General features: G+C 73.3%; 96 protein-coding genes and 1 riboswitch (1 of these 97 running past the window's edge). Of the genes, 34 read left to right on the top strand and 62 right to left on the bottom strand.

Features of this window, described 5'->3' with window-relative positions; translation table 11 throughout:
• Window positions 1-1483, bottom strand: the 5' portion of a protein-coding gene (locus ACIOJE_RS10190) for a DUF2398 family protein (RefSeq protein WP_400774882.1). Its footprint begins 431 nt before the window's first position; the window shows 1483 of its 1914 coding nt (coding positions 1-1483); its start codon is at window positions 1481-1483; its stop codon lies off the left edge, out of view.
• Between the two features lie 234 nt (window positions 1484-1717).
• Between ACIOJE_RS10190 and ACIOJE_RS10185 the strand changes: the two genes are divergently transcribed.
• Window positions 1718-2476, top strand: a complete 759-nt coding sequence (locus ACIOJE_RS10185) for a lysoplasmalogenase (RefSeq protein ID WP_400774879.1) — start codon at window positions 1718-1720, stop codon at window positions 2474-2476.
• A gap of 76 nt (window positions 2477-2552) precedes the next feature.
• Here the strand turns inward: ACIOJE_RS10185 and ACIOJE_RS10180 are convergent, their stop codons facing one another.
• The 7 genes from ACIOJE_RS10180 to ACIOJE_RS10150 all read right to left on the bottom strand — a co-directional run bounded on the left by ACIOJE_RS10180 (window position 2553) and on the right by ACIOJE_RS10150 (window position 10074).
• Window positions 2553-3098 (bottom strand): hypothetical protein, encoded by a 546-nt coding sequence (locus ACIOJE_RS10180; RefSeq protein ID WP_400774876.1) that lies wholly within the window; start codon window positions 3096-3098, stop codon window positions 2553-2555.
• Window positions 3099-3260: 162 nt separating this feature from the next.
• Window positions 3261-4064 (bottom strand): exodeoxyribonuclease III, encoded by an 804-nt coding sequence (locus ACIOJE_RS10175; protein WP_280679461.1) that lies wholly within the window; start codon window positions 4062-4064, stop codon window positions 3261-3263.
• A 151-nt stretch (window positions 4065-4215) separates the two neighbouring features.
• The gene (gene ggt, locus ACIOJE_RS10170; RefSeq protein WP_400774874.1) at window positions 4216-6009 is read right to left on the bottom strand and encodes a gamma-glutamyltransferase; all 1794 of its coding nucleotides are present in this window, start codon (window positions 6007-6009) and stop codon (window positions 4216-4218) included.
• 105 nt (window positions 6010-6114) lie between these two features.
• Window positions 6115-7221, bottom strand: a complete 1107-nt coding sequence (locus ACIOJE_RS10165) for an ROK family glucokinase (protein ID WP_280679457.1) — start codon at window positions 7219-7221, stop codon at window positions 6115-6117.
• Window positions 7218-8030: an ATP-binding cassette domain-containing protein gene (locus ACIOJE_RS10160; RefSeq protein ID WP_400774871.1), complete on the bottom strand. Its 813-nt coding sequence runs from the start codon at window positions 8028-8030 to the stop codon at window positions 7218-7220. The genes ACIOJE_RS10165 and ACIOJE_RS10160 overlap by 4 nt, the downstream gene beginning before the upstream one ends.
• Window positions 8027-9058, bottom strand: a complete 1032-nt coding sequence (locus tag ACIOJE_RS10155; protein WP_400774868.1) for an ABC transporter permease — start codon at window positions 9056-9058, stop codon at window positions 8027-8029. Before ACIOJE_RS10155 ends, ACIOJE_RS10160 begins: the two co-directional genes overlap by 4 nt.
• Complete coding sequence (locus ACIOJE_RS10150) at window positions 9055-10074, bottom strand: sugar ABC transporter substrate-binding protein (protein ID WP_280679451.1); 1020 nt, start codon at window positions 10072-10074, stop codon at window positions 9055-9057. Before ACIOJE_RS10150 ends, ACIOJE_RS10155 begins: the two co-directional genes overlap by 4 nt.
• Window positions 10075-10385: 311 nt before the next feature.
• On the opposite strand from ACIOJE_RS10150, the gene ACIOJE_RS10145 reads away from it, so the two are divergent.
• Window positions 10386-11519 carry an esterase family protein gene (locus tag ACIOJE_RS10145; RefSeq protein ID WP_280679450.1) on the top strand — a complete coding sequence of 378 codons (1134 nt, stop codon included), beginning with the start codon at window positions 10386-10388 and terminating at the stop codon, window positions 11517-11519.
• A 114-nt stretch (window positions 11520-11633) separates the two neighbouring features.
• Here ACIOJE_RS10145 and ACIOJE_RS10140 read toward each other — a convergent pair whose 3' ends face one another.
• Window positions 11634-13226 carry a PucR family transcriptional regulator gene (locus ACIOJE_RS10140; RefSeq protein ID WP_280679448.1) on the bottom strand — a complete coding sequence of 531 codons (1593 nt, stop codon included), beginning with the start codon at window positions 13224-13226 and terminating at the stop codon, window positions 11634-11636.
• A gap of 438 nt (window positions 13227-13664) precedes the next feature.
• Between ACIOJE_RS10140 and ACIOJE_RS10135 the strand changes: the two genes are divergently transcribed.
• The 5 genes from ACIOJE_RS10135 (at window position 13665) to ACIOJE_RS10115 (ending at window position 20716) form a co-directional block, all read left to right on the top strand.
• The gene (locus tag ACIOJE_RS10135; protein ID WP_400774864.1) at window positions 13665-14552 is read left to right on the top strand and encodes an FAD binding domain-containing protein; all 888 of its coding nucleotides are present in this window, start codon (window positions 13665-13667) and stop codon (window positions 14550-14552) included.
• Complete coding sequence (locus ACIOJE_RS10130) at window positions 14549-15037, top strand: (2Fe-2S)-binding protein (RefSeq protein ID WP_280679444.1); 489 nt, start codon at window positions 14549-14551, stop codon at window positions 15035-15037. Before ACIOJE_RS10135 ends, ACIOJE_RS10130 begins: the two co-directional genes overlap by 4 nt.
• Window positions 15038-15110: 73 nt before the next feature.
• On the top strand, window positions 15111-17477 hold the full coding sequence (gene pucD, locus ACIOJE_RS10125) for a xanthine dehydrogenase subunit D (protein WP_400774862.1): 2367 nt from the start codon (window positions 15111-15113) through the stop codon (window positions 17475-17477).
• 338 nt (window positions 17478-17815) lie between these two features.
• Window positions 17816-19333, top strand: coding sequence for an NCS2 family permease (locus ACIOJE_RS10120; RefSeq protein ID WP_400774859.1), 1518 nt, complete (start codon window positions 17816-17818; stop codon window positions 19331-19333).
• A 183-nt stretch (window positions 19334-19516) separates the two neighbouring features.
• Entirely contained in the window at window positions 19517-20716 is a 1200-nt protein-coding gene (locus ACIOJE_RS10115; RefSeq protein WP_400774856.1) for an XdhC family protein, read from the top strand.
• Window positions 20717-20837: 121 nt separating this feature from the next.
• Here the strand turns inward: ACIOJE_RS10115 and ACIOJE_RS10110 are convergent, their stop codons facing one another.
• The 12 genes from ACIOJE_RS10110 to ACIOJE_RS10055 all read right to left on the bottom strand — a co-directional run bounded on the left by ACIOJE_RS10110 (window position 20838) and on the right by ACIOJE_RS10055 (window position 35874).
• On the bottom strand, window positions 20838-21458 hold the full coding sequence (locus ACIOJE_RS10110) for a LysE family translocator (protein ID WP_280679438.1): 621 nt from the start codon (window positions 21456-21458) through the stop codon (window positions 20838-20840).
• A gap of 209 nt (window positions 21459-21667) precedes the next feature.
• Window positions 21668-23425: an SDR family oxidoreductase gene (locus ACIOJE_RS10105; protein ID WP_280679436.1), complete on the bottom strand. Its 1758-nt coding sequence runs from the start codon at window positions 23423-23425 to the stop codon at window positions 21668-21670.
• Complete coding sequence (locus ACIOJE_RS10100) at window positions 23422-24366, bottom strand: M24 family metallopeptidase (protein ID WP_400774853.1); 945 nt, start codon at window positions 24364-24366, stop codon at window positions 23422-23424. Before ACIOJE_RS10100 ends, ACIOJE_RS10105 begins: the two co-directional genes overlap by 4 nt.
• A gap of 27 nt (window positions 24367-24393) precedes the next feature.
• Entirely contained in the window at window positions 24394-25479 is a 1086-nt protein-coding gene (locus tag ACIOJE_RS10095) for a PDR/VanB family oxidoreductase (RefSeq protein ID WP_400774850.1), read from the bottom strand.
• Window positions 25480-25651: 172 nt separating this feature from the next.
• Window positions 25652-26566, bottom strand: coding sequence for a metal-dependent hydrolase (locus ACIOJE_RS10090; protein WP_400774847.1), 915 nt, complete (start codon window positions 26564-26566; stop codon window positions 25652-25654).
• A 294-nt stretch (window positions 26567-26860) separates the two neighbouring features.
• A complete protein-coding gene (locus tag ACIOJE_RS10085; RefSeq protein ID WP_280679428.1) occupies window positions 26861-27640 on the bottom strand; it encodes an IclR family transcriptional regulator in 780 nt (259 codons plus the stop codon).
• A gap of 291 nt (window positions 27641-27931) precedes the next feature.
• Window positions 27932-29392, bottom strand: a complete 1461-nt coding sequence (locus ACIOJE_RS10080) for a catalase (protein ID WP_400774844.1) — start codon at window positions 29390-29392, stop codon at window positions 27932-27934.
• Window positions 29393-29448: 56 nt separating this feature from the next.
• Window positions 29449-30708 (bottom strand): allantoicase, encoded by a 1260-nt coding sequence (alc, locus tag ACIOJE_RS10075; RefSeq protein WP_400774841.1) that lies wholly within the window; start codon window positions 30706-30708, stop codon window positions 29449-29451.
• Between the two features lie 9 nt (window positions 30709-30717).
• A complete protein-coding gene (gene allB / locus ACIOJE_RS10070) occupies window positions 30718-32121 on the bottom strand; it encodes an allantoinase AllB (RefSeq protein ID WP_400774839.1) in 1404 nt (467 codons plus the stop codon).
• Window positions 32122-32335: 214 nt separating this feature from the next.
• Window positions 32336-33478 (bottom strand): glycerate kinase, encoded by a 1143-nt coding sequence (locus ACIOJE_RS10065; RefSeq protein WP_400774837.1) that lies wholly within the window; start codon window positions 33476-33478, stop codon window positions 32336-32338.
• Between the two features lie 485 nt (window positions 33479-33963).
• Entirely contained in the window at window positions 33964-34851 is an 888-nt protein-coding gene (locus ACIOJE_RS10060) for a 2-hydroxy-3-oxopropionate reductase (protein WP_280679420.1), read from the bottom strand.
• Between the two features lie 177 nt (window positions 34852-35028).
• A complete protein-coding gene (locus tag ACIOJE_RS10055) occupies window positions 35029-35874 on the bottom strand; it encodes a hydroxypyruvate isomerase family protein (protein WP_400774834.1) in 846 nt (281 codons plus the stop codon).
• A 214-nt stretch (window positions 35875-36088) separates the two neighbouring features.
• On the opposite strand from ACIOJE_RS10055, the gene ACIOJE_RS10050 reads away from it, so the two are divergent.
• From ACIOJE_RS10050 to ACIOJE_RS10020, 7 genes are all read left to right on the top strand, one after another.
• A complete protein-coding gene (locus ACIOJE_RS10050; RefSeq protein ID WP_400775123.1) occupies window positions 36089-36349 on the top strand; it encodes a thiamine-binding protein in 261 nt (86 codons plus the stop codon).
• Window positions 36346-36726 carry a helix-turn-helix domain-containing protein gene (locus ACIOJE_RS10045; protein WP_280679414.1) on the top strand — a complete coding sequence of 127 codons (381 nt, stop codon included), beginning with the start codon at window positions 36346-36348 and terminating at the stop codon, window positions 36724-36726. The genes ACIOJE_RS10050 and ACIOJE_RS10045 overlap by 4 nt, the downstream gene beginning before the upstream one ends.
• A gap of 236 nt (window positions 36727-36962) precedes the next feature.
• Window positions 36963-37466 (top strand): 2-oxo-4-hydroxy-4-carboxy-5-ureidoimidazoline decarboxylase, encoded by a 504-nt coding sequence (gene uraD, locus ACIOJE_RS10040; RefSeq protein ID WP_400774832.1) that lies wholly within the window; start codon window positions 36963-36965, stop codon window positions 37464-37466.
• A 71-nt stretch (window positions 37467-37537) separates the two neighbouring features.
• A complete protein-coding gene (gene uraH, locus ACIOJE_RS10035) occupies window positions 37538-37873 on the top strand; it encodes a hydroxyisourate hydrolase (protein ID WP_280679410.1) in 336 nt (111 codons plus the stop codon).
• Window positions 37874-37905: 32 nt separating this feature from the next.
• Window positions 37906-38826: a factor-independent urate hydroxylase gene (gene pucL, locus ACIOJE_RS10030; protein WP_400774830.1), complete on the top strand. Its 921-nt coding sequence runs from the start codon at window positions 37906-37908 to the stop codon at window positions 38824-38826.
• Window positions 38827-39133: 307 nt separating this feature from the next.
• A complete protein-coding gene (locus tag ACIOJE_RS10025) occupies window positions 39134-40597 on the top strand; it encodes a nucleobase:cation symporter-2 family protein (protein ID WP_400774827.1) in 1464 nt (487 codons plus the stop codon).
• Window positions 40598-40666: 69 nt separating this feature from the next.
• Complete coding sequence (locus ACIOJE_RS10020; protein ID WP_280679403.1) at window positions 40667-42052, top strand: 8-oxoguanine deaminase; 1386 nt, start codon at window positions 40667-40669, stop codon at window positions 42050-42052.
• 186 nt (window positions 42053-42238) lie between these two features.
• Here the strand turns inward: ACIOJE_RS10020 and ACIOJE_RS10015 are convergent, their stop codons facing one another.
• Window positions 42239-42379 (bottom strand): hypothetical protein, encoded by a 141-nt coding sequence (locus tag ACIOJE_RS10015; RefSeq protein ID WP_400774824.1) that lies wholly within the window; start codon window positions 42377-42379, stop codon window positions 42239-42241.
• A 55-nt stretch (window positions 42380-42434) separates the two neighbouring features.
• On the opposite strand from ACIOJE_RS10015, the gene ACIOJE_RS10010 reads away from it, so the two are divergent.
• Window positions 42435-43454 (top strand): helix-turn-helix domain-containing protein, encoded by a 1020-nt coding sequence (locus tag ACIOJE_RS10010; RefSeq protein WP_400774822.1) that lies wholly within the window; start codon window positions 42435-42437, stop codon window positions 43452-43454.
• 127 nt (window positions 43455-43581) lie between these two features.
• Here ACIOJE_RS10010 and ACIOJE_RS10005 read toward each other — a convergent pair whose 3' ends face one another.
• Window positions 43582-43983 (bottom strand): gamma-glutamylcyclotransferase, encoded by a 402-nt coding sequence (locus ACIOJE_RS10005; RefSeq protein ID WP_280679397.1) that lies wholly within the window; start codon window positions 43981-43983, stop codon window positions 43582-43584.
• Between the two features lie 155 nt (window positions 43984-44138).
• Window positions 44139-45791 (bottom strand): malate synthase A, encoded by a 1653-nt coding sequence (gene aceB / locus ACIOJE_RS10000; protein ID WP_400774819.1) that lies wholly within the window; start codon window positions 45789-45791, stop codon window positions 44139-44141.
• A 188-nt stretch (window positions 45792-45979) separates the two neighbouring features.
• Between aceB and ACIOJE_RS09995 the strand changes: the two genes are divergently transcribed.
• Both ACIOJE_RS09995 and ACIOJE_RS09990 read left to right on the top strand, forming a co-directional pair.
• Window positions 45980-46777 (top strand): IclR family transcriptional regulator, encoded by a 798-nt coding sequence (locus tag ACIOJE_RS09995; protein WP_400774816.1) that lies wholly within the window; start codon window positions 45980-45982, stop codon window positions 46775-46777.
• 186 nt (window positions 46778-46963) lie between these two features.
• Complete coding sequence (locus tag ACIOJE_RS09990) at window positions 46964-47707, top strand: hypothetical protein (RefSeq protein ID WP_400774813.1); 744 nt, start codon at window positions 46964-46966, stop codon at window positions 47705-47707.
• Window positions 47708-47783: 76 nt separating this feature from the next.
• On the opposite strand, the gene ACIOJE_RS09985 is transcribed toward ACIOJE_RS09990, so the two are convergent.
• Entirely contained in the window at window positions 47784-49199 is a 1416-nt protein-coding gene (locus ACIOJE_RS09985; RefSeq protein WP_400774811.1) for a hypothetical protein, read from the bottom strand.
• Window positions 49200-49201: 2 nt separating this feature from the next.
• A riboswitch (cyclic di-AMP (ydaO/yuaA leader) is annotated at window positions 49202-49368 on the bottom strand.
• A gap of 229 nt (window positions 49369-49597) precedes the next feature.
• Window positions 49598-50974, bottom strand: coding sequence for an esterase/lipase family protein (locus tag ACIOJE_RS09980; RefSeq protein ID WP_400774808.1), 1377 nt, complete (start codon window positions 50972-50974; stop codon window positions 49598-49600).
• Window positions 50975-51183: 209 nt separating this feature from the next.
• On the opposite strand from ACIOJE_RS09980, the gene ACIOJE_RS09975 reads away from it, so the two are divergent.
• The gene (locus ACIOJE_RS09975; RefSeq protein WP_280679385.1) at window positions 51184-51513 is read left to right on the top strand and encodes a MoaF-related domain-containing protein; all 330 of its coding nucleotides are present in this window, start codon (window positions 51184-51186) and stop codon (window positions 51511-51513) included.
• A 157-nt stretch (window positions 51514-51670) separates the two neighbouring features.
• Here the strand turns inward: ACIOJE_RS09975 and ACIOJE_RS09970 are convergent, their stop codons facing one another.
• Both ACIOJE_RS09970 and ACIOJE_RS09965 read right to left on the bottom strand, forming a co-directional pair.
• On the bottom strand, window positions 51671-52813 hold the full coding sequence (locus ACIOJE_RS09970; RefSeq protein WP_280679383.1) for an esterase family protein: 1143 nt from the start codon (window positions 52811-52813) through the stop codon (window positions 51671-51673).
• Between the two features lie 336 nt (window positions 52814-53149).
• Window positions 53150-53770, bottom strand: coding sequence for a TetR/AcrR family transcriptional regulator (locus tag ACIOJE_RS09965; protein ID WP_280679381.1), 621 nt, complete (start codon window positions 53768-53770; stop codon window positions 53150-53152).
• A gap of 137 nt (window positions 53771-53907) precedes the next feature.
• Between ACIOJE_RS09965 and ACIOJE_RS09960 the strand changes: the two genes are divergently transcribed.
• A complete protein-coding gene (locus ACIOJE_RS09960; protein ID WP_400774805.1) occupies window positions 53908-54672 on the top strand; it encodes an SDR family NAD(P)-dependent oxidoreductase in 765 nt (254 codons plus the stop codon).
• A 581-nt stretch (window positions 54673-55253) separates the two neighbouring features.
• Here ACIOJE_RS09960 and ACIOJE_RS09955 read toward each other — a convergent pair.
• The 7 genes from ACIOJE_RS09955 to ACIOJE_RS09925 form a co-directional block, all read right to left on the bottom strand.
• Window positions 55254-55745, bottom strand: coding sequence for a GNAT family N-acetyltransferase (locus tag ACIOJE_RS09955; protein WP_280679376.1), 492 nt, complete (start codon window positions 55743-55745; stop codon window positions 55254-55256).
• A 140-nt stretch (window positions 55746-55885) separates the two neighbouring features.
• Complete coding sequence (locus tag ACIOJE_RS09950; RefSeq protein WP_400774802.1) at window positions 55886-56893, bottom strand: phosphotriesterase; 1008 nt, start codon at window positions 56891-56893, stop codon at window positions 55886-55888.
• Window positions 56890-57405: a carboxymuconolactone decarboxylase family protein gene (locus tag ACIOJE_RS09945; RefSeq protein WP_400774799.1), complete on the bottom strand. Its 516-nt coding sequence runs from the start codon at window positions 57403-57405 to the stop codon at window positions 56890-56892. The genes ACIOJE_RS09950 and ACIOJE_RS09945 overlap by 4 nt, the downstream gene beginning before the upstream one ends.
• A 17-nt stretch (window positions 57406-57422) precedes the next feature.
• Window positions 57423-58019, bottom strand: a complete 597-nt coding sequence (locus ACIOJE_RS09940) for a DUF4865 family protein (RefSeq protein WP_400774797.1) — start codon at window positions 58017-58019, stop codon at window positions 57423-57425.
• A gap of 109 nt (window positions 58020-58128) precedes the next feature.
• A complete protein-coding gene (locus tag ACIOJE_RS09935) occupies window positions 58129-58695 on the bottom strand; it encodes a TetR/AcrR family transcriptional regulator (RefSeq protein WP_280679368.1) in 567 nt (188 codons plus the stop codon).
• Window positions 58696-58901: 206 nt separating this feature from the next.
• Complete coding sequence (locus ACIOJE_RS09930) at window positions 58902-59921, bottom strand: LLM class flavin-dependent oxidoreductase (RefSeq protein ID WP_400774794.1); 1020 nt, start codon at window positions 59919-59921, stop codon at window positions 58902-58904.
• A 172-nt stretch (window positions 59922-60093) separates the two neighbouring features.
• Window positions 60094-60240 carry a hypothetical protein gene (locus tag ACIOJE_RS09925; protein WP_280679364.1) on the bottom strand — a complete coding sequence of 49 codons (147 nt, stop codon included), beginning with the start codon at window positions 60238-60240 and terminating at the stop codon, window positions 60094-60096.
• Between the two features lie 121 nt (window positions 60241-60361).
• Here ACIOJE_RS09925 and ACIOJE_RS09920 point away from each other — a divergent pair, with 121 nt between their 5' ends.
• Window positions 60362-61351, top strand: a complete 990-nt coding sequence (locus ACIOJE_RS09920) for an aldo/keto reductase (RefSeq protein ID WP_400774793.1) — start codon at window positions 60362-60364, stop codon at window positions 61349-61351.
• A gap of 111 nt (window positions 61352-61462) precedes the next feature.
• Here the strand turns inward: ACIOJE_RS09920 and ACIOJE_RS09915 are convergent, their stop codons facing one another.
• The 6 genes from ACIOJE_RS09915 to ACIOJE_RS09890 form a co-directional block, all read right to left on the bottom strand.
• Window positions 61463-62536, bottom strand: a complete 1074-nt coding sequence (locus ACIOJE_RS09915; RefSeq protein ID WP_400774791.1) for an LLM class flavin-dependent oxidoreductase — start codon at window positions 62534-62536, stop codon at window positions 61463-61465.
• 3 nt (window positions 62537-62539) lie between these two features.
• A complete protein-coding gene (locus tag ACIOJE_RS09910; protein WP_280679358.1) occupies window positions 62540-63445 on the bottom strand; it encodes an ABC transporter substrate-binding protein in 906 nt (301 codons plus the stop codon).
• A gap of 63 nt (window positions 63446-63508) precedes the next feature.
• Window positions 63509-64270 (bottom strand): ABC transporter ATP-binding protein, encoded by a 762-nt coding sequence (locus ACIOJE_RS09905; RefSeq protein ID WP_400774788.1) that lies wholly within the window; start codon window positions 64268-64270, stop codon window positions 63509-63511.
• Window positions 64267-65133, bottom strand: coding sequence for an ABC transporter permease (locus ACIOJE_RS09900; protein ID WP_400774786.1), 867 nt, complete (start codon window positions 65131-65133; stop codon window positions 64267-64269). Before ACIOJE_RS09900 ends, ACIOJE_RS09905 begins: the two co-directional genes overlap by 4 nt.
• Window positions 65130-66158 carry an NrtA/SsuA/CpmA family ABC transporter substrate-binding protein gene (locus ACIOJE_RS09895; RefSeq protein ID WP_400774784.1) on the bottom strand — a complete coding sequence of 343 codons (1029 nt, stop codon included), beginning with the start codon at window positions 66156-66158 and terminating at the stop codon, window positions 65130-65132. The genes ACIOJE_RS09900 and ACIOJE_RS09895 overlap by 4 nt, the downstream gene beginning before the upstream one ends.
• Before the next feature lie 186 nt (window positions 66159-66344).
• Entirely contained in the window at window positions 66345-67367 is a 1023-nt protein-coding gene (locus ACIOJE_RS09890; RefSeq protein ID WP_400774782.1) for an ABC transporter substrate-binding protein, read from the bottom strand.
• A gap of 424 nt (window positions 67368-67791) precedes the next feature.
• Between ACIOJE_RS09890 and ACIOJE_RS09885 the strand changes: the two genes are divergently transcribed.
• The gene (locus tag ACIOJE_RS09885; protein WP_400774779.1) at window positions 67792-68574 is read left to right on the top strand and encodes an IclR family transcriptional regulator; all 783 of its coding nucleotides are present in this window, start codon (window positions 67792-67794) and stop codon (window positions 68572-68574) included.
• 80 nt (window positions 68575-68654) lie between these two features.
• Here the strand turns inward: ACIOJE_RS09885 and ACIOJE_RS09880 are convergent, their stop codons facing one another.
• The 5 genes from ACIOJE_RS09880 to ACIOJE_RS09860 all read right to left on the bottom strand — a co-directional run bounded on the left by ACIOJE_RS09880 (window position 68655) and on the right by ACIOJE_RS09860 (window position 75029).
• On the bottom strand, window positions 68655-69512 hold the full coding sequence (locus ACIOJE_RS09880; protein WP_400774777.1) for a winged helix-turn-helix domain-containing protein: 858 nt from the start codon (window positions 69510-69512) through the stop codon (window positions 68655-68657).
• Between the two features lie 961 nt (window positions 69513-70473).
• The gene (locus ACIOJE_RS09875; RefSeq protein WP_400774775.1) at window positions 70474-71109 is read right to left on the bottom strand and encodes a GTP-binding protein; all 636 of its coding nucleotides are present in this window, start codon (window positions 71107-71109) and stop codon (window positions 70474-70476) included.
• On the bottom strand, window positions 71090-71521 hold the full coding sequence (locus ACIOJE_RS09870) for a DUF742 domain-containing protein (protein WP_348534108.1): 432 nt from the start codon (window positions 71519-71521) through the stop codon (window positions 71090-71092). The genes ACIOJE_RS09875 and ACIOJE_RS09870 overlap by 20 nt, the downstream gene beginning before the upstream one ends.
• Before the next feature lie 206 nt (window positions 71522-71727).
• Window positions 71728-72147, bottom strand: a complete 420-nt coding sequence (locus ACIOJE_RS09865; RefSeq protein WP_063349983.1) for a roadblock/LC7 domain-containing protein — start codon at window positions 72145-72147, stop codon at window positions 71728-71730.
• Window positions 72144-75029 (bottom strand): nitrate- and nitrite sensing domain-containing protein, encoded by a 2886-nt coding sequence (locus tag ACIOJE_RS09860; protein WP_400774771.1) that lies wholly within the window; start codon window positions 75027-75029, stop codon window positions 72144-72146. The genes ACIOJE_RS09865 and ACIOJE_RS09860 overlap by 4 nt, the downstream gene beginning before the upstream one ends.
• Before the next feature lie 539 nt (window positions 75030-75568).
• Here ACIOJE_RS09860 and ACIOJE_RS09855 point away from each other — a divergent pair.
• The 4 genes from ACIOJE_RS09855 (at window position 75569) to ACIOJE_RS09840 (ending at window position 80383) form a co-directional block, all read left to right on the top strand.
• The gene (locus ACIOJE_RS09855) at window positions 75569-77461 is read left to right on the top strand and encodes an AMP-dependent synthetase/ligase (protein WP_400774770.1); all 1893 of its coding nucleotides are present in this window, start codon (window positions 75569-75571) and stop codon (window positions 77459-77461) included.
• A 306-nt stretch (window positions 77462-77767) separates the two neighbouring features.
• On the top strand, window positions 77768-78922 hold the full coding sequence (locus ACIOJE_RS09850) for a polysaccharide deacetylase family protein (protein WP_400775121.1): 1155 nt from the start codon (window positions 77768-77770) through the stop codon (window positions 78920-78922).
• Between the two features lie 153 nt (window positions 78923-79075).
• The gene (locus tag ACIOJE_RS09845) at window positions 79076-79210 is read left to right on the top strand and encodes a hypothetical protein (protein WP_400774768.1); all 135 of its coding nucleotides are present in this window, start codon (window positions 79076-79078) and stop codon (window positions 79208-79210) included.
• 210 nt (window positions 79211-79420) lie between these two features.
• Window positions 79421-80383, top strand: a complete 963-nt coding sequence (locus ACIOJE_RS09840; protein ID WP_400774765.1) for a nitroreductase/quinone reductase family protein — start codon at window positions 79421-79423, stop codon at window positions 80381-80383.
• Window positions 80384-80559: 176 nt separating this feature from the next.
• On the opposite strand, the gene ACIOJE_RS09835 is transcribed toward ACIOJE_RS09840, so the two are convergent.
• The 3 genes from ACIOJE_RS09835 to ACIOJE_RS09825 all read right to left on the bottom strand — a co-directional run bounded on the left by ACIOJE_RS09835 (window position 80560) and on the right by ACIOJE_RS09825 (window position 83671).
• Window positions 80560-81354 carry an SGNH/GDSL hydrolase family protein gene (locus ACIOJE_RS09835; protein WP_280679333.1) on the bottom strand — a complete coding sequence of 265 codons (795 nt, stop codon included), beginning with the start codon at window positions 81352-81354 and terminating at the stop codon, window positions 80560-80562.
• A 544-nt stretch (window positions 81355-81898) separates the two neighbouring features.
• Entirely contained in the window at window positions 81899-82567 is a 669-nt protein-coding gene (locus ACIOJE_RS09830) for a hypothetical protein (RefSeq protein WP_280679331.1), read from the bottom strand.
• 204 nt (window positions 82568-82771) lie between these two features.
• Complete coding sequence (locus tag ACIOJE_RS09825; protein ID WP_280679329.1) at window positions 82772-83671, bottom strand: hypothetical protein; 900 nt, start codon at window positions 83669-83671, stop codon at window positions 82772-82774.
• A 499-nt stretch (window positions 83672-84170) separates the two neighbouring features.
• Between ACIOJE_RS09825 and ACIOJE_RS09820 the strand changes: the two genes are divergently transcribed.
• Window positions 84171-85340, top strand: coding sequence for an exonuclease SbcCD subunit D (locus ACIOJE_RS09820; protein WP_400774760.1), 1170 nt, complete (start codon window positions 84171-84173; stop codon window positions 85338-85340).
• Window positions 85337-88372 carry an AAA family ATPase gene (locus tag ACIOJE_RS09815; protein WP_400774758.1) on the top strand — a complete coding sequence of 1012 codons (3036 nt, stop codon included), beginning with the start codon at window positions 85337-85339 and terminating at the stop codon, window positions 88370-88372. The genes ACIOJE_RS09820 and ACIOJE_RS09815 overlap by 4 nt, the downstream gene beginning before the upstream one ends.
• A 66-nt stretch (window positions 88373-88438) precedes the next feature.
• Here the strand turns inward: ACIOJE_RS09815 and ACIOJE_RS09810 are convergent, their stop codons facing one another.
• Both ACIOJE_RS09810 and ACIOJE_RS09805 read right to left on the bottom strand, forming a co-directional pair.
• Window positions 88439-88666: a hypothetical protein gene (locus tag ACIOJE_RS09810; protein ID WP_280679323.1), complete on the bottom strand. Its 228-nt coding sequence runs from the start codon at window positions 88664-88666 to the stop codon at window positions 88439-88441.
• A 56-nt stretch (window positions 88667-88722) separates the two neighbouring features.
• The gene (locus tag ACIOJE_RS09805; protein ID WP_400774755.1) at window positions 88723-89763 is read right to left on the bottom strand and encodes a TetR/AcrR family transcriptional regulator C-terminal domain-containing protein; all 1041 of its coding nucleotides are present in this window, start codon (window positions 89761-89763) and stop codon (window positions 88723-88725) included.
• Window positions 89764-89974: 211 nt separating this feature from the next.
• Between ACIOJE_RS09805 and ACIOJE_RS09800 the strand changes: the two genes are divergently transcribed.
• Both ACIOJE_RS09800 and ACIOJE_RS09795 read left to right on the top strand, forming a co-directional pair.
• Window positions 89975-91108, top strand: a complete 1134-nt coding sequence (locus ACIOJE_RS09800; RefSeq protein ID WP_400774752.1) for an FAD-dependent monooxygenase — start codon at window positions 89975-89977, stop codon at window positions 91106-91108.
• Window positions 91109-91192: 84 nt separating this feature from the next.
• Window positions 91193-91810 (top strand): DUF1990 family protein, encoded by a 618-nt coding sequence (locus tag ACIOJE_RS09795; protein ID WP_400774751.1) that lies wholly within the window; start codon window positions 91193-91195, stop codon window positions 91808-91810.
• Window positions 91811-91842: 32 nt separating this feature from the next.
• Here the strand turns inward: ACIOJE_RS09795 and ACIOJE_RS09790 are convergent, their stop codons facing one another.
• Both ACIOJE_RS09790 and ACIOJE_RS09785 read right to left on the bottom strand, forming a co-directional pair.
• The gene (locus ACIOJE_RS09790; protein ID WP_280681191.1) at window positions 91843-92289 is read right to left on the bottom strand and encodes a YjbQ family protein; all 447 of its coding nucleotides are present in this window, start codon (window positions 92287-92289) and stop codon (window positions 91843-91845) included.
• Window positions 92290-92491: 202 nt separating this feature from the next.
• The gene (locus ACIOJE_RS09785; RefSeq protein ID WP_280681189.1) at window positions 92492-92758 is read right to left on the bottom strand and encodes a hypothetical protein; all 267 of its coding nucleotides are present in this window, start codon (window positions 92756-92758) and stop codon (window positions 92492-92494) included.
• Between the two features lie 748 nt (window positions 92759-93506).
• Here ACIOJE_RS09785 and ACIOJE_RS09780 point away from each other — a divergent pair.
• Window positions 93507-95705 (top strand): CDP-glycerol glycerophosphotransferase family protein, encoded by a 2199-nt coding sequence (locus ACIOJE_RS09780; RefSeq protein WP_400774748.1) that lies wholly within the window; start codon window positions 93507-93509, stop codon window positions 95703-95705.
• A 141-nt stretch (window positions 95706-95846) separates the two neighbouring features.
• Here ACIOJE_RS09780 and ACIOJE_RS09775 read toward each other — a convergent pair whose 3' ends face one another.
• Complete coding sequence (locus ACIOJE_RS09775; protein ID WP_280681185.1) at window positions 95847-96059, bottom strand: EF-hand domain-containing protein; 213 nt, start codon at window positions 96057-96059, stop codon at window positions 95847-95849.
• Between the two features lie 175 nt (window positions 96060-96234).
• Between ACIOJE_RS09775 and ACIOJE_RS09770 the strand changes: the two genes are divergently transcribed.
• Window positions 96235-96903: a lysophospholipid acyltransferase family protein gene (locus tag ACIOJE_RS09770; RefSeq protein ID WP_280681183.1), complete on the top strand. Its 669-nt coding sequence runs from the start codon at window positions 96235-96237 to the stop codon at window positions 96901-96903.
• Between the two features lie 52 nt (window positions 96904-96955).
• Here the strand turns inward: ACIOJE_RS09770 and ACIOJE_RS09765 are convergent, their stop codons facing one another.
• The 3 genes from ACIOJE_RS09765 to ACIOJE_RS09755 form a co-directional block, all read right to left on the bottom strand.
• Window positions 96956-98797 (bottom strand): ABC transporter ATP-binding protein, encoded by a 1842-nt coding sequence (locus ACIOJE_RS09765; protein ID WP_280681181.1) that lies wholly within the window; start codon window positions 98795-98797, stop codon window positions 96956-96958.
• Between the two features lie 282 nt (window positions 98798-99079).
• Complete coding sequence (locus ACIOJE_RS09760) at window positions 99080-99853, bottom strand: SDR family oxidoreductase (protein WP_280681179.1); 774 nt, start codon at window positions 99851-99853, stop codon at window positions 99080-99082.
• Window positions 99854-100071: 218 nt separating this feature from the next.
• On the bottom strand, window positions 100072-100668 hold the full coding sequence (locus tag ACIOJE_RS09755) for a LysE family translocator (protein ID WP_400775119.1): 597 nt from the start codon (window positions 100666-100668) through the stop codon (window positions 100072-100074).
• 220 nt (window positions 100669-100888) lie between these two features.
• Between ACIOJE_RS09755 and ACIOJE_RS09750 the strand changes: the two genes are divergently transcribed.
• Entirely contained in the window at window positions 100889-102265 is a 1377-nt protein-coding gene (locus tag ACIOJE_RS09750) for a PLP-dependent aminotransferase family protein (RefSeq protein ID WP_400774745.1), read from the top strand.
• 145 nt (window positions 102266-102410) lie between these two features.
• Here ACIOJE_RS09750 and ACIOJE_RS09745 read toward each other — a convergent pair whose 3' ends face one another.
• From ACIOJE_RS09745 to ACIOJE_RS09735, 3 genes are read right to left on the bottom strand one after another with little or no spacing between them, the layout of a single operon-like run.
• Window positions 102411-103316, bottom strand: coding sequence for an SDR family oxidoreductase (locus ACIOJE_RS09745; RefSeq protein WP_280681174.1), 906 nt, complete (start codon window positions 103314-103316; stop codon window positions 102411-102413).
• A complete protein-coding gene (locus tag ACIOJE_RS09740) occupies window positions 103313-104293 on the bottom strand; it encodes an alpha/beta fold hydrolase (protein WP_400774742.1) in 981 nt (326 codons plus the stop codon). Before ACIOJE_RS09740 ends, ACIOJE_RS09745 begins: the two co-directional genes overlap by 4 nt.
• The gene (locus ACIOJE_RS09735; RefSeq protein WP_400774740.1) at window positions 104290-105855 is read right to left on the bottom strand and encodes a flavin-containing monooxygenase; all 1566 of its coding nucleotides are present in this window, start codon (window positions 105853-105855) and stop codon (window positions 104290-104292) included. The genes ACIOJE_RS09740 and ACIOJE_RS09735 overlap by 4 nt, the downstream gene beginning before the upstream one ends.
• Window positions 105856-106043: 188 nt before the next feature.
• On the opposite strand from ACIOJE_RS09735, the gene ACIOJE_RS09730 reads away from it, so the two are divergent.
• Both ACIOJE_RS09730 and ACIOJE_RS09725 read left to right on the top strand, forming a co-directional pair.
• Window positions 106044-106832 (top strand): MerR family transcriptional regulator, encoded by a 789-nt coding sequence (locus ACIOJE_RS09730; RefSeq protein WP_280681169.1) that lies wholly within the window; start codon window positions 106044-106046, stop codon window positions 106830-106832.
• Window positions 106833-106910: 78 nt separating this feature from the next.
• Window positions 106911-107741: an MFS transporter gene (locus tag ACIOJE_RS09725; protein WP_400774735.1), complete on the top strand. Its 831-nt coding sequence runs from the start codon at window positions 106911-106913 to the stop codon at window positions 107739-107741.
• On the opposite strand, the gene ACIOJE_RS09720 is transcribed toward ACIOJE_RS09725, so the two are convergent.
• Window positions 107734-109371 (bottom strand): M4 family metallopeptidase, encoded by a 1638-nt coding sequence (locus ACIOJE_RS09720; RefSeq protein WP_280681167.1) that lies wholly within the window; start codon window positions 109369-109371, stop codon window positions 107734-107736. The genes ACIOJE_RS09725 and ACIOJE_RS09720 overlap by 8 nt on opposite strands.
• Window positions 109372-110033: 662 nt before the next feature.
• Window positions 110034-112607, bottom strand: a complete 2574-nt coding sequence (locus ACIOJE_RS09715; RefSeq protein ID WP_400774734.1) for an ABC transporter permease — start codon at window positions 112605-112607, stop codon at window positions 110034-110036.
• Window positions 112608-112640 lie beyond the last annotated feature (33 nt).

Raw genomic sequence — 112640 nt, 5'->3', positions numbered from 1 at the left:
TGAGTTCGTCGGCCGGGTCGAGCAGGGCGACGCCCTCGGCCCGCAGCTCGGTCTCCAGACCGAGGAAGTCGGCGAGCGCGGCCGGGCCGCTCAGCCGGTGCTCGTGCAGCCAGGCGCGCCGGTCCTCGGGGAGGTCGGCGGCGAGGACGGCGGGGGTCTCGGCGAGCAGACGGCGCACGGCGGTGGCGGGTTCGGCGTCGGCGGCGCGGTGGATGAGGTCGGCGGCGTCGGCGGCGAGGGCGGGCGGGCCGGCCGGGACGGCGCGGGCGAGTTCGCGGTCGACGGTCAGCACGGCGGTCCGCACCGCCGGATCGGCCGGGTCGGCCGGGTCGACCAGGTCGGCGGGCTCGGCCCGGTCGGTCGGCAGGCCGCCGAGGATCTGCCAGTCGGCGAGCGCGGCGAGGGCCATCGCGCGGTCGGCCGGGCCGGCGGCGAGCCCGGGCGCGGCGACGCGCATGGCGTCGAGCAGCCGCCCGTACGGGAGTTGCTCGGGTGCGTCGACGAGCAGGGCCAGGGCGAGGGCGAGTTGGGCGTAGCCGGCGGGGGTGAACGGGGCACCGGTGGCGGGGTGTTCGAGGCGGCGGGCGGCGCCGGGGCCGAGGCCGGCCTTGCAGAGCCGGGCATGCCAGGGGCCGACGACGAGCCGGTAGCCGAGCAGGGTGTCGAAGCGTTCGACGAGCCAGTCGCGGTGACGGCGGATCAGCGGGAAGCCGTCGGCGTGCGGGCCGGAGGCGGTGACCAGCGGATGCGCCAGCAGCAGCCGGGCGGCTATGCGGCGTTCGGCGGCGGGCAGGCCCGGGACCTCGGGGACGTCGGGGACGTCGGGGACCTCGGGGACGTCGGGGAGCTCGGCAACGGGGAGGCCGGGCCCGGCCACCGGGGCGGGGGGCGTCGGCAGGTCCCGGCCGGAACGATCCTGCGCGCCCGGCACCGGGCGGGTGCGCTCGGGCTTGCGGTGCCTGCCGGGCCTGCCCGGCTTGGCGCCTGACCGCACGACGGGCAGCGCGGAGGCGTCCCGCCGGGCCCGGCGCAGGCCGCCGGCGGTGCGGGCCTCGCGGGAGCGCTGGGCGGCGGTGGCGTGCGCGGTCGGGCCGTGCCACCAGCTGACGTCGGCGTCGCAGGCGGCGTCGGACGCGGCCTCGGCGGGGGCGCCGAGGTGGCGGGCCGGGTAGAGGCCGAAGGCGGCGGTGCACAGGTCGTCGGCGGTGCCGGGGGTGGCGGCGGCGAACCAGTGGGCGAGCCGCAGCAGGCCGGGGTCAGGCGAGAGCACGGGGTCGGTCGAGAGCACGGGGTCGGAGGCGGGTTCAGGGGCCTGCGCGGCATCAGCACGGGGGCCGGACACGGCTTCGGGCGCGGCCTCAGCTGCGGGTTCGCGTACGGCGAGGACGGCGTCGGTGGTCCCTCGCCCCGTCCCGCCCGTGCGCCCGTCCGGCCTTCCGGCGGCCACCCGGGTGGCGCCGACCGCGTACTCCTGCTGCTCCATGTCGGGGACCAGACTAGACGGTGACCGGGTCACCCGGTGGCAGCAACCGGCCTCGCGCCGAAGTGGCCGACCGCCCTCCGCTACGCCGCCGGCCCGGCCGGGCTCGCCGCCACCGCGTCATCCACCGGGCACCGCCGGGGTTACGCACCGGTAACCCGCTCTTCCGTCGTACGGGCGGGTCGCTTAGGGTCGGTCCCGCTCCCCCACCGCCCGACCCCGGAGGTCAGCAGCCGCATGAGCATCCGTACGACCACCCGTGCCGTCCTCGGCGGGCGCCTGCGCTCGGCCACCGGCCTGCTCGGCGGCTTCGCGGCCACCTCCGCGACGCACCTGGGCGCGATCCTGTCCGGCGCCTCCGTACTGCAGAACGCCACCAAGCCGGCCCTGATGCCGCTGCTGGCCGCGCACAGCGTCACCACGGCGGCCACCGCCGGGCGGCGGGCACCGAAGGAACTGGCGCCCGCACTGCTGCTGAGCGCGGGCGGGGACGTGCTGCTCCAGCTGAAGAACGACACCGCGTTCCTGGCCGGGATGGGCTCGTTCGCGGCGGCGCACGTCTGCTACGTGACGATGTTCGTCCGGCGCGGGGCGCTGACCGACCGCCGGCGGGCCCTGGTGGTCGCGGCCGCGTACGCGACGGCCTGGGCGGGCATGATCGGGCAGCTCTGGCCGGACCTCGGGGACCTGCAGATCCCGGTGGCCGGCTACAGCCTGCTGCTGGCCTCCACCGCCGTCACCTCGGCCGGGCTGGGCTGGCGGACCGGGCTGGGCGGGGCCCTGTTCCTGCTCTCCGACACGCTGATCGCCACCCAGCTGGCGAAGTGGCGGGAGCTGCCGGGGCATCAGTTCTGGATCATGGCGACGTACGTCCTGGCCCAGTACCTGCTGGCCGGCGGCATCCTCCGGCACGAGCACGAACGGGACCACGGGCGGGAGCACGAGCGCGAGCACGGGCAGCGGGGCGGGCGGGCGCCCGAGCCGCAGGCCGGCTGAGACGCCTGCGCGCCGCCGGCCCCGTCAGGGTCCGGCGACGCGCGGAGGAAACGCGGGGCGACGGCGCGAGGGGCCATCAGGCACTGCGCCGTCGCAGCAGCCAGAAGCCGCCGATGCCGCCCGCGACCAGGGCCGCGCCCCCGGCGAGCTCCGCCGGGTCGGACGCGACCGAGCCGCCGAAGCCGGTCTCCACGGCGCCGTGCGGGGCGATCTGCTGGCCGCCGGCGCCGGACTGGCCGAGCGAGCCCGCCCACTCGCCGGCCGCCTTGCCCCAGTCCCCGAGGCCCTTGTCGGAGCCGACGCCATTGCCGGATCCCAGGCCATTGCCGGAACCGAGCCCATTGCCGGAACCGGGCCCATTGCCGGAACCGGGCCCCTTCCCCGAACCGAGGCCATTGCCGGAACCGGGCCCCTTTCCCGAACCCGGGCCATTGCCAGAACCGGGCCCCTTCTCCGAACCCGGGCCATTGCCGGAACCGGGCCCCTTGTCGGAGCCGAGGCCTTTGTCGGAACCGGCCTGGGACGGGCCGACCGAGGCCTCGCCGTCCCTGGCGGATGCGAGGGGGGCCGTCAGGCCGGTCAGTACCGTCGCGCCGATCAGGGCGGCGGCGGCCGTACGCATGGGGCGCATGCCGGAACCTCCGGAATTCTCGGGCGCAGCCGGGGGACTCCGATGTCCCGTGGTCGAACAACTGCACCCGGTCATTCCCCGACGGTAGGCAGGCCGCCCGGGCCCGGCCACCGGTCTGGACCGTTCGGGTTACCGCCCCTCACCCAACGTGACTCACAGGTCGAGGTCCACCACGACCGGCGCGTGGTCCGAGGTGCCCTTGCCCTTGCGGGCCTCACGGTCCACGTAGCTGTCGGAGACGGCGTCGGCGAAGGCCTTGTTGGCGTAGGTGAGGTCGATCCGCATGCCCCGGTTCTTCGGGAAGGCCAGCTGGCGGTAGTCCCAGTAGGTGTAGGGGTGGTCGTACTTGAGCGGGCGCGGCACCACGTCGTGCAGGCCCGCCTCGCCGAGGGCCTCCAGCGCGGCCCGCTCGGCGGGGGTGACGTGGGTGAGGCCCTCGAAGGCGGCGATGTCGTAGACGTCCTCGTCGGTCGGGGCGATGTTGAAGTCCCCGAGGACGGCGAACGGGCGGGGCCCGGCGGCGTCCTCGACGGCGGCCTGACGCAGGGCCTCCAGCCACTCCAGCTTGTAGCGGTAGTGGGCGTGGTCGACCTCGCGGCCGTTGGGCACGTAGACCGACCAGACCCGGACCGGGCCGCAGGTGGCGGCGACGGCGCGCGGCTCGACGTCGGGCAGCAGGGCGCCGTCGGCGAGGTAGCCGGGCTGGCCCGGCAGGTCGCGCACCACGTCGTCCAGGCCGAGCCGGGAGACGATCGCGACGCCGTTCCACCGGCCGGTACCGTGCGCGGCCGTCTCGTAGCCGAGCGCGCGCACCTCCTCGTACGGGAAGGCGTCGGCCGCGCACTTGAGCTCCTGGAGGCAGAGCACGTCGGGCTTGGCGCTCTCCAGCCACTCCAGGAGCTTGGGCAGCCGCGCGGTGACGGAGTTGATGTTCCAGGTGGCGATGCGGACGGTCACGGCGGGCGGCCTTCCCGGTGGTTCGGTACGGACGAGTGGATCGGTACGGACGGGCGCTTCGGTACGGACAGGTGCTTCGGTACGGCGAGGGGTGGGCACCCCCGCGAGGGAGGCCCACCCCGAACATACCGCCCGGCACTGACAGTCCCGGTCAGCCCGCGGGCCGCACCACCGCCGCGGAGCCGCCGCCGCGCCGGACCGGTTCGGCCGCGGCCGCCCACCGCCCGTCCGGCAGCCGTTCCACCCCGGTGGCGGCGCCGATCTCGGCGACGGACGTGAAGCTGTGCCCGAGCGCTTCCAACGCGGCCCGCTCGGGCAGCGCCAGGAAGGCCGGCTCGGCCTGGGTGGCGGCGGTGTTGCGCTGGCTGGCGCGCGGCGCGGCGATGGCCTGCTCCAGGCTCAGGCCCCGGTCGAGCCGCCCGAGCAGCACCTGCAGGGTGGTGGTGATGATCGTCGCGCCGCCGGGGCTGCCGGTGGCGAGCAGCGGTTCGCCGTCGCGCAGCACGATGGTCGGCGCCATCGAGGAGCGCGGCCGCTTGCCCGGGCCGGGCAGGTTGGGGTCGGGGACGCCCGGGGCGAGCGGGGTGAAGTCGAAGTCGGTGAGCTCGTTGTTGAGCAGGAAGCCGCGGCCGGGGACGGTGATCCCGCTGCCGCCGGTCTGCTCGATGGAGAGCGTGTAGGCGACCACGTTGCCCCACCGGTCGGCCACGGTGAGGTGGGTGGTGTTGGGGCCCTCGTAGGGCTCGGCGACGGCGGGACCGGCCTCGGCGCAGCCGGCCGGGTGGCGCGGGTCGCCGGGGGCGAGCGGGCTGGTGAGGGCCCGGTCGGGGCTGATCAGGCAGGCCCGGGAGGCGGCGTAGCGCGCGGAGAGCAGTTCCTTCGTGGGGACGTCGCCGAAGGCCGGGTCGCCGACCCAGCGGTTGCGGTCGGCGAAGGCGATCCGGGAGGCGTCCAGGAAGTGGTGGTAGTACTGCGTGTCGCCGTACGTGCCGAGGTCGCCGTCCTCCAGGATGCCGAGCGCCTCACCGACGGTGGTGCCGCCGGAGCTGGAGGGGGCGATGGAGTAGACGTCGTAGTCGCGGTAGGCGACGTGGGTGGGGGCCTGGCGGTTGACCTGGTAGGCGGCGAGGTCGGCGGTGTCGACCTTGCCGGGGCGCGCCTTGCGGCCGGAGGCCGGGTCCACCGGCGGTTGCTGGACGGTGGTGGCGATGTCCTTGCCCAACTCGCCCTGGTAGAGGGCCCGGACGCCGTCCTTGGCGAGCAGCCGGTAGGTGGCGGCGAGGTCGGGGTTGCGCAGGACGGTGCCGACCTCGGGGGGCTTGCCGCCGGGCAGGAAGAGCTTGGCGGTGTCGGGGAAGTCCTTGAACCGGTCGTAGTTGTCGGCGGTCTGGCCGCGGAAGGTCCGGTCGACGACGAAGCCGTCGTCGGCGATCCGCTCGGCGGGCTTCAGGTTGTCGGCGAGCGGGCGGCTGCCCCACTGGCGCAGGGCGGTGTCCCAGGTGGCGGCGGTGCCGGGGACGCCGACGGACAGGCCGCTGGTGACGGCGTCGGCGAAGGCCAGCGGCTTGCCGTCCTCCAGGAACAGCCCGGTGTCGGCGGTGCGGCCGGCCACCTCGCGACCGTCGATGGTGTGCACCCGGCCGGTGGCGTGGTCGTAGTAGACGAAGTACCCGCCACCGCCGACGCCGGAGGAGTAGGGCTCGGTGACGCCGAGGGCCGCCGCGGTCGCGACGGCCGCGTCGACGGCGTTGCCGCCCTTGCGCAACACCTCGATGCCGGCCGCGGTGGCGTCGGCGTCCACGCTGGACACCGCCCCGCCCCAGCCCACCGCCTCGGCGGCCTTCGGCGGCGGGGCCGCGCCCGCCGCCCCGGCCGGCCCGGCACAGGACCAGACCAGGGCGGTGGCGAGCAGCAGCGGTGGTGCGAGACGGGTCAGAGCCCTCATCCGGGTCCTCCTGAGTCGGCGTCAACTCCGTTGTTTCACAGGAGGCATGATTCCGACAACCACACCGCACCGCTACCACCCGGCAGTTGACGCGGCAGGAGGACCTCAGGAGGCGCTGCGCTCGACCCGGCGGCGTTTGATGGTGCGGAAGCGGCGGGCGACCTGTCGGGCGAGGTCGGCGGCGCCGACCAGGCCGGCCTCGTTGCCGAGGGCGGCGTGCACGATGGTGGCCTCGGGGCGGAAGCCGCGACCGGTGAGGGTGCGGCGGAAGGTGTCCCGGGCCGGGCCGAGCAGCAGGTCCCCGGCCTCGGAGACGCCGCCGCCGACGACGAAGCGGCCCGGGTCGAGCGCGGCGGCCAGGTTGGCGATGCCGACGCCGAGCCAGGTGCCGACCTCGTAGAGGAGTTCGGTGGCGGTCGGGTCGCCGTCCCGGGCGGCCTCGGTGACCAGTGGTCCGGTGATGCCCTCGACGGTGCCGCCGGCCCGGGCGAGCAGCGGCTGCACCACCGGGGACTCCTCGGCGACGAGCTCGCGGGCGTCGCGCACCAGTGCGTTGCCGGAGGAGTACTGCTCCCAGCAGCCGCGGTTGCCGCACGGGCAGCGGTGGCCGCCGGGCAGCACCTGCATGTGCCCGAACTCGCCCGCCAGGCCGTACTTGCCGCGGTCGACGTAGCCGTCGCGGACGACGGCGCCCCCGATGCCGGTGCCGAGGGTGAGCATCACCATGTGGTCCTCGCCGCGCCCGGCGCCGAAGCGCCACTCGGCCCAGGCGGCGGCGTTGGCGTCGTTCTCGACGATCACCGGGAACCGCAGCCGTTCGCTGAGCGCCTGCTTGAGCGGCTCGCCCCGCCAGTTCAGGTGCGGGGCGAACAGCACCGTGGAGCGGTCGGCGTCGACCCAGCCGGCCGCGCCGATGCCGACCGCGTGGACGTCGTGCCGGTCGGCGAGCTCCAGCACCAGCTCGACGATGACGTCCTCGACGACCTTGGCGCTCTTGCTCTTGTGGGGGGTGTCGGTGCGCAGCTTCTCCAGCACCTTGCCCTCGCCGTCCACCACCCCGGCGACCACCTTGGTGCCGCCGATGTCGACGCCGATGGTGGGCAGCCGCAGTATCCCGGCGGGCAGGGCGCGGCGCCGGCGCTCGGCCCGCGGGCCGAGGCCGAGGAGGTTGGGCAGGACGGCCGGCCGGGTGCTGCCTTGGGGGCTGTTCACGGCTTCGGACGCTCCTCACGGGGCTCGGGGTCAGTGGGTCGGGCCAGCTCGTGCGAGAGCTCGGCGAGGTCGGAGCCGCCGGCCATCTCGGTGGTGAGCTGTTCGAGGCCGATCTCGGCACGCGGGTGGCTGCCGGCCATCCGGCCCCGCTTGAGCAGGGTGAAGTGGTCGCCGACCAGGTACGCATGGTGCGGGTTGTGGGTGATCAGGACGACCCCGAGCCCGGCGTCGCGGGCGGCGGTGACGTACTTGAGCACCACCCCGGACTGCTTGACGCCGAGCGCCGCGGTCGGCTCGTCCAGGATCAGCACCTTGGCGCCGAAGTGGACGGCCCGGGCGATCGCCACGCACTGGCGCTGGCCGCCGGAGAGGGTGCCGATCGGGCGGTCGACGTCGTGCAGGTCGACGCCCATCCGGGCGAGCGCCTCGCGGGTGGTGGCGCGCATCCCGTCGGCGTCCAGGCGCAGGCCGCCCCAGCGGCGGTGGCCCTGCTCGGAGCCGAGGAAGAAGTTGCGCCAGACCGGCATCAGCGGGACGACGGCGAGGTCCTGGTAGACGGTGGCGATGCCGCGGTCCAGGGCCTGGCGCGGGGAGGCCAGGCGGACCTCCTCGCCGCCGACGCGGTAGCGGCCCTCGTCGTGCTGGTGCAGCCCGGCGATGATCTTGATCAGGGTGGACTTGCCGGCCCCGTTGTCGCCGAGCACGCAGCTGATCTCGCCGGCGTGCAGGGTGAGCGAGACGTCCTCCAGGGCGCGGACGGTGCCGTAGGTCTTGCCGACGCCCTCCAGCGCGAGCAGTTCGCTGTTCATCGCGGCCCCCGTTCGGCCTGGCGCTTGACGTAGGCGTTCAGCAGGGCGGCCAGCAGCAGCATCGCGCCGAGGAAGAACTTGAACCAGTCCGGGTTCCACTGGGCGTAGATGATCCCCTTGCTGGCCATGCCGAAGATCAGCGCGCCGAGCGCGGAGCCGACCACCGAGCCGTAGCCGCCGGTGATCAGGCAGCCTCCGATGACGGCCGCGACGATGTAGATCAGCTCGTTGCCGACGCCCTCGCCGGACTGCACGGTGTCGAAGGAGAACAGCAGGTGCTGGCCGAGCACCCAGGCGCCGAAGCCGACGCCGAGGTAGAGCAGCGTCTTGGTGCGGGCGACCGGCACCCCGACCGCGCGGGCGGCGGCCGCGTCGCCGCCGACGGCGAAGATCCAGTTGCCGAAGCGGGTGCGCAGCAGCACCCAGCTGCCGACCGCGAGCAGGCCGAGCCACCACCAGACGGTGGCCTTGACGGTCAGCCCGCCGACGGTGACCTCGGAGGCGAACAGCCAGCGGCAGGCGGCGAAGCCCTCCATGTCGGAGATCGGCTTGGTGGAGACCGTCCCGGAGACCAGCTTGGTGACGCCGAGGTTGGCGCCGGTCAGCATCAGGAAGGTGCCCAGGGTGACGATGAAGCTGGGCAGCCTGGTGCGGCCGAGCATCCAGCCGTTGAAGGCCCCGACGGCGAGGGTGACGGCGAGCGAGACCAGCACGCCCACCCAGGTCACCGCGGTGAACTGGTAGGAGACCATCGAGGAGGTCAGCGCGGCGGTGGTGACCAGCACACCGGCCGACAGGTCGAACTCACCGCCGATCATCAGCAGCGAGACCGGGACGGCCATGATCCCGATGGTGGACGCCGCGTAGAGCACGGTGCCCAGCGAGGCGGCCCGCAGGAAGGGTTCGGCGGCCAGGGCGAACACCGTGAAGACCGCGACGGCGGCGATCAGCGAGCCGAGCTCGGGGCGGGCCAGGAGCCGGCGCAGTGCGGCCGGGCGGTCCTGGGAGAGGACGTCGGTGGTGCTCACCTCGTCCCCCTCGCGACGTACTCGGCGAGCGCGTCGGCGTCGTCCTTGGTCAGGATCTGCGGGCCGGTCGCGACGGGCTTGCCGCCGCCGAGCATGTCCAGGTTGGACTTGTACAGCCAGAGCAGGTCGACGCCCTCGTAGCCCTGCAGGTAGGGCTGCTGGTCGACGGCGAAGCCGACGCTGCCGGACTTGAGCCCGGACACCACCTGCGGTCCCAGGTCGAAGGTGTCGAGCTCGACGGCGCGGTGGACGTCCTGGACGGCCTGCAGACCGGTGGCCGCCATCGGGCCGGAGAGGGTGAGCACGGTGTCGATGGCCGGGTCGGCCTGGAGCTTGGCGGAGATCGCGGCGCGGGCGTCGGGCATGTTGACGCCGTCCACGTACATCACCTGGAAGGCGCCGGCGGCCTTGGACCGGGCGCCGGAGCAGCGCTGCTCCTGGCCGACGTTGCCCTGTTCGTGGATGACGCAGAGCACGTTCTTGCGGCCGCGGCCGGCCAGCTCGGTGCCGGCCGCCTGGCCGGCGGTGGACTCGTCCTGGCCGATGTGGGTGAGGGCGCCGAACTTCGCGGAGTACTCCTGGCCGGAGTTGACGGTGATCACGGGGATGCCGGCGGCCTTGGCCTTGCCGAGGACGTCGGCCATCGCGTCGCCCTTGGCGAGGGTGACCAGCAGGCCGTCGACCTTCTGGTCGATGGCGGCCTGGACGAGCTGGACCTGGTTCTGGGTCTGCGCGTCGTTGGAGTACAGGAAGGTGATGTTGTCCTTGGCGGCGGCCTGCTCGGCGCCCTTGCGCACGCTGTCCCAGAAGGCGTCGCCGGCTCCCGCGTGGGTCACCATGGCGACTTTCCAGCGCGGGGTGGTGACGGCGCTGCCGGCGGAGGCCGCGGCCTTGGCGCGGGCCTCCTCGGCGCGTCTGCCTCCGGTACTGCTGCAACCGGCCGCGGTGACCGCGAGAGCCAGGACGGCGCAAACGGGCCAGAAGCGGCGGGACGGGCGAAAGCGGGTTGTGCTCATCCCCATAGTCTCTCTGCCCGGGCCGCGCGCTCACGCACCGCCTCGCCCGGCGGCGTGCGCCGCCCGGGAGGTAAGGTGCCCCGGGGGACCTTTCCTGGAAGTTCGCTGGACATCTCGTCCGGACGACGGCCGTCCGGGTGGCAGACTAAGCGCCGACCCGAAACAGGAACATCCCGGAAACGTGATGTTCCTCTCAGGTTCCGCACAGATTTGGATGGCAACCGATCATCGGTTCCCCGCCGTCTGATGCCATTGGAGTGCGTTCGGGCGAGTGGGGCCCGGGCGGCCAGCAACCCGGATACGAGAACTTGATGCAACTGACAGGTACGCCATTCCTCATCCTCACCGTCATCCTGGTGCCGGTGTCCATCACGGTGGCGCTGCTGTTCTGGGGGAAGGTCCGCGGATCGAACCCGGTGCGGATCCTGTCCCGACTGGTCATGATCATGTTCTGCCAGGTCACGGCCGTGCTGATGGTCTTCGTGATGGTCAACAACGCCAACCTGATCTACGGCAACTGGGACGACCTGCTCGGCACCGGTGACCACGTCCGGGCCGTGCCCTCGCTCCCGCCGGCCGAGCCGGGCGCCCCCGCCGGCAACCAGGGCGGCGACGCCGCCAAGCAGCCGCCGAAGATCACCCAGAAGTTCGCCGGCGTGAACGACCCCGCCGTTCCCAACGACGTCCAGAAGACCGAGCTCAAGGGCCAGGTGTCCGGGGTCGACGGCGAGGTGCTGGTCTGGCTGCCGCCGCAGTACAACGACCCGGCGTTCAAGGACAAGAAGTTCCCGGTGGTCGAGCTGATCCCCGGCTACCCGGGCTCCTCCTCCACCTGGTACGGCACCCTCAAGGTCTCCGAGCAGCTCAAGCCGCTGATGCAGCAGGGCAAGGTCGCCCCCTTCATCCTGGTCTCGCCGCGCACCCTGCTCCTCGGCAACCACCAGGACGCCGGCTGCACCGACATCCCCGGCAAGATCAACGCCGACGCCTGGATCACCCGGGACGTCCCGCAGATGGTCCTGGACAACTTCCGCGCCGACCCCTCCTCGGACCGCTGGGCGATCGCCGGCTACTCGGCCGGCGCCCACTGCGCGGCCAAGCTGTCCCTGGCGCACCCCAACCGGTACCGGGCCGGCATCTCGATGTCCGGCTACAACGACCCGGCGGCCGAGTCGGACTCCCTGGTCGGCAAGGACCCGAAGCTGCGCGAGGCCAACAACCCGATCACCATCCTGAAGACCGCCCAGACACCGCCGAAGGTCAACCTCTTCATCAGCGGCAAGAAGGGCGACGGCCTGGAGGACGCCCAGGCGATCGCCGCGGCGGCCAAGGAGCCGACCAAGGTCCAGGTCCAGGAGAGCAACGGCCCGCACACCACCGAGCTGTGGAAGACCATGGTGCCGAGCGTCTTCGAGTGGCTGACCGGGGTCATCCCGGCGCAGTAACCACGACCGCAAGGAGGAGGGCCCGCCGCGAGCAGTCGCGGCGGGCCCTCCTCGTTGCGGGCCGTCCTCGCACGCGGGCCGCCCTGGTCTCGGGCCGTCCTCGTACGCGGGCCGTCAGGCCAGTTCGAGCGCCAGGTAGAAGTCCACCCGGTCCTCCAGCCGGGAGAGGTCACGGCCGGTCAACTCCTCGATCCGGCCGATCCGGTAGCGCAGGGTGTTGACGTGGACGTGCAGCTGCGCGGCGCAGCGCGTCCAGGAGCCGTCCGAGCGCAGGAAGGCCTCCAGGGTGCGGACCAGGTCCGCCTGGTGCTCGATGTCGTACGCGATCACCTTGTCCAGCAGCCGGCTGCGGAAGGCCCGGCGGACCTCGTCCGGGACTGCCGCCAGCAGCAGCACGTGCGAGGCCAGCTCCTCGGGGCCGGCCACGCAGACCCGGCCGACCCGGGCGGCGGCGATCCGGCGGGCGTGCCGGGCCTCCTCCAGGGCGCCGCGCAGGCCGCCGGCCTCGGAGGCGGGGGCGGAGACGCCGAGGGTGATCCGGCCCTCCGAACCGAGGCCGGCCTCCAGCGGGGCGAGCAGGTCGCGCAGGGTCTCGGCGGGCACCGAGCCCTCCAGGACGGGCAGCACCACCACGGCGCCCGAGCCGGCCCCGGCGACCAGGGCGCGGTCGGTGGTGCCGCCCAGTGCCTCCTCCAGGACGGCGCGCACCGCGCCCTCCGGCAGGCCGGTCCCCTCGGCGCTGAGCACCAGCCAGGAGGCTTCCGGGGCCTGGGGTTTGGGCTCGGGGCTCTCGTAGCGGGCGGCCATCGCCGAGGAGGCGTACAGGGTGCGGCTGATCTCGGCCGGGTCGGCGTCGCGCTGCAGCAGGGTCAGCACCTCGTCGGCGAGGCGGCGGCGCAGCCGGCGGCCCTCGTCGCGGCGGTGGCGCTCGGCGGCGACCAGGCGGGCCAGGTTCTCGGCGAGCTGCTGGCGCTTGGTGGTCCACTCGGTGACGTCGCCGGCCACGGCGAGCACCCAGTCGGCGAGCGGCGTCTCGTGCTCGGCCGAGACCGGGGCGGGCAGCAGCGAGTAGGATCCGCCGGCCAGGCGGGCCCGGTGCGGGGGGCGGCGGCGCTGGCGCTGGGCACCCAGATGGGCGCGGACCAGCTGGTCGCGGTCCTCGGCCGGCAGGCGGTCGGCGGGGCCGGCGATCACCGCGCCGGTGGGGGTGAGCACCCAGCAGTCGAGGTCGAGGTCGCCGCCGAGCAGGTCCAGCACGGCATCCAGCCCGCCGCCACCGGCCGCCGAGACCAGCAGGCGGTGCCGGTCGACGAGGGCGGCGAGGTCCGCGGCGCGGTCGGCGGAGACCTGGCGGCCGATGAACTCGGTGACGGTGCCGAAGGCGATGTCGTCGGGGACGGCCAGCAGCGGCATCCGGTGCCGGCGGCAGGCCTCGACCAGGTCCTCGGGCACCGGGCCGACCTCGGCCTCGCCGGCCGCCAGGGCCACCGCGCCGCCGGCCGCGAGGGTCCGCACGAACCGCTCGGAGTCGGCCGGGCCGGTTCGCCACAGCATGCCGGTGAGCACCAGTTCGCCGCCGTGCAGGTAGCGGCCGGGGTCGTGCAGGTCCGTGGTCATGACGCCGCTGACCTGCCGGTCCAGCTCGTCCTCGGCCGCGAGCAGGCGCAGTCGCGGGGCGCCGGGGGCGAGCAGGTCACGGACACGCATCCGCGGACTCCTTACAGGGGCTGAGGGTGGGGTGGGGCTGAACGTGGGAGGCCCGAGCGTTCGGTCCGGGGGTCACAGTGTGCCCGAACATCCGTGCTTGGCGTTACGTCCGGGCGGGCGGCCGGATCACGGGCCCATCGCTTGCGAATCACGGCCGGATTACGGTCGTAGGTAGCACCTGGTGAACACCTGGGCTGCGCGATTGTCCTCCTTAGAGGAACGTACAGGATGCCGGGCGGGAGCACAGCCGGGGCTTCATGCCATCGGTGACTGCCAGCGGGCCCCGCCGCGGCGGTTCACTGGGCCACACGCCGCCGGACACAACCCGGTGACCGGGGCCCGACGCGGAGGCGACGAAGCGGTATGAGAGGTCCGAACACCGAGTTCCGGGCACTGTGCCCACCCGTTCGGCAGGCGACGACTTGAGGAGACACCCGCATGGAGTTCCTTCGGCCCGCTACCTGGGACGAGGCACTCGCGGCGAAGGCTGAGTACCCGACCGCGCTGCCCATCGCGGGCGGTACGGACGTCATGGTCGAGATGAACTTCGACGTGCACCGGCCATCCGCGATTCTCGATCTGAACCGCATCACCGAGCTCACCCAGTGGTCGAACGACGGCGGCGTCGTCAGACTCGGCGCCTCCGTCCCGTACGCCCGGATCATCGACGAGCTGTCCGGGCCGCTGCCCGGGCTGGCGCTGGCGGCCCACACCGTCGGCTCGCCGCAGATCCGCAACCGCGGCGGCGTCGGCGGCAACCTCGGCGCGGCCTCCCCGGCCGGCGACTCCCACCCGGCGCTGCTGGCGGCCGGCCGGGACGTGTTCGTCGAGGCGGCCTCCGTGCGCGGCACCCGGCTGATCCGGATCGACGACTTCTACGTCGGTGTGAAGCGCAACAGCCTGGCGGCCGACGAGCTGATCCGGGCCGTACGCATCCCGGTGGCGGACGGCCCGCAGCAGTTCTCGAAGATCGGCACCCGCAACGCCATGGTGATCGCGGTCTGCGCCTTCGGTTTCGCCCTTCACCCGAAGGACGGCACCGTCGGCACCGGCATCGGTTCGGCCGCCCCCACGCCGCGCCGCGCCGTCGAGGCCGAGGAGTACCTGCGGGGCGTGCTCGCCGAGCGCGGGCTCTGGGAGTCCGGCGACCTGCTGGGCACCGAGGTGATCCAGCGCTTCGGCGAGCTGGTCAAGGCCGCCGCCTCGCCGATCGACGACGTCCGGGGCACCGCCGACTACCGCCGGCACGCGCTGGCCGTGATGGCCCGCCGCACCCTCACCTGGACCTGGAACGACTACAGCAAGCAGATCAGGAGCGCGGCATGAGGGTGACGTTCACCGCCAACGGCAAGCCGGTCGAGGCCGACGACGTCTGGGAGGGCGAGAGCCTCCTGTACGTGCTGCGCGAGCGGGTCGGCCTGCCGGGCTCCAAGAACGCCTGCGAACAGGGCGAGTGCGGCTCCTGCACGGTCTACCTGGACGGCGTACCGGTCTGCAGCTGCCTGGTCGCGGCCGGCCAGGTGCAGGACCGCGAGGTCCGCACGGTCGAGGGCCTGACCGACGAGAACGGCGAACTGGGCCTGGTCCAGCAGGCGTTCGTCGACGCCGGCGCCGTCCAGTGCGGCTTCTGCACCCCCGGCCTGCTGGTGCAGACCGACGCGCTGCTGGACCAGGACGCCCAGCCGAGCGACAACGACATCCGCGAGGCGCTGTCGGGCAACCTCTGCCGCTGCACGGGCTACGAGAAGATCATGGACGCGGTGCGGCTGGCGTCCGCCCGCAAGTGCGCCGGCAAGGGGGCTTCGGAATGAGCGAGCGAAGCGAACGAATCATCGAAGGGTGCGCATTGTGCGAAGCGCCCGCCGAGCGCAGCGAGGTGGCCGCATGAGCGCTCGCACCATCCAGGGTCAGAAGAACCTCCAGAACATCAACCAGGCGTCCAAGGACGGCATCGGCGGCTCGCCGCTGCGCCCGGACGGCAACCTGAAGGTCAAGGGCGAGTTCGCGTACTCCTCCGACATGTGGCACGAGGACATGCTCTGGGGCACGGCACTGCGCTCGCCGCACCCCCGCGCCACCATCCTCTCGGTGGACATCTCCGAGGCGCTCAAGGTGCCCGGCGTCTACGCCGTCCTCACCCACCAGGACATCCCCGGCTCGAAGTACTACGGCCTGGAGATCCAGGACCAGCCGGCCCTGGCCATCGACAAGGTCCGCTACCACGGCGAGGCGATCGCGCTGGTCGCGGCCGACCACCCGGAGACGGCCCGCCGCGCGGTGAAGAAGATCAAGGTCGAGTACGAGGTGCTCACCCCGATCGTCACCGAGGAGCAGTGCCTCGACCCCGGGACGTACGGCTACGTGCACGAGCCGCACGAGTACAAGTCGCACGCGTACGGCAACATCTGCCACGAGCAGCGGCTGGTCTCCGGCCTCGGCGTGACCGACGAGGTCCGCGCGCTGGCGGACGTCATCGTCAGCGGCGACTACGAGGTCGGCATGCAGGACCAGGCCTTCCTCGGCCCCGAGTCCGGCCTCGCGGTGCCCGCCGAGGACGGCGGCATCGACCTCTACGTCGCCACCCAGTGGCTGCACGTGGACCGCGAGCAGATGGCCCCGGTGCTCGACCTGCCCGAGGAGAAGGTCCGGCTCACCCTGGCCGGCGTCGGCGGCGCCTTCGGCGGTCGCGAGGACATCTCGATGCAGATCCACGCCTGCCTGCTGGCCCAGCACACCGGCAAGCCGGTCAAGATCGTCTACGCCCGCGACGAGTCCTTCTACGGCCACGTGCACCGCCACCCGGCGAGGATGCACTACGAGCACGGCGCCACCCGTGACGGCAAGCTGGTCTTCGCCGACTGCCGGATCGTGCTGGACGGCGGCGCGTACGCCTCCGCCTCGCCCGCCGTGGTCGGCAACGCGGCCTCGCTCGGGCACGGCCCGTACGTGATCCCGAACGTGAAGATGCACGCCATCGCGCTCTACAGCAACAACCCGTCCTGCGGCGCGATGCGCGGCTTCGGCGCCGTCCAGGCCGCGTTCGGCTACGAGTCGCAGATGGACAAGCTGGCCGCCGAACTCGGCATGGACCCGGTCGAGTTGAGGCAGCTCAACGCCATGTCGGAGGGCGACTACATGCCCACCGGCCAGCAGATCGACTCCCCCGCCCCGGTCGCCGACCTGCTGCGGCGCGCCAAGGAGATGCCGCTGCCGCCGCCGCTGGACACCGCGCACCTGGACGTGCGCCAGCTCCCCGGCGCGCTGTCCAACACCTCGCACGGCGAGGGCATCGTGCGCGGCGTCGGCTACTCCGTCGGCATCAAGAACGTCGGCTTCTCCGAGGGCTTCGACGACTACTCCACCGCCCGGGTGCGCCTGGAGGTGATCGGCGGCGAGCCGGTCGCCATGGTGCACACCGCGATGGCGGAGGTCGGCCAGGGCGGCGTGACCGTGCACGCCCAGATCGCCCGCACCGAGCTGGGCGTCGAGCAGGTCACCATCCACCCGGCCAACACCGAGGTCGGCTCGGCCGGCTCGACCTCCGCCTCGCGCCAGACGTACATGACCGGCGGCGCCGTGAAGCTGGCCGCCGAGGCGGTCAAGCGGGCGCTGATCGAGAAGGGCCGCCGCCGCTACGGCTGGACCCACGACGACATCACGCTGGCCGGCGGGAAGGTCGTCTCGGCCCGCTCCGGGGCGCTGGTCTCCATGGTCGACCTGCTCGGCGACGAGGCCATCGACCTCACCCGCGAACACCACCACCGCCCGACCGTCCCGTTCGACAAGGAGACCGGGCAGGGCTTCGGCCACGTCCAGTACACCTTCTGCGCCAACCGCGCGGTCGTCGACGTGGACGTCGAACTGGGCCTGGTCAAGGTGGTCGAGCTCACCGCCGTCCAGGACGTCGGCAAGGCGCTCAATCCGCTCTCCGTCGTCGGCCAGATCCAGGGCGGCTGCACCCAGGCGCTCGGCCTCGCGGTGATGGAGGAGATCATCGTGCGGGACGGGAAGGTGCGCAACGCCTCCTTCACCGACTACCTGATCCCCACCATCCTGGACACCCCGCCGATCCCGGTGGAGATCCTCGAACTGCCCGACCCGCACGCCCCGTACGGGCTGCGCGGCGTCGGCGAGGCCCCGACCGTGTCGGCGACGCCGTCGATCGTGGCCGCCATCCGCAACGCCACCGGGCTGGCGCTCAACCGGATCCCGGTCCGGCCCGAGCACCTGACCACGGAACTCCCGGGCTGACAGCGGGACTTCAACCTCCCCGGGGCGGCGACCGTCTTCCCCTCCGCCCCGGGGCCGCACCACCCGTGCACCACCTTCCGTCGCACCACCTTTGCGCCTTCTGTCGCACCACCCTCTGTCGCGCCACCTCTGCACCTTCTGTCGCACCGCACACGCACGCACCATCCGCTGCCTCTCCCACGCCGGGGTTCTGCAGCGGTGCGCACCACCCACGCACCGCGGGCACCGCCACAGAGCGTGCCTCCCAGTGAGTCGAACAGTCCCCCTGCGCCAACCTCGTTGACTGGCGATCAGGTCGGCTCGCCCACCCCAACCCCCTTTGACACTTGGGAGTGGACATGACCCGGATCCCCACGGAACCCGGCCCCACCGAAGACAGACCCCTCAGCGAAGACGGGCCCCTCAGCGAAGACGGGCCCGCCGAGGCCGACACCCCCACGTCGGCCCCGCACGCACGACCGAGGAACGCGGTCGACGCGCACTTCAGGATCTCGGCCCGGGGATCGACGCTCGCCAACGAACTACGGGGTGGCCTCACCACCTTCATGGCGATGGCGTACATCATCCTGCTCAACCCGCTCATCCTGAGCGGCGCGGACGTCACCGGCGTCAAGCTGGACCACGCCGCGCTGACCACGGCCACCGCCCTCGCGGCCGCCGTCACCACGATCCTGATGGGCGTGGTCGGCAACGTGCCGCTGGCCCTCGCCGCCGGCCTCTCGGTCTCCGGCGCGGTCTCCGCCCTCGTCGTGCCGCACACCACCTGGCCGCAGGCCATGGGCCTGTGCGTCATCTACGGCCTGCTGATCGTGCTGCTGGTCGTCTCCGGCCTGCGCGAGAAGATCATGAACGGCATCCCGCTGCCGCTCAAGCACGCGATCACCATCGGCATCGGCCTGTTCGTCACGATCATCGGCCTCTACAAGGCCGGGTTCGTGCACACCGGCGGCCCCACCCCGCTCTCCCTCGGCCCCTTCGGCGAGCTGTCCGGCTGGCCCGTCCTGATCTTCTGCGTCACCCTGCTGTCGATCTTCGTGCTGATGGCCCGCAACGTCCGCGGCGCGATCCTGATCGGCATCGCCGGTGGCACCGTGCTCGCGGTGATCGTCAACAAGGTCGCCCACGTACCGGCCGAGGCGTGGAAGAACTCCGTCCCGGTCTGGCCCGGCATCCCGGTCGCCGCGCCGGACTTCAGCCTCTTCGGCCACGTCGACCTGTTCGGCGCCTTCGGTGGCAAGGGCATGGGCGCGATCAGCGCCTCGGTCGCCGTGTTCACCCTCGTGCTGGCCGGCTTCTTCGACGCGATGGCCACCATCATCGGTGTCGGCACCGAGGCCGGACTGGCCGACAAGCAGGGCCGGATGCCCGGCCTCTCCAAGGCGCTGTTCATCGACGGCGCCGGCGGCGCGGTCGGCGGACTGGCGGGCGCGTCCGGCCAGACGGTCTTCGTCGAGTCCGCGACCGGCGTCGGCGACGGCGCCCGGACCGGCCTCGCCTCCGCCGTCACCGGCGGCCTGTTCGCCCTGATGCTGTTCTTCTCGCCGCTCGCCGGCATCGTCCCGGTCGAGGTCGCCTCCGCCGCCCTCGTCGTCATCGGCGCGATGATGATGAGCCAGGCCCGGCACATCGACTGGTCGGACCGCGAGGTCGCCATCCCGGCCTTCCTCACCTGCGTCCTGATGCCGTTCACCTACAGCATCACCGCGGGCGTCGCCGCCGGCGTCATCTCGTACACCGTCATCAAGGCCGGCCAGGGCAAGTGGCGCGAGCCCGGCCTGCTGATGTGGATCCTCACCGCGGTCTTCGTGGTGTACTTCGCGCTCTCCCCGGTCAAGTCCTGGCTCGGCGTGCACTGACCTGCGTCAAGCGGTACCGCCGCCGTACGGGATCGTTTCCCGTACGGCGGCGTCTCCCGTACGGCGGCGTGTCCCAGGCGGCGGCTCCCGTGCGGCGGCGCTTCCCGTACGACGGTGTTTCCCCACGGCAGCGCGCCCGGTGTCGTGCCCCACTACCCTCGAAAGCGACAAGGAGCTCCTGACATGCAGGACATCGCCGAGCAGTTGCAGGCCTGGCACGCCTCCGGGCGCTCCTTCGCCGTGGCCACCGTCGTCGGCGTCTCCGGCAGCGCGCCGCGCGACCCCGGGGCGGCACTGGCCGTGGACGCGGCCGGCGAGGCGGTCGGCAGCGTCTCCGGCGGCTGCGTCGAGGGCGCGGTCTACGAGCTGTGCCAGGCCGCCATCGAGTCCGGCGAGCCGGTGCTGGAGCGGTTCGGCTACAGCGACGAGGACGCCTTCGCCGTCGGCCTGACCTGCGGCGGCATCCTCGACGTGTTCGTCCAGCCGATCGTCCCCGGCGCCGACGCCGGGCTGGACGCCGGCATCGCGTACATCGCCTCCGGCACGCCGGTCGCGCTCGCCCGGGTGATCGCCGGGCCCGGCGGACTCGTCGGCGCCACCGTCGCCGTCACCGCCGACACCCACCACGGCGCCCTCTCCCCCAGCCCCTCGACCGTGGGCGCGCTCGAACGGGCGATCGTCGCCGAGGCCCGGGCCATGCTCGACGCCGGACGCACCGGCCGGATCGTGCTCGGCCTCGACGGGCGCCCCTGCGACGAGCGCGACCAGGGCACCGTCACCTGCTTCGTCGAGGCCTACGTGCCCGCGCCGCGGATGCTCGTCTTCGGGGCCATCGACTTCGCCGCCGCCGTCGTGCGGATCGGCAAATTCCTCGGCTACCGCGTCACCGTCTGTGACGCCCGACCCGTCTTCGCCACCGCGCGGCGCTTCCCCGAGGCCGACGAGGTCGTCGTCGACTGGCCGCACCGCTACCTCGACGCCCAGCTCGACCGGATCGACGGGCGCACCGTGCTCTGCGTGCTCACCCACGACGCCAAGTTCGACATCCCGCTGCTGGAACGCGCGCTGCGGCTGCCGGTCGGCTACGTCGGCGCGATGGGCTCGCGCCGCACCCACCGCGACCGCGAGGCGCGACTGCGCGAGGTCGGCCTCACCGAGGCCGAGATCGGCCGGCTGCGCTCCCCCATCGGCCTCGACCTCGGCGCCCGCACCCCCGAGGAGACGGCGGTCTCCGTCGCGGCCGAGATCATCGCCCACCGGCGCGGCGGCAGCTGCCTGCCGCTGAGCGCCGGGGACGGGCCGATCCACCACGACGTCTCCCGGGCCGAGCAGGCCGAGGAGACCGGGGCCGAGGACCAGGTGCCCCGGACGCACGCGGCCTGACGGGGGCGGCCTGACGCACTCGGCCTGACGGGGGCCGGGGGCTGTCGCGGGTTGTCACGGCTCGGGTGCGGCGGCCGGGGCTCGGTCGGTCGTCCGGTCGGTCGGTCAGTCGGTCAGTCGGTCAGTCGGTCAGTGCCAGCTTGAGCCCGAAGCCCACCACCACCGTGCCCGTCACCCGGTCCATCAGCCGGCGCGCCGACGGGCGGCGCAGCCAGCCGCGCACCGCCTTGGCGAAGCCCACCAGCACCGCCGACCAGAGCACGCCCTCCACGACGTGTACGCAGGTCAGCGCCACGCCGGCGGCGAAGTGCGGGGCCCCGGCGGGGATGAACTGCGGCAGCACGGCCACGTAGAACACCCCGACCTTGGGGTTCAGCAGGTTGGTGAGCGTGCCGCGCCGCCAGCCCTGGCCGAACCCGCCGTCCGTCGGCTCGTCCTCGACCACCGCCTGCGTGCCCCGGCCGCGCAGCATGCCGACGCCCATCCACACCAGGTAGGCGGCCCCGCCCCAGCGCAGCACCTCGTACGCCACCTGCGAGGCGGTCAGCAGCGCCGTCACCCCGGCCGAGCTCAGCGTCCCCCAGACCAGCGTTCCGGTCTGGATGCCGAGCACCACCCCCCACGCCTGCCGCCGGTGCCCCAGCGCGGACGTGCGCAGGATCAGCGCCGTGTCGAGCCCGGGCGTGAGCGTCAGCAGCCCCACGACCAGGGCGAAGGACCAGAGGGCCGTCGTCATCTCCATGGGCCTTCATGCTACGTCGGGCTCAATCCGCCGCTCCGGGCGGGACCACCCACGGGGTCGGCCGGCCGGTGGCCCGCCCGCCTGGGTGGTGGGCGAACGCGGACCCGTCGATCGGCAAGCGCTCACTCACCCGGGTCCACCGGCCCGGTGGGATCGGGCAGCCCGCCCTCGGCGATTCTGCCGCTGTCACCGGCCCACCGGGCGCCCGGTCAGGTGACGTTGAGGCGGGCGGCGAGGCGCAGGAGGGCGGGGCTGAGGCGGGAGAGGAAGCGTGCGGCCTTGGCCTCCGGGGTGACCGGGACGACGGGCTTGCCGGTGCGGACGGCGGTGAGGATGGCGGTGGCGACCTTCTCCGGGGGGAAGCCGCGGCGGGCGTAGAGCCTGGCGGCGCGGGCCTGCTTGGCGGCCTGCTGGTCGGCGGTGGTGGCGGAGAAGGTGGAGGTGCGGGTGATGTTGGTGTTGACGATGCCCGGGCAGATCGTGGAGACGCCGATGCCGTGCCCGGCGAGTTCGGCGCGCAGGCAGTCGGAGAGCATGAACACCGCGGCCTTGCTGGTCGCGTAGGCGGTGAGCGCCTTGGAGGGCAGGTAGGCGGCGGCCGAGGAGACGTTGACCAGGTGGCCGCCCTGGCCGCGGTCGGCCATCAGCGTGCCGAAGGCGCGGCAGCCGTGGATGACGCCCCAGAGGTTGACGTCCAGGACGCGCTGCCACTCCTTCTCGGTGGTCTGCAGGAACGTCCCGGAGTGGCCGATGCCCGCGTTGTTGACCACCACGTCGGGCACCCCGTGCTCGGCGGCGACCGCCTCGGCGAAGGCGTCCACCGCGGCGCCGTCGGCGACGTCCACGCGGTAGGCGTGCGCCTGCGGGCCGATCAGCGAGGCGAGTTCGGCGGTGCGCTCGGCGGCGGCGAGGTCGAGGTCGCAGACCACCACGCGGGCGCCGTCCTCGGCGAAGGCGAGCGCGGTGGCCCGGCCGATGCCGCTGCCGCCGCCGGTGACGACGACCAGCCGGCCGTCGCCCCGGGCCGCGTCGGCCGGCCCGGCCTGCTCCGCCTGCCCTGTCTGCCCTGTCTGCCCGGCCTCGATGCGGGTGGTGAACTCGCGGACCATCGCGGCCACGGTGGCTCCCTTCTCCAGCAGCGCCGACCAGTGGCCGGCGTGCAGCGTGCGTCGGGTCAGCTCGGGCACCCAGCGCTCCAGTCCCTCGGAGAGGAAGGGAGCGACGTAGCGGTCCCGGGTGAGGGTGATCAGCTGGACCGGCACCTCCGTCGGCCGCTCGCGCGGACTGCGCAGCGTGGGGCGGAAGTTGGCCCGGTACAGCTCGATACCGCGGACGGCGTCGCGGCGCAGGCCGGCCTGCGGGTGGTCGGGCCGCGGGGTGACGTGCTCCAGGTCGCGCAGCACCCGCGGCCAGGCCCGGGCCAGCCCCAGGCGCCAGACGCCCGGGGCGAGGAAGGGCAGGTGGAAGGCGGTGATGTACCAGGAGTGCAGGCCCTGGTGGAGCAGCTGCCGCAGGTGGCGCGGGGTGGGGCGGCGCATCCGGTGGCGCAGCCAGTACGCCGTGTGGTCCAGGCAGGGGCCGGACATCGTGGTGTACGAGGCGATCCGCCGCTCGGCGCCGGGCGCGGTGACGGCCTCCCAGGACTGGATCGAGCCCCAGTCGTGGGCGATCACGTGTACCGGTCGGTCCGGGCTGACGGCGTCGGCGACCGCGAACAGGTCGGCGGCCAGGCGCTCCAGCCGGTAGCCGTCCCGGGTGGCGGGGACCCCGGACTCGCCGGCGCCGCGCACGTCGTAGCGGACCACGTGGTGGTCACGGGCGAGGTCGGCGGCGACGTCGTCCCAGACCGCGTGGGTGTCCGGGTAGCCGTGCACCAGCAGGACGGTGGGGGCGGCCGGGTCGCCCTGCTCGAAGACGGCGAGCGGGAGGCCGTCGGAGTGCACGGTTCGGCGGCGGACGGTGGTCATCGGGTGGCCTCCAGGGTGGTCGCCTCGGTGCTTGCCTCGGTGGTCGGCGCGGTGGCTGCCTCGGTGGTCGGCGCGGTGGTCGGCGCTATGGCTGCCTCAGTCGCCTCGGCGGTGTCGGTCGTCCAGCGGCGGACGTGCGGCAGGTCGTCGTCGAGCCAGTAGGCGTCGTCCTCGGTGACCACCAGGAGTTCCTCGAACTTGATGCCCACGCCGCGGAAGCCGATGTGCGGCTCGACCGCCCACAGACCCGGGGTGGGCGCGTGCCGGGACGACCGACCGTCCGCCCAGAGCGGTGAACGGCCGTGCAGGCGCTCGGAGATGAGCTCGCGGCCTAGGGTCTGCAGGGTGCGCACGCCGAAGCCGAAGACGTTGACCCCGGCCGGTCCGCGCATCGTGGTCCGGGTGACCTGGTGGCCGATCACCCGGCCCGGGTAGACCTGGTGGCGGTTGTCGTAGCCGTGCGCGGCGATCTGCGCGTCCACGGCCGCGTACACCTCGTCGAGCGGCCTGCGGGCCCGTACCTCCTTGAGGATCAGCTCGCGGTAGACCTTCAGGTCGGCGGCGAGGCGGTCCCAGACCCTGTTCTCGCCGACCTTGCCGCCGTAGCCGATGTCGGCGGTGTAGCCGTCGACGATCGGCGCGCAGTCCAGCACGTACGGCATGCCCTCCTGCAGGCGGCGGTTGCCGGCGAAGAACTGCAGCGGGGTGTGGAAGTGCCGGAAGGCCGTGCGGTCGCCGAACCAGGCGAACGGGACGTGGAAGAAGTCCTGCACCCCGGCGGCGACGAGGCGGCGGCGCAGCTCCGCGGTGGCCTGGCGCTCGGTGACGCCCGGTTCGATCCAGTCGGCGACCTGTTCGGCGCAGTGGTAGGCGAGTCGCTGGGTCTCGCGGAAGCGGGCGAGGTCGCGCTCGCCGTAGGGGAAGGTCGGGGGGGTCGCCATCGGGGCTCCTTCTACAGGTCGAGCACGCTACAGGTCGAGCACCAGGGTCTCGCCCTCGGCGGCCCGGGAGACGCAGGGCAGCACGGCGCCGGCGGCGCGCTGTTCGGGGGTGAGGCGGCGGTCCCGGTGGTCCGGCGTACCGGCCAGCAGGCGGACCTCGCAGGTGCCGCAGAAACCCTGGTGGCAGGAGTACGGGAGGTCGGGGCGGGCCTCGCGCAGCACGTCCAGGGCGGAGCGGTCGGCGGGGACGTCCAGCGCCGGGCCGCCGGCACCCAGGCGCAGGGTGAAGGGGGCGCCGCCGGCGATCGGGGCGGCACCGAAGCGCTCGAAGTGCAGGGCGGTGGCCGGGGATCCGCCCAGGGCGCGCTGCACGGCGGTGAGCATCGGGGCCGGGCCGCAGCAGTAGACGGCGGCGCCGCGCGGGGCATGCGCGAGCAGGTCGGCGGCGGTCGGCACGCCGTGCTCGTCGTCGGTGCGCAGCTCCACCCGACGCGGGTCGAGGGCGCGCAGCTCGTCCGTGTACGGGAGGGTGTCGACACTGCGGCCGACGTGCACCAGGCGCCAGTCGAGGCCGTGCCGCTGCGCCTCGCGGGCCATCGGGAGCAGCGGGGTGACGCCGATGCCGCCGGCGAGCAGGAGGACGGCGGGCTCGGCGCAGAACGGGAAGCCGTTGCGCGGGCGGCGGGCGGTGAGGCGGGTGCCGGGGTGCAGGGTGTCGTGGATCTCGACGGACCCTCCGCCGCCCTCGGGCAGTCGCCGCACGGCGATCCGGTAGGCGGTGCGGTCGGCGGGGTCGCCGGTGAGCGAGTAGTGGCGCTCGCGGCCGGAGGGCAGGGCGAGGCGCAGGTGGGCGCCGAGCTGCCAGCCGGGGAGCGGGCCGCCGGAGGGGTCGGCGAGCCGCAACTCGACGACGTCGGCGGCGAGTCGGCGGCGGGCGATGACGGCCAGTTGGAGCGGCGGGGTGGGGCGGCTGAGCGGGCGGCGGGGGTTGCGGCGCAGCAGGGGGCCGCCGAGGGCCGGGGAGTAGCGGTCACCGAAGGCGGTGAGGCGGCGCATGAAGGTGTCCGCGCGGGGGCGGCCGTAGAGGTCGGGGGGCGGGTTGAGCAGGTCCATCCGGCGGTCCTTGGCGTCAGGAGGGTGGCGGGCGGCGAGCGGGCGGGCGGGCGGGGCTCGGCGAACAGCTGACAGATTTCAGATTTCAGCGAACAGATAACAGATAACGTTTTCTGTTCGCTGAAATCTGTCAGCTGTCATCTGCCAGCCGTCGACCGAACCCCGTCCGCCGTCAGCCCCCGGCGGCGGCGCGGGCGGCCGGGGAGGTGGCGAGGTAGCCGAGGGCCTGGCTGGACGAGCCCTCCTGGGTGGGGTGGTAGCCGGGCCGCAGGTACCGCAGGCCGGAGCGGATCGACCCGACCGGGTCGGGCAGCAGGCCGCGCTTGGCGATCCTGCCGGCCTCGCGCCAGGTGGGCTTGAGCCGCCCGTGCAGGGTTGGGTCGGCGGCGAGCAGGAAGCGGGCGCCGCGCACCCAGAGGTGGACCAGCAGCGGGCCGGAGACGGCCATCCCGCGGACCCGGCGCAGGTAGCCGGGGTCCAGGTGGACCATCAGGTCGAAGGCGACGCTGCGGTGTTCGACCTCCTCGGCGCCGTGCCAGCGCAGCAGGTCGAGCATCGTCGGGTCGGCCTCGGCGCGGTCCAGGCCCGGGGAGTTGAGCGCCCAGTTGCCGAGGAAGGCCGTGTAGTGCTCGATCGCCGCGATGAAAGCGACCCGCTCGATGATGTTCTCGCGCCGCCGCGCGGGACCGAGGCCCGGCTTGTCGCCAAGGACGCGCCGGAACAGCCAGGCGACCTGCCGGACGTACGGACGCGGGTCGAGCCCCTGGCCGAGCAGGTGGTCGAGGACCTCCTGGTGCGCCTCGGCGTGGATGGCCTCCTGGCCGATGAACCCCAGGACCTCCTCGCGCAGTTGCTCGTCCCGGATGAGCGGCAGCGCCTCCTTGAACACCTTGACGAACCAGCGCTCGCCCTCGGGCAGCAGCAGGTGCAGCACGTTGATGACGTGGGTGGCCATCGGCTCGTCGGGGATCCAGTGCAGCGGCAGTCGGTCCCAGTCGAAGCGGACGTCCCGGGGTTCGAGGACGAGGCTGTCGTGCACGCGCGCGGCGGGGGCGGCAAGGGCGGGTACGGGGGTGGATCGGGGCATGGCAGGCCCTCCTGACCTCGGGACGGCGGCTCGGCGTGAGGGAAACGTACTCGCGGGTAGCGGCCGGGACAAGGGTTTCGGCATCTCTTATCGACATCGAGTCTAATAAGTGATGTGCACCCGGAAGCGGCTACGGAAACCCATCCGGGCCACGGAAACCCATCCGGGCTACCGAAACCGATCCGGGCCACCGAAACCCATCCGGGCCACCGAAACCGGCGGCGGCCACGGAAACACGTGGGCCCCGCCGGATCGGCAGGATCCGGCGGGGCCCACGGCAGGACGGCGCGACGCTCAGACCGCCATCGCCAGCATCAGCGGCGCCGCCCGGGCCGCCAGCAGTTCGGCGGCGGCCTTCAGCTTGTGCACGTTGTCCACCGGCATCGAGGTGGCCAGACAGCCGACCGTGCTGCCCGCCGTGATCGGGACGGCCGCGCACACCGTGCCGAGCGCGTACTCCTGGATGTCCAGCACCGGCACGGTGGCCGGCTGTCGCTCCAGCCGGTGCATCAACTGGTCGGCGTCGGTGACGGTCCGGGAGGTGAGCCGGGCCACCGGGTGGCGGGAGAGGTGGTCCCGGCGGGCCTCCGAGTCAAGTTGGCTGAGCAGGCACTTGCCGATCGCGCTGGCGTGCGCGGTGGCCCGGAAGTCCACCCACTCCTGCACCGCCGGCGCGTACTCGGCCGCGGCGACCGCCTCCACCGACAACTCCCCGTCGTGGTAGCGGGTGAAGTAGACCGCCGCACCCAACTCGTCGCGCAGTTCGGCGAGTTTGCGGTTCAGCCGGGCCTTCACCAGCTGCTCCCGGTTGTACTGGCCGAGCAGGGCGAAGGTACCGCCGAGTACCCAACCCCCGTCCTGGCACTGGAGGTAGCCCTCGATCTCGAGGATCTCCGCGAGACGCCGGACGGTCGGCAGGCCGAGCGAGGTCTCCCGCGCGAGGGCGACCAGGGTGGCGCCGTCGGGGTGCCGGTCGACGGCCTCCAGCAGTCTGAGGGCGTGCTGCAGGGAGGTGAACGGGCCGGTGAGGCCCTGGTCCAGCGCGGCGTGGCGACCCGGGGCTGGTGTCGACATGTCGTCCCCTTCCGATGTCCCCCCACGGAGCGACCGCGGGCACCCTCCAGCCTATCCACCCGGCGGGCCCGGCAACTGCCGTCCGTGAATATCCGTGAACATTCCGTGGAGCACCCGCCGCCCACCTGGGGAGGCGGAACCGGCCGCGCGGGCCCGGAGGCACACACGGCCGGAGGAAACACGACGGGCCCCTCCCCCACTGCCCGGGAGGAGGGGCCCGTCGCGCGGCCGCCGGGTCGCGGGCGGGGCCCCGGCGGCCGGTGAGGGTGGGTCAGGTGGCGCTGGAGGGGCTCAGCCCTCGTCGCCCGCCCGCAGCTTGGCGACGGCCGCCTCCAGGCGGGCGCCGTACTCCTCGTCCGCGGCGTGGAAGTGGGCGAGGTTCTTCTCGATGACGTCCTCGCGGGTCACCTGGGCGAGGAAGCCCGCGATGTTGTCGATCAGGCGGGTCTTCTCGCCCGCGGACATCAGCCGGTACAGTTCGCCCGCCTGGAAGAAGTCGTCGTCCTTGGTGTGGGCCGGCGTGGTGTAGGTGCCGGTGTAGCCGTCCAGCCGGACCGGCGCGGCGAGCGCGTTGTCGGTCTGGGCGGGGCCGTCGTACGAGTTGGGCTCGTAGTTCTTGCCGCGGCCGGACTTGTTGACGGCGTGCAGACCGTCGCGGCCGTAGTTGTCCGCCTCGGTGGCGCGCGGGGCGTTCACCGGCAGCTGGGTGTGGTTGACGCCGAGGCGGTAGCGCTGGGCGTCGGCGTAGGCGAACAGGCGGCCCTGGAGCATCTTGTCCGGGGAGGGGCCGATGCCGGGCACGAAGTTGTTCGGCGAGAACGCGGACTGCTCGACGTCGGAGAAGACGTTCTCCGGGTTCTTGTTGAGCACCAGGCGGCCGACCTTGACCAGCGGGTAGTCGGCGTGCGGCCACACCTTGGTGAGGTCGAACGGGTTGAAGCGGTAGTCCGCGGCCTCGGCGACCGGCATCAGCTGGACGTAGAGGTTCCAGGACGGGAAGACGCCGCGCTCGATGGCCTGGTGCAGGTCGCGCTGGTGCGAGTCGGCGTCGGCGCCGAGCACCTCGGCGGACTGGTCGCCGTCCAGCGAGCGGATGCCCTGGTTGGTCTTGAAGTGGTACTTGACCCAGTAGGCCTCGCCCTCGGCGTTGACCCACTGGTAGGTGTGCGAGCCGTAGCCGTTCATGTGGCGGTAGGAGGCCGGGATGCCGCGGTCGCCGAACAGCCAGGTGATCTGGTGGGTCGAGGCGGGCGAGTGGGCCCAGAAGTCCCAGACGTTGTCCGCCTCCTGCACGCCGGTGTACGGGTCGCGCTTCTGCGAGTGGATGAAGTCGGGGAACTTGATCGGGTCCTTGATGAAGAACACCGGGGTGTTGTTGCCGACCAGGTCGTAGTTGCCCTGCTCGGTGTAGAACTTCAGCGCGAAGCCGCGCGGGTCGCGCACCGCGTCGCTGGCGCCCAGGTTGCCGGCCACGGTGGAGAAGCGCAGGAAGACCTCGGTGCGCTTGCCGACCTCGGAGAGGAAGGCCGCGCGGGTGTACTGCGACACCTCGTCGGTGACCTCGAAGTAGCCGTACGCGCCGGAGCCGCGGGCGTGCACGACGCGCTCCGGGATGCGTTCGCGGTTGAAGCGGGCCAGCTTCTCCAGCAGCTGCTGGTCCTGGATCAGCAGCGGGCCGTACGCGCCGGCCGAGGCCGAGTTCTGGTTGTCGGCGACCGGGGCGCCGGACTCCGTGGTCAGGATCTTGGACATGAGGGGTCCTTCAGGTGTCGATACAAGCGGTGCGCGGAGAGGTGTGCGACGAAGCGTCAGACGCCGAGCAGGCGCCAGACCGCCGAGCGGCGGCGGGAGGAGTTCTCGCCGTCGGGGCCGTCGGCGGGCTGGAGCGCGGCGACGGCGGTGGTGGCCGCGACCCGGTCCGCCAGCGGACGGGCGGCGCTCAGCTCGGCGGCCTCGTCGGCGGTCAGGCCGGCCTCGGTGAGGGCCGCGGCGGCCTCGACGGCCGGGACGGCGTTGAACCAGCGCAGCGCGAGGGCCGCGCGACCGGCCTCGGTGAGGCGGCCGGTGAGCCGGAGGCGGGCGAGGCCGCCGTCCGGGTAGACGTTGATGCGCACGTGGGTCACCGGGCGGCCGACGTCGAGCCGGAAGCGGTGCCGGGTGTCGGGCTGCAGGCGGGTGCGGGGCAGGATCTCGAACCACTCGCCGTCCGCCGGGTCCGCCCCGGTCGAGGCGTCGAAGCCGACGAGGTCGGCCCAGCCGGGGGCATTGGCGACGAAGTGGGTGGTGTCCACCTCGGCGGCCAGGACCTCACCGCCCCCGGCCAGGGCGATCTGCACCCAGTCGTTGGCCTTGTCGCGCCGACGCCGGGTCTCCCAGCCCTCGCCCATGACGGAGGCGCGACCGGGAGCGTTCAGGTTGTGCGGGGAGGAGAAGTAGCGGTCGGACGCGGCCTCGGCCACGCCGCCGTACTCCTGCGCGGCCAGGTCGAAGGTGAGGCCGTCCAGTTCGCGCGGGTCGGGCAGCACCTCGCCGTGGACGCGCAGCCGGGCGACGCCGCCGTCCGGGAAGATGTTGAGCCGCACGTGGGTGTAGCGGCCCGCGTCCTCGACGGCGAACTCGTGGGCGGTGTCGCCCTGCAGCGGGGTGCGCGGCACCAGGGTGGTCCACTCGGCGTCCGCCAGCTCCTCGGGCGAGGGGTGGCCGGGGACGGAGGCGGCCTCGACGGAGGCGCTCTCCGGGTAGTTGCCGGTGAAGTGGGCGGTGTCCACGACGAGGCCGCGGATCACACCGCCGACGCCGAGCCGGACGATCGCCCAGTCGTGGTCCTGGTCGGTGGGGTGCGGCTGGTCGGCGGAGACGCCGCGGCGGCGCTTGGACTCCCAGCCGTCCATGATCTGGCCCTTGTGGCCGAAGGTGTGCGGGCGGAACTCGGCGGGCTTGGCGACCAGGAGGTTCTCGGCGTCGGCGAAGGTGTCCTCATTGGTGGCGACGACGCCCGCGCCCAGCAGCCGCGAGGCCAGGTTGACCAGCTCGGTGAAGGGAGCGCTCGGGGTGTCGGCAGTGGTCACGAAGTCTCCTCAGGACGGGCGGTCGGACGGGGTGGTGGGGGCTGCGGCGGGCCGGGTGAGCTGACGGCCGAAGGGCTCGGCCGCGGTGTCCACCGCGCGACCGCGCAGCCAGGTCGTGCGGACCGCGCCGGTCAGCGTCCGGCCCGCGTACGGGGTCACCGGGTTGCGGTGGTGCAACCCGGCGGCGTGGACGGCGAATTCTCCGTCGGGGTCGAAGGCGACCAGGTCGGCGTCGCAGCCGGGCGCGATGGCGCCCTTGACGCCGGTGAGGCCGGCCAGTTCGGCCGGTCCGGCGGACATCCAGCGGACCACGTCGGCGAGACCGTGACCGCGGCGGCGGGCCTCGGTCCAGACGGCCGGCAGACCGAGTTGCAGGGAGGCGATGCCGCCCCAGGCGGCCGCGAAGTCGCCGCTGCCGCCGTACTCGGGCAGCAGCTTCAGGTCGGGGGTGGAGGGAGAGTGGTCGGAGACGACGGCGATGAACTCGCCGTCCGCCAGGGCCTGCCAGAGCCGGTCGCGGTTGGTCTCGTCGCGGATCGGCGGGCAGCACTTGAAGGCGGTGTCGCCGTCCGGCACCTGCTCGGCCGCCAGGGTCAGGTAGTGCGGGCAGGTCTCGGCGGTCACCCGCACACCGTCCTCGCGCGCTCGGCGCAGCAGCGGCAGCACGGCGGCGGAGGAGACGTGCAGGATGTGGACGCGGGCGCCGGTGCGCCGGGCGGTCTCCAGCAGGTGGGCGACGGCCGCGGTCTCCGCGTCGGCGGGGCGGGAGGCGAGGAAGTCGCGGTAGTGGACGCCGGGTTGCTGCGGGGCGGCGGCCAGTACGGCCGGGTCCTCGGCGTGGATGATCGCCAGCGCCCCGATCCGAGCCTGCTCGGCCAGCGCCGCCTCCAGGTCCGCGGCCTCGACGTGCGGGAACTCGTCGACGCCGGAGGGGGCGAGGAAGCTCTTGAAGCCGAACACGCCGGCCTCGTGCAGCGGCGCGAGGTCCGGGACGTTGCCGGGGACGGCGCCGCCCCAGAAGCCGAGGTCGACCCAGGCCTGGCCCTCGGCGATCCTCCGCTTGACGGCCAGTCCCTCCACCGTGGTGGTGGGCGGGATGGAGTTGAGCGGCATGTCGATGATCGTGGTGACGCCGCCGGCCGCGGCGGCCCGGGTGGCGGTGGCGAAGCCCTCCCACTCGGTGCGGCCGGGCTCGTTGACGTGCACGTGGGTGTCGACCAGGCCGGGCAACAGCGCGGTGTCGCCGAGGTCGGTGAGGCCGCCGTCGGCGTCGGGGCGCTCGCCCGCGAGGAGCGAGCCGTACGCGGCGACCCGCTCGATCTTCCCGTCCCGGATCAGCACGTCGGCGGGGCGCTCACCGTCGGGCAGGACCACCCGTCGGGAGCGGATCACCGCTGGCTGACTGAAAGGCATGGGGGACCTCCGAAACCTGGAAGGGAGGGGTGGGGGGCACGCCGGAGGAGGCGCTCGAAGGGCGCTCTCGGGGCGGTCGTGGGGCGGTCGTAGGGCCGTCGGGGAAGGCGGGAACCGAAGGATTGCCCGGGAGCCTAGGCCCGCCTTCAACAAAACGTCAATGGAGGAACGCACGAGGGACGGGCGCCGCCCGGGGCGGCCCGACCGGCCCGACTCAGCCGGACAGCAGCTGTACCGCCAGCCGCTCCCCCGCCACCTCGGCCAGCTCGCCGGCCCTGGTCATGCTGTCCCCCGGCTGTTCGGCCAGGTCGGTGAGGGCGATCGCGGCGGCGAACCCGGCGGCCCGCCACTCGGGCTCGGAGAGCTCCAGCCGCCCCGCCACGGCGGCCACCCGAACCCCCGCCCGGGTGGCCGCCGCGGCAACGCCGGCGGGGGCCTTGCCGTGGAGCGTCTGCGCGTCCAGACAGCCCTCGCCGGTCACGACGAGGCGTGCCCCACGCACGGCCTCGTCGAAACCCAGCAGTTCGAGCAGCAACTCGATACCGGGTCGCATGGTGGCGCCGAGCAGGGCGAGGGCGGCGAAGCCCACCCCGCCGGCGGCCCCGGCGCCGGGGGCGTCGCGCACGTCCCGCCCGGTGACCAGGGCGACCTGGTCGGCGAAGCGGGTCAGGCCCTCCTCCAGGATCACCAGGTCGTCGCCGTCGGCGCCCTTCTGCGGGCCGTAGACGGCGGTGGCGCCGCGCGGGCCGAGCAGCGGGTTGTCCACGTCGCAGGCCACGACGATCTCGACACCGGCCGGCAGATCGGCCAGCGGGCCGAGGTCGATCCGGTCGAGCCTGCGCAACGCGGCCCCGCCGGGCGGCAGTTCGGCACCGTCGGCGTCGAGCAGGCGGACGCCGAGCGCCTGGACCATGCCCGCGCCGCCGTCGGTGCAGGCGCTGCCGCCGAGACCGAGCACGATCCGCTTGGCGCCGAGCGCCACGGCCCGGCCGATCAGCTGGCCGACCCCGTAGGACCCGGCCGCGAGCGGGGCGGTGCGGCCGCCGGGGAGCCGGGCGAGTCCGGAGGACTGCGCGAGCTCGACCACGGCGGTGTCGCCCCGGACGGCGAGCGCGGCGTCCACCGGGAGGCCGGTCGGGCCGGCCACCTTGGCCGGGACGCGGTTGAAGCCGGCCGCGAGCGCGGCGGCCAGGGTGCCCTCGCCGCCGTCGGCGACGGGCAGTTCGCGCACCTCGACGCCGGGCGCGGCGCGCCGGACGCCGGCGGCGATCCGGGCGGCGACCTCGGCACCCTCCAGGGTGCCCTTGAACTTGTCCGGAGCTACGACCACATGGCCCTGGTGGGGGGTGGGGGGCATGGTGCGGTCCTCACTTCCGTGCGGGGTCTGGCGATGTTTCGACAGCCTGTGCCAAGCATGGGCCCGGGAGTTCCGGGGGTGCGACCCCCCGCCGGGGGGCATGTCCTGCGCCGGGGGATGCGTCCCCCCGGCGGAGGTACGACCCCCCGCCGGGAGGGTGCGGCCCCCTCCCCGCCGTTCCCCTCGTCCCGCTTCCGACGTACGAGAGGCTCCCCTCGGCGGGGAGGGGGCCAGGCGAGGCGTACAGGCACGACCGAAGTGCCCCCGACAGGGAGTACGCATCACCGGTTGGATCGACCGGCGGGCGGGCGGATGAGCCCCGGTCCCGCCTGCCGGTCGGGTCTGACCCTCCTGGTGGCGCGGGCACGACCGGATGAGGTACACGCCACCAGGAGGAGTTCGAGGGGGCCCGAGGGGCCCCGGGGTGTTAGACCGACCGGCACATGGTGGGCGGCGTCGCGACGCCCACCATGTGCCGGTCGGTCTTACTTGACCTCGCGGCCCGAGAGGCGCTCGACGCCGCGCAGCAGCGCCGAGTGGTCGAGCGAGCCGTCGCCGTTGGCGCGGGCGGAGGCGACCAGCTGGGCCACCACGGCGCCGACCGGCAGCGCGGCGCCCACGGCGCGGGCGGCGTCGGTGACGATGCCCATGTCCTTGTGGTGCAGGTCGATCCGGAAGCCCGGGGCGAACTCGCGGTCGATCATGTTCGCCTTCTTGCGGTTCAGCACGGTCGAGCCGGCCAGGCCGCCGCCGAGCACGTCCAGCGCGGCAGGCAGGTCGACGCCGGCGTTCTCCAGGAACACCACGGCCTCGGCGAGCACCTGGATGTTGACGGCGACGATCAGCTGGTTGGCGGCCTTGACGGTCTGGCCGGCGCCGGACGGGCCGACGTGGATGACCGTGGTGCCCACCGCGTCGAACAGCGGCTTGGCCTCGGCGAAGTCCTCGGCGGAGCCGCCGACCATGATCGACAGCACCGCCTCGACGGCACCGGCCTCGCCGCCGGAGACCGGGGCGTCCAGGGTGCGCACGCCCTTCTCCCGGGCGGCCGCGTCGACCTTCTGGGAGGTCTGCGGGGTGATCGAGGACATGTCGATCACGAGGGTGCCGGGCCGGACGTTCTCCAGCACGCCGCCCTCGCCCAGGATGGCCTGCTCGACGTGCGGGTCGGCCGGGACCATGGTGATGACGACCTCGGCGTCCTTCACCGCGTCGGCGATGCTGGTGGCGCCGTGGCCGCCGGCCGCGACCAGGGCGTCGATCTGCGGCTGGGTGAGGTTGTAGCCGGTGACGTGGTGGCCGGCCTTGACCAGGTTGGCGGCCATCGGGCTGCCCATGATGCCGAGGCCGATGAAGGCGATCTTGCGGCTCATCGCGTCGTTCCTTACGTCGTTCGTGGGGTGGGGAGGGCGTGGCTGCCCGGGGCCGGTGGCGTCGGTGCCCGGGCCCAGCCGGCAGGCGACTGCGTGCGGCTGAGTGGCGCTGCCTGGCGGCTGCGCGGAGACCGCGAGGCGGCTGCGTGCGGCTGCTCGGCCGCTACTTGACGGCGGCTACTTGGCCGCGCGGTGCTCGCGCGGCAGCCACCCGAAGCTGTCGGCGCTGACGCCGGTGGAGGGGCGGTACTCCAGGCCGATCGGGCCGGTGTAGCCGGCGGCGGTGAGCCGGGCGAACAGGTCCTCGAAGTCCAGACCGCCGGTACCGGGCTCGTTGCGGCCCGGGTTGTCGGCGATCTGCACGTGGCCGAACCGGTCGGCGTAGGTGTCGATGACGGCCGCCAGGTCCTCGCCGTTCTTGGCCAGGTGGTACAGGTCGCAGAGGAACTTCGCGTTGCCCAGGCCGGTGGCGGCGTTGACCTTGTCGACGACCTCGACCGCGGCGGCGGCGGAGACCAGCGGGTAGTCCGGGGACTCCGCCCTGTTGAGGGCCTCGACCAGCAGGATCGCGCCGATCTCGTGCGCGGCCCTGGCGGCGAGCACCAGGTGCTCCAGCGCGAGCGCGTCCTGTTCGGCGGCGTCGACGCCCTCGACCCGGTTGCCGTACAGCGCGTTGAGCGCCTGGGTGCCGAGCGAGGCGGCGAGCCCCGCGGCGACCGGGACGTTGGCCCGGAAGCGGTCCCGCTCGGCGGGCACCGAGACGGTACCGCGGGCGCCGAGGGTGAGGTCGTCCAGGAAGTTGAGGCCGGTGAGCTGCACGCCCGCGTCGGTGAAGGCCTTGCGGAGTGTGTCCAGCTCGGCCTCGGACGGGGTGGCCTCGGTACCGAAGGGCCACCACAGCTCGGCGGCGGTGAAACCGGCGGCCGCGGCCGCGGCGGGGCGCTCCAGCAGCGGCAGTTCGCCGAACAGGATCGACAGGTTGACCGTGAAGCTGTGCCGGGAAGCGGCCGTCACGTCACTCACCTCTCACTCTCTTCCGAGATCCTCAACTTCCACAATACGGAAGAGGGATTCTGCTTGGTGGAAGCATCTCCGGCCCAGCGAGCGGGTGTCAAGACCGTCGCAACATTTTGTTGAAGAAGCCCGCGCACGCCCTCCCACCGGCGTCGCCGCTGTTCGATCGACCGACCCCTGCCCGCCCCCACCGCCCGCTCGCTACAGTGAGCACGTGCGATTGATGGTGGAGTTCACGACAGAACCGTTCGAACTGGACACGTTCCCCGAGCACGCCGCGGCGGCCCGCCAGGTCGTCGACGAGGCCGGTCTGGCCGTCTCGGTCGGCCCCTTCGGGACCGGCGCCGAGGGCGAGGCCGACCAGGTCCTCGCCGCGGTGACCAGGCTGCTCCGGGAGACCCTGGACGCCGGCGCGACCCGGATCTCGATCCAGGTCAGCGTGCTGGGCGACGACGTGCCGGGCGAGGAGGGCGGTACGCCGTGACCGGACACGTGGAACACCCGCTGGCCACGGCGATGAAGCCGCTGCTGGACGCGGTCGGCGCGACGCCCGTCCCGCTGGACGAGGCGAAATCCGAGGACGTCGTCCTGGAGTGGGAGGGCGCCCCGGCGATCGCCGTCCGGCTGCCGCACCTGAGCAGCGCGCTGGACCGGCTGCTGGCCGAGATGGCCCGCCAGTTCGACGGCCGCCCGCTGGCCGAGCTGGACCGCGGGGAGAAGCAGCGGGTCGTCGCCCTCCTGGAGGAGCGCGGCGCCTTCACCGTCCGCCACGGGGTCGAGACGGTCGCCTCGGCTCTGGGCGTCAGCCGTTTCACCGTGTACAACTACCTCAACCGCCAGGACGGCTCGAAGCCCTCCTGAACCCTTCCGCTCCGCCCGCGATTCCCCTGCCGGAAACCTTCCGAACGGGCGCACCCCGCCGGTCCGGCCAGTCTGAATCAGCCCCCGGCGGGGCGCACTTGGCGAATCGCACACGAATCGGCCCGGCAACAGGGGCCGGTTCAAAACGTAACCACCAACCGTTCAACAAAGTGTTGACGGCCGGGTGGGGTGGATCTAGCTTGTGCGGGTGGCACCACTCTTCAGGAGGTCCACCCGTGACCAACCACCCCCACACCCTTGACGCCCTGGCCGCGGCCGACGCCGCGGACCTGGAGGCGATCCTGCTGGAGGTCTGCTCCAGCCCCCGTTGGGCCGCCGCCGTCGCGCAGGCCAAGCCCTGGTCCGACCGGGAGTCCCTGCTCGCCGCCAACGCGGCGGCGATGGCTGGGCTCGCCGTCGCCGACCTGCACGACGCGATGGCCGGCCACGCCCGGATCGGCCGGCCGAAGGCGGGCGACGCCACCTCGGAGCGGGAGCAGTCCGGCCTCCACGGCGCGGAGGCGGCACTCCTCGACGAACTGCGCGAGGCCAACGCGGCCTACGAGGCGAAGTTCGGCCACGTGTTCCTGATCTGCGCGACCGGCCGCACCGCGGCCACCATGCTCGCGGCCCTGCGCGAGCGCCACCCCAACGACGCCGCCACCGAGGCGGAGATCGTCCGGGGCGAGCTGCGCAAGATCAACGACATCCGGCTCAACCGCCTGCTCGGCGAATCCTGACGCATTCCTGACGGATCGTTAGAATTCGCTGACGCAGCATCACCTCTGTCATCAGTAAGGTCACTTCACCCATGACTGGCATCTCCACCCACGTGCTCGACACCAGCCTCGGCCGCCCGGCCGAGGGCGTCCCGGTCGAGCTCGCACTGCACACCGAGGGTGGCTGGCAGGTGCTCGGCACCTCCGCCACGGACTCCGACGGCCGGGTCAAGGACCTGCCGGCCGTGGAGGCGGGCTCGGTCGTCCGGCTGCTCTTCGACACCGGCGCCCACTACGCGTCGAAGTCCGCGGAGCCGCCGTTCTTCCCCGAGGTCTCGATCGTCTTCACGGTCGCGCCCGCGCAGCACCACTACCACGTGCCGCTGCTGCTCAACCCGTTCGGATACTCGGTCTACCGCGGAAGCTAGTAGACCGACCTGGAACCTCTAGGAGCCATGTCATGGCCCACGTGCTCGGTCAGAACCAGTACGGCAAGGCGGAGAACCGCATCGTACGGATCTACCGCGACTCCACCCGGCACGAGATCAAGGACCTGAACGTCTCGGTCTCCCTCCGCGGTGAGTTCGAGGACGTCCACCTCACCGGATCGAACGCCAACTGCCTCCCCACCGACACCACCAAGAACACCGTGTACGCCTTCGCCAAGGAGCACGGGATCGAGTCCGCCGAGGCCTTCGGCATCCTCCTGGCGCGCCACTTCGTCGACAACACCGAGCGCGGCGTCGTCCACAGCGCCCGGATCCGGATCGAGGAGTACGCCTGGGACCGGATCAAGACGCCGGACAGCTCGGCCCGCTTCATCGGCGCGGAGGAGGTCGGCCACTCCTTCGTCCGCAGCGGTCAGGAGACCCGCACCACCGAGATCGTCTACGACGGCGAGTCCGTCCAGGTCATCTCCGGCCTGAAGGACCTCGTCGTCATGAACTCCACCAACTCGGAGTTCTGGGGCTACATCAAGGACAAGTACACCACCCTGCAGGAGGCGTACGACCGCATCCTCGCCACCCAGGTCACCGCCCGCTGGAAGTACGGCTACAGCGGCCGGGACGGCGAGGCCCAGCCCAACTGGAACCGCTCCTACACCCACGTGAAGCGGCACCTGCTGGAGGCCTTCGCCGAGACCTACTCCTACTCGCTGCAGCAGACCCTGCACTCGATGGGCACCCGGGTCCTCAACAACCGCGCCGAGGTGGACGAGGTCCGCCTGGAGCTGCCCAACAAGCACCACTTCCTCGTCGACCTGGAGCCGTTCGGCCTCAAGAACGAGAACGAGGTCTACTACGCCGCCGACCGCATGTACGGCCTCATCGAGGGCACCGTGCACCGCGACGGCGTCGTCCCGGTCATCCCGGTCGCCTGACCTCCCCCACCCCATGGACACCGCCCGGAGTCGCCGCACCCTCCGGCCCCCAGCGGCCGGCCACGTCCGGGCGGGCAGCGGTATCCGCACCACCGGCTCCACCCGCTCCACGTGCATCACCCGCTTCGGCAACACCCGTACCACCAGTTTCTCCACCCCCACCAACCGGAGTTCGTGCCTGCCTCGCGGCGGCCGGCCCGGGGCACTGGAGAAGCTCCCCGAGGGACTCTTGCACCGCCGTCCCGCCCTCGGGGCCTCTCCAGCGCCACGGGCGCGCCGGGAGCCACGGGCACAAGAGGGGCTCGACATGGCACCCAGCAGCACCAGCAGTAACGACGGCGGTTCCACCCCGGCAAGAACCCCCGGCCCGGACGGCGCGTCGGCACACCTCCCCGGCACGCCGTCCGGGTCCGGACCCCACCCCGTGGACGAGTTGCTGCCCCCGGTGAAGCTCTTCTCCACCGGTCTCCAGCACGTCGCCGCGATGTACGCGGGAGTCGTCGCGCCCCCGCTCATCGTCGGCGCCGGCGTCGGGCTCTCGCCCGCCGAACTCGCCCTGCTCATCTCGGCCAGCCTGTTCACCGCCGGACTGGCCACCCTGCTCCAGACCCTCGGCATCTGGAAGATCGGCGCGCGACTGCCGTTCGTGAACGGCGTCTCCTTCGCGGGGGTCGCGCCCATGATCGCCATCGCCAAGGAACACGGACCGAAGGACGCCCTCCCGGTGATCTTCGGAGCGGTGATCGTCGCGGGGGTCCTGTGCTTCCTCGCGGCGCCGTACTTCTGCAAGCTCATCCGGTTCTTCCCCCCGGTCGTCCAGGGCACCGTGATCACCCTCATCGGGGTGTCCCTGCTCCCGGTGGCGGTCAACTGGGCGCGCGGCGGCACGCCGAGCGCCCCCGGGTACGGCTCCATGCGGGCCATCGGCCTCGCCGCGATCACCCTCGTCGCGGTGGTGCTCTGCAACCGGCTGCTGCGCGGCTTCTGGCAGCAGCTCTCGTTGCTCATCGGCCTGGCGCTCGGCACCCTGATCGCCTTCCCGCTGAGCCTGGCCGACTTCGGCGCGGTGAAGGACGCGAAGGTCTTCGCGCTCCCCTCCCCGTTCCATTTCGGCGCGCCCGTCTTCGACGCCGCCGCGATCGTCTCGCTGTGCATCGTCATGGTGGTCTCTATGACCGAGTCCACCGCCGACATGCTCGCACTGGGCAAGATCGTCGAGCGCGAGGCCGACGAACCCACGCTCGCCGCCGGCCTGCGGGCCGACGGACTGGCCACCGCGCTCAGCCCCGTCTTCAACGGCTTCGCCGCCAGCGCCTTCGCCCAGAACATCGGGCTGGTGGCGCTGACGAAGATCCGCAGCCGCTTCGTGGTCGCGGCCGGCGGCGGCATCCTGATCCTGCTCGGGCTCTTCCCCGTGCTCGGCTCGGTCGTCTCCCTGGTACCGCAGCCCGTCCTGGGCGGCGCCGGGATCGTGCTCTTCGGGACCGTCGCGGCCAGCGGCATCCGCACCCTCGCGGAGGCCGGCCTGGAGTCCAGCTCGAACACCATCCTGGTTTCCGTCTCGCTCGGCGTCGGGATCATCCCGATCGCGGTGCCGACCTTCTACGACGCCTTCCCGGAGGCCGTCCGGACCCTGCTGCACTCCGGGATCTCGGCCGGCTGCGTGACGGCCGTCCTGCTCAACCTGCTCTTCCACCACGCCGGAGCCGCCCGCCTGACCGGATCCGGCCAGACCTCCGGTGCGACGGTGCCGACGGCGACACCGTCCTGACCGGCCCGGGAGGGGTGCCCGCCGCACGGCGCACCCCCCTCCCGACCCTCCCCCCATAGGAGTAACACCATGGCAGTCCAGCCCCCACCCGCCGACCAGCGGATCGTCATCGAGAACGTCGCGATCGCGACCGTCGACGCCGACGACACCGAGTACGCCCGCGGCCACGTGGTCATCCTCGGCAACCGGATCGAGTCGGTCGGCGACGGGCCCGCCCCGATGTGGCTGGACAACGTGGTGCGCCGGATCAACGGCGAGGGCCACCTGATCACCCCCGGCCTGGTCAACACCCACCACCACTTCTACCAGTGGATCACCCGCGGCCTCGCCCAGGACGCCATCCTCTTCGACTGGCTCGTCGCCCTCTACCCGACCTGGGCCCGGATCGACGAGAAGCTCGTCCACGCCGCCAGCCAGGGCTCCGCCGCGGCCCTGCTCAAGTCCGGCTGCACCACCGCCTCCGACCACCACTACGTGTTCCCCAAGGACGGCGGCGACGTCCTCGGCGCCTCCATCGAGGCCGTCCAGGAGCTCGGCCTGCGCTTCACCGCGCTGCGCGGCTCCATGGACCGCAGCAAGAAGGACGGCGGCCTCCCGCCGGACCACGCGGTCGAAGAGCTCGACGACATCCTCGCCGCCTCCGAGGCCGCCGTGGACACGTACCACGACTCCTCCTTCGGCTCGATGCTGCACGTCGCCATCGCGCCCTGCTCGCCGTTCTCGGTCTCCACCGACCTGCTCCGCCAGTCCGCCGAACTCGCCCGCCGCAAGGGCGTGCGGCTGCACACCCACGGCTCGGAGACCGCCGAGGAGGAGCAGTTCTGCAAGGAGCTGTTCGGCATGGGCCCGACCGACTACTTCGAGTCCGTCGGCTGGCTCGGCGAGGACGTCTGGATGGCGCACTGCGTCCACATGAACGACTCCGACATCGCCAAGTTCGCCGAGACCGGCACCGGCGTCGCCCACTGCCCGTCCTCCAACGCCCGTCTGGCCGCCGGGATCGCCCGCGTCCCCGACATGCTCAGGGCCGGTGTCCCGGTCGGCCTCGGCGTGGACGGCACCGCCTCCAACGAGTCCGGCGAACTCGGCACCGAGCTGCGCAACGCCCTGCTGATCAACCGCCTGCACGGCTCCCCGACCGCGCTCACCGGCCGTCAGGCGCTGCGCCTGGGCACCATGGGCGGCGCCCGGGTGCTCGGGCGCCAGAACGAGATCGGCTCGATCGAGGCCGGCAAGCTCGCCGACCTGGCGCTGTGGAAGGTCGACGGGATCATGCACTCCTCCATCGCCGACCCGGTCGCCGCCCTCACCCTCGGCGCCCTGCCGCCGCTGTCGGTCCTCTTCGTCAACGGCAACGCCGTCGTCGAGAAGGGCCAGCTGACCACCGTCAACGAGGACCGGATCGCCCGCGACTGCGCCCGCGCCGCCAAGGAGCTCGCCGCCCGCCCCGTCTGACCCCCGCTCTGTTCCTGCCATCCCCCACCAGCTCCGGGCCGCCCAGGGACGGTGCGTGACCCGGACTCCGCGACCCGGCTCCCTTCGGCCGGTGCGCGGACCGCAGCCCCGGACCCACGGCGAGGGTCCGGGGCTGCGGCGTGGGCTCCGGCCTGTTCCCACCCCCGTGGGGAGCTGGCCGGAACGTCAGCGGGCGGCGCCCCGGGTGGCGCGCGGGAGCGCTGCGCCCGCGAGGGTGAGGACGCCGGCGAGGGCGAGCCTGCGCAACAGCGGGTCGGCCGGCAGGAGGCGGCGGACGGCGGACGGGCGCACCGCGGTGGACGTCATGGCAGTAGGACAGCGGGGTTCCCCGGGCGGCGGAATTCTTTTACCGTTACGGTCAATGTTCGAGTTCCGCTTAGGCGTTGACGACCTCGCCGCCACCTGGTTCGGCTACTCCGCCCTGCAGGAGACGGTGTTGAGCCTGCGCGCCCGCCGCCGGCCGGCCGGCTATCCGGAGCAGCAGCCCTGGGTGGCGAGTTGGCAGGGCCGGTACGAGACGCTGGACACCGTGCTGCTGGACTCGCTGATCGCGCCGGTCGGCTTCGTGCCGGACTTCCTCACGCCGCGCCCGGCCGGTCCGCGCCCGGAGTTCGCGGCCGAGTTGGCGAGGCTGACGGCGACCCCGCCGGAGGTGGTGCGGGCGGACGTGCTGGCCGCGTACCAGGGCGACCACAGCGCGCTGCCGCCGGTGCTGGCCGGGCTGATCGACGATCCGTCGGCACTGACCGCCCGGGTGGCCGAGGTGTTGGAGGCGTACTGGGCGCGCTGTCTCTCCCCCGCCTGGTGGCCGCGGGCCCGGTTGGTGCTGGAGGCGGACATCGCACACCGGGGCCGGATGCTCTCGGAGCGCGGGGCGGAGGGGCTGTTCGCGGATCTCGACGCCCGGCTGACCTGGCACGCCGGGGTGCTGCGACTGGTCGACCCGCACCCCGCCGTCCGGGCGGTGGGCACCACGGTGGATGTTGCGGGGCGGGGGCTGGTGCTGGTCCCGACGCTGTTCGGGCTCGGCGCGCAGACCGACGTCACCCAGGTAGGGCCGCCGCTGGTCTGCTATCCGGCGCGCGGCAAGGCGACCATGGCGGAAGGGCTGGGGACGGGCCGGCCCGAACAGCCGGGCGGACCGTTGGAGGGGCTCGTCGGGGCACCCCGGGCGAGGCTGCTGAGGATGCTGGAAACCCCGGCCAGCACCACGGAGTTGGCGCACCGGCTCGGGGTCACCCCGGGCGCGGTCAGCCGCCATCTGGGCGCGCTCGCGGCGGCCGGCCTGCTGGAGCGCACCCGGCACGGCCGCCGGGTCCTCTACCAGCGCAGCGGGCTGGGCGACGCGTTGGTGGCGGGCGGGGGCCGGGGCGGCGGCTGACGGCTGACGGCTGACGGCTGACGGCTGACGGCTGACAGAGTTCAGCAAACAGATAACAGATAACGAAAGTTGTCAGCTGTCATCTGTTCGCCGTCGACTGTCCACAGCCCGCCGTCCGCCGCCCGTCTCAGGCGGTGCGCCCGAGGGTGGCGAGGTAGGCGCGCCAGCCGCCGTGGTGGGTGATCTCTCGGTGGACGCCGCGCTCGACCTCGCCACGGGCGAGCAGCATGGACAGGCAGGCGGAACCGTCCTCCAGCTCGATGACGCCGAGCTCCAGCTCGCGCGGCTCGCCGGGCAGGATGACGTCGCGCAGGCGCTCCAGGGTGATGTCGTAGAGCTCGCCCTCGATCGCGCTGTCGACGGCCGCGTCGCTCAGCAGGCCGGGGCAGACGTCCTTCTCCCCGTTGACGTCGATGGAGAAGAAGCGGTAGCCGGGGGCGGTGCGGGCCGGCCCGACCAGGGCGTCGGCGACTTTGGCGTGGAACGGACCGCCGACCATGGCCTGACCGTTGAAGAAGATGCGGGGCACGAGTGAACTCCTCTACCGGTTACCGGGGAAAAGGCCGTTCCGTACAGCGACGAGAGGACAGGTGGAATCGTCGCCGTACGGAACGGAGTAATGGGCCGGCGGCACTGCTCCAGCCTGGCAGGCGGCAGCGGTGGCGCCGGCGGATAGATTTGGACTCAGCCCAGCAGGGGGAGCGCCGGAAGGGTCAGGAAGTCCGCGAACTCCTCGGCCAGGGCGACCTGCTCGAAGAGCTGGGCGGCCTCACGCCAGCGGCCGGCGGCATACGCGTCCTCGCCCAGCTCGGCCAGGAGTTCGGCCAACTCGGCGGCGACCAGGGTGCGCACCAGGTCGGCGGTGGCCTTCTCACCGGTGTCGGACAGGACGACGCCGTTGTGGATCCACTGCCAGATCTGCGAGCGGGAGATCTCGGCGGTGGCGGCGTCCTCCATCATGTTGAAGATGCCGACCGCGCCGAGGCCGCGCAGCCAGGCCTCGATGTAGCGGACGCCGACCTGGACGGCGTTGTGCAGCCCGGCGCGGGTGCAGGTGCCGCCGGCGCCGGCGATGTCGAGCAGTTGGGCGGCGGTGACCGGCTCGGACGGCCCGGGGTTGTCCTTCTGGTTGGGGCGCTCGCCGAGCACCGCGTCGAAGGAGGCGCGGGCGACCGGCACCAGGTCCGGGTGGGCGACCCAGGAGCCGTCGAAGCCGTTGCCGGCCTCGCGGTCCTTGTCCGCCTTGACCTTCTCCAGGGCGGCGGCGTTGACCTCCGGGTCCCTGCGGCTGGGGATGAACGCGGCCATGCCGCCGATCGCGTGGGCGCCGCGCTTGTGGCAGGTCTGCACCAGCAGGCGGGTGTAGGCGGCCATGAACGGCGAGGCCATCGTGACGGTGTTGCGGTCCGGCAGGATGTAGTGCTCGCCGACGTCGCGGAAGTTCTTGACGATCGAGAACAGGTAGTCCCAGCGCCCGGCGTTGAGGCCGGCCGCGTGCTCGCGCAGCTCGTAGAGGATCTCGTCCATCTCGAAGGCGGCGGTGATGGTCTCGATCAGGACGGTGGCGCGGACGGTGCCGTGCGGGATGCCGAGTTGGGCCTGGGCGTGGGTGAACACGTCGTTCCAGAGCCGGGCTTCGAGGTGGCTCTCGGTCTTCGGCAGGTAGAAGTACGGGCCGGAGTTGGGGTCCTCGGCGCCCTTGGCGAGCAGCCGGGCGGCGTTGTGGAAGAAGTAGAGGCCGAAGTCGAGGAAGGCTCCGGCGACCGGGGCGCCGTCGACGAGCAGGTGGTTCTCGTCCAGGTGCCAGCCGCGCGGACGGACCACGACGGTGGCGAGTTCGGCGGCGGGCTTGAGGGCGTACGCCTTCCCGGCGGGGGTGGTGAAGTCGATCCGGCCCTCGAAGGCGTCGATCAGGTTGATCTGGCCGCTGACCACGTTCTCCCAGGTCGGGGAGGTGGCGTCCTCGAAGTCGGCGAGCCAGATCCGCGCGCCGGAGTTGAGGGCGTTGATGACCATCTTGCGGTCGGTGGGGCCGGTGATCTCGACCCTGCGGTCCTGGAGGGCGCGGGGCGCCTCGGCGACCTTCCAGTCGCCGGCCCGGATGTCGGCGGTGTCGGGGAGGAAGTCCAGCGTGCCGGCCTCGGCGATCTGCGCACGGCGGGTCTTCCGCCTGGCCAGGAGTTCCTGCCGACGGCCCTCGAAGGCGCGATGGAGGCCGACGACGAAGGCGACCGCCTCCGGAGTGAGCACCTCCTCCGCCCGGTGGACGCGCGGACCGGCGACAGTGACGACCGGAGCGGCAGGGGAGGCGCCGACGGGTCCCTGATCTGTAGCCATGGGCAGGACACTCCTAAGCGGTTGAGCCTGGCGAAGGGAGCTCCGGTGGGAACTTCCTTGATCGGAACCCACCTGTCGGCGAGTTCGATTCTGTAAGGTGGAGACTAGTTTCCGCGATACAGAATTTCAACGGTTTGTTGATGTGATCGCCGGGACTCTACTCCTCCCCGACAGCGAAGGGAACGCCGGTGGTTCCGACCCCCGACACAGCATCGACGACAAGCACGGACCGCGCGACCGGCGGCGTGCAGTCCGTCGAGCGCGCCTTCCAGCTGCTGGAGGCGCTGGCCGACTCCGGCGGCGTGGCCACGCTCAGCGAGCTCTCCACCAGTTCCGGCCTGCCGATGCCGACCATCCACCGTCTGGTTCGTACCCTCGTCCAGCAGGGCTATGTCCGCCAGGACACCGCGCGTCGCTACACGCTCGGCCCCCGGCTGATCCGCCTCGGCGAGACGGCCGGACGACTGCTCGGCAGCTGGGCCCGCCCGTACCTGGCCGAACTCATGGAGGCCACCGGCGAGACCGCCAACCTGGCCGTACTGGAGGGAGGCGAGGTGGTGTACGTCGGGCAGGTGCAGTCGCGGCGCTCGATGCGAATGTTCACCGAGGTCGGCCGGCGGGTGCAGCCGCACTGCACCGGCGTCGGCAAGGCGCTGCTCGCCCAGCTCCCCGAGGACGAGGCGCGCGCCATCCTCGGCCCCAACCCGCTGCCCGCGCACACCGAGTACACGGTCACCGACCCGCAGGAGCTGCTGCAGCAGCTCGCCGAGGCGCGCGAGCGCGGCTACGTGGTCGACGACCAGGAGCAGGAGATCGGCGTCCGCTGCATCGCGCTCGCCGTCCCCGGCGCACCGACGCCCACCGCCCTGTCGGTGTCCGGCCCCGAAGCCCGCATCCGGGCGCTGGAGGAGCAGACCGGCGCGTCCTCGCTGGTGCCGGTGATGCACCACATCGCGACCCGGCTGGGGCAGGTCCTCGCACCCTGACGCCTCGCCAGAACGACGCTGCTGCAGGGGACGTCGGACCGGTCGACTTCCCGTGCGCGGGTTCGCCCGTTCGGGCGGACGGCGGGCGGGTTGCGCCGTACCCCCGGTGGCGGCTCGGCCACCCTGGTGCGGACGCGGCCCGCGACGGCGCGGGCCGCCGGAACGCAAGGGCACGGGTGAGCGGCGATGGAGCGCAGCGATGCGGGGCGCGGCTGTTCTGGACACGGGGACGGCGGTCTCAGGGACGGCGGTCTCAGGGACAGCGGCTTCCGGGACGGCGGCTTCCGGGTGGGCGCCTGCGGGGACTGGGGCTACGGGGAATCCGGTCGCGGCCACGCGGCGCTCGGCAGTTCGGCGTACGGGGAGTCGACGTACGGGGAACCGGTGCGCCGGGGGTTCGGCGGGGCCTGGTTCGTCGCGGCCGTGGCGGCGGGTTGCGCGGCGGCGACGCTGGCCGCCGGCCCGTCCTGGGCGCTGCGGCGGCCCGAGCCGCGGCCGGCGGTGGACGTCAGCGTCGCCGCCACGCCGTCGCACTCCGACCTGGAGGTGGTCCGGATGGACCCGGACGCCGCTCCGCCCGGCGGCACCACCACCGTCCACGCGTTCGTGGCCAACGGCGGCCCGGACACCACCGCCTCGCCGTTCACGGTCGTGGTGACGCTACCGGACGGGGTGACGCCGGAGGGCCCGTACTTCCCGTCCGACTGCAAGGTGCTGCGGGACGGCCGCGAGGTGCGGTGCGTCTTCGGGCCCGGCCTGCCCCCGCTGCGTACCGCGACCGCGCTCGTCCCGGTCCGGCTGGACCCGGGCCTGCCGGTCGGCCGGCTCGGTGGCGGCGCGGTCGCGGTGCGCAGCCCGGACGACCGGAACGAGCGCAACAACCGGCAGCCGTTCGACCTCACGGTGGTCGAGACGGCTGCCGGTTCCTGACCGGGCCCGGCCGGCGGTCACCGGTACGCGGTGGTCACCGGTTCGCGGGTAGCGGCACCCGGTTACCGATTACTGGTTACCGGTACACGCGGACGTAGTCGGCGGCGAAGGTGATCGGGGCGGTCCCCTGCGGCGCGGGGTGGTACTGCCCCGCGCCGACCGACAGGTTGAGGATCAGGTACGCCGACCAGTTGGCGCCGACGCCCTTGCCGTCCGAGAAGACCTTGACGCCGTTGACGTACCAGTCCACCGAGGTGGCGCCGTAATACGTCCCGATGGTCACCCACTGGTCCTTCGCGATCGCGCTCGCGTCGGTGTAGTACTTGGGGTTGCCGGGGTTGACGTGGTTGGTCAGCTCCAGCAGGTTCGGGTTGTCGGGGTGGTACTCGAAGGAGTCGACCTCCCCGTTGCCGTTCTTCCAGGTCCAGAGGGCCGGCCAGGCGCCGGAGCCGGACGGCAGCTTGACCCGGGTCTCGGCGTAGTCGCCGGTCTTGACCTGGAAGCCCTCGCTGGAGCCCTCGGTGGTCAGGAAGCCGGTGTTCCAGGCCTGCTTGCCGTTCTCCAGCGTGCTGCCGCTCGGCGCGGCGGTGAAGGTGGCGACCCCGTTCGCGACGCTGACGTTGTTCTTGTTCAGCCAGTCGAGCTTGTTGTCGTCCGGGTTGTGGTTGCCGTACTTGTACGAGCTGGTCTTGTCGCCGACCCAGCGCGAACCCCAGCTGATCGGACTGTTGAACTCGTCGGACCAGGTCAGCGACTTGCCGGCGACCGGGGAGACCGGGGTGCTCGGCGACGGACTGGCCGTGGCGCTCGGGCTGCTCGTCGGGGAGGGCTTCGGGGTCGGGGTGGCGGTCGGCTTCGGGGTGGCGGTCGCGGTCGGAGCCGGGGTCGAGGTCGGAGCCGGGGTCGAGGTCGCGGTCGGAGCCGGGGTCGAGGTCGGAGCCGGGGTCGAGGTCGCGGTCGGAGCCGGGGTCGAGGTCGCGGTCGCGGTCGCGGTCGGCGCCGGGGTCGGAGTCGAGGTCGGCGCCGGGGCGTTGGAGACCACGAGCTGCTGCGAGGGCAGGTTGTGCCAGGCCCCGCCGAGGTCCTGCCAGAAGCCGAACTGGGTGTACGTCCCGGCCGGCAGGGTGCGCGCGCCGCTGGTGAAGTTCAGGCCGCTCGGGCAGATCCGCGCGTTGGAGGCGTTGCCGGGGAAGTCGAGGTTGGCGCCGGACGCGTCCCGGACGCCCACGCCGACGGTCTTCGCGGTGAAGCAGGCCGAGGAGTGCAGGGTCAGCGAGGCGGTGGTGGCCTTGGTCGCGACCATGGTCGCCGGGGCCAGCCGGTCCTGGGTGACGGTCGGAGCGGTGGCGGCCTGGGCACCGGTGACGGCCGGCAGGCCGAACAGTCCGGCGCCGGTGATGGCGAACGCTCCGGTGGCGGCGAGAGCGGCGCTGCGGCCCCGGCGGGAGGGGCGGGCGTGACGCGGCGCGCGGCGACGGGCAGGCTGGTGCATGGGAGTGTCCTCTGCGACGCCTGCGAGGTGAGCTGTCGGATTCGGGCGGAGGTGGCCCGGCCGCCGGTGGAAGCGGCTTCACCCCTAGCCACGGCCCGCACGCGGGAGCGTACGGGCCGGGCGCTGACCTTGGTTCCCCCGCTCCTGTCCGTTGTGGTGCTCGATTGCCGACCGGCGGGTGGACAGGACTCGGCGTCCCGGCGGCGGAGTCCGCGAGAGCGAACGACCGTTGCAGGCTAGGCAGACCGTACGTGAACGGACAACCCGGCCGGGTCGGTTGTCGCACAGCTCACAGTGGTGTCGATCAACGACGCTGTGTGGTGGATCCGTTGGGGTCGATCAAGGGATCGGCGGACCAGGGAAGCAGCGGATCGGAAGCGGATCAGCGGACCAAGGGATCAGTCGAGCCAGCCGTCGACCTGGCTCTCGGCCTCCGGCGCCCAGGCGAGTTCCAGGTGGTTGAGACCGGCGAGCAGCCGGGTGCCGCCGATCGTCGCGACACCGGTGGTGTCCAGGGCGCTCGCGGTGAACACGATGCCGTCGCTGGGCCCCCGGTTCTCGTTGAGCACGCCCGGGATGTCGGCCGACCCGCCCGCGAGCAGGTAGGTGCGCACCGACGCCGGGACTCCGGCCTGCTGCAGCGGCGCGATCAGCGACCCGGCGTCGATCGCCGCCTGGATGCCCTGGCCGGAGGTGTAGAAGCCCTGGCCGCCGTAGTAGGTGGTCCACCAGTCCTGGGAGGTGCCGTCCACCCCGTACCGGCCGTCCCAGCGGGCGAGCAGCTGACGCTGTCCCGGGTAGCAGTCGTGGCCGCCGGTGGGCAGCACGCCGAGGCAGGGCTGCGCGGTGTACGTGCCGTAGCAGGTCATGTACAGGTGCGGGGACGGCGCGTTGGCGGTGCCGCCGCAGGCCGGCCAGGCGGCCAGGTCGAAGGACCAGCCGTGCGCGTACACGTAGTCGAGCCCGCCGTTCGGCCCGCCGAGGGCGATCAGGCGGCGCACGTCGCCCGCGTACGCCCTCCCCCAGGACGGGCGCACCGAGGACACGTACGCCCGGGCGGCGACCTCGCCCTTGCTCCACGCCACCACGTCCACCTGGGAGACCCCGAGCCGGGCCCGGATCAGCGCGACGGCGTCGCCGACGGTCTGCGCCTGGAGCAGGTTGTCGCCCTGTTTGTGGGCGAAGCCGATGGCGAACACCCGGTGGCCGGTGCCGGCGAGGTACTGGGCCAGGCCGGTGGACGGGCAGGCGGAGGCGCCGCAGGTGCCGCTCTCGGCCGGGTTCGCCCAGGCGCGGTCGACGTTGTCGTTGGCGCCGTGGACCAGCAGGACGGGGGTCTGGCGGCCGCCGGCGTCCCAGCCGGTCGCGGAGTACAGCAGGAAGCGGCCGGAGTAGGGCTCGCCGGTGCCGCCGAAGTACGTTCGGCGGGCGCCGTCCTGGTCGCCGCGACCGTCGGCCGGGTACTGCTCGGCGCGGAAGCCGGGGGTGGTGTCGAGGTAGCGCTCGACCTTGGCCCAGCCGTTGCCGGGGGCGGGGAAGGTGGCTTCCAGGGCGAGGGGGGCGGCGGCGGCTTGGGCGGCGGAGGTCTGCGCGGTGGCGGCCTGCGCGGTGGCGGCCGCTTGGGCCGTGGTGGGGGTGCCGAGGAGGAGGGCGGCGAGGGTGAGCAGGACGGCGGACAGCGCGGTGGGGGTGCGGCGCGGCGTGCCGGGTCTCGGCGTGCGGGGTCTCGGCGCTCCGGGTCTCGTGGGGGTGGCGCTCGTGGGGGTGCGTCTCATGGGGGTGGACGGTAGGACCGGCCCGCGGCGGGCGCCCAGGTGCCGGTCATACACCCCGGAGGCCGGCACGGTGGCGGCCGGTGCCGTGGCGCACTGCCCACGGGCGCGCCTGCTCGGCTCACCGGGTCGGATAAATTGGAGGTCCGACATCTTCCGCAGTGCACAAGACCGCCGTGCACGGCCTCACGGAAACGAGGTACCGCCCCACCATGACCGCGCCCCTGCCCGCCTTCGCCGGCCGCACCTACCTCTTCCGGGCCGACAACGGCGCGGCCTTCCGCAACACCTATTCGGCCGACGGCCGGCGGCTGCGCTGGGAGGGCCTCGGCGAGTCGGCGGGCCAGTGGGAGGACGTGCTACTGCACGTCGCCGAGGTGGCACCGGAGATCTACTTCATCAGCTGGACGGAGCAGAGCGGGATCACCGTCAGCCACGTCATGGACCTCGGCCGACTGACGGTGCGCGCCTTCTGGACGTACGAGGGCGAGGGCGGCCGGGTCGGCGAGCTGCACACCGGGACGCTGGAGCGGGTGGTCTGAGCCTCGCCGCTCCCGCGCCCCGGGGCTGGTCCCCTGCTGTCGGCCTTGCCTGCCCGTTGATCCGCTCGGATCAGCTAGATCCACTAGATCCACTGGGTCCACCGGGTCTGCTGGGTCTGCTGGGTCTGCTGGGTCCGCTGGAACTGCTCGGGTCTGCTCAGACGGTCTGGTTCGGCACCTTGAGGTGCTGGGACAGCCACTCCAGCGAGGACGGCAGCAGGGCGCTCCAGGTCTCGAAGTTGTGGCCGCCGTTCTCCAGCATGCTGTAGGAGGCCTTCATCGGGGCCTGCACCGCGTCGACGAAGGCCTCGGTGTCGTGCCGGTAGTTGCCGTCGCCCTTCTTGGTACCGGCCAGCAGCACGGACACCTTCGGCTGCGGCAGGTTCTTCAGCCGCCACATCAGGTTGGCCTCGTCGCGGCGCTGCTTGCTGCCGCCGAAGAGGTCGCCCGTGGTCGGGTCGTCGGCGGCGTCGTAGTAGGCGGAGAGCGCGACGGCGGTCGGGAAGACGTCCGGGTGGCGCATGGCCAACTTGAGGGCGCAGTAGCCGCCGGTCGAGTTGCCCATGAAGGCCCAGGCCTGCGGGTCGGACGAGACCCGGAAGCTCGCCTGGATCGCCGAGGGGACGTCCTTGGTGAAGTACGTGTCGGACTGCGCTCCGCCCGGGATGTCCTCGCACTCGGTGTCCTGCGGCAGGGCCGGCGAGGGGCGCACCATGACCATGACGGTCGGCTGCATCTTCCCCTCCTGGAGCAGCTTGAGCGCCGCGCCCGGGTAGTTGAACCGCGTGATCAGGTTCTCGGCGAGCCCGGGGAAGCCGGTGCTGACGATCACCGCCGGGAACTGCCGCTGCGCGTACTCCGGTTGGAAGTACTGCGGCGGCAGGTAGACGTACCCCTCGGTGGACAGCCGGCTCGCCGCACCGTCGATCCGCACCTTGCGGATCTCGCCGGACTGGCTCGGCTCGCGACCCATCGCGCCGCCGCCCTTGACGGAGGCGTGGCCGATCGTCTCCACGAGCAGCCGACCGGACGCGTCCGCCTTGTTGTGGATCACCACCGGGCCGGTTTCGCCGGTGCCCAGCAGGTCGTCCCAACTGCTGTAGAAGGCGAAGTAGTTGTTCGCCACCAGGCCGAGCGCGGCAAGCACCGTGAGCTGGGTGGCGAGCAGCGCGCCGATCCGGCCGAGCACCGCCTGCCAGGTCTGCCTGGCGAGTCTTGGCCACAGCCAGACCGTGCCGGCCGTCATCACGACGGCGATCAATACGGTCAGCGCCAACACCTTGTGGCTCGTCAGACCCATGTCCTACTTGCTCCCACGCCTCGAACTCCCCGCCCCCTCCGCTCAGGACATCCGAGGTGGTCACCCCGGTTCCCCCGCCGGGGCGCGCGATCACCAACCCTAACGGGGCGGGGAGGCGGAACGGGCGACAGATGACAACTGACAGATAACAGATTTCGAAATCTGTTATCTGTCTGCTGTCATCTGTTCGCCGCCACCGGACCGCCGTCGCCCGCCGTCGACCGCCGACCCGACGGGCGGCTGGACTGCGGGATTCCGGGAGCGGGTGCGGAGGCGCGGGTCCGGCACGAGTACGACCGGGATCGGCAACCGCGAGAGCGGCAGCCGGAGTCGGGCTCACCCCTCCCGGTCGTAGAGCCGCAGCCCCGCCGTGAGTTCGCGCATGCAGCGGGCGCCGAGCTCCCGAGGGGACCCCGGACCGGCAGTGGGGGCGCCGGAGGAGGCCCACTCCTCCAGCGCGACCCGGATCGCAGCGGTCGCCGCGGCGGCGGCCAGGCGGATCTCCAGCGGGTCGGTGCCGTCCGGACACCGACCCGCGAGGACGACCCGCAGCCGCTCCTCGGAGTCGGCGTGGACCCGCTGCCAGGTGCCGTCGAGGCGCGGATCGCGCAGCAGGCTGCGGGTCCACTCCATCGCCTCGACGGCCTCGTCGTCGACCGGGGTCAGCGAGGACACCGCCGAGCGCTCCAGCGCCTCGCGCAGTGGCAGGTCGGCCGGGGCCTCGGCGAGCTGGTCGACCCAGCGCCGCCCGCCCGCCGCCAGCAGCGGGGCGACGGCGTCCTCCTTGACGGAGAAGTACCGGTAGAAGGTGCGCAGCGAGATGCCCGCCGCGAGGGCGATCTCCTCGGCGGTGACCGCCTCGGCCCCCCGTTCGGCGAAGAGCGCGGCGGCGGTGCGGGCGATGTCCATCCGGGTGGCGTCCCGGCGGCGCTGGTTCAGGGTGGGTCGTCCGGTCACAGGGCCAGCCTACGCGGGTCGATGCCACTGTGGCACGTCGCGCCGTAATGACATCCATGGACTTATTGGCACGTTATGCCACTCAGGCGTAACGTGTCTCCTGAGGTCGAGAGGCCACGAACGAACGGAGTACCACCATGGAGCGCTTCAGCGGACGGAACGTCCTGATCACCGGCGGCGGCTCTGGCATCGGCCAGGCCACCGTGCACCGGATCCTCGCCGAGGGCGGGAAGGTCGTCGCCGTCGACGTCAACGAGGACGGCCTGAAGAAGACCCTGGACCGCGCGACCGCCGACGGCACCGCGGACCGCCTGACCATCCAGGTCCTGGACATCTCGGACGAGGCGTCCGTCACCACCGGCGTCGCGGCGGCGATCGGCGGCCTCGGCGGGCTGGACGTCCTGGTCAACGCGGCCGGCATCCTGCGCTCCTCGCACACGCACGAGACCAGCCTGGAGTTCTGGAACAAGCTCCTCGCCGTCAACCTGACCGGCACCTTCCTGATGACCCGCGAGGCGCTCCCGACGCTGCTCGCGGGCGGCGAGGGCGTGGTGGTGAACTTCAGCTCCACCTCCGCGAGCTTCGCCCACCCCTACATGGCCGCGTACGCCGCGACCAAGGGCGGCATCCAGTCCTTCACCCACGCCATAGCCTCCGAGTACTCGAAGCAGGGCCTGCGCGCGGTCTGCGTCGCGCCGGGCAGCATCGACAGCGGCATGACCCACAACCCGGGCCTGCCCGCCGATGCCGACCTCAGCCTGCTCGCCAAGCTCGCCCCGGCCCTCGGCCAGGGCTTCGCGGGCCCGGAGACGGTGGCCGGCGTGATCGCGATGCTGGCGTCCGACGACGGCGCGTTCGTCACCGGCACCGAGCTCCGCATCGACGGCGGCACCCACATGTGATCCGCCGGACGGCATGACGACGCGGGGTCTGGGCCACTCCTCCGAGTGGTTGGTGGCGCAGGCCCCGCTGTCGTGTCGCGTAACGCCCGCCTCAGGGCTCGGGACTCGGGACTCGGGGCTCATGACCCATGGCTCAGCCGAGGCCCCCGTGCCGGGCGGCGGCGATCGGCCCCGCTTATCTGGCCCTGCGCGCGGCCGCGTCGGCGGGCGGCGACCTGCTGACGGCCTCCGCCCGCGCCGCCGTCCTGGACGCGCTGGACGCGCTGGACGCCTGGGACGGCACCCACCCGCCGCTCGGCGGCGACCCCGTCGGCCCGCACCTGGCCGGGCTTGCCGTATCCGAACGGCCGGCCGCCCGGCTCGCCCTGCTCACCGTCCTCGCGCCGTACCGGCTCACGGAGGCCGACGTGTCCGCCTGGCGCGCCGTCCGCCCTGCGGCCGACGGCGGGGCGGAGGAGCGCGGGGAGGGGCGCGAGGTGGCGGACGAAGAGCTGCCGCGACTGCTCGCCTTCGGGGCCGTTCGCAGCAGTCGAGCGGGTGGCGGGGTGGATCGGCGGGTGACCGACCGGCCCGTCCGACCGTCAGCGCAGCGGCTTCGCCATCACGAGCTCCCGGGTGACCCCGTCGGCGAGCGGTTCGCCGGGTTCCGCGAGCGCGGTGAAGCCGTGCCGGCGGTAGAGGGCGAGCGCGGGCTCGTTGCCGGGGATCACCGCGAGGCGCAGCGTGGTGCCGCCGGATGCGCGGGCCCAGCGCTCGACCTCCTCGATCAGGCGGTCGGCGACGCCCCGGCCGCGCGCCTGCGGTCCGACCCACACCGCGCGCAACTCCCGTACGCCGTCGGCGCCGGGGACACCGTCCGCCAGGCCGACCGGGGTGCCGTCCGGACCGTCCAGCAGCGCCGCGACGTGGTGGGCGCCCGGAAGGTGAAGCCGGGCGCGCCAGCGTTCCTCGCCGCCGTGGTGCCAGTCCGCGAGGCGGGCTTTGAAGGCGTGCGGCGCGTCGGTCAGGGCGGCGATGCGCAGGTCGCGCCAGAGCGGCCAGTCGTCGGTCGTGAGGATTCGCAGGATCACCATGGTCGTCACGGTAGAGCGCGGGTGGTGGGCCCTCGCCACAGGCCGTCGCCACAGGCCCTCGCGGAGAGCCGGTCCTGTCGCGGCCAGTCGGCCAGTCGGCCGGGCGGCCGGGCGGCCGGGCGGGGTAGGCCTGAGACGGTTCAGGGTGTGCGCCAGTCGGCGGCGAAGGCGGCGGCCGGGTTGGCGGTGAGCAGGAGGTCCAGCAGTTCGCGGCCGAAGGTGCGGGCGAGCCGTGGGGCGAGGTCGGTGAGCAGCCGGGTCGGGCCGTCGCCCCGGCGCGCGGTGCGGGTGGTGGTGTCGGCGCCGAGGAGCAGCTGGGAGGCGTGGCCCGCGTCGACGAGGTCGGCGATGACGTCGAAGGCCTGGTGGTCGGCCGGGTGGTCGGCCCGGGAGGGGCTGTCCAGCGCGAGGTGGACGCCTTCCGCGGCGAGCTCGCGGTGCAGCCGCACGTCGGGCAGCCGGGTGAGGTGGCCGAGGATGATCCGGTCGGGCGGGACGCCGTGCCGGGCGTGCAGCCAGCGCATCACGAAGTGCGGGTGGGCGCCGGGTTCGAGGTGGACGGCGATCGGGGCGCCGGTGGCGTGGTGTGCCTCGGCGGCCGCGGTCATCACCCGGCGGGTGTGCCAGGTGGTGGTACCGGCGTCGCACGCGACCTTGATCAGGCCCGCCCGGACACCCTCGGAAGCGCCGTGCGGTTCGGTGGGCGGCTTGGTGGGCGCCCCGGCGGCTGGTTCGGTGGTGAGCCCGGTCGTGAGGTCTGAGATGAAGCGTTCGGCGAGCCCGTCGTACAGGGTGGGGAGGGTGTCCGGGTCGTAGTGGGCCGCCTGGTGCAGGCCGGTGCCGGCGACGACGTGGACACCGGTCGCACGGGAGAGCTTCGCGAGCGAGCCCGCGCCGCGGCCCATGCCGTACGGGGTCCACTGGACGAACGAACGGCCGCCGACTGCCGCGAATGCGCGCAGGACGCCCTCGGCGGCGGCCGGGTCGTCCAACTCCTCACCGGGCAGCAGGGGGCTTCGGATGAAGAGGTGGTCGTGGGAGTCGGTGACGCCGAGTTCGGCGGGGTCGAGGTCGCCGAGGACGGTGCGGACCGTTCGGACGGTGTGGACGGTGCGGACGGTGTGGACGGTGCGGACGTCACGGGTCATGCCTGGCCCTCCCGAGTGGGGGCCGTCGTGGTCGGGACCGCCTCGGTCGGGGCCGCCTCGGCGAAGGTGGCGGTGGCGACGCGCAGGCCGGCCAGGGCCTTGGGGACTCCGACGTAGGGGGCGAGGTGGACGATGACCTCGGTGACCTCCTCCCTGGTCATGCCGATCCGCAGGCTGTTGCGGACGTGGTCGGCGAGCTGCGGCTCCACGCCGCCGAGGGCGGTGAGCGCGGCCAGGTTGGCCACCTGGCGGTCGCGCAGGGCGAGGCCGGGACGCTGATAGGTGCCGCCGAAGAGACTGGTGACGATCCAGTCGGGGAAGCCGGGCGCGAGGCTGTCCAGGCCGCCGAGGGTGGTGGCGGCGACCGGGCCGGCGAGGTCGGCGAGGAGGGCGTAACCGGCTTCGCGGTCCCACGGGGCGGGGGTGAGGTCGGTCGGCGTCATCGGGGCGGGGGCCGGGGCGGCGGGGACGGCGGGAGTGGTGGGAGTGGTGGGGACGGCGGGAGCGCTCATCAGGGTGGCGAAACCTTTCACCAGTGCCGGCCGCTGGGCAGCCGGTCGAGTTCGGGACGGGACAGGTGCAGCACCTGGTAGCGGGTGCCGGGCGCGTCATCCGGGGCCGGGCCCTGCCAGAGGGCGAACCGGAGCAGCTCCCAGCGGTACGGGTCCACCGCGACGGCCGCGGTGTGCAGGGCGGGGTGTGCCGGGAACCCGGCGAGGGCCTGCTCGACCGCCTCGGCGGGATCGGCACCCTCGGGGAGCCGAACGGTGTGGCGGGTGGCGGTGGTCGCGGGGGAGTCCGGCGCAGCGCCCCGGGCCGGACCGCTGCCGTGGGCCAGACCGGCGCCGAGCCAGTGCCGGACGGCAGGGCGGCCGAAGTCCGCGCTCAGGCCGCGAAAGCCCGGGCCCCAGAGGAAGCTGTTCATGCCCTCGGCGGTCCGCCAGAGGTAGAACGGCGCGTACTGGTTGACGGGCGACCCCTCGTGGCCGCGCTCGCGGACCAGGTACGCCTTGAGCCCGAGGCCGGGGTAGGCGTCCAGGAGACGGCCCTTGTCGGCGACGCGTTTGCGGATGATCCCCATGTCGTAGTCGGCGGGGAGGGTGATCTCGTACTGCATGGCGTGCACGGCGGGTCTCCTCGGTGGTCGGATCCTCGGGAGGTCGGGCGGCGCGCGGTACGGCGCAGTGCAGCGCGATACGGCGCAGGTCCGGCGCTGGACGGCGCGGTGCGGCGCGTCAGGTCGTACGGTGCGCGGCGAGCAGGCCGAGGGCGCCGCGCACGGCCTGTTCGAAGGGCTCGGCCCGGCCGGCCGCGCGGGCCAGGACGTAGCCGCCCTGGACGACGGCGACCACGGCGGCGGCGGTGTCGACCGGGTCGACGCCGAGCACGAGTTCGCCGGCGGCCTGGCCCTCGGCCACCAGTTCGGCGATCCGGTCGCGCAGCCAGTCGAAGGTCTCCTCGACGGGGGCGCGCAGCCCGGGGTCCGCGATGACGTCCGGATCCTGGGCCATCCGGCCGATCCGGCAGCCGCGCAGCACGTCGCGGTCGCGGAGCAGATAGGCGGCGATGCGGTCGTACGCCGTGCCGGGGGCGGACAGGTCGGCCTCGGCCACGCCCCTCAGCTGCTCGGCGCTGCGGCGCAGGGCGGTGGCGGCGAGGTCGGGCTTGCCGGTGAAGTGGTGGTACATGCTGCCCTGGCCGACACCGGCGCGCTGCTGGATGGCCTTGGGGCTGGTGCCGACGTAGCCGCGCTCCCAGAGGAGTGCCTGGGTGCTCTCGATGAGGCGGTCCTGGGTGGTCATACGGATCACTGTACATACCAGTAGGTACAGTGGGCCAGGGGTCACCTGGCTGCGACCGGGGCGCAGGGCCGGCCGGCCCCGTCCGGGGGACGGCCAAGGGCCGTGCGCCGCCCCCCGGCGGCCACGGCCCTTGCCCGCTCGTCTCCCCCTCCCCGCCGGCCGCCACTCCATCGCGACCGGTGGCGCGCGTCACGTCGGGCGGGCGCTCACGGCAGCTCGCGCCGGATCACCGGGGCGACCTCTGCGGCGAACAGCTCCAACTGCTCCCACTGCGCCCCCTCCGTCAACGCGTCGATTCCGATGCCGACCACCTCGTTGCCGAAGGCCTCGTGATAGCGGTGGATCTTCTCGACCACCTGCTGCGGGCTCCCGACCAGAGCCGACCCGTGCTCCAGCGCGTCCTCCAAGGACGTGAACGGGGACTTGTTGTGCCGGCCGGCCGCCGAGTCGAACATCGCGTTCCAGTACGGACGGAAGCCCTCGACCGCGTCCTGCGAACGCTTGGCGACGTACAGCCCGCCGAAGCTCGCGCCCACCCGGGCGTCCCTCGGGTCCCGGCCGTAGTGCACCCAGTGTTCGCGGTAGTGCTCCACCAGGGAGCGGTACTTGGCCAGCGGGTGGAAGGAGTTGGCGGAGAAGAGCGGACCGCCGTAGCGGGCGGCGAGGTCGGTCGACTGCGTGCTGGTCGCGCTGCCGTGCCACACCGGGATCGGATCCTGGAGCGGGCGCGGCGAGACGGCCGCGTCCTTGAGCGGCGGACGCGTCGACCCCTCCCAGGTCACCCGCTCCTCGCGCCAAAGCCGCCGCAGCAGCTCGTAGTTCTCGGCGAGCGCGTCCCACTGGCGCTCCTCGGGGAGGCCGAACAGGTCGAAGTGGCGCGGGTCGTTGCCCTTGCCGATGATCAACTCGACTCGGCCACCGGAGAGTTGGTCAAGCAGGGCGCAGTCCTCCGCGACCCGGACCGGGTCCAGGGTGCTCAACACCGTCACCATGGTGAACAGTCGGATGGTGGAGGTGCGGGCCGCGATCGCGCTGAGCAGCACCGGCGGCGCCGGGGAGAGGAACGGCGCACCGTGCCGCTCCCCCACGCCGTAGCCGTCGTAGCCGAGTTGCTCGGCCGCGACCGCCTGGTCGATGACGTTCCGCAACTTCTCCTGCGGGGTGCGCTGGACGCCGGTCACGGGATCGGGGCCGTTGGCGACGAGGGACGAGACGGTGAACCGCACGGCGGTCTCCTTGGGGGCGCTCGATGGGACCTCGGCACGGAACCCGGCCCGCGAGGCGCGGACACGGCAGCCGAGGGGCGGGACCGCGGCCCGCGGGGAGCGCCGCGCTACGGGCTGCGCTCCCGCGGGCGGCACCGGGAGGGGATCGCGGCGGAGCGGCTCTGGGGCGGCGTCAGCGCGAGGTGCTGCGGCGGCGGCGACAACAGCGGGGCGCGGCGGCGGTGACGGTCGGGATTTCAGCGGTGCCGGAGGTTGTGACGGCGGCAATGACGGCGGCGGTACCGGCGGTCGCGGTTGTGGTGACGGCCCGGACGGTCATCGCGCCTCCCCCTTCGCCTCGCAGTTCGCCTCGCACGCGTACGATCCTCCGCGAGCATAGGCACCGGTCAGAAACGGGGCAAGGGCTTGATCCACCGGCGGCGGCTGGCAAGATGTCCGGCATGAGCTACCTCGCCGCGGATGACCGCTATGCCTCGATGACCTACCGGAAGGCCGGCCGCAGCGGCGTTCAGCTGCCGGCCGTCTCGCTCGGCCTCTGGCACAACTTCGGTGACGCCCAGCCGCTGGAGGTCCAGCGCGCGGTGCTGCGCCGCGCCTTCGACCGGGGCATCACCCACTTCGACCTCGCGAACAACTACGGCCCGCCGTACGGCAGCGCCGAGCGCAACTTCGGCTACCTGTTCGCCCAGGACTTCCGCCCGTACCGCGACGAGCTGTTCATCGCCAGCAAGGCCGGCTGGGACATGTGGCCCGGCCCGTACGGCAACGGCGGCAGCCGCAAGTACCTGCTGGCCAGCCTGGACCAGTCGCTGGGCCGGATGGGGCTGGACTACGTCGACGTCTTCTACTCCCACCGCTACGACCCGGACACCCCGCTCGAGGAGACGATGGGCGCGCTGGACAGCGCGGTCCGCTCGGGCAAGGCGCTGTACGCGGCGATCTCCAACTACCCGGCGGAGCAGCACCGGGAGGCGGTGGCGATCCTGCGCGAGCTGGGCACGCCGGTGCTGCTGAACCAGTCCGCGTACTCGATCCTCAACCGGTACGTCGAGGAGGGCGTGCTGGACGCGGTGGGCGAGACCCAGACCAGCCTGATCGCCTACTCGCCGCTCGCTCAGGGACTGCTGACGGACCGCTACCTGTCGGGCGAGGTGCCGGCCGGATCGCGGATGTCGGTCGGGCGGTTCCTGACCGAGGAGGCGCTCACCGGACCAAAGCTGGAGCAGCTGCGGGCGCTCAACAAGGTCGCCGAGCGCCGCGGGCAGACCCTGGCCCAGCTCGCGCTGTGCTGGGTGCTGCGCGATCCACGGGTGGTCTCGGTGATCATCGGCGCGAGCAGCGTCGCCCAGCTGGACCAGAACATCGACGCGCTCGCGGGCGGCCCGCTGACCGAGGAGGAGCTGGCGGAGATCGACCGGCTCAGCCGCTGAGCGGGGAGCACCGGGGGCGGGTGGACGACTGACAGATGACAGCTGACAGATTTCATCATCTGTCAGCTGTCATCTGTTATCTGTTAGTCGTCAGCCGGTGGCCAGTGGCCGTCAGCGGCGGATGCCCAGGGCGGGCAGAACCGTCTCTGCCACGCGGTGGGCCTCCTCCAGCAAAGGGTTGCCGGAGAGGATGAAGGTGTCGACGCCCAGCGACTCGAACTCCTGCAGCCGCTCGATCACCTGGGCCGTGGAGCCGACCACCGCCGTACCGGGGCCGGGACGGAACAGGCTCATCCCCGGCCAGAGGTTCGGGTAGGCCTCCAGCTCCCGGGCCCGCGCGGGCACCTTGCCGCCGTGCTGGCGGAACTGCCGCTGCCAGCCGACCCCGTCCTCCCCCTTGGCCCCGCCCAGCTGCCGGGCGTACGTGGCCTCGCTGGTGACGTCGAGCAGGCGGTCGGCGGCCGCCCAGGCCTCGTCCTCGGTGTCACGGACGATCAGGTGCAGCCGGAGCCCGATCCGCAGGCTCCGGCCGTGGGCGGCGGCCCGGTTCCGGACCAGGTCCAGCTTCTCCTTGAGCAGGTGCGGCGGCTCGCCCCAGGTCAGGTAGACGTCCACGTGCTCGGCGGCCATCTCGATGCCGGCCGCCGAACTTCCGCCGAACCAGAGCGGGATACCGCCCGGCTGGACCGGCGCCAGCTCCCGCAGGCTCGCACCGGCGTTCTTCAGCTCGTAGAACTCGCCCTTGTGGTCGAAGACTTCGCCGGCCGTCAGGCGCTTGACGATCGACCAGTACTCGGCGCTGAGCCGGTAGCGGTCGTCGTGCTCGACGTCCAAGCCGTACTCGCGCAGTTGCGCGGTCGAGCCGTTGACCACGTTGAACCGCAGCCGGCCGCCGTGCAGATGATCGAAGCTGAGCGCCATCTTCGCCAGCAGGGTCGGCGAGACCAACCCCGGGTGAACGGCCAGCAGTGGCTTGAACTCCGGGGTGGTGGCCGCCGCCAGCGCGCTGCCGAGCGTCCACACGTCGTAGAGGTCGGTCGCGAGCAGGGCGCCGCTGTAGCCCAACCGCTCGACGCTGCCCGCCAGTTGCTGAAGGTAGTGGAGGTCCACCGGGCGTCGGCCGGCCGGCTCCCACGGGTAGTGGCCCTCGCGCGGGATGATGTACCAGAGGACTTCGGAGGCCACGGCTCAGACCGCCTTGGCGAGCGCGGCGGCCACCGGGGCCTCCAGCTCGGGCAGATGGGCGTCGGCGACGGTCAGCGCCCGGTCGATGAACCCGACCCCGTGGAAGATGTCCGCGGCCTCCTGCTGCTCGGCGATGAACCCGGCGGTGGCGGGCTCCAGTTGCCACGGCAGCGCCTCCAGCGCGGTCTGCCAGTCGCCGGCCGAGCCGCCCAGCTGCTCCGCCGCGATCGCGGCCGCCTCGGCCGGGTGGACGGACACCCAGGCGTCCGCCCGGCGCAGCGCGGTGGCGATCGCGGCGACCACCTCGGGGCGCCCGGTCGCGAAGGCACGGCGGGTGAAGAACACCGAGCGGTCGGTGATGACGTCGCCGGTGCGGATCAGCTCGCGAAAGCCGCCGCTGCGGCGGGCGGCGGCGAGTTCGGCGCCCTGGGCGATCCACCCCGCGATCTCACCGTCGCGCAGGCGCTGCGCCTGGTCCTCATCGGCCGCCGGGCGCACCGGAGTGATGTCCTCGGCATACGAAAGTCCCTGCGTGAGCAGGGCCTTGGCGAGCAGGTGGGTCTGCCAGGATCCGATGCCGAGCACGACGGTGCCGCCCCTGAGGTCCGCCACCGTCCGGACCGGGCCGGAGTCCAGCACCAGCAGGGCGCCGTGGTCGGGGCGGGGCGCGGAGACCGCCGCGTACACCAGGTCGTGGCCGGCCGCCTGGGCGGTGACCGGCGGGGTCGAACCCGTGCCGCCGAAGTCGATGGTGCCGTCGGCGAGCAGCGCGCCGGTGCGGGTGCCGTCGGCGTAGTGGTGGAAGGCGCCGGTCTCGCCGAGCGGGGCCAACTCCTCGTCCAGGTAGGGCAGGCGGGCGAGGTAGTAGAGCGAGGGGTTGCTGGCGTGGACGCCGAGGGTCACGGTCATCTGTTCAACTCCGGTGGTGCGGGCGTGGGTTGCTTCGGAACGGATCGGTGGGCGGCCGGCGGATCAGTGGACGCCGAGGTCGGCGAGCAGTCGGCGGCGCAGGTCGGCGAAGGCCGGGTCGGCGGGGTCGCGGGGGTGGTCGACGGTGACCGGTTCGTCGCGCACGAGCAGGCCGTCGCGCAGGACGGCGACGCGGTCGGCGAGCCGGACGGCCTCCTCCACGTCGTGGGTGACCAGGAGCACGGCGGGACGGTGGCGGCGGACCAGGTCGCCGACCAGGTCCTGCATGCGCAGTCGGGTGAGCGCGTCCAGCGCGGCGAACGGCTCGTCGAGAAGCAGCAGTTGGGGTTCGCGGACGAGCGCCCGGGCGAGGGCGACACGTTGCGCCTCGCCTCCCGAGAGAGTGGCCGGCCAGGCGTCCGCGTGCTTCTCCAGGCCGACCTCGGCGAGCGCCTTGAGTCCGGTCTCCCGGGTCGCGGCGCCGCGCGGCAGACCGACCGTGACGTTGGCCAGCACCCGCTTGGACGGGACGAGTCGGGGCTCCTGGAAGACCACCGTACGGACCGGCGGAACGAGCACGGTGCCCTCGTCGGCCTGGTCGAGCGCGCCGAGGATACGCAGCAGGGTGGTCTTGCCGGTTCCGCTGGCGCCCAACAGGGCGACGAACTCGCCTCGGGCGATGGAGAGATCGACGCCGTCGAGGACGGCCCGGGTGCCGAACACCCGGCGCAGGCCGCGTAGATGGACCGCCGGGGTGGTGGCCGTGGACGTGGCGGTCACGGACGTGACGGTCGTGGACGTGGCGGTCACGGACGTGGTGCTCATCGGGCTGCTCCCTGGACGGCCTGGCGCCACGGCATCAGGAGGCGTTCCAGGACCCGGACGACGGCGTCGGCGGTGAGGCCGAGCAGTCCGTAGATCAGGATGCAGACGGCGAGGATGTCGGTGCGCGAGTAGTTCTGTGCCTGGGCCATCAAGTACCCGATCCCCTCGGTGGAGTTGATCTCCTCGGCGGCGATCAGGGCGATCACGCTGAGCGTCATGGACAGGCGCAGCCCCGACAGCAGGGCGGGCAGCGCGCCGGGCAGGACGACGGTGCGCACGATGGCCCAGCGGCCGAGCCCGAAGCTGCGCATCGCCTCGACCAGCTTGCGGTCGGTGTTGCGGACACCGCCGGAGGTGGACACGTACATCGGGAAGCTGGTGGCGACGCCGATCAGGGCGACCTTCGCGGTCTCGGTGATACCGAACCACACCATGAACAACGGCACCAGCGCCAGGAACGGGACGGTGCGCAGTACCTGGATCGCGGAGTCGAGCAGCTCCTCGCCGAGCCTGGTGAAGCCGGTGACCACGCCGAGCACCAGCCCGGTGGTGGCGCCGAAGAACAGGCCGAGGCCGGCCCGGGTGAGGGAGACGCCGAGGGCGTCGGTGAGCTGGCCATTGCCCCACAACTCGCCGACGGCTTCGGCGACCTGGGCGGGCGAGGCGAGGACGTCCTGGGTGAGGGCGCCGGTGGCGGAGGCGAGTGCCCAGCCGCCGAGCAGGGCGAGCGGGCCCAGGGTGCGCAGGATCACGGCGAGGGCGCGCGGGCGGGGCCTGGACCGTCTGGTGTGCGGGGTGACCAGTCCGGCGTCGAGGGCGGCTCGGGTGTCGTCGGCGGTGCGTTCGGGGGCGGCCGTGGTCACTTGGCACCGTCCCCGAGCTTGTTGATGTCGATCAGGTAGGGCTTGACGTCCACGAGCTGCTTGGTGACCTTCTGGTCGGCGAAGAACCGGGCGACGGTGCCGAAGCGGGCTGTGTCGGTGTCGGTGATGGCGTCCGCGGCGGCGCCCTGCCCACTGACGTTCACCGCGATGTCCTTCTCGGCGGGGGTGACGGCGGTCGGACCGGAGTCGGTGAAGACGTTGAGGTAGGCGGCCGGGTCGGCCTTCTCCTTGAGGCCGTTCTCGCGCAGGTAGGTGTAGAAGGTCTCGACCACCTCGGGGTGCTTGTCGGCGAAGCCGTTGCGCACGGCCCAGACGGCGTAGTTGTCGGAGCCGACCTCCTTGCCGTTGACCAGGAAGTGCGCCCCGGCGTTGGCGATGGTGGGCGTGGAGAAGGTGTTCCAGGTCGCCCAGGCGTCCACCTGGCCGGAGTTGAAGACGCCGGCCGTCTGGTCGGCGCGCAGGTAGACCCGTTCGACCTTGTCGGCCGGGACGCCGTTCTTCTCCAGTGCCTTGAGCAGCAGGTACTCGGCGGTACCGCCCTGGGCGACGGCGACCTTGCGGCCGACCAGGTCCTGGACGGTCTTGATGGGCGAGTCGTTCTTCACCAGGATCCCCTCGCCGACGCCGTCGGGCGCGGTCTGGGCGAACAGCTTGAAGCCGGGCTTCTGGGCGAGCGCGGCCACGGCCGAGGTGATCGAGCCCTGGGCGACGTCCAGTTGGTCGGCGGAGAGGGCCTGCGCGGCGGGGGCGAACGGGCCGGCGCTGCCGGTCCAGGCGACCTTGGCGTGGACGGCGGCCAGGGCCTTGTCCAGCGAGCCGTCCTTCTTGCCACGGGCGAGGAACCCGTTGTTCCCGGGGTCCGGCAGGCGGAGCACCACGTCGGCCTTACCGCCGGCCCCGCCGTCGGCGGAGTCCTTGGCCCCGTCGGCGGACGAGCCGCAGGCGGCCAGTGCGGTGGAGGCGAGCAGCGCGGTGGCGGCGAGGGCGAGGCGGGAGGTGTTCACGGGGGGTCTCCAAACGAAGGACAGGTGATAGCTGACAACTTTCAAAATCTGTTATCTGAAATCTGAAATCTGTCCGCTGACATCTGTTAGTTGTGATCTGTCGGCCGGCTGGAGGCGCAGGGCCGCCGCAAGCTGGACCGGGTGCCGCGAGCAAGCCGGGCCGGGCACCGCCGAGCGGCCCGGCGCTCAGCCGCCCGCCGTGGCGCGGCGCCGTTCGCGCAGCAGCTCGTGGGCGGCGCGCAGCGGCTCCGGGTCGGCCCAGGTGCGGATGTCGACCGGGGCGGCGAGGAATCCCCGCTCCCCGAGGAATCGTTCCTGCTGCGCCAGCAGTTCCAGGCGCTCCGCCGAGAGGTCCAGGTGCAGCGTGCGGTGGCTGCCCGGTGCGTACGCCCCGGCCACGCCCTCGGCGCCCGCGCCGGTCTCGGCCTGCAGGATCCGCACCACCTCCGCCGGGTGCTCGGCCGCCCAGTCCGCGGCCTCCAGCAGCACAACGAGGAAGCGGGCGACCAGTTCCGGCCGCTCGTCCAGCAGCCGCTGGTGGACGGTGACCGGTCGCGGCGTCCCGTTGTTGACCCGGGCCCGGCGCTCCGGCACGGCGTCCAGTTCCACGGCCACCTCCGCCCCGATCCGGCGGGCCGCCTCGACGGCCAGCGCCCCCTTCACGTACACGGCGTCCACCACGCCGTCCCGCAGTGCGGCCAGTTCGGCGGCCCACTGCCCGCCGCCGGGGGCACCGGGGACGTCGACCAGTTCGGCATCGTCCAGGGTGAGTCCGGCGAGGCTCAGGGCGCCGCGGAAGCCGGCCAGGGCCATGGCCCGCCAGAAGTCGATGCCGATCTCATGATGTGGGATCGCCAGCCGCAGACCGCGCAGTTGGCCGGGCCCGGTCACGCCGCTGCCGGCCCGGACCAGGACCACCTGGCGCTCCTCGATCCAGGTGAGGCCGATCAGCCGGGTCTCCTCGCCCCGCGAACGGGCCCACAGCGCCGGAACGTTGCCGCCCTCGCGGAACAGTCCGGTGAGCGCGTGGGTGTAGTGATGGTCGGCGGCCACCTCCGGCGGGGCGTCCTGGAGCGAGCGGACGGCGATCCCGTCTGCGGCGAACTCGCGTGCGAGCCGCCCCTGGTCGGCGGCGATCCCGGTGGCGGTGGGCACCGGGCAGCGGGTGAACCAGAGGGTGTCGGGGGCGCTGGGGGAACGGCTGGGCACGGTGTGGTCCTCTACGGAGGGCTTCGGCGGGCGCCGGAAGGCTGCGGGGCTGGGCACGCCACACGGGTCACGGGTCCCGGAGCGTCGGGGAGTTGAACGGTGCGGGCACGCCGGAACGTACGGCGCGAGGGGAGCGTCAGCGACAACACGCGCAGGAGGCGAGGCACCGGTGGGTCGTCACGGCGTCGCTCCTTCCTGCGGGCTGGGGGTGCGGTGGTGCGCCGGACGGGGCGTCCGGCGCGATGTGAGGAGCGTTCCACGCCGGACGAGCCGGGGGCAAGGTTTTGCCACATGGTGGGATCACTTGTTCATCAACGCCATTCCATTGCAACGTCGTCGACACAATCCCGCAGCACCCGCTGCCCTACGCTGAGACTCCTCACCGGTGGTCCAGCCGGATTCCCGAACCGAAACGCGAGGTGCCATGGCCGAGGCCGCCACCGCCGTCCAGAGCCCGCCGGCCGGCGCGCAGGCCGTCCAGCGCGCGCTGGGGCTGCTGCACTGTTTCCACGACAACGGCCCCGGCCTGAGCGCCTCCGACCTGGCCCGCCGCATGGACCTCTCGGTCTCCACCGCGCACCGGCTGGCCCGGACGCTGGTCAGCGCCGGTTTCCTGGAGCAGGACGAGCAGACCGCGCGCTACCGGCTCGGCCCGGCGGTCGCCGAACTCGGCCAACTCACCTTCCACCAGCGCGGTCTGCACCTGGCCGCACCCGAGCTGGACCGGCTGTCCCGGCGTACCGGCGCGACCGCCGACCTCGCGATCCGCAGCGGTCCGCACGCGGTGATCCTGGTGGGGGCCTCCGTCCGCCCGGACACCGGTCTCGGCTTGCGCCGGCCGCTGCACTCCACGGCGCTCGGCAAGGTGCTGCTGGCCTGGCCGCGCCCGGGCGAGCCGACGGTGTCGGCGCTCGGTCCGCTGCCGTCGTTCACCGACCGGACGATCACCGAACCGGCGCTGCTCGACGAGGAGTTGGCGAAGGTCCGGTCCGCCGGGCACGCGCTCAACGACGGCGAGTCGGCCGCCGGGGTGCGGACGGTGGCCGTGCCCGTCCTGGACGGCGCGGGGCAGGCCCGGTTCGCGCTCGCGGTCCGCTCGACCCCGGCACACCTGACCGACGACCGCCTGGACTGGTTCCTCGGCCACGCCCGCGCCTGCGCCGACGCGCTCGCCGTCCTGCTCCTACCTCCCGATCAACGTGCCTGACTGACAGTCAAATCAGTGCAGCGGACCGCCCGTTCCACGGGAGAACGGGCAGTCCGCTGCGACAGGGCGCCGATGGCCGATCAGTTGGCCGGGGTGTACTTGTAGCCGACCCGGCGGACCGTCACGATGGTGTCGCGGTAGGCCGGTCCGAGCTTGCGGCGCAGCCGGGCGACGTGCACGTCGACCGTGCGGCCGTCGCCGACGTGCCCGTAGCCCCACACCGCCGAGACCAGGTGGTCCCGGGTGTGCACCCGCTGCGGGTGCTCGGTGAGGTGCGCGAGCAGCTCGAACTCGAGGTACGTGAGGTCGAGCAGCCGCCCGTCGACGTAGGCGTTGCGCCGCTCGGTGTCGACGGCGATCCCGCGCCCGGCCGGGCGGACCGGACGGACGCCGACGGGCGCGGACACACCGCCCGGCACACCAGCGGGCGCACCGCCGGGCACGCCCGAGGGTCCACCGAGGGAGGAGCGAGTGGACGCACCGCTGGCCACCGCCGCCGGAGCGGTCGCCACCACCGGGCTGTCGGCCGGCACGAGCACCAGGTACCCGACCATCGGACTCCCGGTGGAGCCGCCGAACTGCGCGCCGTACTGGGCGAGTAGACCCTGCGGCAGCGCGCCCTGCGGCAAGGCGGCGACGACGGTCGCCCCCTCGGGCAGCGCGGCGAGCAGGGCCTGCGGAGCCGGCGGGAGGAGCGCGCCCGGCTGGGGCACGACTCCCGCGCCCGCCGGACGGGACGGGGCCGCGTGGGAGGGCCGGACCGGAGCGCCGGGCCATCGTTCCGCGGCCGGCGCGCCGTGCGAGTGCGGGGAGGCGGAGGAGCCCGGAGCGCCGGCGGCGCCGGGGCCGGCCGGGATGACGCCGGGGACCGAGCGGACCGCGCGCAGGTGCGGGGTCGCGGTGGGCAGGGGCAGGGTGGCGGTGGAAGAGGAAGACATGGTGTGCCGCTCATTTCGCGCGTGACGGACGGGGTGGAGTCGTCTGCGCGTCGACCGGGCGTGCTGCGGGGCTGATCCGGAATCAGCCTGCGGAGGGCCGGGACGCGCTGGGCGAGCCCGGACACGTCTGATCGAACAGGTGCGGCTGCCGGGACGGCCAGAACGGCTCAAGGTCGAGGCGACCCTGGTGGCCGTCCCCGACGCGGTCCGCGCGCCCGTTCCACCCCCTGGCCAGTCCACCGGCGCGCATCGCGGAGGCCGCCCCGGTCGTGCGGGGACGGCCGGCGATGCCGGGGGCGGGGCTGGTGCAGGCGATGTTCACTGGTGGTCTCTCCGCGAGGCGGGGCCGGATCGGCGGCCGCGGGCGCGCCGGATGGGGCGGGTCCGTTACGGCCTGGTCGACGGGTTTGGCGGTGCGTCAGACGGCGGCCGGGTGGGCCGGGAGCGTCGGGGACGAACCGGGAAGGGGCCGGCCGGTCAGCGACAACAGGCGCTGCAGATCAGCGCCTGGTCGATGTAGCGGCGGACGGTGAGTACCGGCGTGACGGGGGCGGGATCGGTGGTGGCGCGTCGCTGGCCGACGGTCATCCTGCTGCCCTCCCCCTGGCTCTGTGCGACGGCGCGCCATCGTCGGTGCGCGCCTGCGTGAACGGAACGTTTCCGGCCCTCCCGACGGCATGGCCGGGCGGCTTTCGTGCCCAGAGCCTTCCACGCCGCGCCGGTCTAGGCAACCTTCAGCGCGCCGAACGTCCGGGATGCGGACAGCCGAATGAGACGTCAGTCGGGTCGAAGGCTCTGTGGAGCCTCTGCGCGGGTGCCGTGCCCGGCCGATGCGCGACCATTCTCGGCCGGGCACGGCCCGAGCGCACCCGGGGTACGGCCGGGCACGGCCGGGGTGCGGCCGGGGTACGGCCGGGGTACGGCCGGGGTATGACTCGGGCGGAGGCCGGACAAAGCTCCGTCAGGCCCGGGCCGGGGCGCGGTTGCGACGGGCGGCAGCGTGCTCGACGAGTGCGACCAGGAGGTCCTTCCCGTCCTCCCGTAGGCGCGCGTCGCACAGCAGTACGGGGATGTCCGGGTCGAGGTCGAGGGCGTCCCGGACCTCGTCCGGGGCGAACCGCTCGGTGCCGTCGAAGCAGTTCACCGCGACCACGAACGGGATGCCGCGCTGCTCGAAGAAGTCGACCGAGGGGAAGCAGTCGGCCAGCCGCCGGGTGTCCGCGAGCACCAGTGCGCCGAGCGCGCCACGCGCCAACTCGTCCCAGACGAACCAGAACCGGTCCTGCCCGGGCGTGCCGAACAGGTAGAGCGCGAGTCCGGGCCGCAGGTCGATCCGGCCGAAGTCCATCGCCACGGTGGTGGTCCGCTTCGCCTCCACGCCCGAGGTGTCGTCGACCGGGCGGCCCAGTTCGCTGAGCTCCTCCTCGGTGCGCAGCGGCCGGATCTCGCTCACCGAGCCGACCAGCGTGGTCTTGCCCGCGCCGAAGCCGCCCGCCACCAGGATCTTCACCGCGACGCCCGGACCGCCGCGCCAGCGCGGGTCGTTGGCGCGGCCGCCCGGGGTGTCGCCATCATGGTCAGAGCGCACGGAGTCCATTGATCACGTCTCGCAGCAGGCGCTCGTCCGGCAGCTCGGCGAGCGGAACGGGTCGGGTGACGCTGATCAGCTCGGCGTCGTAGAGGTCGCCGAGCAGCACCCGGACGACGCTGACCGGCAGGTCGGTGTAGGAGCCCAGTTCGGCGACGGACAGCGGCTCGCGGCGGCACCAGGCCAGGATGGTCTGGTGCTCCGGGTCGAGGACGTGCGCGGGCACGGCCCCCGCGTTCGGCCCGGGCTCGGCGGCGGTGATCAGCGAGATCAGGTCGAACAGGCCCTCCTCGACCGGCCGGGTGCGGCCGCGGGTCATCGAGTAGAGCCGCACCACCGGGCCGGCCTCGTCGTCGAACCAGCGGTCGTCGACCGGGGTGCGCGGGCGGAACAGGTCGGCCTCGGACGCGTCCTGACCCACCTGCGCCGTCCCCGACACTCCCGACACGCCCGATGCCGCCGACGACTCCGAGACCCCCGAAGCCCCCGGCGCGTCCGCACCGACCGACGCGTCCGGACCGACCGGCACCTCGGGTCCGGACGGCGCAGACGACGCGGGCAGCCCGGAGGGCCCGTCCGGCCCGGGCCGCCCCGCCGCCTTCGCCTTCGGATCCGTCATCGGACCGCTCATCTCCCCGGCGGGGCGGCTTCGGTGCGCGGCTCGGCGGCCAGGTGCTCGCCGACCCGCTTGACCAGCAGCGCCATCTCGTAGGCGATCTGGCCGATGTCCGCCTCGGCCTCGCTCAGGACGGCCAGGCAGCTGCCGTCGCCGGCGGCCGTGATGAACAGGAACGCCTCGTCCAGCTCCACCATGGTCTGGCGGACCCCACCGACCTTGAAGTGCCCGCCGGCGCCCTTGGCCAGGCTGTGGAACCCGGCCGCGACGGCGGCGAGGTGCTCGGCGTCCTCGCGGTCGAGGTCGCGGGAGGCGCCGGTGGCCAGGCCGTCGCTGGAGAGGATCACCGCGTGCCGCAGGGCCGCGACGCGTCCCACCAGGTCGTCCAGGAGCCAGTTGAGGTCCCCGGACGGCTGCGTCGAAGTGGTCATGAATCAGTTCCTTCCGCTGAAGCGGGTGGTGCGGGTGGTGCAGATGCTGCAGGTGGTACGGGCGCCGGGTTCAGCCGGACCGGCTGGCCGGGCGGCACCCGGCGGGCGAGCGACGCCCGGGCACCGTCCGACGGCGCGGGCAGCGCCGCCGGGGCGGGGGCCGGGCTGATCGCCCGCCGGGACGGGTCCGGCGGCTGCCAGGCGGGTACGGCGGCGGGCCGGGCGCTCGCCGGGGCCGCCGGCGGGGCGGCGCCGCGCCCGCGGGTGAAGCCGCGCTGGAAGGAGGCGAAGGTGGCCCGCGCCTCCTCGGGCGAGCGCTCGCGCGCCCGCTCGGCGTCCCGGGCCTCCCGAGCGGCCACGGCGGCCTGGTCCTCGGGCCCGGTGTCCGCACGCTCCCGGAGGCGTTCCTTCAACTGCTCCTTGAGCTGCGGTGCGAGGTTCGCCTGCCGGACCCGCCGGGGCAGGCCGCCCGGGGTCCGCGGGGCGGCGTCCAGCGGCGCGTCCACCGGCGCGTCCACCGGCGCGTCCGTGGGACCGTCCACGAAGGCGGCCGCGGCGCCCGCCGACTCGTCGCGGCGGTGCCGCCCCGTCCCCGGCGAGGCCTCGCCGTCCAGGGACGGCGCAAACCGCGCAGACGGCGAGGAGGGCGCGGACGGCGCCGGCACCAGCACCGGCCCGCCCTTGGTCCGCGAGGCCCGTCGCGGCAGCCCGCCCGCCGTCCGGCCCGGCTCGGGCGCGGACGGCCGGGGGCCGCCGCTGCCCTGCTGCCGTCCGCCGTCCCCGGCCTCGGCCCCCGCCCCGGCCCCGGCCCCGGCCCCGGCGCCCGAGCCGGCGGCGCCCCGAGCCGCGCCGTCCACCCCGCCACGGTCCGCCCCGACGCCGCCGCCTCCTCCGCCCGCGAGCGAGGGCACGGCGACCAGGTCGCGCTGCCCGCGCCGGGCCGGAGCGGGCCGCTGTCCGGCGGACGGCGGCTCGGGCAGGCCGTCCGGCGCCTCGGCGAGCAGTTCGCGCGGGATCAGCACCACCGCCGTCGTCCCCCCGTACGGGGACGGGCGAAGGTGCACCCGGATGCCGTGCCGCCGGGCCAGCCGGCTGACCACGAACAGGCCCAACCGGTCGGTGTCGGCCAGGTCGAACTCCTGCTCCACGGCGAGGCGTTCGTTGGTCTCGGCGAGCAGCTGCTCGCTCAGGCCGAGCCCGCGGTCGTCGATCTCCAGCGCGAAGCCGTGCGCCACCACCTCGCCCTGGACGGTGACCTGGGTGCTCGGCGGGGAGAACACCGCCGCGTTCTCGACGAGTTCGGCGATCAGGTGGGTGACGTCCGCGACGGCGCTGCCGAGCAGGCCGGTGCCGGGGAAGGGCCGGACGATCACCCGGGCGTAGTCCTCGACCTCGCCGACCGCCGCGCGGACCACGTCCACCATCCGGACCGGCTTGCGCCAGGCGCGCCCGGGCGAGCCGCCGGCGAGGATGATCAGGCCCTCGGCGTGGCGGCGCATCCGGGTGGTGAGGTGGTCGACCTTGAAGAGGTCCGCCAGTTCGGTCGGGTCCTCGGTGCGGCGTTCCATGGTGTCGAGCAGGGTGAGCTGGCGGTGCAGCAGCACCTGGCTGCGCCGGGCCAGGTTGACGAACACCGCCGAGACGCCGCGCCGCAGTTCGGCCTGTTCGACGGCGGCCTCGACGGCGGCCCGCTGGACCGCGTTGAAGGCCTGCCCCACCTGGCCGATCTCGGCCGGCCCGAACCGCAGCTCGGGCGCCTCGGCCGCGACGTCCACCGCCTCGCCGCGGCGCAGCCGCAGCATGACGGAGGGCAGCCGGGTGCCGGCCAGCTCGTTGGCCGCGTTGCGCAGCCCGATCAGTTCGCGGGCCAGGCCCCGTCCGATCCGGAAGGAGATCATCACCGACAGGACGACCGCGATCAGGCCGATCACACCGGCGATACCGCCGCGCCAGAGTGCTCCGATCGCGGCGGACCGCTCACGCTCGCCGATCCCGTTGGCGATCCGGGAGTTGATCGCGGCGAGATCCCCGAGCGCCCGGTCGGCGGTCTCCCGCCAGGAGTCGCCGTTGATCGCCTGGGCGACCCGGTCGGGGCCGCCGGCGCCGACGAAGTCCGCCTCGGCGCGGGCCAGCGCCGACCAGGCCTCGCCTCCGCGCAGGGCGGCGTAGTCGGCCTGGTCGGCGGGTTCGAGCTCGGCGATGTAGACGGTGAACAGGGCCTGCTGGTTGTGCAGGGCGTCCAGCGCGACCTGGTACTGCTCGGCGGTGGGCTTGGCGATGCCGACGCGCAGGCCCTCCATCGCCGCGTCCTCCTGGGCGAGGTACTCGCGGGCGCGCACCAGCTCGATCAGGATCGTCCCCTGGCGCGGGAGTTGGCCGGTCTGCCGGGCGACGTAGGCGGACCGGAAGCCGAACACCGGCTTGACCAGATCGCTGTACTGCTCCAGCGCGAACTCCCAGTTGAGCGCGGAGCGGCCGACCTGGGCGCGCAGCGGTTCGATCTGGTCGGCGGCGGCGAGGATCTGCAGGAAGCGGCCGCGCTGCGCGGTGGAGAGCTTGCCGCCGACGTGGTCCTTCTTCTGCCGCAGGACGTCGAGGCTGCGGTCGGTGGCGGCCTTGGCGTGGTTGAAGACGTCCACGGCGACCTGCGAGTTCGGGGCGGCCAGGCGCTGGACGGCCGCGCGGCGCTCGTTCTGCAGGTCGGTGGCGTACTGGTCGACCGGGGTCCCGAACTCCTTGTACGTACGGCTGATCTCCAGCTGGCCCCAGACGTCTCCGGTGGTGGCGAAGGTCGCGTACACCCACAGTGCGGTGAGCGCGACGATGGGCACCAGGAGCAGCGCGATGATCTTCGCGCGGATCGAGCTGCTGCGCAGACGCATGGAGTCCTCGGTCGGGAAGTGCCAGGCGCGGACGGGGAGCGGATGAGAGGAGCCGCGGGGCTCGGCGGAGCGGGATTCGGACGGGAGTCGGGGCGGGTCGCGGGGCGGGTCGCGGGACTGGATTCGAGGCGGCGTTCGGGACTGGGTTCGGAGCTGGTCGGCGTGGATCGTACGTCGTCGGATCGGGCGCGGCCAGGAGGCCCCCGGCCGCAGGTCTGCGAGAGCCTACTACGCCCTGACCACTCGTTCGAGGGTCGAACCGGTCCACTTCCCCGGCTTGCCCCGCACACGTCAGGATCGGGTCCCGGTCGCCGTCGACCCGTGTCCGGATCATCCGCCGGCGCCCGGTTTGCCCCGGCCACCGAACGTACGCGGTTCCTCCCCCGGGACGACACCTTTCGTGGGGAGCGGTGCCGATATCGTCGCGCCACGGTCACAACCCTGGGCAGTGACAGGCCGATCCGATAGTTTCGCTCCACCTGCGCGGCCCGGCAGTGCCGGCGCAGGCAGTGCGGCCGCGAGAGGCGAACGGGGGGAACGTGCGCGAGTTCACCACCCCCGCCGTGGCCGGGCCCGAGGCCACCGGAGGACTCGCCGACTCGCTGTACGACACCGCCGAACGCACCCCGGACCTGGTGCAACTGGCCCGCCGCACCCGCCCCGCGGGCCCCGTCGGCCCGGCCCGCCCCGGCGGCCCCGGCGGCCCCGCCGACCTCGTCGGCTCACCGGACGAGTGGCAGGGCGTCACCGCGCGCGAGTTCCGCGACGAGGTGCTCGCCCTCGCCAAGGGCCTGCTCACCCGGGGCGTGCGCTACGGCGACCGGGTCGCGCTGATGTCCCGCACCCGCTACGAGTGGACGCTGTTCGACTACGCGCTCTGGTCGATAGGCGCGATCACCGTCCCGGTCTACCCGACGGCGGCGGCCGAACAGGTACGGTGGATCCTCGCCGAGACCCAGGCGGTGGCCTGCCTGGTCGAGGACGAGGACGCCGCGATGACGGTCGGCGCGGTCTGCGACGCACTGCCCGACCTCACCGGCATCTGGCAGTTGGACCGCGACTGCGTCGCCGCGATCACCGAGGACGGCCGCGGCGTGCCCGACTCGCTGGTGCACCGCCGGCGCCTCGGCGTCGCGGCCGGGAACATCGCCACCGTCGTCTACACCTCGGGCACCACCGGCCGCCCCAAGGGCTGCCTGATCACCCACGCCAACCTGGCCGCCGAGGCCGACGCGCTGCTCGGCGGCTGGCGGGAGGCCTTCCACGACACCGGCGGCGGCCAGCCGTCCACCCTGCTGTTCCTACCACTGGCCCACGTCTACGGACGGGTCGTGCAGATCGCGGCGATCCGCGGCGGCTTCCGGATCGGGCACATCCCCGAGGTCTCCACCGAGGCGCTGCTGCCCGCACTGGAGTCCTTCCGACCGACCTTCCTGCACGTCGTCCCGTACGTCTTCGAGAAGATCTTCCAGCAGGCCCGGCGGGCTGCCGAGGACGCCGGTCGCGGCGAACTCTTCGAGCAGGCCCGGCAGGTGGCCGTCGACTGGGCCGCCGCCCGGGAGCAGAAGGCGTTCGGCCGCGGGCCCGGCCCCGGCCCGGGGCTGCGGCTGCGCCACCTCGCCTACGAGCGGACCGTCTACCAGCGGCTGCGGGCCGTACTCGGCGGCCGGGTGCGCAGCGTGATGTGCGGCGGCTCCTCGCTGCGCCGCGAACTCGGCCTCTTCTTCACCGGCGCCGGCCTCCAGCTGTACGAGGGCTACGGGCTGACCGAGACCTCCGCCGCGATCACCGCCAACCCGGTCGGACGACAGAAGCCCGGCACGGTCGGGCAGCCGCTGCCGGGCTCGTCGGTGGCCCTCGCCGACGACGGCGAGGTGTGGGTACGCGGCGGATCCGTCTTCGGCGGGTACCTCAACCACCCGCAGTGCACGGCGGAGTCGCTGATCGACGGCTGGTTCGGGACCGGCGACCTGGGCCGACTGGACGAGGACGGCTACCTGACCATCACCGGCCGCAAGAAGGACCTGATCGTCACCAGCAGCGGCAAGAACCTGGCCCCGGCGGCGCTGGAGGAGCGGGTGGCGGCGCATCCGCTGGTCTCCCAGTGCCTGGTGGTGGGCGACGACCGCCCGTACGTGGCCGCGCTGATCACGCTCGACCCGGCGGCGCTGGCGCACTGGCTGAAGACGCACGGGCGGGAGCAGCTGGACCCGTGGGCGGTGCTGGCGGACGAGCAGTTGCACGCCGAGGTCCAGCGCGCGGTGGCGGCGGCGAACACGGCGGTGTCCCGGGCCGAGTCGATCCGCGCGTTCCGGCTGCTGCCGCGGGAGTTCAGCCAGGAGCAGGGGCTGCTGACGCCCTCCTTGAAGCTACGCCGGGCGGCGATCGCCGAGTACTACGCCGAGGACGTCGCGGAGTTGTACGTCCCCTGACCCGCGGGGCCGTCCGTCCCCCACCCCACCCTCCTCGGGGTGCCGAACCACACCGCCCCTGACGGACCGTCTTGCCCTTTTGCCGCAGGCGCGGTGGGCGTCGATTCACCGGCCGTTCCCTTGACGGGCCGATTGGTCCAGTCCATTGTTTCTCCTCGGTCCGAGTGCGGCGCACCATCCGCTCCCGCCCCTCCGGGAGCGCCCCGGTTCCACGGTCCCGGTTCCACGGTCCCGATTCCAGGGTCCCGATTCCGCCACGCCCTCCCCACGGGCGTGTCCCCCACACGCAGGAGTCCTCTCGTGTCGATGTCCACGCGCCTGTCCGCGCTGGCCGCCTCCGTCGTGCTGCTCACCACCTTCACCGCCCCGGCGGCCTCCGCCGGCCCCGGGCCCGCCCCGGCCGGCGGACCGACCAGCCAGAGCAGCCCGAGCGGCCCGAGCGTCAACCTGGCCACCAATCCGGGCTTCGAACTGCCCGCCCCCAACCTCGCCGACTGGGGCGCCGTCCCCGGCTGGAGCTGCACCGGAGGCCCCGCCGAGGCGGCCGTCACCACCGCCGCCGCGCACTCCGGCACCTCCGCGCTCACCGTCACCCCGGCGAACGCCGACTCCACCGGCGAGTGCGCGCAGACCGTGGCCGTCCAGCCCGACACCACCTACACCGCCTCGGCCTGGGTCCGTGACGCCTTCGTCTACCTGGGCGCCACCGGCACCGGTCGGGACGTCGCCCCGGCCTGGACCGAGACCACCGGCGGCGGCTGGCAGCAGCTGACCACCCGGTTCACCACCGGCCCGAGTGCGCACAGCGTCCGGTTGTACGTCCACGGCTGGTACCAGCAGGGCCCGTTCTCGGTCGACGACGTCCGGGTGGACGGCCCGGCACCCGCCCCGGCGGTGGCCGCCGGATCCGTGCCCACCAGCGACAAGGTCGTCTTCTTCACCGTCGACGACGGGTGGCAGCGCACCCCGGAGGCGGAGAAGTTCATCGCCGACCACCGGCTGCCGATCACCGCCTTCCCGCTGCCGATGCCGGCCGGCACCGACCCCGGCTTCTTCCAGCGCGTCACGACCGTGCCCGGCTCCTCGATCCAGGACCACAGCGTCTCCCACACCGACCTCACCACGCTCCCGCAGGCGCAACAGCAGGTCGAGATCTGCGACGCCCGTGACGCCATGACCCGCCTCTTCGGCACCGCGCCGGTGGTCTTCCGCCCGCCGTACTTCGCCTGGAACGCCGACACCCTGCAGGCCGCCGCCGACTGCGGCATCCGGACCGTGCTCACCGCCGACGCGGACTTCAGCTGGGGCGCGTCCAGCATCTGGCACCCGGGCACCCTGCAGCCGGGCGACGTCGTGCTGATGCACTGGACCGACACCCTGGCCACCGACCTCCAGCGCGCCCTCGCCGCCGCCGACGCGGCCGGGCTCAAGCCGGCCGGGCTGGTCGACTACCTGCGCTGACGCACCGACGCGGGCCCGACGCGCCGACGTCGCCGGGGGAACGGCGGCGCGTCGGGTACGTAGAGCGGTGCCGATACGCGGAGCGGCGCCCGTGGTGGGCGGGTACGTGCAGCAGCACCCGCGCCGGGCCCGGGCGGCGATCCGCTCGGCGGCGTGGTCGAGGTCGAGGTCGAGGTCGAGGTCGAGGTCGAGGTCGAGGTCGAGGTCGACGATACGGTCCACGACGGCCTCCACTCCCGCCCGTTCGCGATCTTGCTCGTTGACAGGGTGTCCGCGGCGCCGCTCTAATGGGGGCGTGCAGCGCGGCGTCGGCCACAGAGCAGTGGGCCGGCCGGCAGCCGAGCCGGCACCTTTCCCGAGGGACGATGCGCGATGAGCACTTTCTCCGCTGCCCTGATCTGACGTAGGCGGTCACCGCGGTGTCCGCGTGCGCGCCCATGCACCGCGTGTGGCCGTGACTCCCAAACCCTGCAGGAGACTTCACCCACACGTATGTCCATGTCCACGAACCCTGTCGGCCACGTCGACCGTCCCGACGACTCCGACCACTCCAACCGTCCTGACCACATCGACCGCCCCAACCACGCCAACCGGTTCAACCAGAACGTCATCGAGGAGTTCCGTGCCAACGGCGGGCGGGTCGGTGGCCCGTTCGAGGGCGGCGACCTGCTGCTGCTCACCACCGCCGGGGCCCGTTCAGGACGGCCGCACACCGTGCCCCTCGGGTACGTCCGGGCGGAGGGGCTGCTCCTGGTCATCGCCTCGGCGGCCGGGGCGCCGGACCATCCCCAGTGGTACCGCAACCTGCTCGCCCGGCCGGTGGTCCGGGTCGAACTCGGCACCGAGGCGTTCGACGTGATCGCCGTGCCGGCCGAAGGCGCCCGCCGGGAGCGGCTGTTCGCGGCCGTCGTCCGGCAGGCGCCCGGGTACGGCGACTACCAGGCGAGCGCCGGGCGCGAGCTGCCGGTGGTGGTGCTGGAACGGCCCGAGACGCCCGAGCGCGAGGTGCGCAGCCTCGCCGACAAGCTGCTTGAGGCGCACACCTGGCTGCGCGCGCAGCTGCGCCACGTCCGGGAGGAGGCGCACGCGCACGTCCCGGGCCGCCCGGCCGGGCTCGGGCTCCAACTGCGCCAGCACTGCCTCGCCTTCTGCGAGGGGCTGACCCACCACCACACCGGTGAGGACGCCGCGATCTTCCCCGCGCTGGCGCGCAACCACCCGGAACTGGCCGAGGTGCTGGCGCGGCTGGGCGAGCAGCACCTGGTCATCGGGCGGATCAAGGAGGAGCTGGTGGCCCTGCTGGCCGGGATCGAGGTCACCGAACCGGACCGGCTCCGGGCCGAGTTGGACCGGATGTCGGCCGAACTGGAGGCGCACCTCGACTACGAGGAGGCGGAACTGCTGCCGACGCTCGCCGGGATCCCGTTCCCGCCGGTCCGGCCCGGCCCGTCGGGGGGCTGAGACCTGCGAAGGCCGTCGGCCCCTCCCCGTGCTCGGGGAGGGGCCGACGGCCGCGTGTCCGCGTGTCCGCATGGCGCTGCGGCGCTGCGGCGGTGCGGCAGTCCGGCGTTGTGGCAGTGCAACGGTGCGGCGGCGTGGCGGTGTGACCACCCGGCCGGTGCGCCGACGCCGAGCCGTTACGACTGGGTGAAGACCGGGAGGTAGCCACCGGACTGGCCGGCGGCCTTCGGGTGGTAGCTCTCGTCGACCGGCAGGGTGGTGCTGTTGAGCCAGGTGGTCAGCGAGCCGCAAATCTCGTGCTCGGTGAAGATGCTGCGCACGTCACCGAAGCTGAAGCCGGCGTTGGCGACTCGCTTGGCGATGACGTCGTCCAGCGTGTCGGCGGCGCCGTTGATCGCGGCGCGCTTGGTGTCGCCGATGCCGAGGATGCAGCTGCCGCCGATCTTGTAGAGGTGCGGGTAACCCAGCACCACGACGTGGGCGTTCGGGGCCTTGGCGTGGATCGCCGAGTACACCTTGTCCAGCTGGGCGGGCAGGGTGTTGCGGGCGTAGGACTGGGCCGCGCTGACGGCGTTGAGGCAGGCGCTGTCCGAGTCCAGCACGCAGGTCTTCATGGTGTCGGCGAAGCCGGCGTCGTTGCCGCCGACCGAGAGGCTGACCAGCGTGGTGCTGGAGCTCAGCGCGGAGATCTGGTTGAGCACGTCCCCGGTTCTGGCGCCGGAACAGGCGACGAAGGAGAAGGAGGACGGCGAGTGCGCGTTCTTCCACAGGTACGGGTACGCGTTGGTGCTCCGCTTGCAGCTACCACTGTCGCTCAGGTAGCTGCCGGCGCCGACACCGGCGGAGTAGGAGTCCCCGAGGGCGACATAGTTGACACCGGCCGCGTTCGCGGATGACGCGGTGAAGAGCGTCGTGAGAGTGAGGAGAGCCGCTATCGCGGCGACAGACAGGGCACGAGCTGGGCGGAGCATGACACCTCCTGGTGTGGCACTGGTCACAGAAGGAATACCAGGCAGTAGGTGAACCGGGAAGCGGTCATGCCAAGGACATTGACGGGCCGTCTGACAACGCAAAAGTGAACCGCCGTCCACAGGGCGTGAGTTGGCGCTGGTCAGCGCCGGTGTACGTCGATGGGCGTCGGTCATCGCGCGTAGACGGTGGTCGGCGAAAAAGTCAGCAAGTGGTCAGTCGGCGGTCAGAGCGCGGCCAGGAAACCGTCACGGCCAGCACACCGGCGCGACCCCCACACCGTCGGGCCCCTGACGGTGGACTCGGGTGGTTTCGGCGCACGCGGCTCCCGGCTCGCGGCCCGAACCCCTGACCGCCGATCAGGCGGATGGCTGCGAGGCCGCTCGGCTACACCCCGCTGCGGCGGAGCGGGCCGCGCGAACACGCCGCCCCGGACACGCCGCCCCCGACACGCCGCCTCGGGCCCGCTACCCCGGACGCGCCGCATGCCGGACGCGCCGCATGCCGGGCGACCGTCGCCGATCCGCCCAGCCGCCCCTCGCCGGGCTACCCGAGGCCCGGGCGGGACTCGCTGGGCCGAGGCTCACTCGAGTGGGCGGCGTCCGGATAGACGGCGCCGGGGAAGACCACACAACCCTCCACCGGCAGCTCCTCGATCGTCTCGTTCGCGGCGACGGGCACGCCGAGCCTGCGGGAGGCGGTGGCGACCGCCGCCCGGGCCTGGCGCAGCCCGGCCGCGCCCCAGCCGAGCAGTTCGACGGCGAGCCCGGGCGCGACCAGCAGCCGCCGGTAGTGCCGACCGGAGGCCGGGTCGGGCGCGGACCGACCGACCGACCGCAGCGCCGCCGCCATCCGGACCCGCGCGCACTCGTGCCCACCGTTCGCCGAGCCGACCCGGTCGTAGAGGTAGCCGAGGTAGTACGGCCGGCCGATCACGGCCTGGGCCTCCTCGGCCGCCTCCCGGGCCAGGGCGGAGGACGGATCCCCGGCGTCCTCCGGCTCCAGCGAGCCGCCGGGGAGCGAGCAGATCCCGTCCCTGGGGTTGACCAGGGTCAGCACCCGCCCGTCCGGGGCGAACAGCCACCCCCACGACTGCTTCACCGGCAGCCCGTCGGGCACCTCCTCGCCCGGCCGCCACGGCCACCCCGCGGTGGGACGCCGGCGCACCCTGCCGAGCAGCTCGGCGATCTCCGCGCTGTACTCGATCCGGCTCATGCGTCCCCCTCTCGGTGTCGGGCTCGCCGGACCGGTGGTGCGCGGGACTGACCTGCGGGGCACGGTACGGAGCGGAGCGGCCGGAGCGGCGGCGTGGGGAACCGCACGCTCCTGCTGTTGATCTTCTCCGAATCTTCCCCGAACAGGCGGTCGATGAACAGTCCCCAGCGCCGCATGGTGGACGCGAGGGCGGAAACCCCCTGGTCACCCCAGCCGCTCACCTCCCTCCCCCGGCGCAGCGAAGCCGGGCAGCGGGAAGCCCGGTCGCGGGACCACCCCGGGCGGGAAGGGCAGACCGCGCGCGGCGTCGTCGGCCAGCTCGTCGAAGACCTCGTGGACGGTCATCGGCCGCAACCGCCCGTCGGCCAGCGCCCAACCGCGCACCCACGGCCCGTCGGACGCCGAGGCCCCGGGCGCCGGGGCCGGGTACACCGTGGCCCCGGACGCCGGAACGCCCGGATCGCCGTGGAGCAGCAGCGCCCCCGCCCCGCCGGCGGCCACGCCCGCCGCCAGCGTGACGCAGAACGCCTCGGTGTCCCGCCCGGTGGCGTACAGGCCGCCCGCCTCCACGCAGACGTCCACCGCCGAGGTGAGCTCCTCGCCGTCCTCCGGACCGTGGCAGCGCAGCGTCAGCAGGTGACAGCCCTCCCCCGCGCCCTCGGCCAGCGCGAGGTAGGCGGACGTCACGTACCCCATCACCGCCGCCAGCCGCCGCTCCCCGCCCGGATCGTCGCCGACCGCCTCCAGCAGGGCCGCGCCGGCGACGGACATCCGCACCCGTGCCCGGTGGTCGTCCAGCAGGACCGGGAGCAACTCGGCCAGCGGCTCCCCCGTGTAGACGAAGGGCTCCCCGGCCAGCTCCGGATCCCCGGCGTACGCGACCCGGGCGGCGGGCGCCCGGGGATCGAGGCCGAGCGCCGTGCAGTAGTCCTCGTAGTCACCCGCCTCCAGGACCCGCAGGTGCACCTCCAGGCCCTGCCCGTGCAGGGCTCTCAGCTGCTCCTCCACCCACCGCAGGTACTCCTGGTGGCCGAGCCGGCCGAACAGCCCGTACCGCGCGAGCCCGGCGAAGTCGGCGGCGGCCGCCGCCAGCGCGAGCGCCACCGGCTGCGGCGGCGGAGCGCCCCGGACCCGCCCTCCGCGCCGCCCCCGCGCACTTGGCCCGCCCGCACGGCCACCCGGCGGCCGGTCGCCACCCGGCGGCCGGGCCCCGCCGGGACCGCCCGACCCACCGCCCGACCCACCGTCCACCCCTCCGCCCGCCCCGGACCTCCGCCCGGCACGCAGCAGCACCCGCCGACGGACCCGCGACCGCCCGAGCACGCCGGCGCCCCCGGAGGCCCGACCGTCCCCGAGACCCCCGCAGCCCTCCGAAACCCCGAAGCCCGCACCACCCAACGACCACACCCGCATGGTTCCTCCCACCCGCTCGCCCAGCACCGCACACCGCCGACCGCTCCGACCCCCGGAGCCGCCGACAGCCAGGAACATACACAGAGCCACTGACAATCCACCCCGAGTAATCGAACACCCGTCGCCCCGGGACGCCCGGGGCCACTGATCCGGGCGGGATTGTCGGTGCCGGACGTTAGGGTCGGGAACCATGCGACTGCTGCATACCTCCGACTGGCATCTCGGCCGCTCCTTCCACCGGGAGAGCCTGCACGACGCCCAGCGCGCCTTCCTGGACCACCTGGTGGACGTGGTCCGGGCCGAGCGCGTGGACGCCGTGCTGGTCGCCGGGGACGTGTACGACCGGGCGCTGCCGGGCCTGGAGGCGGTCGCCCTGTTCGACGACGTGCTGCACCGGCTGGCGGAGCTGGGCGTGCCGACGGTGTTCATCAGCGGCAACCACGACTCGGCCCGCCGCCTCGGCGTCGGTGCCGGGCTGATCGGCCGGGCCGGCATCCACCTGCGCACCGACCCGGGCGAGTGCGCCACCCCGGTACTGCTGGCGGACGAGCACGGGCCGGTGGCGGTCTACGGGCTGCCGTACCTGGAGCCGACGCTGGTGCGCGAGCGGTTCGGGCTGGAGCGCGGCGGGCACGCGGCGGTGCTCGGCGCGGCGATGGACCGGGTCCGGGTCGATCTCGCGGCCCGCCCGGCCGGCACCCGCGCGGTGGTGCTGGCGCACGCCTTCGTCACCGGCGGCACGGCGAGCGACAGCGAGCGGGACATCGCGGTCGGCGGCGTCGCCTCGGTGCCCGCCGCGGTCTTCGACGGCGTGCACTACGCCGCGCTCGGCCACCTGCACGGCTGCCAGACCCTCGCCCCGCACCTGCGCTACAGCGGCTCGCCGCTCGCCTACTCCTTCTCCGAGGTGAACCAGCGCAAGACCATGTGGCTGGTCGACCTCGCGGCCGACGGCTCGGTCACCGCCGAGCGGGTCGACTGCCCGCAGCCGCGCCCGCTCGCCACCCTGCGCGGCACCCTCGACGCGCTGCTCAGCGAGGACGAGTACGCGCCGTACGAGCAGGCCTGGGTGCAGGCCACGCTGACGGACGCGGCCCGCCCGAGCGAGCCGATGGAGAAGCTGCGCCGCCGCTTCCCGCACACCCTCCAACTGCTCTTCGACCCTGAGGAGAGCGAGGCCGAACCCTCCCGGTCGTACGCGGCCAGGGTCAGCGGCCGGGCCGACCTGGAGATCGCGGAGGGCTTCCTGCGGCACGTGCGCCCCGGCGCCGAGCCGGGGCAGGACGAACTGGGCTGGCTGCGCGCCGGGTTCGAGAGCGTCCGGGAGAGCACCGACCGGAAGGCGGACCTGCCCCGATGAGGCTGCACCGGCTCACCGTCAGCGCCTTCGGCCCGTTCGCGGGCAGCGAGAGCGTCGACTTCGACGCGCTCGCCGCCGGCGGCCTGTTCCTGCTGCGCGGCGCCACCGGCGCGGGCAAGAGCAGCGTGCTGGACGCGGTCTGCTTCGCCCTCTACGGCGACGTCCCCGGCACCCGGCGGGCCAACCGGCTGCGCAGCGACCACGCCGACCCACGCAGGCTGACCGAGGTCCGGCTGGAGCTGACGCTCGGCGGGCGACGGCTGCAGATCACCCGGCTGCCGGAGCAGCGGCGGCCGAAGAAGGTCGGCACCGGCACCACCGTCGAGCGCCCGCAGACCCTGCTGCGCGAGTGGGCCGCCGACGCGGGGGACGGTACGCCCGGCTGGCGGGCGGTGAGCAAGTCGCACCAGGAGGCCGGAGAGGAGATCCACCGGCTGATCGGCATGAACCGGGAGCAGTTCTGCCAGGTGGTGCTGTTGCCGCAGGGCGACTTCGCCCGCTTCCTCAAGGCCGACTCGGAGGAGCGCGGCAAGCTGCTGCGGCGGCTGTTCGACACCGAGCGCTTCCAGCACGTCGAGGCGTGGCTCGCGGAGCAGCGGCGCGCCCAGGAGGCCGCCGTCCAGGCCGGCCGGCGCCGCCTGCGGGATCTCGCCAGCAAGGCCGAGCAGGCGGCGGGGCCCGCCGCCGAGCCCGCCGAGGGCTGGGTGCCGGCCGAGGAGGACGCCGCCGACCTGACCGCCGGAGTGCTCGGCTGGGCGGCGATCCTGCGCAGCGGCGCGGCCGAGCAGTTCGCCGTCGCCGAGGCCGCGCTGGCGGGCGCCGAGCAGGCGCAGCGCGCCGCCCAGGGCGGGCGGGCGGCCGCCGAGGAGCTGGCCGGGCGCCAGCGCCGCCACCGGCAGGCGGTGCTCCAGGCCGACCGGTTGGCCGCGTTCGAGTCGGAGGCGGCCCGGGACGGGCAGCGGCTGGCGGCGGCGCAGGCGGCGGTCGGGGTGGAGTCCGCGCTGCGGCTGCGCGAGGGCGCGGCCGACGCGCACCGGCGCGGCCAGGAGGCCGAGCGCCGGTACCGCGAGGCGCTGGCCGGCGCGGGCGGCGAGGGCCCGGCGCTGGCCGAGGCCGGGGCCACCGAACTCGCCGAGGCCGAGCGGGGCCTGCGGGCCGAACTGGTCCGGCTGGAGGCGGCCCGGACGGAGGAACGGCGCTGCACCGCACTCGCCCGCGAGCAGCGGAGCCTGGACGAGGAGCGCCGGCAGGCCGACGAGCTCGCCGAGGAGGCCGAGGAGTGGTTGGCCGAGTACGACGAACGGCTCGGCGGCCTCCAGGAGCAGCACACCGGGGCCCGGGCCGCGGGCGCGCTCGTCGAGCAACTGGACGGCCGGCGGGCCGAGTTGACCTCCCGACTGGACGCCGCCCGGGACCGCGACGGCCTGCGGGCCGAGATCGCCGTCGCCGAGCCGCGCGTCCTCACCCTGCGCACCGCCGCGCTGGACGCCCGCGAGCAGAGCCTCGGCCTGCGCGAGCGGCGGCTGACGGGCATGGCCGCCGAGTTGGCCGAGCAGTTGCGCGCGGGCGAGGCGTGCCGGGTCTGCGGTTCGCCCGAGCACCCGGCGCCCGCCGAAGCGGCCGACGGCCGGGTCGGCGCCGACGACGAGGAGCGCGCGCGCCGGGCCCAGGCCGCCGCCGAACAGACCTGGAGCACGGCCGACCAGGCCCTCACCGCACTGCGGGTCCGCGAGGCCACCGCCGCCGGGGCGGCCGGGCCGGAGGGCGCCGACGCGCTCGCGCGGACCCTCGCCGAGCTGGACCGCGAGCACCGCGAGGCGCTGCACGCGGCGGAGGGACTCGGCCGGGTCGAGCAGGAGATCGCCCGGCTGTCGGCCGACCAGGACCGCCGGCTCGCCGAGCTGCGTGAGGCCCGGGAGCGCGCCGCCGTCCGCACCGACCGGCTCCAGGCGCTCCACCTCGAACAGCGCGAACTCGCCGAGCGGGTGGCCGCCGCCCGGGGCGGGGCGGTCTCCGTCGCCGCGCGGACGGCTGCGCTGGAGCGGCTGGTCGAGCAGGTCGCCGCCGCGGCCGAGGCCTCCCGGGCCGGCTCGCAGACGCTGGCCCGGCTCGGGGACGCCGAGGACGAGCTGGCCGCGGCCGCCTCCGCCGCGGGCTTCCCGAGCCCCGGGGAGGCCCTGGCCGTGCTGCTCCCCCGTGCGGAGCGCGAGCGGCTAGAGGCCCGGCTGGAGCGGCACCGCGTGGAGTCCGCCGCCGTCCGGCACGAGCTCGCGCTGCCCGAACTGGCCGAGGCCGCGTCCCGTCCGCCGGCCGACCTGTCCGCCGCCGCGGCCGCGCTCGGCGCCGCCACCGACCGGCTGGGCCGGGCGCACGCCGCCCGGTCGGCGGCCGGCGAGCGGTGCGCGGCACTGGCCGCGATCGGGCGGCAACTGGCCGGCCTCGCCGCCGAGCTGGCCCCGGCGCTGGCCCGGTACGGGCGGATCAACCGGCTCGCCGCGCTGGCCGCCGGCACCTCCACCGAGAACCGGCTCCGGATGCGCCTGGAGTCGTACGTCCTGGCGGCCCGGTTGGAGCAGGTCGCGGCGGCGGCCAGCGACCGGCTGATCCGGATGTCCGGCGGCCGCTACACCCTGGTGCACAGCGACGACCGGGGCACCGGCAACAAGCGCTCGGGCCTGGCCCTGCGCGTGGTCGACGCCTGGACGGGCACCGAGCGGGACACCGCGACGCTCTCCGGGGGCGAGGGCTTCTTCGCCTCCCTCGCCCTGGCCCTGGGCCTGGCCGACGTGGTCACCGACGAGGCCGGCGGCATGCCGCTGGACACCCTGTTCATCGACGAGGGCTTCGGCACCCTCGACGAGCAGTCCCTGGAGGAGGTGATGGACGTCCTCGACGGCCTGCGCGAGCGCGACCGGGCGGTCGGCATCGTCAGCCACGTCGCCGACCTGCGCAGCCGCATCCCGGCACAGCTGCTGGTCCGCAAGGGCCGCCACGGCTCGACCCTCGCCCTGGCCGGACGGGAGGACGCCTAGCACCTAGCGCCCAGCGCCAGCCAGCCAGCCGGTCCGGTCCGGTCCGGTCCGGTCGGAGCAGACCAATCAGCCCGAGCAGGCGCTGCGCTGGGCCTGCTGCCAGGCGCAGACCGGGCACAGGGTGCTGCCCGGCCGGTCGGCGGGCAGCTCGGTCGGTTCCCCGCACAGCACGCAGTCGGCCCGCGGCCCGGTCGACGCCGGATCGCGCACCAGCGCCGCCTGCGTCTCCTGCGCCCCGTCGCCGGAGGCGAGCTCGCACACCACCGCGTCCTCGTTCGTCGCGCTGTCGCTCATGCCGCCTTCCTACTCCGCCTCCTGCCCCCGCCGCAAGGCGGTACCGGTGGCCCCGGTCAGCGCCCCGCCTCCTGCCCGGCCTCCTCGATCATGGCCGCGACACCGTCCAGGAGCGGGCGCAGCCCGAAGGCGAACAGGGTGTCCAGGTCGAGGTCGTAGCCGTTGCCCTTGCCGAAGCTGCCGGCGACGCGGGCGAACACGGGGTAGCGGGTGCCCGAGACGATCGCCGCCATGGCCGGTCCCTGGCTGTCCATCCACTGGTCCCCGGTCAGACCGGTGCCAGCCTCGGCCTGGGACTCCCGTTCCAGGTGGACGGCGATCCCCTGGACATAGCAGTAGAGCAGGACATGCAGGTCGAGCATGGTCTCCGGGGCGAGATCGTGGCCGTCCAACGCGGCGAGCGCCCACTCGGCGTGCACCATCAGGGCGGGCAGCATCAGCGGGCGGGTCAGAGCGCCGACCTGCGCGAGCCAAGGGTGCCGGCGGTAGATCCGCCACAACGTGTGCGCGCCGAGTTCCAGCCTCGCCCGCCACGGCCCCGACGGCTCGGCCGGATAGCTCTCCTCGCCGAACACCGAGTCCGCCATCAGCAGCACCAGGTCGTCCTTGCCGCCGACGTACCGGTAGGGGGACATCGCGGCGACGCCGAGCCGGGCCGCGACGCTGCGCATGGACAGCGCGGCGAGTCCTTCGCCGTCGGCGATCTCGACGGCGGCCCGGACGATCCGCTCCCTGGTCAGTTCGGCGGACGAGGGGGCCGCCGGGTCGGCCGGCCGGCGCCGGAGCGCCTTCGCGGTGGCGGAGCCCGACGCGGGGCCCGGCGCGAGGCGCGAAGCGGAGCCGGCCGCGATGCCGGGGCCTGCGTCGCTGCCGGTGGCCACCACCGTGCCGACCCGGGGCCTGGTCTCGACCAGGCCCTCCAGCCGCAGTGTGGTGAGGACCTTGGTGGCGGTGGCGAGCGCGACGTTCCACTCGCGGGCGATCTGGCGGGTCGAGGGCACCCGCCCACCGGGGGCGAGCGTGCCGTCGGCGATGCGCCGCCCGATCTCGTCGGCGATGCGGCGGTACGGCGGGGCGGGCTCGGGCTTCGAGGCCATGTGCTGCCGGCTCCCTCACGGACTGCGGATCATTTTCGGCGGGTGCCGAATCTGTACTAGCTCAGATCCTACCAGCGGACTTGTTCGCAAGCCGGTCACTGAACTAGCTCAGCAACGGAAAAACTGCACTTGGCAGCCCTGAACGTACGCCGTACATTCAAGGCGCTTACGGCGTACAGGCCGAGCGGCACACCGACCCGAGGGGGCTCCCATGAAGACCATGCCGAAAACCATGCCGCCGACCGTGCTCGTCTCCGGCGGCGGCATCGCGGGCTCCGCGCTCGCCTGCCTGCTGAGCCGCCGGGGCCTCGCCGTGACGGTCGTCGAGCGCGCGCCCGGCCTGCGCCGTGGCGGCCAGGCCGTCGACATCCGCGGCGCCGCACTCGGTGTGATCGAGCGGTTGGGCCTGCTGGAGCAGGCCCGCGCCCACCGCACCCGGATGCGCGGGATGTCCGTGCTCGACGCCGACGGCCGGGAGATCCACCGCTCCACCGAACACACCTTCAGCAGCGGGCGGCTCGACGGCGACGACATCGAGCTGCTGCGCGAGGACCTTGTCCGCCTCCTGCACGAACGGGCGGCGGCCGATGCCGAGTTCGTGTTCGGGGACGCCGTCACCGCGCTCGACGAGGACGAGGACGGCGTCCGGGTCGACTTCGAGCACCGCGCCCCGCGCCGCTTCGACCTGGTCGTGGGGGCCGACGGCCTGCACTCGGCCGTGCGCCGCCTGGTCTTCGGGCCCGAGGAGAACTTCACCCGCCACCTCGGGATGCACCTGGTGATCTTCAGCGCGGACAACTTCCTGGCCCTGGAGGACTGGCAGCTGTGGCTGCGGGACGGCGAGGCCGGCTACGGCGTCTACCCGGTGCGCGACAACTCGCAGCTCCGGGTCACCTTCGGCTTCGCGGCCGGGCCCCTGCCCACCGACCGGCGTGATCCCGAGGCGCAGAAGCAGCTCGTCGCCGAACGGATGGCGGCGCTGCGCTGGGAGACCCCGAGGCTGCTGAAGGCCCTGCACGAGGCGCCCGACCTTTACTGCGACGCGATGACGCAGATCCACCTGGACCGCTGGTCACAGGGCCGGACCGCCCTGCTCGGGGACGCCGGCTACTGCGCCTCCCCGCTGTCCGGCCAGGGGACCAGCCTCGCCCTGGTCGGCGCCCACGTCCTCGCCGACGCCCTCGCCCGGGCCGGCCACGACCACCAGGGCGCCTTCGCCCGGTACGAACGGCGGCTGCGCCCGTTCGTCGAGCTCAACCAGGCGCTGGCGACCGAGAATCCGGGTGGGCCGGCCTCCGAGGCCTCCGTCGAACGCGCCAAGAACGCCATCGCACTGGACGACTGAACGCCCCCCCCCCCGGGCCCCCACCCGGCCAAACCCCACCGCCCGGCCGACGCCGGCCGGGCGGCGTGGGACTACGGTGGGCGGATGGCCAGCGATCTTCAGCGGCGGCTGAACGCCGCCCGCGACGCCGGGTTCTCCTACCCCGAGGTGGGCGCGACCCTCGGCGGGCGGCTGCCGGACGGGTATGCGCACCTGCGGCGACGGGTGTACCTGGGGCACGGGGCGCAGGTGTTGGAGCGGGCCGGGCGGTACGTGCTCGGCTGGGGCTGCCAGCTGGGCACCGGCTTCGCCGTGTACCCGCACGGGCCGGCCGAGGCGGGGGCGACGGTGCTGCTGCGGCTGAGCCTGCCGGGCGGCCGGTGGCCGCGGCTGGTGATCCCGTGCCGGGTGGTGTGGACGCTCGACGATCCGGGCCGGATCGGCTTCGCGTACGGCACCCTCCCCGGGCACCCGGAGTGCGGCGAGGAGGCGTTCCTGGTGTCCATGGGCGCCGACGGCGGGGTGTGGTTCGAGGTGTCCGCGTTCTCCAGACTGGCCGCCTGGTACGCGCGGCTGGGCCGACCGGTCGCGCTGCTCTGCCAGCACCTGGCGGTCGAGCGCTACCTGGCCGCGGTGGCCGCCGCCGTCGCCGACCCCGCCGCCGACCCCGCCGGTGGCCCCGCCGCCGTCGCCGACCCCACAGACAGCCCCGCCGCCGAGTAGGGCGTCCGGTCGGCCGAGCATCCGTCCGGGGGTCAGCCGAGGAAGGACAGCCGGACGGTCCGGCGCGGGTTGTCCCCGTTGGTGTCGATCAGCACCACGGACTGCCAGATGCCGAGCGCCAGTTGGCCGCCGATCACCGGCAGGGTGGCGTGCGGGGCGACCAGGCCGGGCACCACGTGGTCCCGCCCGTGGCCGGGGCTGCCGTGCCGGTGGCGCCAGCGGTCGTCGGCGGGGAGCAGCTCGCGCAGGGTGTCGAGGAAGTCGTCGTCACTGCCGGAGCCGGTCTCCAGGACGGCGATCCCGGCGGTGGCGTGCGGGACGAAGACGTTGAGCAGGCCGTCGCGACCGGCGGCCCGGTCGGTGAGGAACGCGGCGCAGCGGTCGGTGATGTCGAGCGCGACCTCGCGGCTGCCGGTGGTGATCTCGAAGGTGGTGGTCTGGAAGGGGCCCGGGTGGGTGGAGTGGGTGTTGTCCGCCATGGCGCCATCCTCACCCACGCCGGGGGGCCTCGCGCAGCACCTCGCGGACTCCGCTTGCCGGGGAGGCAAACTGCACTAGGGTGAAAGGTTCAGACCAAAGTAGCCGGGGCGGGGTGGGCGGGCGCAGGTCAGGGGCCCGCGCACACCGAAAACCCGGCGGTCCGTGTGGTCCGCCGGGATCCGGGTCCAGCATGTGAGCAGGTCAGCCGCGACTGCCGAAGAGGCTTCGCCGCAGCCGACGCAATGGCGCCAGCAGCGACACCCGCACGTGGCGGCGCCTGGCCGTCGGAGCGCTCTCGCCGCGCGGCGTCAGCTCCCTTATCAACCCGAGCGCCTCGGCGGTGTCCACCGCCGAGAGTGCGGGTGCGCCGAGCACGGCCAGGTGTCGATCGATCCGACGGCCGGTCGTGCCGACACCGCACTGGATCGCCGGCACGCGGGGCCGAGTCCGCACTTGCATGTGTTCCATCAGTTTCCCACCCCTACGAGGCGCCAGGGCCGTGAGGCGAAGACTATCCGCGATGGACGGCCTTCGCGCAACCGTCCTTGGTGTTGTGCCACCGTATCGTGCGGCGTCAACTGACGATGCACCAGGGGCCACCAGGCCGGTCACGACTAGGCATCAATGATGGTGCACGACCGGCCATCCGTCAGCAGGGCCCGGAGTGCGGACCCGGCGCCCGGTGGCCCGGGGTACGCCCGGCGCGCGGGGTCTCACGGGCGGCCCGGTGGTCGCACCGGCCACAGCGGCGATCGCGGCGACGGAGGCGGCCCGGACCCGGCCACGGATATAGGGGACAGCTCCCGGTCGTCGACAAAGCGACCGGTCGACTCGGTCACGCTTCATGAAGTGAACACATTCGAGGGATTGACTCTCGGGATTACTCCAAGCAATATCTGTGAGAACGGGCTCATGCCGGATCGCACCCAGGCATGTGTTCGAGTGATGAAGGACTCCGGCTCCTGCGAGCCACTGCCCGGCCGCCTCGACGCTGCGGTGGCCAGGCTCGCGAGGTGCCCGGACCGGCGGCCGGCCGTAGAGGGTCGGCCGGGCCGCCACCAGGCTGCCGGTGCCACCCCGCTCGGGGCCCGGCACCGGCGGCTCCGGGTCCGGAGCCCGCCCCCGGGGCGGCCGATCGCCCCGCCGACGCCCGCCAGGCGCCCCCGCCCCGATGTCCCCGCAGGTCGGACCCGGTGGGTCGGTAGACTCGGCCAGCGTGCCCCTCCTCCTCAGCATCGTGCTCCCGGTCCACGGCGTGGAGCGGTTCCTGCCGCGCTGCCTCGACTCGATCCTCGGCGACACCCCCGCCTCGGAGACCCGTTTCGAGGTGATCGCGGTCGACGACCTCTCCCCCGACGGCTGCGGCGCCGTCCTGGACGCGTACGCGGCCCGCGACCCCCGGCTGCGGGTCCTGCACCTCACCGAGAACCAAGGCCTCGGCGGCGCCCGCACCGCCGCCCTGCCGCAGGTGCGCGGCGATTTCGTCTGGTTCGTGGACAGCGACGACTGGCTGCCCGAGCAGACGGTCGGCACGGTCCTGGACGAACTGGAGCGGGAGCGCGCACGCGAGACGCCCGCCGACGTCCTGCTGACCGGCTTCACCCACGTCTACCCGGACGGCGACACCGAGCCCAACCCCTGGCGCCACGTGCTGGCCGACTCCCCGCTGGTCGAGGGCTGCACGCTGGCCGAGCACCCGGCGCTGTTCCAGACCGTGATGTCGGTGTGGAACAAGGTGTTCCGCCGCGCCTTCCTGGAGGGCCTCGGCGTCTCCTTCGGCCGCGGCTACTACGAGGACATCTCGGTCACCTACCCCGCGCTGCTGGCCGCCGAGCGGCTGCGCTACCTCGACCGCCCCTGCTACTTCTACCGGCGCGGCCGGGACGGCGCGATCACCGCCACCGCCTCCCCCAAGCACGCCGACGTGTTCGCCCAGTACGACGCGATCTTCGCCTTCCTGGACCGCCCGGACCGCCCCGGCCGGCCCGTCCCGGACGCGCTGCGCACCCTGGTCTTCGACCGGACCGTCCGACAGGCGCTGAACGTCTACGACACCCCCGGGCTGGTCCCCGCCGACCGGCGCAAGGACTTCTTCCGCCAGATCGCCCGGCACTTCACCCACCACCGCCCGGCCGGCTACCGCTACCCCGGCGGCGTGCGCGGCGTGCAGTACCGGCTGGCCGCGCGCGGCGCCCGGATCGCTTACGCGGAGCTGCGCCGCACCGGGCGACTGCCGCGCGAACTCAAGCGCGGGGCACGGGCGGTGGCGCCCGCGGTGAAGAAGGGCGTGCGCAGCGGCGCCAGGTTCACCGCGTACAACGCCTTCCGCCGGCTGCCACTGGACGAGCACCTGGCGGTCTACGCGGCGTACTGGCACCGGGGTTACGCCTGCAGCCCGGCGGCGATCTACGAGAAGGCGCGGGAACTGGCGCCGCAGATCCGGGGCGTGTGGGTGGTGGAGAACCGCGCCCAGGCCGAGACCATACCGCCCGGCGTGCCGTACGTGATCGTCAACACCCCCGCCTATCTGAAGGCGATGGCGACCGCCAAGTACTTCGTCAACAACGTCAACTTCCCGCGCACGATGGCGAAGCGGCCGGGCACGGTCCATGTGCAGACCCAGCACGGCACCCCGCTCAAGGCGATGGGCATGGACCTGCGCGAACGCCCCGAGGCCGCCGAGGGGATGGACTTCGACCAGCTCCAGGAGGCCATCGACCGCTGGGACTTCCTGGTCTCCTCCAACCCGCACACCAGCGAGCACTTCGCCCGTGCCTTCCCCGGCCGGTACGAGATGCTGGACACCGGCTACCCGCGCAACGACCGGCTGGCCAACGCCGCACCGGAGGAGGTGCGCGCCATGCGCGAACGGTTCGGACTGCGGCCCGGCACCACCGCCGTGCTGTACGCCCCGACCCACCGAGGGGACAAGGGCGGCTACCTGCCACTGCTGGACGTACGGGAGCTGGCCCGCCGGCTGGGCCCGGACTTCACCCTGCTGGTGCGCACGCACTACTTCCACACCGGCGGCCCGGGCGACCTGGCGGCGGACGAGGGCTCGGCCGCGATCGTGGACGTCTCGGCCCACCCGACCGTGGAGGACCTCTACCTCGCGGCGGACGCGCTGGTGACGGACTACTCGTCGATGATGTTCGACTACGCGGTGCTGGACCGGCCGGTCGTGGTCTTCGCACCGGACTGGGAGGAGTACCAGCGGGTGCGCGGCGTCTACTTCGACCTGTTCGCGGAGCCGCCGGGGGCGGTCACGGTGGACGCGGACGGGCTGGCGAAGGCGCTGCTGGCGGGCGATCCGGAGCCGGCCGCGCGGGCGCGGTTCCGGGCGAGGTTCTGCCCGTGGGACGACGGCGGGGCGGCGGAGCGGGTGGTGCGCCGGGTGTTCCCGGTGGAGTCCTGACGCGGGGGCGTGGGAGTCCTGCCGCGGAGACGTGTGGGGTCCTGCCGCGTGGGGTCCTGACACGTTGATACCAGGGGCCCTCGCGGGCCTCCGAACGGGGCCGGCGCCGCCGGTACGGCGACCGGCCCCGTCGACGCGGACTCAGCGCCGGCGGGCGGCCAGGAACTCCGCGAAGGTCAGCACGCCGTCGTGGTCGGTGTCCATGGTGTGGATCAGCGCCTCGGCCATCGAGATGGTCACGTCGTGGTCGCCCATCTCGTTGGCGACCAGCGCGTACTCGGCCGGGGTGATCTTGCCGTCACCGTCCTTGTCGAAGCGGTCGAACATGGCCTTGATCGCCTCAGTGGTCTCCATCGTGCCCTCCTGGTACTGCGGGGTTGTGCTCGGTTCGGACGGCCGTACCCTACCCGGCCGTGGTGCGCGCCACGGTCGGCGGGAGTGGACGGGCGCGGGGGTGGGTGTCGTAGTCTGCGGATCTGATTGCCGGCCCGGGCTCCTCCCGGGCGATCGTTCGTCCAGGGAGGGAACCATGCTCGATCTCGCCACCAGGCTGGTGCTGAAACCCGTCTCGCGCGGTATCTGGCGGCCGGTCATCGAGGGTGCCGAGAACGTGCCGCGCAAGGGCGGGGTCATCCTGGCCAGCAACCACCTGTCCTTCATCGACAGCGTGGTGATCCCGCTCACCACCCCGCGCCGGGTCCACTTCCTCGCCAAGGCCGAGTACTTCACCGGGACGGGACTCAAGGGCCGGCTGTCCAAGGGCTTCTTCGAGGCGATCGGCGCGGTGCCGGTCGAGCGCGGCACCTACCGTTCCGCTCAGGCCTCGCTGGAGTCCGCGCTGGAGATCCTGGAGGACGGCAAGGCCTTCGGCATCTACCCCGAGGGCACCCGCTCGCTGGACGGCCGGCTCTACCGGGGCAAGACCGGCGTCGCCTGGCTGGCGCTCACCGCGGGCGTGCCGGTGGTGCCGGTGGCGCTGGAGGGGCCCGAGCGGATCCTGCCGATGGGCAAGCGCGTGCCGCGGATCAAGACGGTGACCGTCCGGTTCGGCGAGCCGCTGCACTTCGACGAGTTGCACGGGCAGGCCCGTTCGCTGAAGGCCCGTCGGCAGGTGACCGACGAGGTGATGGCGGCGATCCAGCGGCTCTCCGGCCAGGAGGTCGTGGAGAGCTACAACGAGGTGCCGAAGGCCGCGTAGGCGCGGCCGCTCGCACCTGCCCGACCACGACGACCGCCCGCGAGGCGGCCGCTCACACGTGCCCGAGCACGGCTGGCTCCGGTGCGGCGGCGGCCGGCTCCGGCGCCTCCCGGCGCAGCAGCGCCGCGTAGCGGCCGTCCAGTTCCACCAGTTCCTCGTGGGTCCCGAGTTCGACGACCTCGCCGTGGTCGAGGACGGCGATCTGGTCGGCGGCCCGGACGGTGGAGAGCCGGTGCGCGATGGTGATGGTGGTGCGGCCGGCGGCCAGGGTGTCCACGGCCCGCTGGACGGCGTGTTCGGTGCGGTTGTCCAGCGCGCTGGTGGCCTCGTCGAGGATGAGCACCGGCGGGTTGCGCAGGATCGTACGGGCGAGCGCGAGGCGCTGCTTCTCGCCGCCGGAGAAGCGGTAGCCGCGCTCGCCGACCAGGGTGTCGTAGCCGTCCGGCAGGGCGGCGATGGTCTCGTGGACCTGCGCGGCCCGGGCGGCCTCGACCAGTTCGGCGTCGGTGGCCTCCGGCTTGGCGAAGCGCAGGTTCTCGGCGACCGAGGCGTGGAAGAGGTAGGTCTCCTGGGAGACCACCCCGACCGCGCGGGCCAGCGTGTCGAAGGACAGGTCGCGCACGTCCACGCCGTCGATGGTGACCCGGCCGCCGGTGACGTCGTACAGCCTGGGGACGAGGTAGCTGAGCGTGGTCTTGCCGGAGCCCGTCTCGCCGACCACGGCCAGTGAACTCCCGGCCGGGACCTTGAGTTCGACGCCGGAGAGGGTGGGCCGCTCCTGCGCGGGGTCGTAGCGGAAGTCGACGTCCTCGAAGCGGACCTCGCCGCGGATGCCGGTCAGGGTGAGCGGCTTCGGCGGCTCGGCGATCTCCACCGGCAGGTCGAGGTACTCGAAGATGCGCTGGAAGAGCGCGAGCGAGGTCTGCACGTCCACGCCGGTGGAGAGCAGGCTGACGGTCGGGCGGAACAGGCCCTGCTGGAGGGTCACGAAGGCGACCAGGGTGCCGACCGAGACGATCGGCGCGCCGCCCGCGGCGGACAGGCCCGCCGCCCAGTAGATCACCGCGGGCATCGCGGCCATCACGATCTGGATGGTGTTCATCCGCCAGCGCCCCGCCATACTGGCCCGGACTTCGAGGTCGGCCAGCTGGTCGGACTGCCCGGTGAACTCCCGGGCCAGCGAGTCGGAGCGGCCCATCGTGCGGCCGAGCAGGATGCCGCTGACGGACAGCGACTCCTGGACGGCCGAGCTCATCGCGGCCAGCTGCTTCTGCCGCTCGGTGGTGATCTTCTTGCGCTCGTTGCCGACCCGGCGGCTGATCCAGACGAACACCGGGAGCAGCAGCAGCGAGACGACGGTGAGCCGCCAGTCGAGCGCGACCATGGCGACCACGGAGGCGATCACGGCGGTGAAGTTGGAGACCAGGCTGGTCGCGGTGGACGTCACCGTGGACTGCATGCCGCCGATGTCGTTGGCGATCCGGGACTGCACCTCGCCGGTGCGGGTGCGGGTGAAGAAGGCCAGCGACTGCCGCTGCAGGTGGCTGTAGACCGCGGTGCGCAGGTCGTGCATGACGCGCTGGCCGACGGTGGTGGAGATCAGCGTCTGCAGGACGTTGAAGATGCTGTTCACCACGGCCGCGAGCACCATGCCGAGCGCGAGCAGGCTGAGCAGCCCGGTACGGCCCTGCGGGATGGCGGTGTCCAGCACGGCCTTGAGCAGGAACGGCGAGACCACCGACACGACGGCCGAGGCGGCGACCAGAAGACCGACGACGGTGAGGCGGCCCGCGTAGGGCCGGAAGAGTGCCAGGATGCGCCGCCACTGGGCCGGTGGGCGGGGCTCGCCCTGGGCTCGCTCGGGCGGCGTCCAGTCGATGGCGGTGGGCCTCAAGGGCGGACCTCCGTGGGTCGGGCGGTCGGGCGGCCGCCAGCATAGCGAGAATAGCTCATAGTTAGACTAGCTAATAGTGAGGGTTGCTCTATTCCCTGCCGTCCCCCACTGTTCTCCGCCACTGCCCGCGACTCCTCGCCGTGCGTCACCGTCCCCCGCCGTCCGGTGCCGTCCGGTGCGGGACGATGCGGGACGGTGCCGTCCGGTGCGGGACGATGCGGGACGGTGCTGTCCGGTGCGGGACGGTGCTTTACGCGCCGCGGCCGCCCGACCGACCTCGCGTCAGTTCGTCCGGTAGCTGCGCGCCGCCTTCGAGGACAGACCCCCGAGCCTGCCGGACGGCAGCAGCCGGGCCAGGGCGACCACGGCCTTGTAGCGCTTGCCCGGCACGGACAACGAGCGGCCCCGGGCCAGGTCGCGCATCGCCTCCTCCACCACCCGCTCGGCCGACAGCCAGGACCACGCCGGGATGTTGCCGGTGCCCATGCCGGCCCGCTCGTGGAACTCCGTCCGGGTGAAGCCCGGGCAGAGCGCCATCATCCGCACCCCGGTGCCGCCGAGGTCGCGCAGCACGCCCTGGGTGAAACTCACCACCCAGGCCTTGCTCGCCCCGTACGTGCCGCGCGGTAGGAACGCCGCCACCGAGGCGACGTTCACGACCGCGCCGCGCCCGCGCTCGCGCATCCCCGGCAGAGCGGCCGTGGTCAGCCGCAGGATCGCCTCGACGTGGACCTTCAGCATGTCGAGCTCGTCCTTCAGCGGGACGGTGAGGAAGGCGCCCTTGTTACCGAAACCGGCGTTGTTGACGAGCAGGTCCACCGGACGGTCGGAATCGGCGAGCCGGGTCTCGACGGCCGCGATGCCCTCGTCGGTGGCGAGGTCGGCGGTCAGCACCTCCACCTCGGTGCCGAACCTCCCGCCCAGGTCGGCGGCGGCGCGCTCCAGGCGCCCGGTGTCCCGGGCCACCAGGACGAGCTGGTAGCCGCTGCGGGCGAGCCGGCGTGCGAACGCGGCTCCGATGCCGGCGGTCGCGCCGGTGATCAAGGCTGTGGTCATGCCCCGACGGTACCGACTCGCTGCAGCCGCGCCCACACCGAGTGCAACATCCGTGCTCAGCGGGCGGCACCCTGACGGTCGTGCGCGGGGCCCCCGGAGGCCGTGCGCTGCCACGTCCCACTCGGACGGGGACCGGCCGCCGCCCGCACGCCCGACACCGTCGTCGAACTCGGCGCGACGACCGAGATGTTCACCGCACTGCCGCTCGCGACGGCTTGCTAGGCGGCGACGGCCTTGGCGCGGTCGGCGGCGATGTGTACGGCGAGGCCGCCGAGGACCGTTCCCATGGCGTAGCGCTGGATCCGCAACCAGCCCGGGCGGCGGTTCAGGAAGGAGGCGATGCCGCCCGCACTCACCGCGATCAGCCCGTTGACGGTGACCGCCACCACGATCTGGGTCAGGCCCAGCACCAGGCTCTGCGCCGCGACGTGACCGCGCTCGGGTGCCACGAACTGGGGCAGCAGCGAGATGTACATGATGGCGATCTTGGGGTTGAGCAGACAGGTCAGGAAGCCCATCGCGAACAGCCTGCGCGGCGGGTCCGGCGGCAGCTGCTGCGGGGCGAACACCGCCGTACCGCCCGGGCGGACGGCCTTCCAGGCCAGCCACAGCAGGTACCCGGCACCGGCCAGCTTGATCGCGGTGTAGAGGGCGGGCACCACCGAGAACACGGCGGCCACGCCCGCCGTCACCGCGGCCAGGTAGACCAGGAAGCCGGCCGCGACCCCGGTCAGCGACAGCAGCCCGGCGCGGCGGCCCTGGGCGATCGACCGGGAGACCAGGTAGATCATGTTGGGCCCCGGCGACAGCACCATGCCGAGCGCCACGGCGGCGACCCCGAGCACGGCGTGCCCGTCCACGGCGGATACGGCGGATCCGGCCGATCCGGCGAGGCCCGCGGCTACGGCGGGGCCGGCGGCTACGGCGAGGGTCAGTGCTTCCATGCCAGGAGGCTAGGGCCGGTATCGATCTCAATGCAATGATGACTTTGCACTCGGTGCAATCCTGTCAACTTGCATGGAGGGACGCCCGTCGATGGACGACTACCGCCTGATCGCCGACGAGATCGCCGCCGCCATCACGGGCGGGCGGCTGCGACCGGGCCAGCAACTGCCCACTCAGCGCGCGTTCGCCCGCAGCCGGGGCATCGCCAACTCCACGGCGGGGCGCGTCTACCGGGAGCTGGCCCGACGCGGGCTGACCACCGGGGAGGTCGGACGCGGCACCTTCGTCCGGGCCGGACACGGGGCCGCCGGCAGGGCGGGCGGCGGGGCGGGCGGCGGGGCGGGCGGCGACCAGGTGGCGCTCGCCGAACCGGCCGGTGCGCCGGTGGACCTGGAGCTCAACTACCCCGCCGTCCCCCAGCTGTCCGGGCTACTGGCCACCGCGCTGGCGCCACTGCTACGGGCGGACGCGCTGGGCGCCGCGCTCGCGCCGGTGGGCGCGGCCGGGACGGGCGCGGCCCGGCAGGCGTTCGCGGAGCTGGTGTCGGACGGATCCCGGGAGGTCGCCGGGGAGGAACTGCTGTTCGCGGGCAACGGTCGGCAGGCCATCGCCGCAGCGCTGTCCGCGCTGGTGCCGCCCGGCCACCGGCTCGGGGTGGAGGCGCTGACCTATCCGGTGGTCAAGGCAGTCGCCCAGCGGCTGGGCATCACGCTGGTGCCGCTGGCCGTGGACGAGCACGGGCTGCTGCCCGACGCCGTGGCCGCCGCCCATCGGGTCGCTCCGCTGCGCGCCGTCTACGTCCAGCCGCGACTGCAGAACCCGCTCGGCGGGAGCCTGCCGTACGAGCGGACGGCCGCCCTCGCCGAGGAACTGCGCCGGCTCGACCTGTGGGCCGTGGAGGATGCGGTCTGGTCCTTCCTGCGCCCCGAGTCGACCGCGCTCGCAGCCCTCGCACCGGAGCGCACCGTCCTCGTCGACAGCCTCTCCAAACGGCTCGCACCCGGACTGACCACCGGGTTCGCGGCCGTCCCGGCCGCGCTGCGCGAGCGGGTGGCCGGCGCGCTGCGCTCGGGTGGCTGGGCGCCCAGCGGGTTCGCACTGGAGGCGGCCGTGCGCTGGATCGGGGACGGCACCCTCGCCGCGGTCACGACGGCCAAGCGCGCCGACGCGGCGGCCCGGCAGCAGTTGGCGCGCGAGGTGCTGGCGGGGCAGCGGGTCCGGGCCGACCCGTGCTCGTACTACCTGTGGTGGGAGCTTCCGGCGGCCTGGCGGGCGGAGACCTTCGTCGCGGCGGCGGCGCGCGCCGGCATCGCGGTCACGCCTGCGGCCGCGTTCGCCGCCGACCCCCGGCGCTCCCCGTCCGCCGTCCGGGTCGCCCTGGCCTCGCCGCCGCTACCCGTCCTGGGCCGGGCGCTGGAGACGCTCGCGCAGATCGCGCGGGGGGCGGCGGAGGAGTGGGTGGAGTGACGGGGGCGGGCGGGTGAGCGGGCGGGTGAGCGGGCGGACCACCGACGGCCGACGGCCGACGGGTAACAAGTAACAGATGTTGAAATCTGTCATCTGTTATCTGTCCGCTGAAATCTGTCGGCTGTCGATCGTCCGCCGCCGGCCGTCAGCGGCCCGCGTCGCTCCGACCACCCCGCACGGCCGTGTCCGCGGCTCCGCCGGCGCCGACGGCACGCAGGCGGGAGGCGGCGGTGGCGGCGAGCTGGGGGGCGATCCGGGCGACATCGCGGGAGCCGACCGCCGCGATCAGGCTCGGCAACAGCCAGCGGACCGGCTGCATGCCGCGCAACCAGGCCTGGGCGTAGACATGGGCCGACCGGCGGGCGATCCCGGCCACGATCCGCTCCACCGCCGGCTCCAGCGGGTAGGTCTTGTTGGCCGGCCACGGCAGCCGGGTCCGCATCTGCTTGAGCACGGTGTCCTCGTCGGCGCCGCGCACCATGTCGGTGTCGGTCCAACTCAAGTACCCCACACCGACCTTGACACCCTGATAGGCGACTTCGGCCCGGAGCGAGTGGGCGAAGGCCTCCACCCCCGACTTGCTGGCACAGTACGCGCTCATCAGCGGCGCGGGCGTCAGCGCGGCGAGCGAGGCGATCTGCAGCAGGTAGCCGCGGCTTTCGGCGAGGGCGGGCAAGAAGGCCCTGGCCGTGGCGACGCTGCCGAGCAAGTTGACCTCGATGACCCGGCTGAACGCCCGGTGGTCGCTGTCCGTCAACGGCCCGCCGATGGCGATGCCGGCGTTGGCCACCACGGCGTCGATCCGGCCGTAGTGCTCCTTGATCCGGCCGGCGGCGTCACTGAGCGCGTCGAGGTCGGTGACGTCCACCTCCCAACTGGTCGCGGCCGCACCGCACTGCGCCGCGACGGCCTTGAGTTCGTCCGGTTCCAGCCCGAGGAGAGCGACCTTGGCCCCGCGCCGGGCGAGCGTTCGGGCGAGCGACGCGCCGACCCCGCGGGCGGCCCCGGTGACGACGACGACCTGTGCGGACAACGGCGGAATGGCGTTCATGCGACGGCGTTCCTCTCGGAGGCGGAGGCAGCGGCAGGAGCGGGGACGGACATGGGGACGGAAGCGGCGGACAGGTACGCGGCGGCCATCCGGTGGATCTCGGCGGCGACCTCCACCGGCCGCTCCAGCGGCGCCATGTGGCCGACCCCGGGAAGAAGCAACAGGCCTTGCGCATCCGCGAGTTCGGCGACGATGCGGTGTGCGTGCACCGGCGGCGTCAGCCGGTCCACGGCGCCGACCACGACGGAGGTCGGCGCGGCGAGCCGGGCGAGTCCGGCGTGGACGTCCAGGCGGTCGAGGACGCCCGCCCAGTTGGCGCGGACGGCGGTCGGACAGGCGTGCACGATGCGGGCCGTCGCCTCGACCTGCCCAGCCGGCGAACCAGGGCCCATCGTGGCGTACTTGAGCGCGACGCGGCTGGCCGTCGAGACCGGACCGAGCGGCAGCCGGGAGCGCAACAGTTGCCGGTGCAGGAAGCGGCGCAGCCGCGGGGAGCGCACCGCCTGGGGCAGTACGGCGAGTTCGGCCACCAGCTCGCCCGGCCCGGTGGAGACCAGGACGGCGGCGGCGGTGCGGTCGGCGATCTCGGGGCGGCCGCCGGCGGCCATGATGGTCATCCCGCCCATGCTGTGCCCGGCGAGTACGGCCCGCTCCCCCACCGGGACGGTCCGGGCGAGGACGGCGGAGAGGTCCTCGGCCAGCGCCCGGGTGGAGTAGCGGGCGCGGCTCGGCGGGATCTCGCTGTGCCCGTGGCCGCGCTGGTCGTAGGCCACCACCCGGTAACGGTCGGCGAGTTGGCGTATCACCGGCGCCCAGAAGGCGGTTGAGCAGGTCCAGCCGTGGGCGAGCACGACCGTCGGCGCCCCGGGCTGGCCGTGGACCTCGACGTGCAGCCGGATCCCGTCCGCCGATCGGACGCTCAACTCCTCGACGGGCGCCGGTGCGACGTACTCGGCGGGCAGCGGGACGGCCCTCACGCGGACACCTCCTGGGCGGTACGGGCGGCGGCGCCCTGTCCGGCACGCATGATCAGCTCGTACTCGCCGAGGTCGACCTTGCGGGTGGCGCGGCGGAACGCCGTGGTGGAGCCGGGCCAGAGCACGGTGTTCTTGCCGTTCGGGTCCAGGTACCAGCTGCGGCAGCCGCCGGTGGTCCAGACGGTACGGTCCATCCGGTGCTGCAGTTCGAGGTTCCACTGCCGCTGGGCCCGGACGGTGGGCTGCATCGCGGTGGCGCCGATCGATCCGAGCGTGGTCAGCGCGTCGATCAGGTAGTTGAGTTGGGACTCGATCATGAGGATCATCGAGCTGTTGCCGAGGCCGGTGTTGGGGCCGATCACGAAGAACAGGTTCGGGAAGCCGTGCACGGTCGAGCCGCGCAGTGCCTCCATCCCGTCCTTCCACTCCTCGGCCAGGCTGGTGCCGTCGGCGCCGAACACCCGGGCCCCGATGGGCATGTCGGTGACGTGGAAACCGGTGCCGAAGACGATGGCGTCCACCTCGTGCTCGCTGCCGTCGGCGGCGACCAGGGTGGAGCCGCGCAGTTCGCGCAGGCCGGAGGCGACGACCTCGGTGTTGGCCGCGGCGAGCGCCGGGTAGTAGGTGTTGCTGAGCAGGATCCGCTTGCAGCCGATCCGGTAGTCCGGGGTGAGCTTGGCGCGCAGGGCCGGATCGGACACGCCCTGGGCGATGTGGCGTTCGGCGATTTGCTGGACCACGCGCAGCAGCCCGGGGCGGCGCACGAAGGCGTCCACCTGGAGCTCGCGGAGCGCGAACAGGGTGCCGCGGCGGATGGCGCCGGTCACCGGCAGACGGCTGTGCAGCCACTTCTCCAGCTGGCTGATCTCGCGGTCACGGCGCGGCAGGACCCACGCCGGGGTTCGTTGAAATACCGTCAACTTGCCTACCTGCGGCTGAATCGACGGGATGATCTGGGCGGCGGAGGCGCCGGTCCCGACGATCGCGACTCGCTTGCCGGTCAGGTCGTAGTCGTGGTCCCAGCGGGAGGAGTGGAACACCTTGCCGGGGAAGGCGTCGAGCCCCGGCAGGTCGGGGATCTGCGGGTCTGCGAGCGGCCCGGCGGCGGAGACCACGGCGTCGGCGGTCCACTGACCGGCCGAGGTGGTGATCCGCCAACGGGTCTGCTCGACCTCCCAACGGGCCTCCAGCACTTCGGTGTTGAACCGCAGGTGCGGGCGCAGGCCGAAGACGGCGGCGACCTTCTCCAGGTATGCGCGGATGTCCGGCTGGCCGGAGAAGCTGCGCGGCCACTCCGGGTTCGGCGCGAAGGAGAAGGAGTAGAGGTGGGAGGGCACGTCGCAGGCACAGCCGGGGTAGCTGTTGTCGCGCCAGGTGCCGCCGACCGAGTCCGCGCGCTCCAGGACGACGAAGTCGGTGATCCCGGCGCGGCGCAGCCGGACCGCGGCGCCGAGGCCGCCGAAGCCGGAGCCGATCACCGCCACCCGGGCGTGCGGGACGGCCTCGTCCGCCGTCGGGGCGCCGGACGTGCCGGAGCGGGGGCGCTTGCTGCTGGATGCCATGCGGCCTCCTCGTGAGGGTGGGGCGGTGATCTTCGCGCTGCCGTTCTGGTGCTGCCCCCGGGGCGGTCCCGGGAGCCCGCCAATCGCGCCAGTAATCACTGGCATGATGGGCAGGGTAGTCCTTGCTGACACCGGATGGAAGAAGCACGACCACCCGGATTCCGGGAGCCTTCGGAGGTGACGGACCTATGCTGATCGCCGTGGACAAGGTCAGAGCTGCTGCGGGCGACAGAAAACGCGAGTACCGGGTGGAGGAACTGGCCGAGGCGGCCGGCATCACCACCCGGACACTGCGCTTCTACCGCGAGCGCAAACTGCTCCAGCCACCCCGCAAGGAGGGCCGGATCGCCTGGTACGGCGAGGAGCACCTGGCCCGACTGCGGATGATCGGCGAGCTGCTGGAACGCGGCCACACCCTGGGCGGCATCGCCGAACTGATCGGCGCCGGCGAGAGCGGACGGGACGTCGCCGAGCTGATCGGACTGGAGGCGGCCATCGTCGCCCCCTGGTCGGACGAGACCCCGGTGCGCCTGGACTGGGACGAACTCAAGGCCGTCTTCGGCGACCAACTCACCGAGGAGAACACCGCCGAGTCGATCACCCAGGGCTACATCACGATCGAGGACGACGGGATCACCCACGTCAGCCGCCGCCTGATGGACGCCACCACCGCACTCGTCGCCGAGGGCGTGCCGCTGTCGGTGGTGCTGGACGCCAGCCGGCGCACCCAGGAGCACGTGGACGCCATCGCCGAGATCTTCATCGACGTGGTCAGCGAGCACCTGCTCGGCGCCCTCGCCGCCGACACCCCGCTGCCGCCCGGCGAGGCGGGCCGGCTCACCGAACGCATCCTGCGGGTGAGGCCGCTGGCCCGCACGGTCGTCGACGCCCAGTTCGCCCTCGCGATGGACCGGCGGGTGCACGCCGAGTACGACGAACTGCTGCGCCAGCGACGGGAGAACGGTACCGAGGCGTAGCCGCCCCAGCGGGCGGGCAGGGATTCCCGCGCCCTGCCCGCCCGTTGGAGGAGTCGCTCCCCCGCCGTCGGGCTGCTCGTGGCCGCCGCGCTGTCCGGCGTCTGCGCGACCCTGTTCGCGCTGCATCCGACGGCCTCCCCCGGCGTCCCGAAACCCCCGGCCCGCTCCGCCGAACGCCTGCTGAGCACGCCCTACGTCCTGCTGCTGGCCGGGATGGCGCTGCTGGGCACGTGCTTCGGCTCGGTGCAGGTCGGCGTGACCGCGACCACCGAGGCGCTGGGCCGACCGGGCGCCGCCGGGCTGCTCTACGGCTTCATCGGCTTCACCAGTTCCCTGGCCGGGATCGCCGCCGCGGGTCTTCCCGCCCGGTGGGAGCTGGCGTCCCGGCTGCGGGCGGGCACCGTCCTGCTGTTCGCCGCCGCCTGCGTCCTGCTCGTCTCCGGCGGGGGCCTGTGGACGCTGACCGCCGCCGTGGGCCTCCTCGGGGTGGCGGTCGCACCGCAGATGATCACGATGTTCGGCCTGGTCGAACGGACGGTGCCGACCGTCCGGCTGGGCGAGGCGATGGCGGCGCTGGTCAGCGCGTTGGTCCTGGCTCAGTCGGCGGGCACCTTCCTCGGCGGCTGGGCCACCACGCGCTTCGGGCCCGCCGCGCCGTTCGCGATCACCGCCGGCGCGGCGGCGTCCGCCCTGCTGCTCGCCGCCTGCACCGCGACCGAGCAGCGCTACCGCCGCCGCACCCCCACCGCCCAAGCCATCCAGACCGTCCAGACCGCACCCATCGCCCCGGGCGGCCACGCACATGACGGCGGGGGCGACGGTGGTCCGCACACCGTCGCCCCCGCCGCGCGGCCCTGCCGGCCGGCACCCACGGATCTGCAGGGCCCCACTCAGGCGGGTGTCAGTTGACGTTGACCGCCGTCCAGGTGGCCGCGACCGCGTTGTACTCGGCGCTGCCGTTGCCGTACAGGTCCGCCGCCGCGCTGAGGGTGCCCGCCCGGGCGCCCGCGTAGTCGGTGGTGGAGGTGAAGTAGACGGTCAGCGCGCGGTACCAGATCTGCGCGGCCTTGTCCCGGCCGATGCCGGCGAGCGTCGAACCGTCGGACGTCGGGCTGTTGTAGTTGAACCCGTTGATGGTCTTCGCGCCGCTGCCCTCGGACAGCAGGTAGAAGAAGTGGTTCGCCACGCCCGACGAGTAGTGCACGTCCAGGTTGCCCACGTCGGCGGACCAGGAGTCGGCGGACTGGCCGTCCTTGCTCGGCTGGTCCATGTAGCGCAGCGGGCTGCCGTCACCGCGCAGGTTGATCAGCTCGCCGATCCAGTAGTTCGGCGGGTTGGAGGGCAGGTTGGCGTACCACTCGACCATCGTGCCCATGATGTCGGAGGTGGCCTCGTTGAGGCCGCCGGACTCACCCGAGTAGTTGAGGTTCGCCGTGGCCGCGGTGACGCCGTGGCTCATCTCGTGGCCGGCCACGTCGATCTCGGTGAGCGGGGCGGCGTCGCCGTTGCCGTCGCCGTAGGACATGCAGAAGCAGCTGTCGTCCCAGAAGGCGTTGACGTAGTTGGAGCCGTAGTGGACACGGCTGGCGGCGCCGACGCCGTCGTTGCGGATGCCGTTGCGCCCGAAGGTGTTCTTGTAGAAGTCCCAGGTGGTGGCGGCGCCGAACTGGGCGTCCACGGCGGCGGATTCGCGGTTGCCGGCGGTGCCGTCGCCGAAGCTGTTGGAGGTGTTGGCGAACAGCGAGCCGTTGCCCGAGGTCCCGTTGTTCATGTCGCTGGTGGACTGGCCGCCGCGGCTGTCGTCCTTCAGCGAGTAGCTGGAGCCGTTCTGCGCGGTGGTGAGCGGCACCTGGCCGACGAACACGCCCTTGCCGGTGCCGGCGGCGGTCTGGATCTTCTCGTGGGTGGACAGCACCTTGCCGGTGGCGGCGTCGGTGACGAGCACCTGGTTGCTCGGGGTGCCGTCGGCGCGCACGCCCTCGACGGTGGTCCGGTACGCCAGGCGCGGGTTGCCGTCGCTCGCCCAGACCACCAGTTCGGCCTTGCCGCTCTGGTGGACATCGGCCAGCGGGGACTCGTCGGCGTCGACGGTGACCCCGACGGTGGCCTGGACCGCGCCGGTGGCCTGCGTGGCGGCCTGGTCGGCCGGGATCTGCGGGGTCAGGCTCGGCAGTGCGATCCTGGCGGAGACCGCCTTGTCGACCGACTTGACCGAGCCGTCGGCCTTCTGGTGGACCACCAGGTCGCCGCCGAGCACCGGCAGGCCGGCGTAGGTGCGCTCGAAGCGCAGGTGCCGGGTGCCGTCCTTGTCCACCACGGCGTCCTTGGCGACGAGCTTCTCCTGGCCACCGAGGGCGAGGGCCTTGGCGAGCGGGCCGGACTGGCCGCCGGCCAGCGCGAGCACGGCAGCGTGCTGGTGGTCGGCCTGGGCCTGGAGGCCGGCGACGGGACTGGCCTGGGCGGCGGTGCTCACCTGGATCACACCGGTCAGCAGGGCGGTGGCCGAGAGTACGGCGACGGCCGCGAGCTTTCGCTTCACGTACGAGTCCTTCCGGGAAACCGCGTGTGGACGCGGTCGCGCCGCGTTCCGGGGGCCGGGGTCGGCACCTGTGGGGCGGAATGGGCGCTGACGTGCTGAAACCCCGGGCGTTCGAGCGGCGGGCCACCAAGGGGTGGGGGTGGGGCTGCCGTCGGGGCTAGCCAAAAGCATGACAATCCATCAGGTGAATTGACAGGTCTCCATCAGCTATTGGCCAGGTCCCGCCAGCCCGAAGGGACTCTCCAGAGGGCGACAAAACCGTGCAATTCACCCCGTCTTGCAGAGGGTTGCCACCCGAACCACGGCCGACCGCCTGCACCAACGCCCGATCGGCCATCGAGCGCCGATTCCGGGCGCGGCGCCGAGTGTGGCCAAATCGACTTTTACATCCCTGTAGAATTTCCCATACGGATTCTTGACATCCGCTTGGCGAGGTCCCGCCACCTGCCGCCCTTGTCCACTGCCGAGGCGTCTGCTAGCGGCGCCGGACGGCGTGTTCGCCCGACTCCTCACCGCAGTCGGCGCGTTGGGCACGGCGGCCGGGAGCAGACGCGAAGCCGCCAGGCCCCCAGCCGCGAAGCGAACGGGGGCCTGGCGGCCGGGCACCACACGGCACCGACGCTCACGGTCTCGTCGCACGCCGGTGCGAGTCCGCCCCCGCGCTACTGCGCGTTGATCGCCCGCAGCATGTTCAGGCGGGCCGCCCGCCGGGCCGGCCAGACCGCCGCCAGCACCCCGATCGCCAGGCCGATCAGCAGGAACAGGCCGAGCCGCGCCCAGGGCAGCACGATCTCGTACTGCGGCAACGAGGTTCGGGACAGGCTGCCGCACGCCCAGGCCAGGAAGATCCCCGTGCCCATGCCCAGGACCGCACCGAACAGCGAGATCACCACCGATTCCAGGCGCACCATCTGCTTGACGCCCTTGTTGTCGAGGCCGATCGCGCGCAGCAGCCCGATCTCCCGGGTCCGTTCGAAGACCGACATGGCCAGGGTGTTGATGACGCCGAGCACTCCGATGGCGACGGTCATGCCGAGCAGCCCGTACATCATGGTGAGCATCGTGTCGATCAGGCCGGACTGCGCCTTCGTCAACTGGTCCTGGTTCTGCACCTGGAGGAGCGGGCTGTTGCCGAGGGCCTGGCGGATGTCCTGGTCGAGGCCGCTCGTGGTCCGGCCGGACTCGGCCTTGACCAGAATGCTGTCGAGCTTCCCTCCGTTCGCGTACGGCAGGACGTCGGTCAGGGTGCCCAGGGCGTCGCCGACGACGCGGGTCTGCCGGTAGACGCCGACGACGGTCAGCTCCTTCGTGTCGTGGCCGAAGCCCGGCGTGCCTTGGAAGGTGTCGCCCTTCGACAGGCCGGTGGTCTTGGCCAGCTTGTCGGAGAGCGCGATCCTGCCGGGGCCGACGTCCGCGAGCGAGCCGCTGCTGAACTCCAGGTCGGAGACCTGGCCGAGCCGCTGCGGGTCCGCGCCGGTGAACGAGGCGAACCTGCCCCCCGCGCGCAGGGTCGAGGAGGCGACGGGCGCGGCCTGCGCGACGCCCGGGACTTCGGCGACCTTCGCGGCGAGTGCGGGGTCGATGCCGCCGAAGGCGGCGTTGGACACCTTGTAGTCCGCGGTCAGGCCCCGCACCGCCGCGTCCTTGAGGGCGGCGTTCATGGAGTTGCCGGTCACGCTCAGGCCCGTGATCAGGGTGAGCCCGATCATCAGGGCGGAGGCGGTGGCGGCGGTGCGGCGCGGGTTGCGCAGCGCGTTCTCCCTGGCGAGCTTGCCACTGACGCCGAAGAGCCGGGTGGTGGCTGCCCCCGCGAGCCGGATCAGCGGCCGGGACAGCAGCGGTGCGATCACGATCATGCCGGTCAACGTGAGCACCGAGCCGAGTCCGGCGGCATAGAGGTTGCTGTCGGATCCGTTCTTCTGCGTGGAGACGTACAGCAGGGAAAGGACACCGGCGCCGGTGAGCAGCCCGCCGAGGCTGTTGCGGAGCGCCATGCCACGCTTGGGCGGCGCCTGGTCGACGGTGCTCAGCGCCTCCACCGGCGCGACCTTCGCGGCCTTGCGGGACGGCAGCCAGGCGGCGAGCACGGTGATGCCGACGCCGACCACCAGGGCCCGGATGAGTGTGTCCGCGGAGATGACCAGGGGGCCGTCCGGCAGGCTCAGGCCGCTCGCGTCGAGGAGCGGCCTGAGGGCGGTCGCGATACCGATGCCGATGGCGAATCCGGCCGCGGTGGCAGCGAGTCCGAGGAGCGCGGCCTCGATGAGGATCGCGCGGACGACCTGGCGCCGCAGGGCCCCGATGGCGCGCAGCAGCGCGGTCTCACGGCTTCGCTGGGCGATCAGCATGGTGAAGGTGTTGGCGATGATGAAGGCGCCGACGAACAGCGAGATCGCGGCGAAGCCGAGGAGCATCCGGGTGAGCTCCTTGGTGTCCTCGGCGATCCGCTCCGCCTGCTCGCGCGCGAGCTGGGCTCCGCTGGTGACCGTGATGCCCTTGGCGGGCAGCAGCTCGCGGATCGTGTCGGCGAGCTCCTGGTTGTCGGTGCCGGGTGCGGAGCCGACGGCCAGTTCGTCGAACCGGCCCGGCTGCAGGAAGAGCTGCTGTGCGGTCCTGGTGTCGAAGAGCGCGAGGCTGCCGCCCGCCCTCACCCGCGGGTCGTCGGTGTCGACGGTGCCGACCAGCTTCTTGGTGAGGGTGGGGCCGTCGGTGGCGAAGCGGACGGAGTCACCGACGGCGTAGCCGGCCTTCTCGGCGGTACGGCGGTCCAGAGCGATCTCCTCACCGGTGGTGGGGCCGTGTCCGGCGCTGACGGGGAAGCGGCTGTCCCGGTCGCTGTTCGGCGTGTCCGGTGAGTAGTTGGTGGCCAGGTTCTGCCAGTTGCTGTCGGCGTTCAGCGGTCGGCCGTCCTTGGCGGCCAGGGTGGCGGTGCCGTTGACGATGGGGCGCACGGACGTGACGCCGGGCACGGCGCGGACCTTCCCGGCGAGATCACCGGTGAGCGCCGTGGACACACCGTCGTCCGCCTCGCTGTCGGAGTTCCGCTGGGACTCGGCCTGTACGGACACGGCGACGTCCTTGAGGCTCTTGGCGGAGGCGCCGCGAAGGGCCTCGGTGACGGTGTCGCCGAAGACGAGCGTGCCGGAGACGAAGGCGACGCCGAGCATGATCGCGAGGGCGGTCATGGCCAATCGGGCTTTGTGCGCGAAGACGTTGCGCAGGGCTGTACGCAGCATGGTGGTGGTCCCGGTTCTGGGGTGCGTGGCGGA

Origin of the sequence: Kitasatospora sp. NPDC087861 (assembly GCF_044742585.1) — a bacterium.
GTDB lineage: Bacteria > Actinomycetota > Actinomycetes > Streptomycetales > Streptomycetaceae > Kitasatospora.
This window is presented reverse-complemented; position numbering and strand designations above follow the sequence as displayed.

Bases quoted from the DNA above. Each gene is read 5' to 3' on its own strand.
- ACIOJE_RS09795 (WP_400774751.1), top strand. From the start codon at position 91,193: ATGGCCAGCGATCTTCAGCGGCGGCTGAACGCCGCCCGCGACGCCGGG.
- ACIOJE_RS10080 (WP_400774844.1), bottom strand. From the start codon at position 29,392: ATGTCCAAGATCCTGACCACGGAGTCCGGCGCCCCGGTCGCCGACAAC.
- ACIOJE_RS10020 (WP_280679403.1), top strand. From the start codon at position 40,667: ATGGCAGTCCAGCCCCCACCCGCCGACCAGCGGATCGTCATCGAGAAC.
- ACIOJE_RS09750 (WP_400774745.1), top strand. From the start codon at position 100,889: ATGGACGACTACCGCCTGATCGCCGACGAGATCGCCGCCGCCATCACG.
- ACIOJE_RS09985 (WP_400774811.1), bottom strand. From the start codon at position 49,199: ATGCACCAGCCTGCCCGTCGCCGCGCGCCGCGTCACGCCCGCCCCTCC.
- ACIOJE_RS10150 (WP_280679451.1), bottom strand. From the start codon at position 10,074: ATGAGCACAACCCGCTTTCGCCCGTCCCGCCGCTTCTGGCCCGTTTGC.
- ACIOJE_RS09735 (WP_400774740.1), bottom strand. From the start codon at position 105,855: ATGGCATCCAGCAGCAAGCGCCCCCGCTCCGGCACGTCCGGCGCCCCG.
- pucD (WP_400774862.1), top strand. From the start codon at position 15,111: ATGAGCGCTCGCACCATCCAGGGTCAGAAGAACCTCCAGAACATCAAC.
- ACIOJE_RS10065 (WP_400774837.1), bottom strand. From the start codon at position 33,478: ATGCCCCCCACCCCCCACCAGGGCCATGTGGTCGTAGCTCCGGACAAG.
- ACIOJE_RS09820 (WP_400774760.1), top strand. From the start codon at position 84,171: ATGCGACTGCTGCATACCTCCGACTGGCATCTCGGCCGCTCCTTCCAC.
- ACIOJE_RS09885 (WP_400774779.1), top strand. From the start codon at position 67,792: ATGGCCGAGGCCGCCACCGCCGTCCAGAGCCCGCCGGCCGGCGCGCAG.
- ACIOJE_RS09905 (WP_400774788.1), bottom strand. From the start codon at position 64,270: ATGAGCACCACGTCCGTGACCGCCACGTCCACGACCGTCACGTCCGTG.
- ACIOJE_RS10090 (WP_400774847.1), bottom strand. From the start codon at position 26,566: ATGCCCCGATCCACCCCCGTACCCGCCCTTGCCGCCCCCGCCGCGCGC.
- ACIOJE_RS09990 (WP_400774813.1), top strand. From the start codon at position 46,964: ATGGAGCGCAGCGATGCGGGGCGCGGCTGTTCTGGACACGGGGACGGC.
- ACIOJE_RS09975 (WP_280679385.1), top strand. From the start codon at position 51,184: ATGACCGCGCCCCTGCCCGCCTTCGCCGGCCGCACCTACCTCTTCCGG.
- ACIOJE_RS09730 (WP_280681169.1), top strand. From the start codon at position 106,044: ATGCTGATCGCCGTGGACAAGGTCAGAGCTGCTGCGGGCGACAGAAAA.
- ACIOJE_RS10050 (WP_400775123.1), top strand. From the start codon at position 36,089: ATGGTGGAGTTCACGACAGAACCGTTCGAACTGGACACGTTCCCCGAG.
- ACIOJE_RS09835 (WP_280679333.1), bottom strand. From the start codon at position 81,354: ATGCTCCGCCCAGCTCGTGCCCTGTCTGTCGCCGCGATAGCGGCTCTC.
- ACIOJE_RS10095 (WP_400774850.1), bottom strand. From the start codon at position 25,479: ATGGACCTGCTCAACCCGCCCCCCGACCTCTACGGCCGCCCCCGCGCG.
- ACIOJE_RS09955 (WP_280679376.1), bottom strand. From the start codon at position 55,745: ATGGTGATCCTGCGAATCCTCACGACCGACGACTGGCCGCTCTGGCGC.
- ACIOJE_RS09960 (WP_400774805.1), top strand. From the start codon at position 53,908: ATGGAGCGCTTCAGCGGACGGAACGTCCTGATCACCGGCGGCGGCTCT.
- ACIOJE_RS10130 (WP_280679444.1), top strand. From the start codon at position 14,549: ATGAGGGTGACGTTCACCGCCAACGGCAAGCCGGTCGAGGCCGACGAC.
- ACIOJE_RS09785 (WP_280681189.1), bottom strand. From the start codon at position 92,758: ATGGAACACATGCAAGTGCGGACTCGGCCCCGCGTGCCGGCGATCCAG.
- ACIOJE_RS09745 (WP_280681174.1), bottom strand. From the start codon at position 103,316: ATGAACGCCATTCCGCCGTTGTCCGCACAGGTCGTCGTCGTCACCGGG.
- ACIOJE_RS09875 (WP_400774775.1), bottom strand. From the start codon at position 71,109: ATGGACTCCGTGCGCTCTGACCATGATGGCGACACCCCGGGCGGCCGC.
- ACIOJE_RS10085 (WP_280679428.1), bottom strand. From the start codon at position 27,640: ATGTCGACACCAGCCCCGGGTCGCCACGCCGCGCTGGACCAGGGCCTC.
- ggt (WP_400774874.1), bottom strand. From the start codon at position 6,009: ATGAGGGCTCTGACCCGTCTCGCACCACCGCTGCTGCTCGCCACCGCC.
- ACIOJE_RS09800 (WP_400774752.1), top strand. From the start codon at position 89,975: ATGAAGACCATGCCGAAAACCATGCCGCCGACCGTGCTCGTCTCCGGC.
- ACIOJE_RS10010 (WP_400774822.1), top strand. From the start codon at position 42,435: ATGTTCGAGTTCCGCTTAGGCGTTGACGACCTCGCCGCCACCTGGTTC.
- ACIOJE_RS09920 (WP_400774793.1), top strand. From the start codon at position 60,362: ATGAGCTACCTCGCCGCGGATGACCGCTATGCCTCGATGACCTACCGG.
- ACIOJE_RS10140 (WP_280679448.1), bottom strand. From the start codon at position 13,226: ATGCGTGTCCGTGACCTGCTCGCCCCCGGCGCCCCGCGACTGCGCCTG.
- ACIOJE_RS10060 (WP_280679420.1), bottom strand. From the start codon at position 34,851: ATGAGCCGCAAGATCGCCTTCATCGGCCTCGGCATCATGGGCAGCCCG.
- aceB (WP_400774819.1), bottom strand. From the start codon at position 45,791: ATGGCTACAGATCAGGGACCCGTCGGCGCCTCCCCTGCCGCTCCGGTC.
- ACIOJE_RS09810 (WP_280679323.1), bottom strand. From the start codon at position 88,666: ATGAGCGACAGCGCGACGAACGAGGACGCGGTGGTGTGCGAGCTCGCC.
- ACIOJE_RS09790 (WP_280681191.1), bottom strand. From the start codon at position 92,289: ATGGCGGACAACACCCACTCCACCCACCCGGGCCCCTTCCAGACCACC.
- ACIOJE_RS09950 (WP_400774802.1), bottom strand. From the start codon at position 56,893: ATGACCCGTGACGTCCGCACCGTCCACACCGTCCGCACCGTCCACACC.
- ACIOJE_RS09830 (WP_280679331.1), bottom strand. From the start codon at position 82,567: ATGAGCCGGATCGAGTACAGCGCGGAGATCGCCGAGCTGCTCGGCAGG.
- ACIOJE_RS09980 (WP_400774808.1), bottom strand. From the start codon at position 50,974: ATGAGACGCACCCCCACGAGCGCCACCCCCACGAGACCCGGAGCGCCG.
- uraH (WP_280679410.1), top strand. From the start codon at position 37,538: ATGACTGGCATCTCCACCCACGTGCTCGACACCAGCCTCGGCCGCCCG.
- ACIOJE_RS09715 (WP_400774734.1), bottom strand. From the start codon at position 112,607: ATGCTGCGTACAGCCCTGCGCAACGTCTTCGCGCACAAAGCCCGATTG.
- ACIOJE_RS09865 (WP_063349983.1), bottom strand. From the start codon at position 72,147: ATGACCACTTCGACGCAGCCGTCCGGGGACCTCAACTGGCTCCTGGAC.
- ACIOJE_RS09805 (WP_400774755.1), bottom strand. From the start codon at position 89,763: ATGGCCTCGAAGCCCGAGCCCGCCCCGCCGTACCGCCGCATCGCCGAC.
- ACIOJE_RS10015 (WP_400774824.1), bottom strand. From the start codon at position 42,379: ATGACGTCCACCGCGGTGCGCCCGTCCGCCGTCCGCCGCCTCCTGCCG.
- ACIOJE_RS10115 (WP_400774856.1), top strand. From the start codon at position 19,517: ATGCAGGACATCGCCGAGCAGTTGCAGGCCTGGCACGCCTCCGGGCGC.
- ACIOJE_RS10105 (WP_280679436.1), bottom strand. From the start codon at position 23,425: ATGACCACCGTCCGCCGCCGAACCGTGCACTCCGACGGCCTCCCGCTC.
- ACIOJE_RS10100 (WP_400774853.1), bottom strand. From the start codon at position 24,366: ATGGCGACCCCCCCGACCTTCCCCTACGGCGAGCGCGACCTCGCCCGC.
- ACIOJE_RS10135 (WP_400774864.1), top strand. From the start codon at position 13,665: ATGGAGTTCCTTCGGCCCGCTACCTGGGACGAGGCACTCGCGGCGAAG.
- ACIOJE_RS09860 (WP_400774771.1), bottom strand. From the start codon at position 75,029: ATGCGTCTGCGCAGCAGCTCGATCCGCGCGAAGATCATCGCGCTGCTC.
- ACIOJE_RS10025 (WP_400774827.1), top strand. From the start codon at position 39,134: ATGGCACCCAGCAGCACCAGCAGTAACGACGGCGGTTCCACCCCGGCA.
- ACIOJE_RS09775 (WP_280681185.1), bottom strand. From the start codon at position 96,059: ATGGAGACCACTGAGGCGATCAAGGCCATGTTCGACCGCTTCGACAAG.
- ACIOJE_RS09760 (WP_280681179.1), bottom strand. From the start codon at position 99,853: ATGACCACAGCCTTGATCACCGGCGCGACCGCCGGCATCGGAGCCGCG.
- allB (WP_400774839.1), bottom strand. From the start codon at position 32,121: ATGCCTTTCAGTCAGCCAGCGGTGATCCGCTCCCGACGGGTGGTCCTG.
- ACIOJE_RS10180 (WP_400774876.1), bottom strand. From the start codon at position 3,098: ATGCGTACGGCCGCCGCCGCCCTGATCGGCGCGACGGTACTGACCGGC.
- ACIOJE_RS10110 (WP_280679438.1), bottom strand. From the start codon at position 21,458: ATGGAGATGACGACGGCCCTCTGGTCCTTCGCCCTGGTCGTGGGGCTG.
- ACIOJE_RS10160 (WP_400774871.1), bottom strand. From the start codon at position 8,030: ATGAACAGCGAACTGCTCGCGCTGGAGGGCGTCGGCAAGACCTACGGC.
- ACIOJE_RS09755 (WP_400775119.1), bottom strand. From the start codon at position 100,668: ATGGTGCTGTCGCCGGGGCCCAACATGATCTACCTGGTCTCCCGGTCG.
- ACIOJE_RS09935 (WP_280679368.1), bottom strand. From the start codon at position 58,695: ATGACCACCCAGGACCGCCTCATCGAGAGCACCCAGGCACTCCTCTGG.
- ACIOJE_RS09970 (WP_280679383.1), bottom strand. From the start codon at position 52,813: ATGGGTCTGACGAGCCACAAGGTGTTGGCGCTGACCGTATTGATCGCC.
- ACIOJE_RS09910 (WP_280679358.1), bottom strand. From the start codon at position 63,445: ATGACCGTGACCCTCGGCGTCCACGCCAGCAACCCCTCGCTCTACTAC.
- ACIOJE_RS10120 (WP_400774859.1), top strand. From the start codon at position 17,816: ATGACCCGGATCCCCACGGAACCCGGCCCCACCGAAGACAGACCCCTC.
- ACIOJE_RS09770 (WP_280681183.1), top strand. From the start codon at position 96,235: ATGCTCGATCTCGCCACCAGGCTGGTGCTGAAACCCGTCTCGCGCGGT.
- ACIOJE_RS10145 (WP_280679450.1), top strand. From the start codon at position 10,386: ATGCAACTGACAGGTACGCCATTCCTCATCCTCACCGTCATCCTGGTG.
- ACIOJE_RS09840 (WP_400774765.1), top strand. From the start codon at position 79,421: ATGTCCACGAACCCTGTCGGCCACGTCGACCGTCCCGACGACTCCGAC.
- ACIOJE_RS09945 (WP_400774799.1), bottom strand. From the start codon at position 57,405: ATGAGCGCTCCCGCCGTCCCCACCACTCCCACCACTCCCGCCGTCCCC.
- pucL (WP_400774830.1), top strand. From the start codon at position 37,906: ATGGCCCACGTGCTCGGTCAGAACCAGTACGGCAAGGCGGAGAACCGC.
- ACIOJE_RS09925 (WP_280679364.1), bottom strand. From the start codon at position 60,240: ATGACCGTCCGGGCCGTCACCACAACCGCGACCGCCGGTACCGCCGCC.
- ACIOJE_RS09850 (WP_400775121.1), top strand. From the start codon at position 77,768: ATGTCCACGCGCCTGTCCGCGCTGGCCGCCTCCGTCGTGCTGCTCACC.
- ACIOJE_RS09880 (WP_400774777.1), bottom strand. From the start codon at position 69,512: ATGTCTTCCTCTTCCACCGCCACCCTGCCCCTGCCCACCGCGACCCCG.
- ACIOJE_RS10185 (WP_400774879.1), top strand. From the start codon at position 1,718: ATGAGCATCCGTACGACCACCCGTGCCGTCCTCGGCGGGCGCCTGCGC.
- ACIOJE_RS09815 (WP_400774758.1), top strand. From the start codon at position 85,337: ATGAGGCTGCACCGGCTCACCGTCAGCGCCTTCGGCCCGTTCGCGGGC.